At 72.6% G+C, this 85,008-nt stretch carries 69 protein-coding genes and 3 pseudogenes; 32 read left to right on the forward strand and 40 right to left on the reverse strand.

Features of this window, described 5'->3' with window-relative positions; genetic code table 11:
* Positions 1–288: 288 nt before the first annotated feature.
* The 4 genes from ACZ44S_RS19715 to ACZ44S_RS19730 all read right to left on the reverse strand — a co-directional run bounded on the left by ACZ44S_RS19715 (position 289) and on the right by ACZ44S_RS19730 (position 6,756).
* Positions 289–2,055 carry a lectin gene (locus ACZ44S_RS19715; RefSeq protein ID WP_466930704.1) on the reverse strand — a complete coding sequence of 589 codons (1,767 nt, stop codon included), beginning with the start codon at positions 2,053–2,055 and terminating at the stop codon, positions 289–291.
* A gap of 17 nt (positions 2,056–2,072) precedes the next feature.
* On the reverse strand, positions 2,073–4,931 hold the full coding sequence (locus tag ACZ44S_RS19720; RefSeq protein WP_466930706.1) for a lectin: 2,859 nt from the start codon (positions 4,929–4,931) through the stop codon (positions 2,073–2,075).
* Between the two features lie 314 nt (positions 4,932–5,245).
* Positions 5,246–6,256: a TerC family protein gene (locus ACZ44S_RS19725; protein ID WP_466930708.1), complete on the reverse strand. Its 1,011-nt coding sequence runs from the start codon at positions 6,254–6,256 to the stop codon at positions 5,246–5,248.
* Positions 6,257–6,369: 113 nt separating this feature from the next.
* Positions 6,370–6,756 carry a nuclear transport factor 2 family protein gene (locus ACZ44S_RS19730; RefSeq protein ID WP_466930710.1) on the reverse strand — a complete coding sequence of 129 codons (387 nt, stop codon included), beginning with the start codon at positions 6,754–6,756 and terminating at the stop codon, positions 6,370–6,372.
* Between the two features lie 152 nt (positions 6,757–6,908).
* Between ACZ44S_RS19730 and ACZ44S_RS19735 the strand changes: the two genes are divergently transcribed.
* On the forward strand, positions 6,909–7,535 hold the full coding sequence (locus ACZ44S_RS19735) for an SAM-dependent methyltransferase (protein ID WP_466930712.1): 627 nt from the start codon (positions 6,909–6,911) through the stop codon (positions 7,533–7,535).
* 117 nt (positions 7,536–7,652) lie between these two features.
* Here ACZ44S_RS19735 and ACZ44S_RS19740 read toward each other — a convergent pair whose 3' ends face one another.
* Complete coding sequence (locus ACZ44S_RS19740) at positions 7,653–9,614, reverse strand: glycoside hydrolase family 5 protein (protein WP_466930714.1); 1,962 nt, start codon at positions 9,612–9,614, stop codon at positions 7,653–7,655.
* A 174-nt stretch (positions 9,615–9,788) separates the two neighbouring features.
* Here ACZ44S_RS19740 and ACZ44S_RS19745 point away from each other — a divergent pair, with 174 nt between their 5' ends.
* Together ACZ44S_RS19745 and ACZ44S_RS19750 are read left to right on the forward strand one after the other, a co-directional pair.
* Positions 9,789–10,256, forward strand: coding sequence for a DoxX family protein (locus ACZ44S_RS19745; protein ID WP_466930716.1), 468 nt, complete (start codon positions 9,789–9,791; stop codon positions 10,254–10,256).
* A gap of 181 nt (positions 10,257–10,437) precedes the next feature.
* A pseudogene (locus ACZ44S_RS19750) lies at positions 10,438–10,954 on the forward strand (alpha/beta fold hydrolase); the annotation flags it as partial.
* A 43-nt stretch (positions 10,955–10,997) separates the two neighbouring features.
* On the opposite strand, the gene ACZ44S_RS19755 reads toward ACZ44S_RS19750, so the two are convergent.
* A complete protein-coding gene (locus tag ACZ44S_RS19755; RefSeq protein ID WP_466930718.1) occupies positions 10,998–11,396 on the reverse strand; it encodes an ASCH domain-containing protein in 399 nt (132 codons plus the stop codon).
* 136 nt (positions 11,397–11,532) lie between these two features.
* Between ACZ44S_RS19755 and ACZ44S_RS19760 the strand changes: the two genes are divergently transcribed.
* A complete protein-coding gene (locus ACZ44S_RS19760) occupies positions 11,533–11,946 on the forward strand; it encodes a DUF4190 domain-containing protein (protein ID WP_466930720.1) in 414 nt (137 codons plus the stop codon).
* Positions 11,947–12,838: 892 nt separating this feature from the next.
* Entirely contained in the window at positions 12,839–13,102 is a 264-nt protein-coding gene (locus ACZ44S_RS19765; RefSeq protein WP_466930722.1) for a hypothetical protein, read from the forward strand.
* Positions 13,103–13,119: 17 nt separating this feature from the next.
* Here ACZ44S_RS19765 and ACZ44S_RS19770 read toward each other — a convergent pair whose 3' ends face one another.
* Entirely contained in the window at positions 13,120–14,049 is a 930-nt protein-coding gene (locus tag ACZ44S_RS19770) for a ketopantoate reductase family protein (protein ID WP_466930723.1), read from the reverse strand.
* 106 nt (positions 14,050–14,155) lie between these two features.
* Between ACZ44S_RS19770 and ACZ44S_RS19775 the strand changes: the two genes are divergently transcribed.
* The 4 genes from ACZ44S_RS19775 to ACZ44S_RS19790 all read left to right on the forward strand — a co-directional run bounded on the left by ACZ44S_RS19775 (position 14,156) and on the right by ACZ44S_RS19790 (position 20,642).
* The gene (locus ACZ44S_RS19775; protein ID WP_466930725.1) at positions 14,156–16,222 is read left to right on the forward strand and encodes a DUF4139 domain-containing protein; all 2,067 of its coding nucleotides are present in this window, start codon (positions 14,156–14,158) and stop codon (positions 16,220–16,222) included.
* A gap of 7 nt (positions 16,223–16,229) precedes the next feature.
* The gene (locus ACZ44S_RS19780; protein ID WP_466930728.1) at positions 16,230–17,798 is read left to right on the forward strand and encodes a mucoidy inhibitor MuiA family protein; all 1,569 of its coding nucleotides are present in this window, start codon (positions 16,230–16,232) and stop codon (positions 17,796–17,798) included.
* Positions 17,799–18,148: 350 nt separating this feature from the next.
* Positions 18,149–19,063 carry an AurF N-oxygenase family protein gene (locus tag ACZ44S_RS19785; protein ID WP_466930730.1) on the forward strand — a complete coding sequence of 305 codons (915 nt, stop codon included), beginning with the start codon at positions 18,149–18,151 and terminating at the stop codon, positions 19,061–19,063.
* Positions 19,064–19,106: 43 nt separating this feature from the next.
* On the forward strand, positions 19,107–20,642 hold the full coding sequence (locus ACZ44S_RS19790) for an FAD-dependent oxidoreductase (protein WP_466930731.1): 1,536 nt from the start codon (positions 19,107–19,109) through the stop codon (positions 20,640–20,642).
* A gap of 140 nt (positions 20,643–20,782) precedes the next feature.
* Here ACZ44S_RS19790 and rpmG read toward each other — a convergent pair whose 3' ends face one another.
* From rpmG to ACZ44S_RS19820, 6 genes are all read right to left on the reverse strand, one after another.
* On the reverse strand, positions 20,783–20,947 hold the full coding sequence (rpmG, locus tag ACZ44S_RS19795) for a 50S ribosomal protein L33 (RefSeq protein ID WP_190163083.1): 165 nt from the start codon (positions 20,945–20,947) through the stop codon (positions 20,783–20,785).
* Positions 20,948–21,050: 103 nt separating this feature from the next.
* Entirely contained in the window at positions 21,051–21,359 is a 309-nt protein-coding gene (locus ACZ44S_RS19800; RefSeq protein WP_466930734.1) for a hypothetical protein, read from the reverse strand.
* Positions 21,360–21,412: 53 nt separating this feature from the next.
* Entirely contained in the window at positions 21,413–22,102 is a 690-nt protein-coding gene (locus tag ACZ44S_RS19805; protein ID WP_466930737.1) for a DJ-1/PfpI family protein, read from the reverse strand.
* 134 nt (positions 22,103–22,236) lie between these two features.
* Positions 22,237–22,614 (reverse strand): MerR family transcriptional regulator, encoded by a 378-nt coding sequence (locus tag ACZ44S_RS19810; protein ID WP_466930739.1) that lies wholly within the window; start codon positions 22,612–22,614, stop codon positions 22,237–22,239.
* Positions 22,615–22,716: 102 nt separating this feature from the next.
* Positions 22,717–23,595 (reverse strand): class I SAM-dependent methyltransferase, encoded by an 879-nt coding sequence (locus tag ACZ44S_RS19815; RefSeq protein WP_466930741.1) that lies wholly within the window; start codon positions 23,593–23,595, stop codon positions 22,717–22,719.
* Positions 23,596–23,965: 370 nt separating this feature from the next.
* Positions 23,966–24,952, reverse strand: coding sequence for a trypsin-like serine peptidase (locus ACZ44S_RS19820; RefSeq protein ID WP_466930744.1), 987 nt, complete (start codon positions 24,950–24,952; stop codon positions 23,966–23,968).
* Positions 24,953–25,134: 182 nt separating this feature from the next.
* Between ACZ44S_RS19820 and ACZ44S_RS19825 the strand changes: the two genes are divergently transcribed.
* Positions 25,135–25,752 (forward strand): TOPRIM nucleotidyl transferase/hydrolase domain-containing protein, encoded by a 618-nt coding sequence (locus ACZ44S_RS19825; protein WP_466930746.1) that lies wholly within the window; start codon positions 25,135–25,137, stop codon positions 25,750–25,752.
* Positions 25,753–25,869: 117 nt separating this feature from the next.
* On the opposite strand, the gene ACZ44S_RS19830 is transcribed toward ACZ44S_RS19825, so the two are convergent.
* Positions 25,870–26,439: an RICIN domain-containing protein gene (locus ACZ44S_RS19830; RefSeq protein ID WP_466930749.1), complete on the reverse strand. Its 570-nt coding sequence runs from the start codon at positions 26,437–26,439 to the stop codon at positions 25,870–25,872.
* A gap of 162 nt (positions 26,440–26,601) precedes the next feature.
* On the opposite strand from ACZ44S_RS19830, the gene ACZ44S_RS19835 reads away from it, so the two are divergent.
* Together ACZ44S_RS19835 and ACZ44S_RS19840 are read left to right on the forward strand one after the other, a co-directional pair.
* A complete protein-coding gene (locus tag ACZ44S_RS19835; RefSeq protein ID WP_466930752.1) occupies positions 26,602–27,720 on the forward strand; it encodes a sensor histidine kinase in 1,119 nt (372 codons plus the stop codon).
* The gene (locus ACZ44S_RS19840) at positions 27,717–28,376 is read left to right on the forward strand and encodes a response regulator (protein ID WP_466930755.1); all 660 of its coding nucleotides are present in this window, start codon (positions 27,717–27,719) and stop codon (positions 28,374–28,376) included. Before ACZ44S_RS19835 ends, ACZ44S_RS19840 begins: the two co-directional genes overlap by 4 nt.
* A 46-nt stretch (positions 28,377–28,422) precedes the next feature.
* Here ACZ44S_RS19840 and ACZ44S_RS19845 read toward each other — a convergent pair whose 3' ends face one another.
* Positions 28,423–29,895, reverse strand: coding sequence for an MFS transporter (locus ACZ44S_RS19845; RefSeq protein ID WP_466930758.1), 1,473 nt, complete (start codon positions 29,893–29,895; stop codon positions 28,423–28,425).
* A gap of 223 nt (positions 29,896–30,118) precedes the next feature.
* Here ACZ44S_RS19845 and ACZ44S_RS19850 point away from each other — a divergent pair, with 223 nt between their 5' ends.
* Entirely contained in the window at positions 30,119–30,976 is an 858-nt protein-coding gene (locus ACZ44S_RS19850; protein ID WP_466930760.1) for a hypothetical protein, read from the forward strand.
* Positions 30,977–31,030: 54 nt separating this feature from the next.
* Here ACZ44S_RS19850 and ACZ44S_RS19855 read toward each other — a convergent pair whose 3' ends face one another.
* Entirely contained in the window at positions 31,031–32,170 is a 1,140-nt protein-coding gene (locus ACZ44S_RS19855) for a DUF3103 family protein (protein ID WP_466930763.1), read from the reverse strand.
* A 164-nt stretch (positions 32,171–32,334) separates the two neighbouring features.
* Positions 32,335–32,775, reverse strand: coding sequence for an OsmC family protein (locus tag ACZ44S_RS19860; RefSeq protein WP_466930766.1), 441 nt, complete (start codon positions 32,773–32,775; stop codon positions 32,335–32,337).
* A 127-nt stretch (positions 32,776–32,902) separates the two neighbouring features.
* Here ACZ44S_RS19860 and ACZ44S_RS19865 point away from each other — a divergent pair, with 127 nt between their 5' ends.
* Together ACZ44S_RS19865 and ACZ44S_RS19870 are read left to right on the forward strand one after the other, a co-directional pair.
* On the forward strand, positions 32,903–33,724 hold the full coding sequence (locus ACZ44S_RS19865) for an alpha/beta fold hydrolase (RefSeq protein ID WP_466930768.1): 822 nt from the start codon (positions 32,903–32,905) through the stop codon (positions 33,722–33,724).
* Positions 33,721–34,533, forward strand: coding sequence for a class I SAM-dependent methyltransferase (locus ACZ44S_RS19870; protein ID WP_466930770.1), 813 nt, complete (start codon positions 33,721–33,723; stop codon positions 34,531–34,533). Before ACZ44S_RS19865 ends, ACZ44S_RS19870 begins: the two co-directional genes overlap by 4 nt.
* A gap of 130 nt (positions 34,534–34,663) precedes the next feature.
* On the opposite strand, the gene ACZ44S_RS19875 is transcribed toward ACZ44S_RS19870, so the two are convergent.
* From ACZ44S_RS19875 to ACZ44S_RS19895, 5 genes are all read right to left on the reverse strand, one after another.
* On the reverse strand, positions 34,664–35,560 hold the full coding sequence (locus ACZ44S_RS19875) for a DMT family transporter (protein WP_466930772.1): 897 nt from the start codon (positions 35,558–35,560) through the stop codon (positions 34,664–34,666).
* Between the two features lie 82 nt (positions 35,561–35,642).
* Positions 35,643–36,131 carry an NUDIX hydrolase gene (locus ACZ44S_RS19880; RefSeq protein ID WP_466930774.1) on the reverse strand — a complete coding sequence of 163 codons (489 nt, stop codon included), beginning with the start codon at positions 36,129–36,131 and terminating at the stop codon, positions 35,643–35,645.
* A 48-nt stretch (positions 36,132–36,179) separates the two neighbouring features.
* Positions 36,180–36,401 carry a hypothetical protein gene (locus ACZ44S_RS19885; protein ID WP_190163062.1) on the reverse strand — a complete coding sequence of 74 codons (222 nt, stop codon included), beginning with the start codon at positions 36,399–36,401 and terminating at the stop codon, positions 36,180–36,182.
* A gap of 76 nt (positions 36,402–36,477) precedes the next feature.
* Positions 36,478–37,659, reverse strand: coding sequence for an FAD-dependent oxidoreductase (locus tag ACZ44S_RS19890; RefSeq protein WP_466930776.1), 1,182 nt, complete (start codon positions 37,657–37,659; stop codon positions 36,478–36,480).
* Positions 37,660–37,717: 58 nt separating this feature from the next.
* Entirely contained in the window at positions 37,718–38,167 is a 450-nt protein-coding gene (locus ACZ44S_RS19895) for a ribosomal maturation YjgA family protein (RefSeq protein ID WP_466930779.1), read from the reverse strand.
* A 233-nt stretch (positions 38,168–38,400) separates the two neighbouring features.
* Here ACZ44S_RS19895 and ACZ44S_RS19900 point away from each other — a divergent pair, with 233 nt between their 5' ends.
* On the forward strand, positions 38,401–40,107 hold the full coding sequence (locus ACZ44S_RS19900) for an ABC-F family ATP-binding cassette domain-containing protein (protein WP_466930781.1): 1,707 nt from the start codon (positions 38,401–38,403) through the stop codon (positions 40,105–40,107).
* Between the two features lie 362 nt (positions 40,108–40,469).
* Here the strand turns inward: ACZ44S_RS19900 and ACZ44S_RS19905 are convergent, their stop codons facing one another.
* From ACZ44S_RS19905 to ACZ44S_RS19925, 5 genes are read right to left on the reverse strand one after another with little or no spacing between them, the layout of a single operon-like run.
* Positions 40,470–42,224 (reverse strand): hypothetical protein, encoded by a 1,755-nt coding sequence (locus ACZ44S_RS19905; protein WP_466930783.1) that lies wholly within the window; start codon positions 42,222–42,224, stop codon positions 40,470–40,472.
* Complete coding sequence (locus ACZ44S_RS19910; RefSeq protein WP_466930786.1) at positions 42,221–45,805, reverse strand: vWA domain-containing protein; 3,585 nt, start codon at positions 45,803–45,805, stop codon at positions 42,221–42,223. The genes ACZ44S_RS19905 and ACZ44S_RS19910 overlap by 4 nt, the downstream gene beginning before the upstream one ends.
* A 5-nt stretch (positions 45,806–45,810) precedes the next feature.
* Positions 45,811–46,980: an ATP-binding protein gene (locus ACZ44S_RS19915; protein ID WP_466930788.1), complete on the reverse strand. Its 1,170-nt coding sequence runs from the start codon at positions 46,978–46,980 to the stop codon at positions 45,811–45,813.
* 35 nt (positions 46,981–47,015) lie between these two features.
* The gene (locus ACZ44S_RS19920) at positions 47,016–52,034 is read right to left on the reverse strand and encodes a hypothetical protein (RefSeq protein ID WP_466930790.1); all 5,019 of its coding nucleotides are present in this window, start codon (positions 52,032–52,034) and stop codon (positions 47,016–47,018) included.
* Positions 52,031–52,885 (reverse strand): DUF4132 domain-containing protein, encoded by an 855-nt coding sequence (locus ACZ44S_RS19925; protein WP_466931151.1) that lies wholly within the window; start codon positions 52,883–52,885, stop codon positions 52,031–52,033. Before ACZ44S_RS19925 ends, ACZ44S_RS19920 begins: the two co-directional genes overlap by 4 nt.
* A 215-nt stretch (positions 52,886–53,100) precedes the next feature.
* On the opposite strand from ACZ44S_RS19925, the gene ACZ44S_RS19930 reads away from it, so the two are divergent.
* Positions 53,101–53,316 carry a hypothetical protein gene (locus tag ACZ44S_RS19930; RefSeq protein WP_466930793.1) on the forward strand — a complete coding sequence of 72 codons (216 nt, stop codon included), beginning with the start codon at positions 53,101–53,103 and terminating at the stop codon, positions 53,314–53,316.
* 62 nt (positions 53,317–53,378) lie between these two features.
* Here the strand turns inward: ACZ44S_RS19930 and ACZ44S_RS19935 are convergent, their stop codons facing one another.
* Positions 53,379–54,374: an aldo/keto reductase gene (locus ACZ44S_RS19935; RefSeq protein ID WP_466930796.1), complete on the reverse strand. Its 996-nt coding sequence runs from the start codon at positions 54,372–54,374 to the stop codon at positions 53,379–53,381.
* A 126-nt stretch (positions 54,375–54,500) separates the two neighbouring features.
* On the opposite strand from ACZ44S_RS19935, the gene ACZ44S_RS19940 reads away from it, so the two are divergent.
* On the forward strand, positions 54,501–55,361 hold the full coding sequence (locus tag ACZ44S_RS19940; protein ID WP_466930798.1) for a helix-turn-helix transcriptional regulator: 861 nt from the start codon (positions 54,501–54,503) through the stop codon (positions 55,359–55,361).
* A 63-nt stretch (positions 55,362–55,424) separates the two neighbouring features.
* The gene (locus ACZ44S_RS19945; protein WP_466930801.1) at positions 55,425–56,741 is read left to right on the forward strand and encodes a hypothetical protein; all 1,317 of its coding nucleotides are present in this window, start codon (positions 55,425–55,427) and stop codon (positions 56,739–56,741) included.
* A gap of 27 nt (positions 56,742–56,768) precedes the next feature.
* Here the strand turns inward: ACZ44S_RS19945 and ACZ44S_RS19950 are convergent, their stop codons facing one another.
* Positions 56,769–57,368, reverse strand: a complete 600-nt coding sequence (locus ACZ44S_RS19950) for a DUF998 domain-containing protein (RefSeq protein ID WP_466930803.1) — start codon at positions 57,366–57,368, stop codon at positions 56,769–56,771.
* A 139-nt stretch (positions 57,369–57,507) separates the two neighbouring features.
* Here ACZ44S_RS19950 and ACZ44S_RS19955 point away from each other — a divergent pair, with 139 nt between their 5' ends.
* Both ACZ44S_RS19955 and ACZ44S_RS19960 read left to right on the forward strand, forming a co-directional pair.
* On the forward strand, positions 57,508–58,338 hold the full coding sequence (locus tag ACZ44S_RS19955) for an alpha/beta fold hydrolase (protein ID WP_466930806.1): 831 nt from the start codon (positions 57,508–57,510) through the stop codon (positions 58,336–58,338).
* 175 nt (positions 58,339–58,513) lie between these two features.
* A complete protein-coding gene (locus tag ACZ44S_RS19960; protein WP_466930808.1) occupies positions 58,514–59,221 on the forward strand; it encodes a GntR family transcriptional regulator in 708 nt (235 codons plus the stop codon).
* A gap of 230 nt (positions 59,222–59,451) precedes the next feature.
* Here ACZ44S_RS19960 and ACZ44S_RS19965 read toward each other — a convergent pair whose 3' ends face one another.
* The 6 genes from ACZ44S_RS19965 to ACZ44S_RS19990 all read right to left on the reverse strand — a co-directional run bounded on the left by ACZ44S_RS19965 (position 59,452) and on the right by ACZ44S_RS19990 (position 65,764).
* Positions 59,452–60,453 carry a proline racemase family protein gene (locus tag ACZ44S_RS19965; protein ID WP_466930810.1) on the reverse strand — a complete coding sequence of 334 codons (1,002 nt, stop codon included), beginning with the start codon at positions 60,451–60,453 and terminating at the stop codon, positions 59,452–59,454.
* Positions 60,454–60,455: 2 nt separating this feature from the next.
* Entirely contained in the window at positions 60,456–61,352 is an 897-nt protein-coding gene (locus tag ACZ44S_RS19970; protein WP_466930812.1) for a dihydrodipicolinate synthase family protein, read from the reverse strand.
* A gap of 46 nt (positions 61,353–61,398) precedes the next feature.
* Entirely contained in the window at positions 61,399–62,817 is a 1,419-nt protein-coding gene (locus tag ACZ44S_RS19975) for an FAD-dependent oxidoreductase (RefSeq protein WP_466930815.1), read from the reverse strand.
* Positions 62,810–63,064 carry a (2Fe-2S)-binding protein gene (locus ACZ44S_RS19980; RefSeq protein WP_190163042.1) on the reverse strand — a complete coding sequence of 85 codons (255 nt, stop codon included), beginning with the start codon at positions 63,062–63,064 and terminating at the stop codon, positions 62,810–62,812. Before ACZ44S_RS19980 ends, ACZ44S_RS19975 begins: the two co-directional genes overlap by 8 nt.
* Positions 63,061–64,221, reverse strand: coding sequence for an NAD(P)/FAD-dependent oxidoreductase (locus ACZ44S_RS19985; RefSeq protein ID WP_466931153.1), 1,161 nt, complete (start codon positions 64,219–64,221; stop codon positions 63,061–63,063). The genes ACZ44S_RS19980 and ACZ44S_RS19985 overlap by 4 nt, the downstream gene beginning before the upstream one ends.
* A gap of 136 nt (positions 64,222–64,357) precedes the next feature.
* Entirely contained in the window at positions 64,358–65,764 is a 1,407-nt protein-coding gene (locus ACZ44S_RS19990; RefSeq protein WP_466930818.1) for a multicopper oxidase domain-containing protein, read from the reverse strand.
* Between the two features lie 377 nt (positions 65,765–66,141).
* Between ACZ44S_RS19990 and ACZ44S_RS19995 the strand changes: the two genes are divergently transcribed.
* The 7 genes and pseudogenes from ACZ44S_RS19995 (at position 66,142) to ACZ44S_RS20025 (ending at position 74,877) form a co-directional block, all read left to right on the forward strand.
* Positions 66,142–69,843: a nitrate reductase subunit alpha gene (locus ACZ44S_RS19995; RefSeq protein ID WP_466930821.1), complete on the forward strand. Its 3,702-nt coding sequence runs from the start codon at positions 66,142–66,144 to the stop codon at positions 69,841–69,843.
* 1 nt (position 69,844) lies between these two features.
* A complete protein-coding gene (narH, locus tag ACZ44S_RS20000) occupies positions 69,845–71,389 on the forward strand; it encodes a nitrate reductase subunit beta (RefSeq protein WP_466930824.1) in 1,545 nt (514 codons plus the stop codon).
* Positions 71,386–72,135 (forward strand): nitrate reductase molybdenum cofactor assembly chaperone, encoded by a 750-nt coding sequence (narJ, locus tag ACZ44S_RS20005; protein ID WP_466930826.1) that lies wholly within the window; start codon positions 71,386–71,388, stop codon positions 72,133–72,135. Before narH ends, narJ begins: the two co-directional genes overlap by 4 nt.
* Complete coding sequence (gene narI, locus ACZ44S_RS20010) at positions 72,132–72,848, forward strand: respiratory nitrate reductase subunit gamma (RefSeq protein WP_466930829.1); 717 nt, start codon at positions 72,132–72,134, stop codon at positions 72,846–72,848. Before narJ ends, narI begins: the two co-directional genes overlap by 4 nt.
* Positions 72,845–73,456, forward strand: coding sequence for a vitamin K epoxide reductase family protein (locus ACZ44S_RS20015; protein WP_466930831.1), 612 nt, complete (start codon positions 72,845–72,847; stop codon positions 73,454–73,456). Before narI ends, ACZ44S_RS20015 begins: the two co-directional genes overlap by 4 nt.
* Positions 73,457–73,604: 148 nt before the next feature.
* Positions 73,605–74,079, forward strand: a pseudogene (locus ACZ44S_RS20020) (GNAT family N-acetyltransferase); the annotation flags it as partial.
* A gap of 333 nt (positions 74,080–74,412) precedes the next feature.
* Entirely contained in the window at positions 74,413–74,877 is a 465-nt protein-coding gene (locus ACZ44S_RS20025; protein ID WP_466931155.1) for a fructosamine kinase family protein, read from the forward strand.
* Here the strand turns inward: ACZ44S_RS20025 and ACZ44S_RS20030 are convergent.
* Together ACZ44S_RS20030 and ACZ44S_RS20035 are read right to left on the reverse strand one after the other, a co-directional pair.
* Complete coding sequence (locus ACZ44S_RS20030; RefSeq protein ID WP_466930833.1) at positions 74,844–76,412, reverse strand: DUF4246 domain-containing protein; 1,569 nt, start codon at positions 76,410–76,412, stop codon at positions 74,844–74,846. The two genes, ACZ44S_RS20025 and ACZ44S_RS20030, sit on opposite strands and share 34 nt — an antisense overlap.
* 25 nt (positions 76,413–76,437) lie before the next feature.
* Entirely contained in the window at positions 76,438–78,222 is a 1,785-nt protein-coding gene (locus ACZ44S_RS20035) for a sensor histidine kinase (RefSeq protein ID WP_466930836.1), read from the reverse strand.
* Between the two features lie 208 nt (positions 78,223–78,430).
* Here ACZ44S_RS20035 and ACZ44S_RS20040 point away from each other — a divergent pair, with 208 nt between their 5' ends.
* On the forward strand, positions 78,431–79,120 hold the full coding sequence (locus ACZ44S_RS20040) for a DUF4389 domain-containing protein (protein ID WP_466930838.1): 690 nt from the start codon (positions 78,431–78,433) through the stop codon (positions 79,118–79,120).
* Positions 79,121–79,644: 524 nt separating this feature from the next.
* Here ACZ44S_RS20040 and ACZ44S_RS20045 read toward each other — a convergent pair.
* Positions 79,645–80,517 carry a universal stress protein gene (locus tag ACZ44S_RS20045; RefSeq protein WP_466930841.1) on the reverse strand — a complete coding sequence of 291 codons (873 nt, stop codon included), beginning with the start codon at positions 80,515–80,517 and terminating at the stop codon, positions 79,645–79,647.
* 269 nt (positions 80,518–80,786) lie between these two features.
* Here ACZ44S_RS20045 and ACZ44S_RS20050 point away from each other — a divergent pair, with 269 nt between their 5' ends.
* The 3 genes from ACZ44S_RS20050 to ACZ44S_RS20060 are packed head-to-tail and all read left to right on the forward strand — an operon-like array spanning position 80,787 to position 82,605.
* Positions 80,787–81,482 carry a universal stress protein gene (locus tag ACZ44S_RS20050; protein ID WP_466930843.1) on the forward strand — a complete coding sequence of 232 codons (696 nt, stop codon included), beginning with the start codon at positions 80,787–80,789 and terminating at the stop codon, positions 81,480–81,482.
* Positions 81,479–81,934, forward strand: coding sequence for a cyclic nucleotide-binding domain-containing protein (locus ACZ44S_RS20055; RefSeq protein WP_466930845.1), 456 nt, complete (start codon positions 81,479–81,481; stop codon positions 81,932–81,934). The genes ACZ44S_RS20050 and ACZ44S_RS20055 overlap by 4 nt, the downstream gene beginning before the upstream one ends.
* Positions 81,934–82,605, forward strand: a complete 672-nt coding sequence (locus ACZ44S_RS20060) for a CBS domain-containing protein (protein WP_466930848.1) — start codon at positions 81,934–81,936, stop codon at positions 82,603–82,605. Before ACZ44S_RS20055 ends, ACZ44S_RS20060 begins: the two co-directional genes overlap by 1 nt.
* Positions 82,606–82,626: 21 nt before the next feature.
* Here ACZ44S_RS20060 and ACZ44S_RS20065 read toward each other — a convergent pair.
* Together ACZ44S_RS20065 and ACZ44S_RS20070 are read right to left on the reverse strand one after the other, a co-directional pair.
* Positions 82,627–83,327: pseudogene (locus ACZ44S_RS20065) on the reverse strand (CBS domain-containing protein).
* Positions 83,328–83,472: 145 nt separating this feature from the next.
* Entirely contained in the window at positions 83,473–84,303 is an 831-nt protein-coding gene (locus tag ACZ44S_RS20070) for a universal stress protein (protein ID WP_466930851.1), read from the reverse strand.
* Between the last annotated feature and the right edge of the window lie 705 nt (positions 84,304–85,008).

Consider the following 85,008-nt stretch of genomic DNA (forward strand, 5'->3'; position numbering starts at 1 on the left):
TTCGAGACAGCCATGCCCAGGACCAGTGCCGCAGCGGCATGACGCCCTCACGGGACGTCACCGCCCCCGCTTGACAATGTCATTGGGATTCTCCCTGTGACGACGTGCCCCGGGCCGGGCCGCGGCGCCGACAGGGTGACGAGGTGATGAGGGGAACCGGGCGGGAGGGCGTCGGCCCGAGGTGACCCATCAACCGTAACCGGGCGGCCGCCCACGCGCAGTGCGCCGGTCCGGCGGGCACGGTCCGGCGGGCGTCGGTGATCCGATGCCCGCCGGACCTGTCTCACATCAGGGCAGGGTCCACTTCTGGTTGGGTCCGGTGTGGCAGGTCCACAGATGGACCGGCGTCCCGTCGTTCCACGTACCGCCCGAGGCGTCCAGGCACTTGCCCGACTGCGGGTTGCGCACCGTGCCGTCGGAGTGGGCCGCCCACTTCTGCGCCCCCGTCCCGTTGCACGTCCACAACTGGATCCGCGTACCGTCCGCACTCCCGCCACCGGAAACGTCCAGACACTTCCCCAACGCCCGCAACGAACCGTCGTCCGCCACCGTCCACCGCTGCGCCGCACTCGCGTTGCACGACCAGATCTGTATCTCCGTACCGTCCGCAGTGCCCGCGTTGTCCACATCCAGACACTTGCCGTTCACCCCCTTCACCTCACCCGTGCGGGGATCGGCCGGGGACCCCGTCTGCTTGATCCGGATGTTGCGGAAGGCCGCCTCGTCGCCGTCGCCGTGGTTCTGCAGACCGATGTGGCCCTGCTGGAGGCTGCGCGCCGGGTCGGTGTTGGTGAAGTCGTTGATCTTCCGGCCGTTGAGGAAGATCTCGAGCCGCTCCCCGGTGACGCGGATCTCGTACGTGTTCCACTCCCCCGGCGGGTTCAGCGCTGCGTCGCGTGCGGCGAGGTCGGCCGACCGGAATCCGTAGACGGCGCCGGTGGTGCGATCGGCCGCGTCGGTGGCGTCGATCTGGATCTCGTAGCCGTTGTCCACCGCCGACCACGGGTCGTCGGACGCCGGGAAACCCACGAAGACACCGGAGTTGTCGTCCCCGCTCAGCTTCCAGTCGAGCTTCAGCGAGTAGTCGCCGGTGAACTCCTTGGCGTCGTACCAGAGCAGGCCCAGTCCGCCGTGCGAGGTGAGGGTGCCGTCGGCCAGGGTGAAGCCGCCGGGGCCCGCCTGCTTCCAGCCTGCCGTGCCGGTGCCGTCGAACAGGGAGGTGTAGCCGGTCTCCGGGCGGCAGTCGGCCTTGGTGGTGCCGGCGGCCCAGCGGATGCCGCCGAGCAGATGCCGTCGGAACGCGGGGTCCGCGTAGGACTCCTCCGTGTGGCCGCCGCCGGTGTAGAAGGCCCGGCCGCCGGCGTAGTCCTTGCACCAGGCGATCGGGTGGTCGCCGGACATGGTGCCGCCGGAGTAGCTGGACTCGTCCAGCGATGCCAGGACATGGGCGGTGGTGCGGGGGTTGCTGCGGTAGTTGTACCACTCGTCCGTGCGCTGCCAGGTGCGGCCCAGGTGCGCGGTGGCGTCGTGGGCCCGGTCCTCGACCCTGACGGTCGCGGGCTGGATGGCGGGGTGGGACTGGAAAAGTGCTCCCGCCAGTCCTTCGTAGAAGGGCCAGTCGTACTCGGTGTCGGCGGCGGCGTGGATACCGACGTAGCCGCCGCCCGCTCCCAGGTACTGCTCGAAGGCGGTCTGCTGCGCCGGGCCCAGGACGTCGCCCGTGGTCGAGAGGAAGACCACGGTCCGGTACCGGGCGAGGTTGGCGGTGGTGAAGGCCCCGGGGTCCTCGGTGGCGGTGACGGTGAAGTTGTTCGCCGCTCCGAGGTCACGCAGGGCCGCGACGCCCTCGTCGATCGAGGAGTGGCGGTAGCCCGCCGTCCTGGAGAAGACGAGGATCTCGTACGCCGGGTCGGCCGCCGCGGTGGACGTGCGGTCCGGAGCGTGGGCGCTGTGGCCGGGGGCCGGTACGGCGCCGGGCAGGGCCGTGGCCTGGGGTGTCAGGCAGAGCAGGGCGCCGGCACACAGGCTGAGCACTGTTCTGAACGGGGTGCGCATCGTGGCTCGCCTCCTTTCTACGGCAGGGTCCACTTCTGGTTGGGTCCGGTGTGGCAGGTCCACAGATGGACCGGCGTCCCGTCGTTCCACGTACCGCCCGAGGCGTCCAGGCACTTGCCCGACTGCGGGTTGCGCACCGTGCCGTCGGAGTGGGCCGCCCACTTCTGCGCCCCCGTCCCGTTGCACGTCCACAACTGGATCCGCGTACCGTCCGCACTCCCGCCACCGGAAACGTCCAGACACTTCCCCAACGCCCGCAACGAACCGTCGTCCGCCACCGTCCACCGCTGCGCCGCACTCGCGTTGCACGACCAGATCTGTATCTCCGTACCGTCCGCAGTGCCCGCGTTGTCCACATCCAGACACTTGCCGTTCACCCCCTTCACCTCACCCGTGCGGATACCGCCGGCGGAGGTGGTGAAGGAGAACTCGTCCACGTCGTAGAGCGCGCCGCTGCCGCCCTTGAAGACGAGGTACAGGGTGGTGGTGCCGGCCGGCCCGCCGGTCAGGGGTGCCGTGACGTCCTGGAAGGTCTCCCAGCCGCCGGTGACCGGCACGGTGGCCGTGCCGAGCAGCGTGCCGGCCGGGGAACCCGCGCGGACCTCGAGGGTGCCACCGCTGCCTCCGGAAGAGACGCGCGCGGTGACGCCGGTGACGTTGTCGAGGCTGTACGGGGTGAAGGAGATCCAGTCGCCGTTGTGGATGTCGCCGACCGTCTTGCCGCCGTGCGCGGGTGTGTGGTTGACGACCGTCACCCCGGCCGCGTCTGCGTAGTGTTCGGCCTGCCGGTGGCTGGGCTGGGTGATGTGCTGGTCGTGCGCGGTGAGCGCGGGCTGGCCGCCCGCTCCCTTGTCGGTGTACTCGGCGTCGACGACGCCGAAGATGTTGGCGTTGGGGTCGTGCTCGCCGTCGGCCAGGGTCTGCAGGGTGCCGGTGCAGCCGGTGGTCGAGGTCTGCGGGTGGCCGTGGCTGTCGTGGCCGATGATGAAGGTGACCTTCACCTTCGCGCAGTCGATCGTGCCGTCCTCCGGGTCGGTGACCGTCACCTTGAAGGGGATGGCGTCGCCGAAGTCGTGGACGCGTCCGTCGGCCGGGGTGTCGAGCCGTACGGTCGGGGCGGTGTTGCCCACGGTGATCTGTACGGACGCCGTGGCGGACTGGCCGGTGGAGTCGGTGACCTTCAGCGTCGCCGTGTACTGGCCGTTGGTGGTGTAGGTGTGGGACGGATCGGCTGCGGTGGAGGTGCCGCCGTCGCCGAAGGTCCAGGCGTAGCGGAGTGCGTCGCCGTCGGGGTCGGAGGTGCCGGCCGAGGAGAAGCCGACGGTGAGGGGGGCCGTGCCGGAGGTGGTGTCCGCCTTGGCCTGGGCCACCGGGGCGCGCCCGCCGGTCACGTGCTCGATGCGGTACAGGGCCGAGTTGGCGTCGCCGTTGAAGTAGCCGGTGCCGTAGTCGAGGACGTAGAGAGCTCCGTCGGGGCCGAAGGCCAGGTCCATCACCTGGGTGCCGCTCCAGGGGAAGGCATTGATGGACTGCACGGTTCCGTCGCCGCCGGCCTCGATCCGCTTGATCCAGCGGCGGCCGAACTCGCCGGCGAAGAAGTCGCCGTCGTACTCGGCGGGGAACTTCACCTCGGAGGTGGAGCCGGCGTCGTAGCGGTAGACGGGGCCGCCCATGGGCGACTCGGATCCGTTGCCGAACTCGGGGACGGAGCCGCCGTCGTAGGGGATCCAGGCAGGCTGTGCGGGCGGCAGGTCGGTCAGGCCGGTGTTGCGCGGCGACGTGTTCCTCGGCGCCGCGCAGTTGAAGGACGGGCCCGAGCTGCCGGAGCCGAAGTCGTAGTCGGTGTAGGCGTCGTTCTTTCCGGTGCAGTAGGGCCAGCCGAAGTTGCCTGCCGTGGTGATGCGGTTGAACTCGACCTGTCCGCCGGGGCCCCGGGAGGGGTTGGCGGTACCGGCGTCGGGGCCGTAGTCACCGACGTAGACGGTGCCGGTGGCCTTGTCGACGCTCATCCGGAAGGGGTTGCGGAAACCCATGGCATAGATCTCGGGACGGGTGCCGGCGGTGCCGGGCGCGAAGAGGTTCCCCGCCGGGATGCTGTACGTCGCGTCGGCGTTCACCTTGATGCGCAGGATCTTGCCGCGCAGGTCGTTGGTGTTGCCCGAGGAACGCTGGGCGTCGTAGGCGGGGTTGCGCGAGGCACGCTCGTCGATGGGGGTGTAGCCGTCCGAGGCGAAGGGGTTGGTGTCGTCGCCCGTCGACAGGTACAGGTTGCCCGCCGCGTCGAAGTCGATGTCGCCGCCGACATGACAGCACAGGCCGCGGGAGGCGGGCACGTCGAGGATCTTCTTCTCGCTGCCCGGGTCCAGGGTGCCGTCGGTCTTCAGGACGAACCGGGACAGCCGGTTGACGCCGTCGAACGGGGCGAAGTCGGATGCCGTTCCGTCGCTGGGGGCGTCTCCGGCCGGAGTGTTCAGCTTGGGGGCGTAGTACAGGTAGACGAAGCGGTTGGCGGAGAAACCGGGATCGGCGGCGACGCCCTGCAGCCCCTCCTCGTCGTGGCTGTAGACGTCCAGTCTGCCCGCCACGGTGGTGGTGCCGGCGGCGTCCGTCAGTCGGAGCGTGCCGTCGCGCGAGGTGTGCAGCACCGAGCGGTTCGGCAGGACGGCGAAGGTCATGGGCTCGCCCATCTCGGCGACGCCCTTGGCGAGGGTGACCTGTTGGAAGTCCTCGGCCGCCGCGGCGTCGGCTGCGCCGCCCGGGCCTGTGGGGGCGGGGGCTGCGGCGGCCGGGCCCAGGGGCAGTGCCAGGCTCATGGCACAGGCCACGGCCGTCAGCAGCGTGCGGACACGTCTGTGTCCGAGCGGTCTCGTGCGCACGGAAGTCTCCTGAATGTGGGGGTGGCGGCAGGCCCGAGGCCGGCCGTGAGGAGTACGGGCGCGCGCCGTCGCGCCGTCGAGCTCCGGTCGTCACCGTGACCAGGGTCATGACCGGTTCATTTCAAGGAAGTTAGCGGGACTCGACCGAACGCGTAACCCCTTTCGCGCGCGAACCCTTGTCTTTTTCCTCGGGTGAGACAAAGTGCGGACGTCGCCGGGTGGGCCGCCAGGGCCCCGGGTGTGCGCGTACGTATCCCGTCGACCGACCGTGTGCCGGTCAGGGGTGAAGTCGGCGTCCGGCGGTCGGTCGGGGCTCAGTCGTCACCGGGGCGGTCGGCGGGCGTGTCCCGCTCGGGCACCGCCTCTTCTCCGGCCGCGGAGTCCTTACGGGGAGGGACGGGTCGCCGCAGGCTGAAGATCACGGACGTCGTCAGGATGGCGACGATGACCGCGAGACTGACCGGCGAGGGGATCTCCGGAACACTGGCGCTGATCGTTTCGTGCGTGGCCTGGAGGATCAGCTTGACGCCGATGAAGCTCAGGATGATCGCGAGGCCCACGTTCAGGTAGTGGAAGCGGTCCAGCAGTCCCGCGAGCAGAAAGTACAGGGCGCGCAGCCCCAGGATGGCGAACGCGTTGCTGGTGTAGACGATGAAGAGATCGTCACTGACGGCGAGGACAGCGGGGACGCTGTCGACGGCGAAGACCAGATCGGCCGCCTCGATCGCGGCGACCACCGCGAGCAGCGGAGTGGCGACGCGCTTGCCGGCCTCCTTGACGAAGAAGTGCGTGCCCTCGTATTCGTCCCGCACCGGAACGACCTTGCGGAGCAGCCGCAGAGCGACGCTCTTGCCCGGGTCGAAGCCCTCCTCGTCGCCCTTGAGAAGCTTGTAGGTGCTGTAGAAGAGCACGGCGGCGAAGACGAACAGCACCGCCGTGAAGCGGCTGACCACGGCGACACCGAGTGTCAGGAAGACGCCCCGGAAGACGAGCGCGCCCATCACCCCGAAGAACAGGACACGATGTTGGTAGGCGCGGGGCACTCTGAAGTAGGCGAAGATCACGGCGAAGACGAAGAGGTTGTCGACGGACAGGCTCTTCTCCAGCAGCCACGCGGTGGTGTACTCGGTGCCGGCCGTGGCGCCGAGGACGAGGAAGACGACCGCGCCGAAGACCAGGGCCAGGCTCACCCACAGGGCGCTCCAGGCGGCAGCCTCCTTGAATCCGATGACGTGTGCGCTGCGATGGGCGAGCAGGTCCACCGTCAGCGACACCACCACCGTCGCGGCAAACACCACCCACAGCCAGGGCGGGACCTCCAGCACGCCGCTCACCCTCTCCGCGGCCCGCACCGACGCGGGCCCTCACAGAGAAGTTTCCGGTATGACACCGCACCGAGCGACTTCACAGGGCACCGACGGGAGCGTGCCCGCCGGGGTCAGCCGGGGTCGGATGCCGTGAGGTGGGTGAGCGCGCACCGCCAGCCGTCCCGGTGCCGGACGAACACATCGGTCACCCATTCGTCGGCGTCGAACCGCTGCCCGCGGTAGTACGCCGTGTTCGTCATCCGCCCCGTCACGACGGCCGTGTCGCCGTGAACTCGGACACGGAGGGGGCCGACGGCCCGCATGGCGGTGTGCGTCAGGTCGCCGGAGCGGATCAGGTCGAGGAACTCCTCCCGCGTCCCGATGCCCCGGCTGGAGACGATCACCCAGTCGTCGGTCACGAACGTACCGATCCGGTCCGCGTCGTCGGACACGATGGCCGCCGACCAGTCCTGCTCCCGTGCGATCAGTCGCTCGCGCGCGTGGCCGTCGTCGCTCATTCCCGCACGATACCGGTGCGGCACGCCCGCGCGAGAGACGGACGGCGGGCCGCCACCCGTCCGGCACTCTTGCCGTTCCCGCAAGATTTCGTGCCGGGCAGGAGTGAGCCGGGCGAGACTCGGACACCTTCCCGACAGAAGGAGCACCCGTCATGTCATCCACCGACGCACTCACGTTCTGGAACGGCGTCCACGGCGCGCGACCGGCGGCGACCGCACCACGGCCGAACGCACGACTGACCGAGTCCGTCACCCCCCTGCCGCCCGGTGACGCCCTGGACCTCGGCTGCGGGTCCGGCGGAGACGCGTTGTGGCTCGCGCGCCGGGGATGGCGGGTCACCGCGGTCGACGTCTCGTCCGTGGCGATCGAGCGTCTCGCCGCGCTGGCCGCCGCACACGGCCTGGGCGAGCGGATCGGCGCCCGGCGGCACGACCTGCGGGAGTCCTTCCCGGACGGCCGGTTCGATCTCGTGTCCGCCCACTATCTGCACACGCCCCTGGACCTGGACAGGGCGACCGTCCTGCGTACCGCGGCGCACGCCCTCCGGCCGGGTGGGCGGCTGCTGGTCGTCGACCACGGCTCGACCGCCCCCTGGTCGTGGAACCAGGACCCCGACGTCCGCCACCCGGACCCGCGGGAGATCGCCGGGGACCTCGCCCTGGACCCTGCGACGTGGACGGTCGAACGGGCCGACTCCCCGCGCAGGACCGCGACCGGACCGGGCGGGGAGACCGCCGAGGTCACCGACCATGTCCTGATCATCCGCCGGACCGCGTGAACCGACGCGGTTCCGCCAGGAGGCAGCATGTCCGCCGTACCGCGTCGCCGAGGCCGCGCGACACTCCGCCACCCCCGCTTTCCGGGCGGCCTCCCGATACCGGCCGCCGGGCGGCCGTCAGGACACGTCGGACGTGCCGCCGGTGAGTGTGCGGCAGTACAGGGCGTCCGGGGTGCGTGGGGAGAGGAACCGGCCGGTGTAGGCGATGCCGGCGGCGTACTCGTCGTCGGCGCACTGGCCCTTGAAGCGGCCGTGCGCGAAGTCGCCGCCCTTGGGCTGCGCGCCCCGGTTGTCGCCCCGGTCGAACCAGACCGTGCGGCCGCTCGTACCGGTGAGCGCGCCGTCCGGGGCCTTCGCGCACAGGGCGGCCGAGACGGCGGCGCCGCGGACGCTGTAACCGGTGAGGAAGTGGCCCACGGGGCACTGGAGCTTGGTGTACCCGGACGCCCAGTCACCGCCGGGCGTGACATGCCGCTCGTCCTTGACGACCTGGTGGCCGCCGGCCGGGTCCTGGAGGGGTCCGGCGGTCACGTCGGAGCACAGGCCACGGTTGCCGGTGTGGCTGAGGCCGAGCAGGCGCTGCCCGTCGGGGCATACGGCCTTGCGGGCGCCGGGGTCCCAGTCGGGCAGCGCGCGCATACGGCGTGAGGCGACGAAGTCGGCGTGGTCGGGGCTGAGCATCGACCAGTCGGCCGCCGGGCCGACGGGGCCGGAGCGGCCGGTGGCCTCGATGAGCCGGGTCCACGCCCCGGCCCGCCAGTCGTCGCCGTCGAACAGGCCCATGCGCTGACCTGCCGCGTCCCAGTGCAGCAGCGCCCAGCCGTTGCCCCTGCGGTTCTCGTGCCAGCCGACGAGCGGCCAGTACGCGAAGTCGGCGTCGGTGCGGATGAGATGGTCGACGAAGTTCTCGAACCAGGCCCGGTCGGTGGGGCTGTTCTCCTCCCGGCCTCCGACGCCGAACTCGCTGATCCACACGGGCGCGGTGAAATGCCGGTCCTGTTCGGCGCTGACGAAGAAGGCCTGGCGGTTCAGCACCTCGATCAGCTCGCCGGGTGACAGGTCCCGGTAGCGGGGGTCGGTGGTCTCGCCGATTCCGGTGGCTCCGGTGTGACGGGGTCCGGTGTAGCCGTAGAAGTGGGCGGAGTAGACGAGCTTGCCGGAGTCGACAAGGGTGTGGGAGAGATGGCGGGCGGGCTCGAGGGTGGGGCGGCCGTGCGCGAACCCGTCGACGGGGATGCCGGTCCAGTTGATGCCCTCGACGACGATGAGGAGGTCGGGGTTGGCCTCGGTCAGGATGCGGTCGCCGACGCGCTGCGAGGCGGTGAACCAGTCATGGTTGTCACCGAGACCCCAGTTGGGGTCGTCCCAGACGGAGCGGCGGACCTCGTTGTAGAGATCCGCACCCACGACGCGGTCGTTGTCCCGGTAGCGGCGGGCCATGAACAGCCAGTCCTCCTCCCACTGCTCCGTGGACCGGCTCGCGTTCCAGCGCTCGTTGCCGTCGACGCCGCAGCACCAACGGGTGGTGTTGGTGTGGTTGTTGAGGATGACCGCGAGGCCGGCGTCGGTGAGTTCGCGTATCACGGCGTCGTAGACCCCGAGCGGAGTCCTCGCCCTGAGGGCGGGGTTGGCCGCGACGGCTTCGTCCGTGACGGGGCGGGTGTCGTGGATCATCTCGTTGGAGAAGGGCAGCCGGATGCTGTTGATCCCGATCTCCTGGAACCCGGCGATGATCTCCGCCATGGGGGCGCGGTCGAGGCCGAGCGGTATCCGGTGGGAGTTCTCGCCGGCGTGATGGTTGCCGTCCTCCTCCGCGCTGCCGTTTCCGTTCCATGTGCCGCTGGCGCCGTGCCAGTTGCCGGACCGGAGTCTGAACCGGTCACCGTCCGCGTCCACGATCCAGCGGCCCCGCGTACTGAGCGGGGCGGTCCAGGTGTCGGCGGAGGCGGCCTCCGTGCGGGCCTCGGGTGCCTGGGGGGCCGCCGCCGCGGAAGCGGGCATCGAGGGCGCCACGAGAAGGAGGGCGCCGAGAACCGTCCTGACCAAGGAGCCGCGCACGGTCACCTTCCCAGTCGTCATCGCACGGGATGTCATGACAGCGTCATAATGAGGCAAGGGCGGCTCGTGGTCCAGGCAATCCGCACGGCCGATGACTGAACCCTCGGCGCACCGCGCACGTAAGAGGAGAGCGGGCGGCCCCTCGCCCCCGTCGCCCGAACACGTCGCACCCACCCATGCAAGGAGTACGCAGCGATGAGCACCGCACGGCTGAGCGATCGGCTTGCCAGCCACCAGCCCCTCGTTCTGGGCCTGTTCCGGATCGTCCTCGGCGTGCTGTTCACCAGCGAGGGCGCCGCCACGCTCTTCGGTGTGCTCGACCGGGAGGCCACACCCGCCGGGGACTGGCCGTTCTGGTACGCCGGGGTGATCGAGCTCGCCTGCGGCGCCCTGATCCTCCTCGGTGTCGCGACCCGCAGTGCGGCGTTCCTCAGCTCGGGCGCCATGGCCTTCGCCTACTTCACCGAACACCAGAAGGACGGCCTCTTCCCCCTGCAGAACGGCGGTCTGTCCCCGGCCCTGTTCTGCTGGGGTTTCCTCCTCCTGGTGTTCTTCGGCCCGGGCGCCCTGTCCCTGCCGGGACTGCTGCGCCGCGGTGCAACGGGGCCCGCCCCGTCCGGCCCGTACGCCGCCGGGCCCACCTCCTCCGGAGAGGCCGGCTGACCTCGGCACGGACGCGACCGGCCGACGGCCCATGCGCCCAGGCGGAGTAGGGGGCGGGCCCGTCGCACGCCCCGCTGTTGCGGCCCCGCGAGGCGTGCCGGAGACTGCCGGGAACGGGACCGGCAGCCGCCCGGAAAGGGCCCGGCGATGGGCGAGTACGCGGACCTTCCTGGCGTCAGGAGACGTCGCAGGACCGCTCTCCTGTCAGGACTTGGACGACACGGTCGCCTTCATGGAGACCGTCGTGGGCCGGCCGGCGCATCTGCTCGGTCGGAGCGACGGCGGCGGCGTCGCGCTGCTCGTCGCCCTGGCCCGGCCCGACCAGGTACGCAAGGTCGTGGTGATGTGGGCCAACTCGCGCCCCCGCCCGAGTCCTTCGCCGAACCGGCGATGGCGACGCGATGACACCGGAGAGCCCGGATCTCGCGTTCTTCCGCGAACTGTACGAGGCTCATCCAGGCACCCACCCTCGTCATGGTCGGTGACGACGACTTGATCACGCTCGAGCACACGATCACCCTCTACCGCGCGCTCGGGGCCGGCCGGCGGTCGTCCCCGGAGCGTCCCATCCGGCGCCCCTGGAGCAGTCGGACCTGGTCAACCGGTTGATCCTCGATCACCTGGAGAAGGAAGCCGTGCAGACCATGATGCCCGTCCGACGGGCGTCGGCAGCGGGCGCCGGCGGCGCCGCCGCCTGACCGGTGCACATTCGGTCCGGTGGCCCGAGCGAGTGCCGGCGGGTCAGGAAGGCTCCACGACACGGAAGGCGATGCAGACGACGGGAGTGTCGTCGACGACGGGGGTGCCCTCGCGCTCCCAGAACCGGCGATGGCCGGCACGCCACGCCTCGATGGAAGCGTCGCCCTCGCCTTCGGCGACGGCATGCTCCCACGGAACCTCGATGAACGACGTCTGCTCGACGCCCGTGATCTCGAGAGTGGCGACGGCATCGCCGGCGTTGTCCAGCAGAGCCATGCGCTCACCGACGAACTCGAGGCCTTCCGTCTCCTCGACGTACTCGGCGAGCAGACCGGTCGTCGCCGTCTTCCGTCCGGCAAGAACCAGGGAGTTCAGCTCGACGCGCAGCTCGTCGGGGGAGCCCAGTTCCATCGCACGCATGCCGTCGACTCGTGGCCACACCGCTCGTTCACCTCACTTGTCCGGACCGCGCGCGAAACGCGGGTGCACGGGAGACCGGAGGCATTCGCCGCCGGGATGGGGGCAATCGGCACGTACGGCAACTCATGTGGACCGAAGCAGAGATGAGTGTGATGACATGTCTTTCCCGGAACACCCCTCGGCGCGCACGGACGCCATGCAGGCACATCATGACACGGGCGTGCGCCGGGGCAACGGACTCGCGATCGCCGCACTGGTCCTCGGCATCCTGGCGGTCATCCTCTTCTGGACCGTCATCGGCGGGGCCTTGCTCGGACTCCTGGCTCTGATCTTCGGCATCATCGGCGCCCGCAAGGCACGCGGAGGCCGGGCCCCGCACGGCAGAATGTCGATCGTCGGCGCGGTACTCGGCGGGCTGGGGCTGGCCGCGTCCGTGGTGATCATCGCGATCGGCGCGTCGATCCTCAACTCGGACGAGTTCAAGGACTTCGACGACTGCGTGCGGCACGCCGACACCCAGAGCGAACGTGACGCATGTGCCGATGATTTCAACAAGGACGTCAACGGCTGACCGAAGACGGCCACGGGAACGGGCGCGTCACCCGGACGGGCGGTATGGCCGGGCGGGAAAGCACAGCGTCCAGCCGATGCGGCGGGCGCCCCGCCCGGTCGCATAGGACAGTAGGACCATGAACCGTCACCGACGCCCGCCCCGACGCGCCCCGTGGATCGCGGGCGGCACCGCCCTGCTCGTCCTCGGGGGCGTCGGCGTGTGGGCGTTGGTGGCGCAGGACGGCGGCGATCCCACCCCCACGCCCTCGGCCTCGACCGATCTGTCCCTTCCCACCCTGAACCCGCTGCCGTCCTGGACGTTCGAGACGGAGCCGTCCGGCACCGCCCGCGGAACGCCCACGCGCACACGGTCCCCGGCGGCGACGTCCCGCCCCCGTCAGTCGGCCCGGCCGAGCGGGGAACCCACGACCGGACCCGCACAGCGGAGCCCTCGGACCACCACCGGGCCGACGGCTCCGGGTCGGAGGCCGACCACCGAGCCGGGCGTTCCGGATGAGAGGCGGACCACCGGGCCGGAGGTTCCCGGTGAGAGGCCGACCACCGGTTCCGCACGGCCCGGCCGGGAGCCGGGGTCCCGCGCGCCCGCGACGGACGGTCCGGCCGTGCGCACTCCCCGAACGCGGCCCACGTCGACGCCCGGGCCGGCGCGGCCCCCCGGGCCCAAGCCCTCGGCACGTCCCACTGCCCCCAAACCCTCCGGCTCGCCCGCGCGTCCGAGGCCGACGCGGACGCCGACGAAGCGTCCGGGGCCCTCGACGCCCGTACCGCCGTCGTCCGTCCTGCCCCCCGCTCCGACGTCGGCGCCGAGTGCGACGCTCACGCCGTCCTCCACACCGACGGCGGCACTCACTCCGGCATCCCCGGCGCCGAAGCCGCCCGCTGGAACGTCCGTGCCGGCGTCCCCCCACCGGAAGCACCCGACCCACGCACCGGCGACCGGCTCGGACCAGACGGTGACCACCACCTGGTACACCTCACCGGCAGCGTTGGCCGCCGCCCGGCGGATGGCCATGGCCGGAAAGGTCGGCGACGCCGCCTGCTCCATGGCGGCCGTAGGCCGCCCGGACCCCGCGCTGGTGCCGCGGGACGACCGCATCGGCATCGGGCACCACGGTCGCTACTGGTGCCTGGTCCGGGGGGACGGCGAACGGTGAACGGTCGCACCGCCGCGTCATGCCCCTGACGGGTCTCCGAGCACGTACGGGGCGAGGATGTCGGCCACGGTCCGGTTGCGCGGGGCGGGGACGTCCAGCCGGGCGGCGAGGTCGGCCACTCCCCCGCTGAGCCAGGGCAGCTCGAGACGGTTGCCGTTCTCCAGGTCGTTGTGCATGGAGGACGTCATGTCCGCGGGCAGCGTGTCGCAGAAGGCCAGCTGACGTTCGGCGAACGTGTCGTCCAGGGGGACGCCCGAGGCCTGCGCGACCGCCACGGTCTCCTCCATGATCTCGCGCAGCAGTGCCCGGGAACGCTCATGGGACCGGACGACTCCGACGGGCCGGCGGATGGCCGTCGTCGTGGCCGACAGACCGACGAGGAAGACGAACTTCTCCCAGACCACCTTGTCGATCGAGGTGCTGGTCTCCGCGTCGATGCCCGCCTCACGGCAGGCGGCCATGAGGTCGGCGACGACGGGTTCCTGGCTCGGGTGGCGTGCGCCGAAGACCATTCTCTGCAGGGTGCCGTTGTGCCGGACGACGCCGGGTTCCTCGATGAAGGCGGAGATGAAGCAGGCTCCCCCGAGGACGGAGTCGTCGGGCAGATGACGGCGGAGGACGGTGTCCTTGTGCACGCCGTTCTGCAGCGACAGCACCGCGGCCTTCCCCGCGTTCGAGGAGGCCAGCTGTCCGGCGACGTCTTCGGTGTCCCAGAGCTTCACGGCGACCAGGACCAGGTCCACGGGACCGAGCCGGGCGACGCTGTCGACGAACGAGTCGGGTGAGGTGCGCACGTCGCCCAGCGGGCTGCGGACGAGCAGGCCCTCGCTGCGCGCGGCCTCCAGGTGGCGGCCCCGCGCCACGAACGTGACCTCGTGGCCCGCCGCGGCGAGACGCGCCCCGAAGTAGCCACCGACCCCACCGGCTCCGACCACCGCTGTCCGCATGTGCGCCCACCCTCTTGATGTCCGCGGAGAGGCTACTACGACGCCTGAGGCGGGACGGCACGGCGTAGGCTGCCCTCGGCACGGGCACGGCGGACGTGGGGGGCACATGACGGCTGGGGCGGCTCCGAGGTGGGCGTCGGTTCTCGATTCGGTGGTGGTGTACGCGCAGGGCGCGCTCTGCCGCCGCCTGGCCCGGGGCACCGTGCCGACGGGCGGACAGGTGCGGGTGACGGGACTGCCCCGCTCGCTGGACCCCGATTCACTGCGGGCCCGTGTCGTCGACGCCTCCGGGACGCGCGTCACCGAGGCCCGGGTGGAGGTCGAGGCCGAACCCCGCGACGCGGACCGGGCGGGCGAGTTGCTGCGCGAAGTGGAGCGTCTGCGTGACGTGTGCGCGGCGGCGCAGGGCCGCCGGGACCGGCAGCTGACCCTGATCGAGGAGGTCGGCGCGCTGCGTCCGGTGCCGCCCGCCCGCAGGAAGGACGACCCGCATCGCCGCACACCGGCCGACGCGTGGCTGAACCTCTCCGCCTTCGTCGACGAACGCCTGACCGGTCTGCACGGCAGGCTCCGCGAACTGGAGGAGGAGCTCCGCCGGGCCGAGCACGACCTCTCCGTCGCGGTGGACCGGCTCTCCCGTGCCTCCACCGACGCACCGTCGGCGCACGTGGCCGCCTCGTTCTGCGCGGTCCTGACGCTCGACGGTGCGAGTGAGGCGGAGACCGAGGTGGAGGTGGAGTACGGGGTGCCCGGCGCCGTGTGGGTGCCGACCTACCGCCTCACTCACCGTCAGGGCGAGGAGAGCGGAAGCCTGTTGCTGCGGGCCTCGGTCGCCCAGCGCACGGGCGAGGACTGGACCGGGGTGCGCATCGCCCTGGCCACCGCCGACCTGCGCCGGCGCACCGACCTGCCCCGGCTCCGCTCCGTTCGGATCGGACGCAGTCAGCCCGCGCCCGCTCCCCCCGGCTGGCGGGAGCCCCCGGCGGGTCTGACCGATCTCTTCTCCGGTTACGACGCCGCGGGTCCGCGGCCCGGCCCGGACGCCGCGCCCCCGATGGTCGGGGCCGCTCCCGTCGCACCGCCCCCGCCCGCTCCGGGGGGCTACGGCGGGCCGCAGTTCCCCGGTGACGCGGAGGGGCACATCCCTCAGGCGTTCGGCACTGGTGCCGGGGACACCGTGGCGCGGTCCCGGCCCCGGCCCGGCGGCATGCCGCGCACCGGCGCCAGGCCCGCCGCGGCCCCCGCCATGGCTCCCGCGGCCCCCGGAGCGGCCCCGCCGCCCGCGATGTCCGCGGCTCCGCCCGCGGCCGCACCACCGGCTCCCGTGGCGGGGCCGCCGCAGCCCGACGTCGCGGAGCTCGACTACAGCGCACTCGTCCTGTGCGGCCCGGACGACCCGCAAGGCCGCAGGGGGCGGCTGTTCCCCGGCGCCGGCTTCGACCCGGTGACCGCCGAGTACCGACGGCGCGCCGAGACGGTGGCCGCCCTGCCGCTCCCCGGACACACCGTGCGCCCGCGCGAGTCCGCGGGCTCCTTCGACCACCGCTTCGATGCGGCCGCCCCCGCCGACATCCCTTCGGACGGTACCTGGCACAGCGTCACCGTCGGTGAGGTGCCGGTCGGTCTGCGCACCGCGTACATCTGCGTGCCGTCCGTGGAACGGACCGTCTACACGACCCTGGTGCTGTCCAACGCGACCGGCCAGGCCCTGCTGGCCGGTCCGGTGGAGGTCTCCGTGGACGGGGAGTACCTGCTGACCGCCTCCCTGCCGACGCTCGCGCCGGGCGGAGTGTGCCGGGTGGGGCTCGGTCCGGCCGAGGCGATCGGGGTCACCCGCCGTACGAACCTGCACGAGTCGACCGCCGGTCTGCGCAACAACGTCACCGTGCTGGACCACCGTGTGCACGTGGAACTGGCCAACCGGCTCGCCGTGCCGGTCTCCGTCGAGGTGCGCGAACGCGTGCCCGTCACCTCCGAGGCGGACGTCCGCATCGAGGAACGGGCCGACTGGGTGGCACCCGAGGACGACGACCAGGGTCCGGAGCGTCACGCGCCGGGCACGCGCCTGTGGCGGGTCGAACTGCCCGCCGGCGGCACCGCCGCCCTGGACGGCGGCTACGAGATCCGCATCCCCGCCGGCAAGGCCCTCACGGGCGGCAACCGCAGGAGCTGACACAACCATGTCCACGTCATCGGAGCAGAACCCCCTGATCCCGCTGCCCGTCACCGCCGTCACCTGCACGGAGGACCGCGCGCACATCGAGCGGACCGCCGTGCTCGACCTGGAGGCCGGGACCCGGCTGCTGCGTCTGGGGCCGGTCAGTGCACTGGCCGTCGACCGTACCCTGCACGCCGAACTGGCCGGGGACCGTCCGGCGACCGTGCTGGACGTACGGATGGTGCGCGCCTGGACGCCTCGCGAGCCGGGGCCGGGCGTCGACGACTCCGCGCTGCGCCGCCGTGTGACGGCCCTCGAGGAGGAACGGTCGGCACTGGAGCAGCAGCGCGACCGGCTGGGTGTCCGTCTCGATCTGCTCGCCCGGTTGGCCGCCGATCTGCTCCGGGAGATCGGCGAGGGGGCCGGCCACGGCGAAGCGGAGAGCGACCGCTGGGGGCGGGAGCTGGACCGGGTGGACGGCGAACGCGACACCCACGGGGAGCGACTGCGCACCGTGGAGGCGAGGCTGGCCCACATCGCCGTCGAACTCTCCGAGACCCGTCAGGCCCTGGACGCCTCCGAGAGGGAGCCCGCGGAGCTGACCGGCCACATCGAGCTGACCGTCCACGCCGAGGCCGCCGGGCAGGCCCAGCTGCGCCTGAGCCACCTCATCCCGTGCGCACTGTGGCGGCCCGCCTATCGGGCCGTGCTCGACGGGCCGGAACTCACCCTGGACACGGACGCCATCGTCTGGCAGCGCACCGGCGAGGACTGGTCGGACGTACGGCTGACCCTGTCCACCGCCCGCTCCGCCGCGGCCACGGAACCGCCCCGGCTGGTCGAGGACCGGCTGACGCTGACCGACCGCTCCGCCGCGGAACGCCGTACCGTGCACGTCGACCTGCGCGAGGAGGACGTCGCGGACCTCGGCCCCGCCCCCGTGCTCGGGCTGCCGGGGGTCGACGACGGCGGCGAGGTGCGGGTACTGCGCTCCCCCGCGCCGGTGTCCGTGCCGGCCGACGGCCGCGCCCACCGTGTGCCGTTGTCGTCGTTCACCTCGTCCGCACGGAGCGAATACGCCTGCTCGCCCGAGCTGTCGCCGCTGGTCGACCAGGTGGTGCGGTTCGACAACGGGTCGGGCCACGCGCTGCTGGCCGGACCCGTGGACCTGATCGGCGGCAGCGGGTTCGTCGGGCGCGGCACCCTAAACTTCACCGCCCCCGGCGCGCCCGTCGAGCTCGCCTTCGGCAGCCGGGACGACCACCGGGTGCTGCGCCACACCGAGGAGACCCGTGACACCGCCGGAATCACCCAGCGGACCGTGCTCACCCGTACCGTTCGGCTGAACGTCTCCCGCTTCTCGGCTCCCGGAGAGCACGACGACCGGGTGATCGTCCTCCGGGAGCGCATCCCGGTCTCCGAGGTGTCCGCGGTGGAGGTCCGCCTGCGCCGGGACGCGTGTTCGCCGGTGCCCGACGCGGTCGACGACGACGGCATCGTCCGCTGGAACGTCCCGCTGGCCCCCGGCGGCCGGCGCACGGTCACCCTCGTCTACGAAGTCTCGGCGAGCAGCAAGGTCAGCGGCCTCTGAGCCCTTCGGGAGGCGGCATCGCCGAGGGCCCTGACATGCCGGTCCGCCGCCGCCCGGCAGGGGCAGCAGTTCCTCCGCATGGGACTCGGACTCCTCGAAGGGAGCGAAGTGTCCACCGCGCGGGTTCGCTCAGGTGGACGACGTCGGCCGTGCCTTCGAGCCATGCCCGCGGCGGCCGGACGCATGCCAGCCGAACGGACGCCGGCCCCGGTCGTGCAGCGCCCGGATCTGGCCCGGATCCGTCTCCCCCGAGGGGTGGGAAGCGAACGCCGCTTGCTATACAGTTCGTCAGCAAGCGGCGGCTGTTACCCGTGGTAATACTCACGGTCCCGACCCGAGGAGCCCTCAGCATGGCCAGCAGCACCTCACAGCCGGAGGCCCGTAGCCTGCCCTCCGACGACGGCGCAGCCCGGCGGCTGCTCGACTCTTCCGCGCAGCTCTCCTACGACCCGCTCACCGACGTCGACTGGGACACGCCCCTCGACACGGGCTTCCACGGCACCAGCCCGGAATGGAGCACCCTTTACGGGACGGCGTACTGGAAGGAGTTGAGCGACGCGCAGCGCAAGGCCCTGACCCGCCAGGAGGCCGCGTCCGTGGCCAGCACCGGCATCTGGTTCGAGATGATCCTCCAGCAGATGGTGCTCCGGGACATCTACGCCAAGGACCCGACGGACGACACCGTCCAGTGGGCGCTCACCGAGATCGCCGACGAATGCCGGCACTCGATCATGTTCGCCCGCGGGGCGAAGAAGCTCCAGGCCCCGGCGTACCGCCCGCACCGGGTGGCGATCGAACTCGGCAGGCTCTTCAAGACCGTCGCCTTCGGCGAGGCCGCGTACGCGGCGATCCTCGTCGCCGAGGAGGTCCTGGACGTCATGCAGCGCGACTGGATGCGGGACGAGCGGGTCGTCCCCTTCGTGCGCACCATCAACAACATCCATGTCGTCGAGGAGTCGCGGCACATGAAGTTCGCCCGTGACGAGACGCGCAGGCACCTCGCGCGTGCGGGGCGGCTGCGGCGCCGGGTGCACGCCGTCCTGATCGCCGTCGCGGCCTACGTCATCGTCACCAGCATGGTGAACCCAAAGGTCTACGCGAACGCCGGTCTGGACGAGGAACGCGCGCTCCGCGAGGCGAAGGCCAACGAACACCACAAGTCGATGATGCGCGCGAGCTGTTCGGGCCTGATGGAGTTCCTGGCCTCGGTGGGGCTGCTCACCCGGCCCGCGCTCTTCTTCTACAAGCGCGCCCATCTCATCTGAGGAACCCGACCACCGGAACCGGCCTTCTGCGGAGCGGACGACCATGGCCTTCGCGATCACCCAGACCTGCTGCAACGACGCCACCTGTGTGGCCGTCTGCCCGGTCAACTGCATCCACCCCACCCCCGAGGAGCGGGCGTTCGGCAGCACCGAGATGCTGCACATCGACCCGAAGAGCTGCATCGACTGCGGCGCCTGTGCCGACGCCTGTCCGGTGGACGCCGTCTTCCCGGTCGACCGGCTGCCCGACGGACTGCGGGAGTACGCGCGGCTGAACTCCGCCTACTTCGAGCCCGGCGGACCGGGGGACACGGAACCGGTCCCGGAAACGACGGACACGGGCCCGAACTTCCACGCCTGGGGCGCGCCGGCCTTCGACCGGGTCCTGCCTTCGGACTTCGGGCCGCTGCGGGTCGCGATCGTCGGCACCGGCCCGGCCGGGATGTACGCCGCCAAGGATCTGCTGCTGCACACACGGGCCGAGGTGACGCTCATCGACCGGCTCCCGGTCGCCGGCGGGCTCGTCCGGTACGGCGTGGCACCCGACCACGCCGCCACCAGGAAGGTGGGCGAGACCTTCGCGCGCTTCCACACCCACCCGCGGGTGCGCATGTACCTCGGCCTCGACGTGGGCACCGACATCACCGCGGAGGAACTCGCCGCCCATCACGACGCGGTCGTCTACGCGGTGGGTGCCGCCACGGACCGACGGCTCGGCATCCCGGGCGAGGACCGGCCGGGATGTGTCTCCGCGACCACGTTCGTCGCCTGGTACAACGCGCATCCGGAGGTCGCGCCGGACGCGGTCGACCTGTCGGCGGAACGGGTCGTCGTGGTCGGCAACGGCAATGTGGCGCTCGATGTCGCCCGGATCCTCGTCACGGACCCGGAGGCCCTGGCCGGCACACAGATCGCCGGTCACGCGCTGGCGGAGCTGCGCCGCAGCAAGGTGCGCGAGGTGGTGGTGCTCGGGCGTCGCGGCCCGCGGGACGCGGCCTGCACCAGGTCCGAACTGCTCGCCCTCAAGCACCTTCCCGGGGTGGAACTGCTCATCGACGACCACGATCCGCGCATCGGCACCGCGATCGACGCCGCGACGCCGCGGGACAAGGCCGCGGTGCTGCGGGGGCTGCCACGGGAGTCCGTCGACTGGTCTCTGCCGCCGGATGCCGGGGGACGGCGCAGACGCATCGTGTTCCGCTTCCTCTCCGCCCCGGAGGCGGTGTGCGGGGACGAGGACGCCCGTGCCCTGCGGGTCACCGGCGGCGCCGGGGAACGGGAGATCCCGGCCGGTCTGGTCCTGCGGGCGGTCGGATACCGCGGGGTGCCCCAGGCGGGGCTGCCGTTCGACGAGGCCACCGGGACCGTGCCGAACGAGCGGGGCCGGGTGACCGGGCGGCCCGGGACGTATGTGGTCGGCTGGAGCAAGCGGGGCCCCTCGGGCGGTATCGGCGCCAACCGCGCCTGCGCGGCCGAGACGGTGGGCTCCCTGCTGGCCGACGCGGTGGCCGGCACACTGCCCCCGGCGGCCGCCGGGCCGAGGGCGTTCCGCCGCCTGGTCCGCCGGAGGCGCCGCTGAGCCGCGCGGAGCACACACCGGCCCCCGTCGAGGCGGAGGCGCCGCGGTGTCCCTCCCCACGGCCGGCGGCCCGGTACCGTCGACGCGGTACCGGGCCGTCCGAGGCCGGAGCCCGCCCGTCAAGCCCTGACGGGTCGGTCTCATCGCTCCTCGCGGAAGAGGACGTGCTCTCCGGCGACCGGATCGTACTTCCGCAGCACGAGCCGGTCGGGGTCGTTCCGACGGTTCTTGCGGGTCACGTAGGTGACGCCCGTCCCTGCCGCCGACTTCAGCCGGACGACGGGGCGCGCGGTGCTGCGTGCCATGAGGTGCTCCTTCCGCCACTGCCCGATCTGTTTGACTCAGGCATGTCAGCTCACCGCTCCCAACAGTGCCGACGGACGGGGTATTCCATGCGCGCAGGCGTCCTCAGGCGGGCCGGCGGGTGCCGGTGACCTTGGACGACGGAAGTCGCCCGGCCTTGGAGGTTCCCTCCAAGGTGTCCCCCTGGATCGTCACCGCGAAGGTCAGGTTCAGCCTCAGGGGCCTGGTGATGGACTGCTTCCAGGTGACCCGGCGTCCGTCGAGGACGACGTCGTGCAGGGGTACCTCCTCCCCCGTTCCGTAGGCGATCCCGGTCAGGGCGTCCGCCTCCCTCCGGAATTCGGCCACGGCTTTGATCCTGCCGATGGGGGTGGCCATGGACAGGTCCCAGATACCTTCGACGTTCGTGTGCATGCCGCTCCTGACGGTGTGTGCGGATGGGGCGGGCGTGGGACGACGGAGTGTGGTCACCGGCCGACCGGAACCGGTCCCCGGTTGTGCCACACCGTGCCGCGGCGCTCATGAGCGAAGAGATCTTCGACGGCGTGCGCGATCCGCGGGCCGATCTCACGTTCCAGCAGGTAGAGGCTCAGGTCGAGGCCGGAGGTGACGCCGGCGCCGCTGACGAGGTCGCCGTCGTCGACGACGCGGGCGTGCACCGCGTGGACGCCGGTGGCGTCCAGCATCTCCATGCCCATGTGGTGGGTCGTGGCGTGGCGGCCCTCGATCAGGCCGGCCATGGCCAGGACGAGTGAGCCGCCGCACACCGTGGCGACCGTCACCGCCGGGCTCTCCACCGCTTCCTTCAGCAGCGCGGGCAGTCCGGTGGTCAGGGTGCGGCCCAGCAGCACGGGGATGAGTTCGTCCTCCCGCCACTCCCCCTCTCCCGCGTCGTGGTCGGGCACCTCGCCGGGTTCGCCGACACGGCCCGCGGCACCCGGGACCAGTACCAGGTCGGCGTTCCGGGGGTCGAGGGTCCCGGTGGCCCGCAGGGTCAGCGCGTTGGTGCCGCTGACCACCTCGCGCGGTCCTTCGGCGGAGACCAGTTCCACGGTCACCGCGCCGCCGGAGGCGGTTCCACCGGCGTGCAGGACCTCGTAGGGGGCGATGACATCCAGGGGGTCGAAACCATTGAACAGGACGATCTGAGCGTGCATCCGGCGTTTCCTTCGGTGTGGATGTCCGGTCTTTCGGACAGCACCGAAGCTATGCGGCCGCCCACCGGCCGCCCAGAGGCATGGGTGACACTCTCCAACGGGTTCCCGCCAGCCTCACCGGGTGCGTCCCCCCGTCAGCCGGTCGCTGCCGGACGCAGGGTGTCGCGGTATGCCCGGGCGGCGGTCATCAGCCCGTCGAGCGCGTCCCGGGTCCGCACGAGGTCGGCGATGTGTGCGGAGAGCCGGTCGCGCTCCTCGGCCAGCCTCTCCAGCGCGGCGTCGGAGTGTTCCTCGCTGGGCGCGTCGGCGCAGGGCAACACCTCGAGGATGGTCCTGCTGGACAGGCCCCCGGCGTACAGGCGCTGGATGAACTCGACCCGCTCCACCTCGTGCTCCGTGTAGTGCCGCTGTCCGCCGGCACTGCGGGTACTGGTCAGCAGCCCCTGTTCCTCGTAGTAGCGCAGCGAGCGGACGCTGACCCCGGTGCGTGCCGCGAGCTCTCCGATGCGCATGGCATCCTCCTCCGTGACCGCGGCAACTGATCTCTCACATGGACGTGAGGTTCGAGCCTACCTGCCCGGTCCGGCGGCGGCTGCGATGCGCCTGTCGCCCTCTCAGCTGCGGCGTGCCGCCCACACCGTGCGCTCGGTGCGCACAGCCAGGTCGCCGCGGCGCAGGATGCTGTGCGGACCGTCGGTGTCGAGCAGTTGGTCGAGGGCGGTGAGGTCCTCGGCCGTCAGGGCGGAGGCGACGCCGGCCCGGATGCGGCGCAGACTGCTGAGGGCGTAGCGGCCCACGGCGTCGGTCCGGGACGAGCCGATGTCGACGGAGATGGTGCGTTCGCCCTCGACGGTGAAGCCGGCTCCGGCCAGCATGGTCCCCCAGTCGGCTCCCCGGTGGGGCACGTGAGCGTCGTGGTGGTGGCCGAGCGCGGCGTGGCAGCGCTCCTCGAGACCGGGAGCGGTTTCCGGGGCGTGCCCGGGCAGGAAGCGGGGAAAGCCGGCCAGTTCGACGACGGCGAACAGTCCACCGGGGGCGAGCATCGCGTGCACCTTGCGCAGCGCGGCGTCGGGGTCGGCCATGTGGTGCATCGAGGCCGAGGCCCAGACGAGCTCCGGTGCGCCGAGTTCGGGCCACTCCGCCGCGTCGAGGTCCGTCCGCACCGGGCGCACCCGGTCGGCCGCCCCCACTGCTGTCGCGTTCTGCTGCAGTCGGTAAAGGTGGGCGGCCGACGAGTCGACGGCGGTGACCTCGGCCTCGGGAAAGCGTTCGAGCAGGGCGAGGGTGCCGGCGCCGGTTCCGCAGCCCAGGTCCACGATGTGGCGAGGAGCGGTCCGCAGGGGGAGCCAGGCGGTGATGGACGCGGTGTGGCCGGCGAGTACTTCCGCGTCCAGGTCGAGGATCTCCGCCTGGTCACCCATGTCGTGCCCGGGCTCGTGCCGGTGGTCGTGGTGCGTGCCGTGGGGCGCCTGGTGCGTGGTGGGGTGGTTCATGCGCCCACGCTAGGCGGGCCGTGCGCGAAGGGTGGGCCGGGTCCCGCGATGCGCAAGACGATGGCCCGTTGAGCTGCGGACGGCGCAAGACGGTGTGCACGGCGCACGGTGTGTGCGACGTCGCGCCGGCCGTCGGGACCAGGTCCTGTCGTCACATTCCCGTCGTCCGCCCGAAGGGCGGGCCGTGCGGCGTCAGGTGAGCGCTTTGGGGCCCCCGGCCGAAGGCTGGGGGGAGTTCCGGGCCCTGAGCCTCGTACGGGATGTACGCGGGTCAGGGCCCGGTGCGGCGAGTGTGAGCACCTCCCGCGCCTTCAGGGCGGCGGCGGAGCATCCATGGCGTCGCACGGCAGACGGGAATGTGACGACGGCCCTAGGAGGTCTGGGCCCTGTCGTACAGGGCTTTGGCCTCGTCGCCGAAGTAGGGGCCGAACATCCTGTTCGGCAGGAACGTGTAGCCGAAGCTGTTCACCGAGACCTGCAGGCCCATGCCCGTCGTCTCGTCGAATCCGGTGAACCAGGGGCCGCCGCTGGAGCCTCCGGTCATGTTGCAGCCGAGGCTGTGGTCCTGCGAGAAGAGGAAGTCCTTCGAGCTGTTGCCGCTGCAGTGGACGAGCTTCGTGCCGTCGTACGGGGCTGCGGCGGGGAAGCCGAAGGCGTACATCCGCTTGTTGTAGCCGCCGTTGAACTGCAAGCCCTGCCCGCCGACGACCGAGGTGAGCCGCTGCCCGTCCAGGGGTCCCACGACGGCCGCTCCGACGTCGTAGTTGATGTCCTCGCTCGCCTCCCACTGCGGGGTGGTCAGTGTGCTGGTGGCGGCCCACTGGCCGTACGGGGCCCTGCCGTTGTCGTACGCGGGCACGAAGACCCAGTTGGTGTGCCAGCTCCCCTGGTATTTCACGCAGTGCCCGGCCGTGATGACGGTGCTGGCGTTCTGGCTGGTGACGGCATTGCCGGAGCAGGAGGCGGTGCGTCCCTGGAAGGTGAAGAACACCCGGCCCGAGGTGGACACCACCGCTCCGCCGCCGGTCCACGGCCCGCCGGGCTGAGGGAAGGCGGCGGGGGCGGCACCCGGTACGACGGTCGTCCCGCCCGCGTCGGACGGCGCGGGTGCCTTCGGAGTCCCGGCGGCCGCGGGGCTCAGCTCGGGATCGAGCGGTGTGGCAGTGCGCATCCGGTCGGCGGTCCAGAACGTGCGGGCGGCTTGCCGTTCGGCGGGCGGGACGGTGCGGGTCGCGGCCGATGCTCCGTCAGCCGTGCCGGAGGGTGCGGCGTTTGCGGTGCCGGCGCCGGCAAGGCCGCCGGTGAGCAGGGCTCCGAGGGCCAACAGGGCGCCCGCTGTGGTGCGGTGGCGTCTCACGCATGCCTCCTTCTGCCGTGCCGGGACCGTTCGGGTCCGGGCAGGGTGGGGGGAACGAAGAGCTGTGCGGACAGACGTGCGTCACGCAGAGTGCCACGGAAACCCCCTTTTGTCAGGAGCGCGCCAAGGACGGGAGGGGAAAATCGCTACCGGGCGGCCGGAAAGGACGCGAGACTCGCCCCATGGCGGACATGAACGCGTTCCGGGCAGCGGTGATCGCGTGGGCGGCGGGCGCCGGGGGTGACGAGGCCCGCGAACTGGCCGCGCGGGTGGAGGTCCGGACGGCCGTCCTGCTCGAAGGCCTGAGCGACGCCGCGGCGGTCGACGCACTGGCCGCGAGCCGCGGCCGGGACCTGGCGGCCGAAGGGGTCTGCGTCCTTCCGATGGGCGGTGCGATGAGCGTCGGGCGCTTCGCCGGCCTCCTAGGGCCGGCCGGCCTGGACCTGCGCCTCACCGGGCTGTGCGACGAGGCGGAGTTCGGCCACTACGCCCGCGGCCTGGAGCGGGCCGGTGCGCAAGGACGGGGGATCCACGTCTGTGCGGCGGATCTGGAGGACGAGCTCATCCGGGCCCTGGGCGTGCACCGGGTGAAGGAGATCATCCGGGAGGAGGGCGACGACCGCCCGCTGCGGACCTTCCTGCGCCAGCCCGCACAGCAGGGCCGCGCCCCGGAACAGCAGCTCCGGCGCTTCCTCGGCACCAAGAAGGGGCGCAAGATCCACTACGGTCGGGTACTCGTCGAGGCCCTCGGTCCCGACCGCGTACCCGCCCCGCTCGACGGCCTGTTCGCCGGCCTCTGACCGTCCGCGCCCCCTCGGGTCCGCCGGCCCTCGTCCGGCCGCGACCGTGGCGCGGCGGGCCCCCGTACCCACCGCGCCACCCTTCACCCGGTCCGCCGGGCCCGGCCTCCGGGACCGTCAGCCCCACACGCTGGTGTAGTTGTACTGACGGTCGTAGCGGGGCGTCCACAGACTCGGGTAGGGCTCGGCGATGTTGCCGCACGCACCCAGCCGGATCGCCTCCCGGCGGCCCCCGTCGATCAGGCACCTGCCGCTGGCGGCCTCCACGATCTCCCAGTGGCCGTTGCCCTGGTCGACCCAGCGGAAATGCTGGCCCGGCCCCTGGCAGTGACCGATCACCATCGGGGTGCCGTCGGCGACCGAGGCGTTCTGCGCGCCCACGCAGTACTTCCCGTACACCCCGATCATGAACAGGCCCGGGGTGCCGGAGGGCATGAAGTAGAAGCGCTGGTGCAGCCTGCCCTTGCAGTCGTAGCGCTGGACGACGGCGCCCGGGTTCTGCGACTCGCCGCGCACGTCCATGCACTGCCACGAATACGAGGCCCGCATCTCGTATATCGCCGCGTTGGTGATCCAGCCCGTGTAACGGATCGGCGGATCGGCCGCGGTGGCCGTACCGGAGACGAGCAGAACGAGCAGCGCCGCCAAGAACGCGGCGATGCCTCCGCCACGCACACTTCTAGCCACTTTTCCTCCTTCTTTGCCCGGATACTGACCGGCGTCGCGACCTCACGTGATGATCTGATGGCTCGTCGTGACCGGCGCCGGAACGCACCCGAAACTAGCGGGTCGCCGGTGCCCGGCTGTACCGCCGGTTCAGGGGGGTTGCGTGGGTGCGGGAGGGGTGCCGTGAGCCTCGGGTCGGGTCTGCAGCGGGCCCAGTCGTTCATGATTCTGGCGACCGGTCTGTACCGGGCCAGCCATCTGGTCGTCGGTGTCCTCGCCGTGGTCCAGCACCAGCGCGGCAGCGCTTGGTCGTGGCTGGGGCTGTCGGCCGCGCTCGGTTCGAGCGTGCAGGTCTTCGGCGGCGCGCGTTCCCGCGGCTGGTTCGGCGTCCGGCCGCCGCTCGTGGACCTGGTGCTCGTCGGCTGTGTGCTGCCGTTCGCGGTCCACGCGGGCGGGGCGGACCGGCCGTCGGACCTCGGCTGGGCGATGCTGCTCGGCGGGTCGGCGAGCGCCGTCTGCGCCGTGGCCTTCGGCCGGGCCGTGGCCGGCGCGGTGGCGGCACTGATGGCCACGCACACGGCCGGCTACTGGATGGCCGGTGCGGAGATCGCCGTGATCGCCGCACACCTCAATGCCCTGGTCTCCTCGGCCGTACTGGCGCGCGTCTTCTGGTGGTACCTGCGCCGGCAGGGGAGTCTGCTCGACGCCGCCACCGAGCAGGCCGTCGTCGCCGAGGCGGCACGGGCCCGGTACGCCGAACGCATGGCGCACCACCGGGCGTTGCACGACACGGTGCTGGCCACGCTCACCGCCATCGCGAGCGGACGGGCCGACGCCGACGCCCCGGCCGTGCGGGAGCGCTGCGGCAGGGAGGCCGCCTACCTGCGACGACTCGTACAGCAGCAGAGCGAGGAGGATGCCGCTTCGGGCACCGCGGCCGCCGTGGAGCACGCGGTGCGCTCGGTGGAGAGCCTGGGGCTGCGGGTGACGGCCCAGTACGACGCGTCGGCGGAGATACCGCCCCATGCGGCGGCCGCGCTGGGCAGTGCGGTGACGGAAGCACTCAACAACGTGCTGCGGCACGCCGGCACGCGCCGCGCGTTCGTGACGGTCACGGGCGACGGCGACGGGGTCGTGGTGACGGTCGTGGATCGCGGCACCGGCTTCGACCCCGGCACCGTGGGCGAGGGTCTGGGACTGCGGTCGTCGATCGGCGCACGGATGCGTGAGGCGGGCGGTGCGGCGGAGGTGGACAGCGTGCCCGGCGAGGGCACGCGCGTGGCCCTGCGGTGGCCCGCGTGATCAGCGTGGCCGTGGTCGACGACGACCGGATGCTGCTCGACGGGCTGCACGTCTGGCTGGACGGCGTGCCGGGGGTGGTCCTCGCCGCGACGGCGTGCACGGTGGAGGAACTGTTGGGGCGGACCGGTGACTTGGGCGGACCGAGCGGCACGGGTGCGGCGCCGTACGACGTGGTCCTGCTGGACCTCGTGCTCCGCGACGGGTCGGAGCCGCCGGACAACATCCGGCGGCTGCGCGCCACGGGCGCGCGTGTGCTCGTCATCAGCACGGTGGCCGACCGGCGCAGGATCGTCGCGGCGATCGCCGCCGGCGCGGACGGCTACCTGACCAAGGACCACGACCTTCCGACGCTGGTGAAGGCGGTCGAGGAGGTGGCCGCGGGCGGAACGGTCCACTCGGCGGAGCTGGCCTTCGCGTGGGCGCACGACGACGCCCCGGCACGGCCCAGGCTGTCGCCGAAGGAACGTCAGGTGCTCCTGGAGTACGCCTCCGGTCTCACCCTCAAGGCCACGGCGCGGCGCGCCGGGGTCAGTCCGCACACGGCCAAGTACTACCTCGACCGCGTGAAGGAGAAGTACCAGCAGGCGGGCCGCCCGACCTACACGAAGATCGACCTGGCCGCCCGTGTCCGCGAGGACGGCTGGGCGGAGGACTGACGAGGACGCTTCGGGCTCCGGCGCCCGCTCCTGACCTGGCGGTACGTCAGAACTTGGGTGACGGCGCCTGCGCCTGGACCAGTTCCGCCGCCTCCTCCTCGGTCTGCACGGAGGGGGGCGACCCCTCGAGCGGCTGCTGCGCCGTCTCCTTCATGCAGGCCACCGCGATGACGCCCGCCAGAGCCGCGGCCATCGAGTAGTACGCCGGCATCATGTCGGAGCCGGTCACACCGATCAGGGCGGTGATGACCAGGGGTGTGGTGCCGCCGAACAGCGAGGCGGAGAGGTTGTAGCCGACCGACAGTGAGCCGTAGCGCACCGAGGTCGGGAACATGGCCGGCAGCGCCGCCGACATGGTGCCGAGCAGACAGACCAGGGACAGTCCGAGCATCAGCATGCCGGCCGAGACGGCGAGCGGACTGCCCTGCTGCACGAGGACGAACGCCGGGGCGGACAGGACGAAGAAGCCCAGCATGCCGGTCATGAGCAACGGCTTGCGGCCGTACCGGTCGTTCAGCCGCCCCACCTGGTTGATGATCGACATCAGCACCACCATGGTGACCACGAGGATCAGCAGCCCGTGGGTCTCGCTGTAGTGCAGTTCGTCGGAGAGGTAGGTCGGCATGTACGACAGCAGCATGTAGTCGGTGATGTTGTACGCGCCGACCAGCGCGATGCACAGCACCAGCGCGCGCCACTGCTGCCGGAAGATCTTGGCGAGGTCTCCGTGGGCGGTCTTCTCCACCGTGTTCGCCGCATCCGAGTTGTGGACCTGGCCCTCCTCCAGCTTCAGGTACGCCGGGGTGTCGTCCAGCTTGAGCCGCAGGTAGATGCCGACGATGCCCAGCGGTCCCGCGATCAGGAACGGAATGCGCCAGCCCCAGGCGTCCATGGTGTCGGAGCCGAGCCAGGCGGTGAGCCCTGTCACCAGGACCGCCGCACCGGTGTAGCCCGCCAGCGTGCCCAGCTCCAGGAAGCTGCCGAAGTAGCCGCGCCGGCGGTCCGGGGCGTACTCCGCGATGAAGGTGGAGGCGCCGCCGTACTCACCGCCGGTGGAGAAGCCCTGGAGCAGCCGGAAGACGATCAGCAGCGCCGGGGACCAGAAGCCGACGGCCGCGTAGGTCGGCAGCATGCCGATCGCGGCGGTGCCGATCGCCATGAGGATCATCGTCAGCGCGAGCACCTTCTTGCGGCCGACCTTGTCCCCCATCGGTCCGAAGACCATGCCGCCGAGCGGACGCACGAGGAAGGCGACGGCGAAGGTGGCGAAGGAGGACAGCAGTTGCGCGGTCTCGCTCCCGGAGGGGAAGAAGACGCGGCCGATGGTGCCAGCGAGATAGGCGTAGACACCGAAGTCGAACCACTCCATGGCGTTGCCGAGCGAGGCGGCCTTGACCGCGCGCTTGACCGCCCGTTCGTCCGTCACCGTGATGTCCGACCGGCGCAGCCGAGGGTTCTGGCGACGCCGGACGGCACGGAACAGGGTCGGGTGACGCTTGGCCGCTGCGGGATCGGACATCGGGCCGTGGTCGGTGGGGGACGTGGCTGCATTCCTTCCAGGACATACCGTTGCAAGCGGAACGTATCAGCGCCCCTGGGGAAACACCCGGAAGCGCGCGCCTCACCTGTATGCCTCCGCTGCACTGGTCACCCGGGCGGAGCGATGGTGCGGTGAGGGACGGGGGGAAAAGCGCCCGGGGCAGGCCGGCACCGGGCGGCCGTCCCGTCCTCAGGAGGCATGTGTGACCACCCCCCGCCCGTTCGCCCGTTCTCTCCGCGTCCCGGCCGTCGCCCTGGCCGCCGGGACGCTGCTCGCCACGGCGGCCTGTTCCGGCGCGGACGACAGCGCACCGTCCGCGTCGGAGACCTCCGCCACGGTGGCCGAGCGCGGTCTCGCCGCGCAGACCACGTCGCCCGAGTCGGCGCCCGCCTCCCCGTCGCCCGGTGAGGAACTGACCGAGACCGGCGCGCGGAACGCGCTGATCACCCCGGCGGACATCGAGGGCGACTGGACGCAGGTCGACAACCCACAGGACTGGCGGGACTCCCTGCTGGTGGGCAAAGTCGACGTGGCCGCGTTCCTCGAGGGCCGGAGCGACGCCGCCGACTGCCGGCGCCTCGTCGACGCGCTCTACGACGAGACCCTGCTGGGCCGTCCGTCCGGGGCGTCGGCGCTCACCGGGTTCCAGGAGGGCGACTCGCGGCTGCTCTACCAGGTCGCCGCGTACGACAAGGCCGGTCTCGACGACTCCATGGAGTGGCTGCATTCGCTGCCTGACACCTGCGACCAGTTCACCCTGACCGGCGGTGACGACGGCGACCGCACCGTCCAGGTCATCGACATGTCGCTGCCGGACGCCGGCGATGACCGCCAGGGGCTGACGGTGACCGTCAAGGGCACGAGCAACGGCAGTCCCGTGACGCTGAGCCTGGATGTCGCCGTCGTCCGGATCGGGACGAGCGCCATCACGGTCACCAACGGCGGACTCGACGGGGCCGACCACGACACCACCTCGGCCGCGGTGGAGCAGGGCACGGAGCGGCTCCAGGAGGTGCTCGCCGGGCGTACGCCGCAGCCCACTCCCAGCGGCATCGACTGAGCGGGCCGGCGGGAAGCCGTTCCGGCCGGCCCGTCGCGCCGTCGCCGGCGCGGGTCAGAACTGCTGCACGTAGTACGGCTCCACGGTCATCCACCCGTTCCCCCGGGCGCCGTGGCGAGTGCCGTCGTCGTCCCGGGCCAGGGTGTACCAGGAGTCGACGTAGTCGGGGTCGTCGGTCCACCAGTCGTCCGGGATGGCGTCCATGACGGCGTTCACCAGGGGGATGTAGGCGCCCTGGTCGGTGATCGTGAGCAGCACGGCGGCGATCGCCTTGGCGAGGTCGCGGTAGTTGGTGCTGCCGTCCTCCTCCATCATCACCGCGTCGGCCAGGTCGTACTTGTAGGAGGACCAGTTGACCAGGATCTGCCGGGGCCGGTAGACGGTGCCGTCGTCGTCCAGGTACGGCATGTCGACGGGGTCGACCCTGACCTTGCCGTCGTGGCCGAAGCCGGTGACCAGGGTGTAGACCTCGGCGTCGCCCTTGATCCAGGGTTCCTCGTCGTCCGAGAGGCGCACCGCGGAGATGCGCGTGGTCCAGAAGCCGGCGGCGGAGGTCTGCGTCCGCGCGGGGCGGGCGGTGAGCGGCGCGGCGGAGCGCACACCGTGCCGCGCGAGTTCCTGGTTCAGTATGTCCAGGCCCGCGGTGAGCGCCTTGGAGCCGTCGATGTCGAGGACGTACACGGGGCGGGCGGGGGCCGTGTGCGCGTCGAGCGTGTGCGCCCGGCCCAGGGGGTCGTAGGCAGTGACGCGGGTGGCGTCGTCGTCCGACGTCGCCACGGCGACCCAGGGAGTGGTCCCGGCGGCGAGCGCCGTGCGCATGGAGGCGTCCCCGAGCCGCAGCCGGAGCAGCGGGCCGACGTCGGGGTCCAGTCCCTTGGCGGTGGCTATCCGGCGGTCGGCCGCGGCCAGTGTCGAGGTGAGGGGGCTGTCCGCGCGGCGGGCCAGGGCGGTGACGGTCACCTCGTCGGAGGTGAGCGCCGCCCTCTGTACGCGGGCACGCCAGGCGGGGTCGGTGAGCGAGGCGGCCAGGGCCCGCGCGGCGCCGTCCTCGGCGGCGAGGACGGCGTTGCCGGTCGCGGGGGCCGTCGGGGCCGCCGTGGCCGATGGCCCGGTCAGGGTCTGGCCGGCGCAGAGGGTGATCAGACACAAGGCGAGGGCGCCGAGGGCGCGCCGACGGGGGTGACGGGGTCTCACGTGGATCGATCCTCCTGGGTCGAGTGGTCGGTTTCGGACTGCCAGGTGGAGCCGTGGAGCGGGATCTATGCGAGTAGACATCCCGAACCGAGAATGTCGGTGACATGACAGAAAGGCAAGAGGGGTGCAGCCCTCCGGCGGCGCGGACGGCGGGCTGCGCCCCGTCAGGCGCCCTTGATCACCGTCGTGACGGGCGTGCCGGCCTCGACCGTACGGCTGACCGTGCAGAGGCGGTCGTGGGAGGCCTTCACCGCGCGGGGAACGATCGCGCGGGCGCGGTCCGCGCCCTCACCGTCCGCGAACTCGATGTCGAAGGTGACCACGAGGCCGGTCATGCGGTTGCCCAGCTCGTCGCTGATCTTGTCGCCCGTCACCGAGACCGAGAACCGCGTGGGCTCGGCGTGGCGGCCGGCGGCCACGTCGACGTCCGCGGCGGTACAGCCTCCGATCGCGGCGAGCAGCAGCTCGACCGGAGTGAATTCGGCGGGACGGCCGTCGTCGGAGGCGGTACCGAAGCGGAGCGTGCCGCCACGGACGTTGGTGGCGACGAAGTGGCCGGAGGCGGTGCGCTCGACGACGACGGAACGCTGGGAGTCTTCGCTCATGTGCCGACACTAGTGCGGGGTGAACCCCCGCGGTGGGACCGGCCGTCCACGCGCCGCCCCGGGCCCGTTGTGAGACGGTGGGCAGGAAGGCTCCTTCTTGGTTTCCCACGCGCTCAGGAGGCCGGAAATGGGCGAGATGATCGACGCGGGCGGTACGCGGTTCTGGGTCGAGCGCCGGGGCGAAGGACCGGATGTTCTGTTGGTCTCCGGACTCGGCGATCCCGCCGAGGTGTGGCAGGCACAGCTCGACGGGCTGGCGGACCGCCGCCGGCTCACCGCCTTCGACAACCGCGGAGTCGGACGCACCCCACTGCCCGAAGGGCCCCTCTCGGTGCACGGGATGGCCGACGACGCCGCCGCGGTGCTCCGCGCGCTGACGATCCCGGCAGCGCACGTCGTCGGCTTCTCCGGAGGCAGCTTCATCGCCCAGGAGCTCGCACTGCGGCATCCCGGACTCGTCCGCAGCCTCGTGCTGATGAGCACCTGCGCGCGCCCCGACGCCTACTTCCGCCGGATGGCGGACTTCTGGCACTGGATGGTCGAGCGGGCTCCGAGCGAGCGCGCGATGCTCGAGGCGTTCTACCTGTGGGTCTACACGGCGCGGGCGCATGCGGACGGGACCGTCGACCGGTTCGTCGACGAGGCGCTGGCCTTCCCCCACCCCCAGTCCGCCGACGCCTTCCGGCGCCAGCTGTCGGCGTTCACCGAGCACGACACGTTCGACCGGCTCCCGGACATCGCCGCACCCACACTCGTCCTGGCCGGGGGAGACGATCTCGCCGCGCCGCCGCGCCTCGGCCGCGTCGTCGCGGACAGGATTCCCGGCGCCGAGTTCGAGGTGATGCCCGGGGAGGCGCACCAGCCCTTCCAGGAGGTCCCCGACGTGTTCAACACCCGTGTCGACGCGTTCTGGCGCAAGGTCGAGGCGGAAGGCGACGCGCGGTCGTGAGCGATGCCGATCCTCGGGGCGACCCGCCGGCCGGCGGGTACGGGGAGAGCCTGTTCGAACCGGAGCACCCGCGCGAGGCCGAACGGATCGACGCGGCGGCGCTCGTGTACGACCCGTTCACCACGCGTCGCCTGCGGGCACTGGGCGTCGGGCCCGGTCTGCGCTGTCTGGAGGTGGGCGCGGGGACGGGGACGGTGGTGCGGTGGCTGCTGGAGACGGCCGGCGTCGAGGAGGTGGTCGCCCTGGACCGGGACACCGACGCGCTGGCTCTCTGGGACGATCGCCGGCTGCGGGTGCTCACCGCGGACATCACCGACGAGCGGCTGCGTCCCGGTACGTTCGACGTGATCCATGCCCGGTTCGTTCTGATGCATCTGCCGAACCGCCGTCGGCTCGTCTCACGGCTGGCCGGCTGGCTGAACCCCGGCGGACTGCTGGTGCTCGGTGACGCGGTGGAACTGCCCGACGTCCTCGCCCCGCCCTCTGCCTACCGGCGCACCATGGACGCCATGTGGCAGGCGCTCGGTTCGACGATCGGCACCGACATCTCGGCCGTGCCCGCCTACCCCCGCTTCCTGCGGGAGGAGGGCCTGCGGAACGTCGCCGCGGAGGTGTTCTGCCCGCCGCTGGTGCCCGGCGGCCCGCTGGCCCTCTTCTGGTCCGAGACGTGGAGCCGCATGAGGCCGGCGCTGGAGGCGACGGGCCGTGTCGACGCCGATGTGGTGAAGGAGGCCCTGGCGTACCTGTCCTCCCCGCGGCTCGCCGAGCTCGGGCCGGGCATGGCGATGGCGTGGGGACAACGGGAGTGACCAGGCGCGGCCGGCGCCCCCGTGTTGTGCGCGCCGACCGCGTTCCGGCGTTGTCCGCCCGGCGCCGGGTGCCCGGTGCTGACCGGGAGTGGGGCGGCGGATCCATGCGGCCGGGGGTTGCACGGGCCGCCTACGGGGCCTCGGCGGCAGCGGTGTCACGCTGCTCACCGGTCAGGGACCGGGCGAGCGGCAGCTTCGAGAGGGCGAGCACACCGGCGGCGATCAGCGCGGCGCCCAGGATCTGGGGCACGAGCCACCAGCCTCCTCTCACATACTCGGCGTAGATCGTGATGCCGAGCGCCAGACTCACGCTCGCGTCACCGAGTGTGATGGCCGGCTGTGAGGCGACGAGGGGCCCGGACTGCATCGCGTTCTGCAGGAGGAACAGGGCGCACGCGCCGTACAGGGCGAAGCCGTAGGTCTGCCAGGTGGTGAGGAACGCGGTGGGACCGCCGTCGTCGAGCGTGTGCATCGACGTCTTCATCAGGGCCGCCGTCACGGCGTACGAGACCGCGGTGGCCAGCCCGAAGCACGCGGCGCGTCCCCGGCCCTCGGGCCTGCGCAGCGCGGCGAGCACGAGACCGACGATCGCGGCGGTGCACACGGCGAGTGCCGGGATCCACCGGTCCATCGGTACGTGCGTGCGGTTGCCCTCGGGCGATGCGGCGACCAGGGCCACGGCGAGCCCGCCCACCACCGCGCAGACCGCCGCCCAGCCTGCGGCGGACAGCCGGCCCTGAAGCAGCACCGTGGCGATGACCAGGGCGAGCGGCAGCTCCAGCACCAGGAGCGGCTGAACGACCGTCATCGGTCCCGTCGCCAGGGCCACGGCCTGACAGACGGCCGCGGCGATGACGGCGACGATGCCGAGGAGCCAGACGGGACGCCGGAGCAGATCGAGCATCAGCCCGGCGCGCAGCTTGTCGGAACGCGGCACGCTCAGGGCGGCCTTGCGCTGGAGAACGGTCGCGAGGGCGTTGCTGAACGCGGCGCCCAGCGCGAACAGGACGGGCAGCAGGATGTCCACCGTGTGCGTCCTCCGGAACGACGAGACGGCCCGCCCCCACTTCCTGCCATGGTGACCCGCCCCGCCCGCTGCGCGCGAACGCTCACCCGAGGGCGGAGTACCGCTCGAACGCCTCACGGGCGTCGGGAACGAACGCCTCGTGCCGGACCAGTTCCCCGAGTTCGGCCTCCGTCAGCCAGTCGTGCCGGGCGATCTCCTCGGGGTCGGGCCTGAAGGGTCCGGTCACGACGGCCTCGTGCAGTCCGAGCCAGTAGGGGCTGATCGCGCCGGCGCACCTGAACTTGAACACGAACTCCGGGCGGGCCCGCACGCCCAGTTCCTCCGCCAACTCCCTCACCGCGGCCTCCTCGTAGGACTCACCGACCTCCACGGCACCGCCGAGCATCCAGTTGATCCCTCCCGGGAATCGTTCGGCGTCAAGCGGACGGCGGTGTACGAGGATCCGCCCGGTGGTGTCGCGGCACACGACCGTCGCGATGCGGTGCAGCCACCTCCCGCGGATGGCGTCGCCCCTGCTGACGACGCCGAGGATCTCGTCGTCCTCGTCGACCCGCTCCACCAGTTCACCCATGTGCCCCATCGTGCCGGACGGCGCCGACACCCGGGTCATGGCGTCCGGTCAGCCGCGGGCGATCCACACGTCCGGGCCGCCGCCGCGCCACTCGACCGTCGCGGACCGACGCATCCAGTCGTCGTCCACCTCGTCCAGCCCGGCCAGGCGCAGGAACTCCACGACGTCGAGGAGCCCGTACGCCATCCCCAGGAACCGCGCACCCGCACGGACCCGCCGGCCGCCGTCCTCACCGGGCGGGTAGATCACGATGGGCTGGTCGGCGGACATGGTCCCAGCCTGCTACGGGTGTCATCCCCGCGCATGCCGGGCGCCACCCGGCCCGAGGCGGCCGACGCCGGTGACGTCAGTGCTGTGCGGCGACGGCGCGAGGGGCGGGCCGGTCGGGGAAGGACCGGTCACCGAAGAGGATCCGGCCGGCCGCGGCCCGGCCCGGCGGTGTGCGCAGCAGGGTGAACGCCGCCGACGTCGCCGCCGGTGTCCGTACCCGGGCCAGCGCCCGGCGCAGCGAGAGCCGTCCCCGGAAACTCGCCCGCAGACCGGCACCGCTGTAGTGGGCCAGCGCGTCCGGCCTCCCGGAGCGCAGCGCGTCGTCGAGGACGGAGGCGGCCAGTTCGGACAGCCGGAGGCAGGGGTCGAGGCCGCCGGCGGTGAGGGGGGAGACGGCTCCGGCGGCGTCCCCCACGAGAAGGCCGTCGGCGCAGCTGATGCGGCGCAGCACGCCGCCGACGGGTATCGGGCCGCCGCGGCGCTCCACGGCCTCGGGACGGTCGATGCCGGCCAGTCCGGGCGCCGAGGCACTGAAGCGTTCCGCGGCCCGGCGCAGACCGTCCGGGAAGCGGTCGGCGTAGCCGGCGACACCGACATGGGCGTGCTGTCCGTCGTTGACCACCCAGGCCAGGTATCCGGGTGCGAAGGAGGGGTCGAGAACGCAGTGGAAGGTGGGGGTTTCGCCGTTCGGGGACACCTCGAAGACCTCTTCGGCGCCTACCAGCAGGTGGCGGTTGCGGTCGAGGCCGAGGTCGCGGGCGACGCTCGACCGGGCGCCGTCGGCGCCGACGACGTAGCGCGCCCGGACCGCGGTCGGCCCGTCTCGCCCGATCAGGTGAAAGGCATCGCCCCGCCGGCCGGCGTAGCGGGTACCCAGCGCCATCCGCACGCCGGCGTCGACCGCGACCGCGGCCGCCGCCTGGTAAAGCCGTGCCATGTCGCCCACCCGGTACTCGTCGCGGTCGCTGACCAGGCTGACGGGGCGGTCCAGGCCGGGGGGATAGAGCAGCACGCGCCGGATCGGGGGTCCGAGGTGCTCGTCGGGCAGCGGGAAGTCGTCGAGCGTCTTGCGGACGAAGATCCCCGTGGTGCGGATCGCCCCGGCCAGGGTCGTTCGCCGGTCGACGAGCAGCACGTCGTGGCCCTGCCGGGCGAGGAGCGTGGCGACGTGCAGACCGGCCAGCCCGGCCCCGACCACCAGCACATCGGTACCGGCCGTGTCTCCGGGGTGGCGGGGAGTGCGGGCTGTTGCGGGCATGGCTGTGCTCCTTGCGGTCACCGAAAGCCGAGGGATTCGATCGAATCTCGATGGGAAGCTATCGAAATTCGATAGACTCGGCAAGCGAGGGGGCACGTCGGCGCATCCCGCTCACCGTCAGGACGAGCCAGCCGGCGGCCGCGCCGACCGCGTACCAGAACAGGTCCGGCGCGTTGAAGGTGGATCCGAGCACCCAGCGGGCGGCCGAGCTGCGCCGGGAGAGGTCCGCAGGCAGCCCGGTGAGTTGCAGGAACTCGACTCCCCAGCTCACGGCCAGCGCCACGGCACAGGTCCGCAGCGCGGCCGCACGCGGCGCCGCCAGGACGACGAGGGCGAGCACGAGCAGCGTGTACAGGGCGTCCCCGCCGTACTTGGCCACCTCACCGGTCGCCACTGCCCTCATTCCCAGTCCCGCGCCCGTGACGAGCAGCGCGGCGGCGCCCGCCGCGAGGCGCCGCCGTACCGCAACGCTCCTGGTGTTGTGGGGGTTTCGCGAGGTGACGGCCATGACGTCATTCTGTCGGCCGTCCCGGCGCGGTCCGCCGCCGGCCGTAATCCAGGTGAGGGGAGGGCGCCGGCGTTGTTAGTCTGACGGACATGGCACGAGGTATCTGGTCGCAGAAGGTCCGATCCGCCCGCTGACGGCGGCGCCCTTCCTGCTGAATCCGCGCACGCCGTTCCGGTTCCTGCCGGGCGGCTTCCCTGTGCTGCCCGGCTCCACTGCGAGCTGCGGAGCATCCGTTGAACCTCAACCCAGACCCCCACGCCTTCTCACTGCCCGTCGGCGCAGGCGGTGACGCGCACGTACGGGCCGAAGGCGTCACCGTGACCCGTGGGTCCCGGCGTGTCCTCAACGACCTCTCGGTCACCGTCTCCGCCCGGTCGCGGATCGCCGTCGTCGGCGAGAACGGCCGGGGCAAGACGACCCTGCTGCACCTCCTCGCCGGACTCGTCGCACCCGACGAGGGGACGGTACGGCGGACGGGCACGATCGGCCTGGCCCGCCAGGAACTGTCCGCGCGTGACGGCGAGACCGTCGGCACCCTGACGTCCGCCGCGCTGGCCGCTTCCCTCGCGGCCCTCGGCGCGCTGGACGAGGCGGCCCTCGCCCTGGCCGAGGGCGTCCCCGGCGCCGACGGGCGCTACGCCGACGCGCTCGACGCGGCCACCCGGCTGGACGCCTGGGACGCCGAACGCCGGGTCGACGTCGCCCTCGCGGCGCTCGGCGCGTGCACCGACCGGGAGCGCCCGCTGGTGACGCTCTCCGTGGGGCAGCGCTACCGCGTCCGTCTGGCGTGCCTGCTCGGCGCCCGGCACGACGTCCTGCTGCTCGACGAGCCGACCAATCACCTCGACGCGGCCGGGCTCGACTTCCTGACCGGCCGGCTGCGCGAGCACGACGGCGGTCTCGCCGTCGTCAGCCACGACCGGGCGCTGCTGCGCGACGTCGCGGACCGGTTCGTCGATCTCGACCCGACCCGTGCGGGGAAGCCGCGCCTCTACGCCGGCGGCTACGACGCCTGGCAGGACGCCCGGCGTCGCGAACGCGAAGGCTGGGAACAGGACTACGCACAGCAGCAGGCCGAGCATCTGCGGCTGCGGGACGCGGTGTCGACGGCCCGCGACCGGCTCTCCACCGGCTGGCGGCCGGACAAGGGAACGGGCAAGCACCAGCGTCAGTCCCGCGCACCGGGTGTCGTGCAGGCCTTGCACCGGCAGCAGGAGGCACTGCGGGCACACCGCATCGATGTGCCGGAGCCGCCGCCGACGTTGCGGTGGCCGGAGACACGCGTGCGGCCGGGCGCGCCGCAGTTGCGGGCGTACGGCGTCACCGTGGCCGGGCGGCTGGCCGGTCCGGTCGACCTCACCCTCGACGGCGGCGACCGACTCCTCGTCACCGGACCGAACGGCGCCGGAAAGTCCACACTGCTCGCGGTGCTGGCCGGCGCGCTCCGGCCCACGGACGGCTGGGTGCGGACAGCGGACGGGGCACGGGTCGTCCAGGTGACCCAGGAGACCGCCGAGCAGGAACCCGCGCTCACCGCCCGCGAGGTGTACGAGCGCCACGTGGGGCGGCTGACGGGCCGGGGGCTGCCGCACGGCGCGGAGCCGGTCCCGCTCGCGTCCCTCGGGCTGCTCGACGCCGAGGCCGCGCGGACGCCGGTGGGGCGGATGTCGCAGGGGCAGCAGCGGCGCCTCGACCTGGCGCTGGCGCTGGCGGGCCGGCCCTCGCTGCTCCTGCTCGACGAGCCGACCAACCATCTCTCAGCACGGCTGGTCGACGAACTGACCGACGCGATCCGGGAGACGAGCGCCGCCGTGGTCGTCGCGACACACGACCGGCAACTGCTGCGGGACCTCGCACACTGGCCCCTCCTGCGGGTCGGCCGGCCCGCTGATCGCGGGGCGCCGGCCTCGCACGCGGCGGGTTCCAGGTGCTCCGGCTGACCGAACCCGCCCTGGTAACCGGCCCGGGGCCGGCCGCCCCGGGCTCAGGTCCCGGCGCCTGTGCGGCACACGATTGTCGCCAGGCGTCCAGGTTCCCGCCCGGCCGCGGCGGGGCGCGCGGGGGGCGTGGGCGTTGCCGGCACGCACGGAACCTGGTACACCCCCGACCCCGGCAAGTCACGCCAGGCCAACCGCACTCCCCCGCACCCGGTTCACGTCCGGGCGCGCAGGGGGCGCGCCGGGGCGTGGGCGCTGCTGATGCGGGCGGCAATCCGGTTCACCTCCGCCCCCGGGGACGGCAGGGAAGCGACACCGACGTGCGGCTCCCGGTGGGCCGGGGGCGTTGAGTCGCGCCTCCACGGTCAGGTTGTGGAGGGCACGGCCGGCTCGGGCATGGCCGCTCCCCATGCCTGCGCGCACAGGGTCCGTTCCACCGCGTCGGTGTAGACGGCGGCGGCGAGCCAGGACCGGGCGAAGCGGCCGGTGTCGGCCGGGAGCAGACGGCCGAAGATGTCACGGGAGCGGTCCGCCGCCGCGGCGTGGAGATCGTCGAGGAGGTCGGCCGCGGTGGCGAGGCCGTGGCGGCGCAGCCGGGCCGCATCGCCCGGCGCGCTGCCGTTGAAGGAGAGAACGCGGCGGCCGCCCGACACCGCCTGGTGGACACGACGGCGCAGTACGTGCAGCGGCGCCTCGTCCCCTGTGGCTGCGGCCGCGGGCGGCGGTGCGACCGCCCCGGCGGGCAGATCGGCCCGCTGGAGACGGTCCAGCCCCAGAGCCACCCGGGCGTCCCGGTCGTTGGGGTGTTCCACGGCGAGCAGCAGGGCGCGGGGATACGGTCCGGGCGCCAGGCGCGCGACGATCCGCAGCGTGCTGCCGCCGGCGGCGGCCAGCAGACGGAGGTTGTCGCGGTACGGCAGGGCGGGGTCGTCGTGGGCGGCGGCCAGCAGCAGGGACACTCCGCCGCAGTCGGCCAGCAGACAGTCGCCCGTGGCCTCGCGCACCGTGCCCACGAGGGTCACCTCGAGGAACAGCAGGTCCTGTCCGCCGTTCAGGGCCCCGGCCACCTGCTCGGCGGCGGGCACGGCCCACAGCCGGTCCAGCGGCTCCGCGTGCCAGGCGGTACCCGACGCGCGGACCGCCCGGACCGCGGCGCCCGCGCCGAGGCGGCCCGTCGGGGAGACGGTGGCACCCGACACGGCCAGCCCGGCGCGGGACAGTTCACGGTGGGTCAGGGCGGTGTCCCCGATGCGTACGGCCCGGTCGGCGGCGCCGGTCGCCCGAGCGGGTCCGCCCGGTGCCACGTCCGACACCGTGTACAGGCGTCCGTCGGCGTCGGCGGTCCAGGTGACGGCGCCCGCGTAGCCGGTGTCCGTGAGGACGGGTTCGGCGAAGACCCCGTACAGGCGCAGGGAGCCGTCGGGCCAGTACGGCTGCCGGACCGTTCCGCGCAGCTCGGTCAGGTCGGCTCCGGTGGCGTGCGGGAGGCGGTGGGCGACACCGAGCACACCGGCCAGCGCGTCGGCGAGGTCGGTGAGCCGGTAGCCGGGGTTCGCGGTGCGTGCCGCCCTGACCGCGGTCACCACGGAGACGGCCGCGGCGGACGCTCTGGGCAGGCCGGCGAGGCGCGCGGTGTGCGCGGCGTGCAGCAGTTCCGCCTGGAGCACGGCGCCTGCGCCGTCCGTACCGGCTTCCAGGACGGCTGCGGCCGCGTCGAACACCTCCCGGGCGGCGGTGCGTTGTCCGGGCGTGACACCATCGGCTTCCGTGTCCTTGTCCTCCGTCCCGTGACGTGTTTCCGTCTCCCCGGCGGGATCGGCCGCAGGGGCGTCGTCGGCGACCGGGGCGGCCGAGGCCGCGGCCGCGCGGTGCAGGCAGTCGGGGGCCAGCAGGCATGCGCAGTGGATCGCGTCCGCGTCCGTCACCGCCCCGGAGGGAGCGTGCAGGACGAGATCCGTCTCGTCGTCGACGGCGATCCGCACCGTGTCGCCGTCACGGGCCATGGGCCGGGCCAGGAGCTTGGTGACGCCCGCGTCCAGCCGCTTGCGCAGCCGGGGCGAGAGCGCCGCGACGAGCTCGGCGGTGACGGACGGGACGACCGGAGGCAGGTCCGGGCTCATGCGATCTTCTCCCCTACCCAGCGGGCGAGTTCGAGCGGACTGAGGGCCGCGACGGGCATGCCCGCGGCGACGAGCTGTCCGGCGACCCCGGTGGAGTAGCGGGGCCGACCGGAGTCGTCGAGGCTCGCGCAGCCCAGGACGTGGACGCCGGCCGACACCAACGCACGGACTTCCGCGAGCAGACCGCCGAGCGGATAACCCTCCTCGAAGTCGCTGACGACCACGACGAGGGTGCGCGACGGCACGGCGACGAGCTCGCGCGCGTGCCGCAGTCCCGCGGCGATGTGGGTGCCGCCGCCGACGCTGACCTCCAGCAGCAGCGACAGCGGGTCGTCCACGTGGCCGGTCAGGTCGATGACCTCCGTGGAGAAGGCCAGGAAGTGGGTGGAGAGGGTCGGCACCCCCGCCAGTACCGAGGCGGTCAGCGCGGCCCACACCGTGGACGCCTCCATGGATCCCGACACGTCCGTGACCAGGATCAGCCGCCAGTCGGCGGCCCGGCGTCCCCGGGCGCGGAAGACCGGGTGCTCGGGGATCACCTGGACGGTGCCGTCCGGGCCGCGGCGCGCGGTCGCCAGGTTGGCGCGGAGTGTGCGGGGCAGGTCCAGGCCCCCGCCGGGGCGTCTGCTGGGGCGGGGCAGCGCCGTGCCGTGCAGGGCGGGGCGCAGACGGGTGGCCAGTTCCCGGGTCAGCGCGTCGACCAGGCGCCGCACGAGCGGGCGGAGTGCGGCCAGCCTGGCCTCGGGCAGCCCGCCCGCGTGCCGCAGCACGGTGCGCAGCAGGTCGACCGAGGGACGAGCGCTCTCCGCGTCCAGTTCGGCGAGGACGTCGCTGCGGCCCGACGCGGCGGCTGCCGCCAGCACCTCCTCCCGGATGCCCGGACCGAACAGCGCGGCCAGTTCCTCGGACCACTCCCGCACACCGGGATACGGCGCCTCGCGTCCCCCGCCGCCGCCCGGGCCCGGCAGGCTTCCGCGGCTGCCCTCGCCGCGTCCGCTGCCGTAGAGCTCGTCCAGTGCGGTCGCGAGCGGGACGGTGGACGACGGCAGCGTGTCGGTGCGGCGGCCGAGGAGAAGGCGCCAGCGGTCGGCGGGCGCGAGAAAGGAGTTCCGCGAGCCGGAGGTGTCGGCGCCCCGGTCGCCGTTCGTGGCCGTGGCAGCCGGTGTTCCGTCCACGGTGGGCGCCTCGAAGGTACCGTCCTGCGGGAGGCCGCTTCCGGGCAAGGGCAGGAGTCCCAGCGCCCGCAGTCGCTCGCGGGCAGCGAAGTCCGCGCCGGTCCAGACGGCGAGAGCGGCCGGGTCGATGCCGTCGGTGTCGGCGACGCGGGCAGTGCCGAGGCTCTCCTCGACGGAGGCGAAGAGCCGGTCGCGTGCGGCGGGGCTCAGCGTGTCGAAACCACCGCGCAGCGCGGGCAGCCGCTCCAGGAACGCCCGGTCGGGCAGCTCGGACACCCGGGTGAGCAGCGGTTCCAGCGCGGGATTCGCCGCCTCCAGCAGCGGGCCCGCGGCGGTCAGCAGTCCGCTGAGCCGGGCGGTGAGTGCGGCACGGGAGTCGGGGTCGGTGGCCCCGTCGACCCAGGAGGCCACCCGGTCGCCGAAGACGCGCGCGTCCTCGTGTCCGAGCAGGACGCGCACGGCTCCGGCGGCGCCCCGCATCAACGGTGAGCCTTCGGCCGACAGGCGGTTCAGGGCGTCGGCGAGCCGGATGCCGCCCAGCAGGTCGGCTCGGTGGGAGAGTTCGAGCAGGGCCTGGGCGTCGGCCAGGTCCTCGGACCCGGTCAGGCCGTCCACCTGGCGTACCGCCGCCGCGGTGAGCAGTTCCGCGACGGCGGCCGCCCGGTGCTCACGGCCGGGACCGGCATCGAGTCCTGGAACGTGCCCGGCTTGCAGCCGGTCCAGCAGGTTCAGGCCGGCGAGGAGTTCCGGCAGCGTGCCGGCGTGGGGCAGGACGTCGGCGACATCGCCGAGCCGTTGGTCCGCCAGGCCGGGCAGACCGCACTCCGCCGCCTGTCCGAGTCCTTGGAGGGCCTGTGCGGCCGTCGGTCCGCCCTCGTCGGACTCGATGCGCCGCCGTTCGCGCAGGACGCCTTCGGCGGCCTGCGCGGGGGTGACTCCCCGCATGCCGGCCGCGGTCAGCATGGCCGCCGTGGCGGGTGTCCAGCGCACCTCCCAGCGGGTGGTGAGGGCCTCGGCGCCGCCCGCGCCGACGACCTCCTTGGCCTCTCCGTAGGGGACGCCGCATACCGTCAACCGGCGCAGGAGCAGCTCGCGGCGCCGGTCCAGGTCGGACCGCAGGGGATCCAGCCGCAGGTCGCGCGCGGGGCCGGACGCCTCGGGGCCGGGCAGACCGAGCCGTGCCACCTCGGCCTCGACCGCGGGGGCGAGGCCGCTGCGCGGCGCCCCGGGGGCGGGGCGCCCGCTGCGTGTGCCGACGAGGACGCGTTCCATCGCCCGTGCCACGGCCCTGCCCCGTCCGTAGGGCTCGCCCTGCGCGAGCACCGTCTGTACGGCCTCGACCAGTTCGCCGCGGCCGGCCGCGGGCAGGCCGCGCAGCCGGGCGAGGTCCGAGGCGAGCCTGCTGATCTCCCGTGCGTCGGCGGGTCCCGAGGGGTGGCCGAGCCCGCGCAGTTCGGCGCAGACGCGTACGGCCGCCCGGGTCAGCGCCTCATCCAGCGCCGCCGGGTCCCCCGCCGCGCGCAGGACCATGTCCTGCCACTCGGGGTCCCGGATGCCCGCGGGGTAGCCGGACCGCTCGTCGAGGAGGGCGTAGGTGTAGGGGATCAGGGAGGTGGTCCAGGCGGGTTGTGCGTCGGCGGCCGGTCCGGCCGCCTCCCGGGTGTCCTCCTCCGCGTCGGGACGCACCAGCGCCGGAGCGTGGAAGGCGCCGACCACCACGGCGGCCCGTTCGCCCCGTGCGGTGGCCTCGGCGAGCCGGGCCCGCATCCAGCGCTCGCGCCGCAGGTCCAGCTCCGGTACGCCGCCCGCGGCGGCGGCGTCCTCGCGCAGGGCCCAACCGGTGAGCAGGGCGGCCCGGCGCAGGGCCTCGGGCGGGGAGCCGGGGGCGGTCGCCTCGACGAGCCGGTCCCACAGGTCGTCCCCGGGGCGGCCCGTGAGCCGGGACCGCACGACGGTGGCAAGTCCGGGGCGGCCGGCACCCGTGCCCGCGGCCCCTCGGTCCCCGGCCCAGGCACGGTCGGCGAGCGGCAGGTCGCAGGCGACCACCGGAACTCCGTGTGCGGCGGCCCAGCGCACGGCAGCCAGTTCGGGTGAGAAGTCGGCGAACGGGTAGAACGCCGGTCCTCCGCCGCTCCCCTCCGCGGGAGCGGCGGCGAGCGCCACCGGGGCCCGTGTCTCCTCGTGCCCGAGCCAGGGCAGCCACTGCTGCATCTCGGCGGGCAGTTCGACGAGCAGCACCTCCGGTTCCGCCTCGTCGAGCAGCGCGGGCACGGCCGCGGCGAGGGAGGGCGCGTGGTGCCGTACGCCGACGAGGTAGGGCGCCGACGGGTCGGTGAGGAGAGCGAGCGCCTCGTCGGGCGGGACGGGCGCCGCGCTCGCCGAGGCCGCCCTGTGGGAGAGGGACACGGCCGTCAGCCCTCCAGGACCGTGCGCAGGTCCCACAGGGTGCGCCAGGTGGCGGAGCCCTGCTCGGCGCGGCGTCGGACGGGACCGTCCCAGTAGCCGCGCAGCCGGGCGGCGTCGGCGGGGTCGTCCTTGCGGACCACGCCGAGCAGATGGCCGGGGAGCAGGCCCAGCACATCGCGGTCGCCCGGGAAGTAGGCGGCCGCGAGAGCGAGCGCGCCGGCGACGGACACGGCCTCGGCGGTGCTCATCACCGTGGAGGGCCGCTCCACCTCCCAGCCTTCCGCCGACCGGCCCTCGCGCAGGTCCCGGAAGGCGGTGACCAGGGTCTCCAGGACCGCGTCGTCGACCTGGAACGGCGCACCGGCCCGCTCCACGGAGGCCCGCGCCTGGCCGCGCACCAGTGCGGTCTCCGCCTCCAGATCGCCGATGGGGCCGACCGTTTCGAAGTTGAAGCGGCGCTTGAGGGCGGCGGACATCTCCGAGACGCCCTTGTCGCGGAGGTTGGCGGTGGCGATGAGGTTGAAGCCGGGCGCCGCGTGTGCCAGGGCGTCCTCGGTGCCGGACAGTTCGGGGACCGCGATCCGCCGTTCGGAGAGCAGGGACACCAGGGCGTCCTGCACTTCGGGCAGGCAGCGGGTGACCTCCTCGACGCGGGCGACCGCGCCGCGGGACATCGCGGTGAGCACGGGCGAGGGCACGAGCGCCTTCCGGGTGGGGCCCTGCGCCAGGAGCAGCGCGTAGTTCCACCCGTACTTGAGCTGGTCCTCCGTGGTGCCGGCGGTGCCCTGCACGACCAGGCCGCTGGTGCCGCACACGGCGGCGGAGAGCAGTTCGGACAGCATCGACTTCGCGGTGCCGGGCTCGCCGACGAGCAGCAGACCGCGCTCCCCGGCGAGGGTGACCACGCATCGCTCGACCAGTGCCCGGTCGCCGACGAACTTGTCCTCGATCACCAGGCGGCGCGGCACGCCGTCGGGCACCTCGGCGTCGTCGGGCAGCTTCAGGGCGCTGCCGGCGCTGCCCATGACGAAGGTGACGACCGCGCGGGGGGTGAGCCGCCAGGCGGGCGGGCGGGGTCCGTCGTCGTGGGCGGCGAGGAAGGCCAGTTCGGTCGCGTAGCGGTCCTCGGGCGGGACGATCTGGCGGGCCGGAGCAGGGGACAGGGTGGTGGTCATGGACGCGGTTTCTTCCGGGTGCGGGTGGACGGTGGTCATCGGCGGCGCCCCTTGCGGGTGGCGCGGGTGGTGAGTTCCTCGTAGGCGGGCGCGTCGCCGGCGCGGACGCGGTCCCAGGCGCGCCGGAACAGTTCGGGCACCGGCACCAGCGGCACCGCGCGGGTGTGACCGGGCACCGGGTAGAGGCCCTGCTTCCAGATCTCCAGCGGCAGGGCGGGGGACTTGAGGTCCAGCCACCCGCACGGCAGGAAGAGGGTGCGCCCGGCGCGGGCCCGCTTCGCCTCGACGACCAGGCCGGTGGCGGCCAGTTCGGCGCGGGCCTTCTTCATGCGGGCGGGCTTCCATCCCGTCCAGCGGGCGCAGTTGCGGTCCGTCGGGTCGGGGAGGGCCAGCAGCTGCAGGTAGAGCGCCGCCGCGTCCGCGCCCAGGCCGTGGGTGCCGGCCACCTCGGCGACCAGTTCGGGTGCGCCGACGGCCGGGGCCTGGGCATACCCGGTGGGTCCTTCGGGATCCGTTCCGGCCGCGAGGGCGCGCGCGAGGTCATCCTCCAGGATCGTCCGCAGCGCGCGCATGCCCTGGCCCCGTCCGGGTCCGACCAGTCCCTCGACCAGTCCGAACACCGGGTCGTCCGGGCCGGTGAGTGCGCCCGTGCGGACCAGGACGGTCTCCTGGTCGCCGTACCAGGGGCGCAGTACCAGGGCCTCGCCGATGCGGGTGGAGCCGTCGGCGTCCGCCCCGCCGGTGGCGGGCAGTCCGTACGCCTTGCGCAGTTCGACGGCGGTCGACGCGTCCTTCTCCGTCCACTCCAGGTCGAGGTCGAGCAGCAGCCCCGGGTCCGCGAAGCGGCGGCGCAGCGCGGCCAGCCCGTCCGGGAGGACGGCGCGCAGGGGATGTCCGTACGGCAGGGAGTAGGCGAGTCCGGCGAGAGCGGACACGGCGCCCTTCAGGTCGTGGCGTCCGGGCAGTGCCCGGGGGTCGTCGGCCACGAGGTTGCCGTCCCGGTCGGGCCGTTGCACCGTGGTGCGGCAGAGCCAGGGGGTGCGGCCGGGGTTGAGCACCTCGTCGACGTACCCGATGGGCACTCCCCCCAGGGCGACGTCCTCGGGCAGGCGGACGACCCCGCCGAGGCGCTCCGCCCACACCCGGCCCGCCGCCGCCGTGTCCGGTCCTGCCGTCCACAGGTCACCGGGGCTGTCGGGCAGCAGCGCGCCGATCAGCGCGGCCCGGTCGCCGGGCTCGAGCGAGCCCAGCAGCGCGTCCCCGAGCTGCTTCTGACGCGGCTTCAGCCCGGTCGCGGCGATCATATCGTCGGTGAGCTGCGCCGGGCGGCCCGCGAGCAGCAGGGCGGCCTGTAGCGGTCCCAGGCCGTGGCCGGTGGCCGCGGCCAGGGCGGCGGGCGCGTCCGGCTGCCAGGACGCGGCGCCCTTGTCCCGGATCAGCGCCGTGACGGCCGCCAGCGCGTCGGCGGGGAACAGCGGCGGATGTGCGGTCTCCCTCTCCAGCGTGAAGTGGGCGACGGCGCCGAACGTGCCGGCCGGATCGTGGTCCAGGGCCAGCCAGTTCACACGCTTGGCCCGGTGGTCGACGCTCTGGCACCCCAGGACGACGACGGTGCGGCCCTCCCGGCGCAGCACCTGGCCGACGCGCTGCTGTTCGTCGTGCGGTTCGCTCAGCACGATCTCCCGCAGCGCCGCCCCGGGCGCGGCCAGCGGACCCTCGGTGACCGCGTCGAAGAGCAGCAGCAGCGCGCTGCGGTGGGCGTCCGCCAGAGCCGGTGAGGCGGCGCGGTAGGCGAGCGGACGCAGGACGTCCAGGAAGGCCGGCCAGAGCACGCCGATGCCGGGGATGGTGAGATCCTCACTGCGCCACCCGCCGGCGGTCCCGGCGAGCCGGGCCGAGTCGGGCAGGGGTTTGCCGTCCGCGGGCTCGCCCGACAGGACGTGGTTGACGGCGCGGATCTGACGCAGCGCGCTCCAGCGCTGCCCGCCGCCCCACCAGCCCTGCTGCTCGGCGATCCCGGCGGTCGCCTCACGCAGGGTCAGGTCGTCGCCGTGCTCGGGGCTGTAGTCGGCGAACATGCCCTCGACGGACTTGCGCGGGGTCGCGGGCTGTTCCACGGGAGGTGTCACGAACCTGTCGACGGACACCGCCAGGCGCAGCACGGCGTTGACGTGGGCGGCGACGCCGGCGAGCAGGTGCGGCTCGGTGACCGCGGGAAGGGTGCGGGAGACGGCCTCGCGGATGAACTCCTCGGCGGACGGGACGGCGGACTCCCCTTGCGCGGCACGTGAGGAAGTCCGCCGGCCGGTGTCCGTCGTCCTTCGGGCGGCTTCGGCGGCGGTCTGCTCGTGCCATTCGGCCATGGCCTGCGCACCGGCCCGCAGGAGGTCGCCGGCCTGCTCGTCGGTCAGCGCCCGCAGCACCGCGGATGCGGCCTCGTCGCGTGGCCGCAGGGCGTGCCAGAAGTCCACCGGTGGGACGAGCCGTGTGCCGGCGGCGGACTCGCCGCCCCGCTCCAACGGTGTCACCTCGCCCAGCTCGCCGCCGCCGGGCGTGCACAGGACGACCTGGCGGAACTGGGTGGCGGCGACGAGTTCGGTGCCCCCGGGCAGCCGCAGCGCTCCGAGGGGAACGCGCCGTATCCCCCCGGCGGGCAGGGTGACGGTCCGGCCGTCCGGTGTGCCGGCGACGGTGCGCGCCTCGTCCCCCTCGCCCTCGGTGCGCACCCACCGGCCGAGGACCGTGCCGTCGGTGCCGAACGGGCTGTGCTCCAGTCCGGGCTGGAGGGGCAGCACCGAGCAGTCCTGCTGCTGGAGGGTGGCGCCCTCGCTGATCCCGGAGCGCAGGAAGGCCGGCAGCGAGGCGCGTGAGTGGGTGCCGGTGACCGGGTCGTACTCGAGCCACACCTGCCGGGGGCCCTGCCGGCCCTGGCGCCAGAACGAGGTGCCGTCGCCCAGGATGCGGCGGGCGGCCGGCAGGACGGTGTCGCCGGCGTGCAGGACGCGGCCGCCGGTGGCGCGGCCGCCGCCGGGCAGGGGGATCGAGGGCTCGCCCGTGTACCCGCCGTACCACTGGGGGAGGTTCTCCCCGCTCAGCGCGAACACTTCGGACGGGCGGGCCGACCAGTAGCCGTACTGCTTGTTCTCGTGCCGCCACATGACCAGCAGTTCGCCGTCCGTGTAGCGGAACGACGGACGGTTCCAGTGGTCCAGTTGCACCGGCAGCCGCAGGTCGTGCTCCAGCAGGATGCCCTCGGGCCCCACGACGATCGCCTTGTGCCTGCGGGAGAGGATCAGCGCCGGCCACGCCTCGTCGACGGCGAGCGTGTCCTCGCGGTCGTGCCGGGCCTCGGTGTCCAGGCGCAGCAGCGCCTCGTCGAGGGCGGGCCAGCCCAGCTCGTCGAGGATGCCCGCGCCCAGGGTGCGGCGCAGCAGCGAGGCGATGTCGAGCTCGGCGGCCCGGGCGACGGCCTTCGGGCTGATCCGCGCGGCGATCTCGCCGAAGGGGCGCAGCCGTCCGAGCGCGGCGCGCGCGGCGGGCAGACCGATCGCGGTGGTCAGTTCGGCTGCGGCGTCCTCGAGCCACTCGCGCAGGATGTCGGTGAGCACGGGATGTCCGGCCAGTTCCTCCAGCGCGTCCCGGCCCGAGTGATGGTTCCTGATGTTCCCGACCGCGTTGTACAGCAGGCGTCTCAGGCGCGGGTCCGCCGCGACGGCGGCGAGGTCGCGGCGTCCGGGCCGGGTGTCCCGCAGCCACCGGTGGACGTCGAGGTGGGCGTCCGGGGCGGGCATGCGCAGCGGGACGTCCTGCGCCCGGCACAGGTCCAGCAGGTCGAGGTCGGCGCCCTCGTGCCACCGGCCGGTGACGAGGTCCACGGGGCGGGCGTCCGCGCGCAGGCGCGGGGCCATGCGCTCGACGAGCGCGAGGGTGGCCGGTGAGCGGCCGCTGACCGAGCCGCCGTGCTTGCGGTGCAGTGCCCAGCGGCTGAGCCAGTCCGCCGCGTCGACGCCGCCGGCGTCCTCGGACTCGCCCGTCAGCAGCCGGTCGGCGCCGGTCTCCGCGAGGAGGGTGAGCCAGAACTCGTCGTCGTCCGTGGAGCGGCCCAGCCCGGCCGGCATGATCTCCAGCAGCCGGGTGCGCAGGGCGGGTTGTTGCTCGGCCAGGACGACGAGCGTGGCCCGGTAGGTGTTCCAGAAGGACGCGGGGGCGCGTACCGCCGCGGGCGAGGCGAGAAGGTCCGCGACGAGGGCGCACTCCTCGGCGACCCGGTTCAGTCCGGCCGCCTTGATCAGCGTGCGCGCGTCCTGCGGCAGGGACGCGTACGGCGGCATGCCGGCAGCGCAGCGCTCCACGGTCAGCTGCCGGAACTGCGCCCAGGCCTCGGCCGGGGTGAGCCGCGCCGCGAGGGCCTTCACGTGTTCCTTGAGCGCCTTGACCGTGAGCGCGCCGGCGAAGGCGAACTCCAGGAAGACGGCCCGCTGCCGCTCCTCGTCCACGGTCAGCGCGTGCACCCGCTCCGCGTCGCGGGCCTTGCCGAAGAAGGCCGCCGCGTAGGTGGTGTTCTCGTGCTGCAGGAAGACGCGGGCGGCCTGTTCGTAAAAGGTGGGCAGGAAGTGCGGCACGGTGCGGCCGAGCCGCTCGCCGAGCGCCTCGAAGCCCTCCTTGGCGGTGCCGGGGCGGGACTTGGCCTGCCGGGCGAGCCGCTCGATGTCCCGGACCAGGGCGAGCGCGTGGTGCCCGTTCGCCGGATCGTTGACCAGCGCCCACGCGGGGAAGCCGAGGGTTTCCCGGCGCACCTGTCCCACCTCGCGGGTCTCGGGCTCGCGGACCAGCCCGAGGAAGTCCAGGGCGAGGTCCTCCGCCTCGCCGAGCGTGCCGGGCACCAGCCGTACGACCTTCCGCTCGTCCAGCGCGGTGTGCGAGTACGTGCGGACGGTGAGGACGTCGGCGTCCTCCCGGTCGGTGACGCCCCGTGGCAGTACGGCGCCGGCGTCGAGCAGCGCGGCCGACGTGGTCTCGTCGAAGGTGAACCCGTCGTACTCGTACGTCGTCATGCCGCACGCTCCTCGTCCTCGATGTCGCGCCCGGCGTACAGGACGGCCGCCATGCGCATGCCCTCCGACCAGGCCACGGGCCCGACCTGACCCAGCTTCAGCGTGCGGCCGGCGGGGTCGGTGAAGACCAGCGGGCCGGTCTCCGTCTCGGCCCAGCCGTCGTAGTCGCCCACCCACACCCGGGCCTCGACTCCGCGGCCGGCCTCCAGTACGGAACACACGGCGTGCCCGCCGCGTACGCGGTAACCCAGCTGGGTCGCGCGGCCGTGCAGGAACCTCAGTTCCTTGAAGACACCACCCGCGTAGTCGTCGACGGAGGCGGCCTCGGCGTCGAGGCTCGCGGGCCGGTGCCACACTTCGCGGAAGAGCTGCTGGGCGCGCTGTTCGATGCCCAGCTCGACGGCGAACTCCCGCAGGTCCTCCAAGTCGTCGAGCAGCACCGGATGCGGCAGACGGACCAGTTCGGGGGTGACCCGGACGGTGTCGCCGTCGAGGTCGACCAGGCCGAGGCCGCGTTCGGGGTCGGCGTCGCGCAGGAACCCGGCGACGACGCCGTCCGCTCCCGTGACGACCATGTCGCGCAGGGCGGACTGCCAGGCCGGGTCCGGCCACACCCGCGCCAGGACCTCGAACGGCACCGGCAGCGAGCGCACCATCCACCGCTCCACGTCGGCCAGGCACTGCCGTTCGTGCCGCTCCAGCCACTCGACGAGCTGACGCAGCCCCACCACCGCCGGATCGTCGGCGATTTTGGGCGGTACGGATTTCAGCCGCCGCCCGGCCGCGTTGCGGCACACCACCTTGCCGTCGTCGAGGGCGACTTCGTAGCCGCCGGCCGACACCCACCCCATGCGTGCCTCCCGCAGAACAATGATCAAGTGACCGGAACTGTAGGGCAGGAGTCTGACAACGGGTTGTGGCCCTGGGGACACCGAGGTGCGGAAGCTGTTGTTCCGCGGGCGGCGGGGCCATCAGGGTGGCCGTGTGCCGTGTCGGGACGTCGTCCCGGGGCCCGCTGGCCATGCTGGGTCGAGCAGGCAGCTTTCCGAGCGACGAGGAGCACGGCATGGCCACGGACCCGGTCGGACGATTCCTGACGGCGCTGGACCCGGATCACCGCGAGGCCGTCAGCGCCAGGCCGCGTGAGGAACAGGAACGTCTCGCGGCCGCCTGGGAGCGGGAGCTGGACACCGACGACGAGCTCGACTCCCTCGACGAGCTGTCCCCCGCTGCGGCCGAGGCCGAGGCGGCCCGCCGCGTCCTCGGCCGCGAACAGAGGTAGGGGGTTGCGTGGACGACGACCGGGTGGGGCCGTCCGGCCGGACGGCCCCACCCGGTCGGGAGTCAGTTGCCCACGCCGAGGCCGGCCATGAAGGCGGCCGGGTAGCGGTCACCGCGCGCCGCACCCGGCGGCACCGCCTTCTCGATCTCTGCCAGATCGTCGGCGGTCAGCGTCAGGTCGAGCGCGGGCAGCGCCTCGGCCAGCCGCTCGCGGGTGCGGGCGCCGACCAGGGGCACGATGTCCTCCCCCTGCGCGGCCACCCATGCGATGACCAGCTGCGCCACGGTGCAGCCCTTGACCTCGGCGACCTTCCGCAGCGCCTCCACGAGGGCAAGGTTGTGCTCCACGTTCCCGCTCGAGAACCGGGGACTCGCCGCGCGGTGGTCACCGGGGCGGCCGCCGCGGTCGGCGGACCAGTGCCCCGAGATGAGCCCGCGGCCCAGGACCCCGTACGCGGTCAGGCCGATGCCGAGTTCCCGCAGCGTCGGCAGGACCTCCGCCTCGACCGCGCGGGAGATCAGCGAGTACTCGATCTGCAGGTCGGCGACGGGATGCACGGCGTGCGCCCGGCGGACGGTCGCCGCGTCGACCTCCGAAAGGCCGAGGTGCCGTACGTATCCCGCGTCGATCAGCTCCTTGATGGCCCCCACGGTCTCCTCGACGGGCACCGCCGGGTCCAGCCGGGCGGGACGGTAGATGTCGATGTGGTCGGTGCCCAGCCGGGTCAGCGAGTAGGCGACGAAGTTCTTCACCGCCGCGGGACGGCCGTCGTACCCGCCCGCGACGGGACGCGGGCCGCTGAGCATGCCGAACTTGACGCTCAGCTTGTAGCTGTCCCGGTTCCGGCCGCGCAGCGCCTCGGCGAGCAGGAGCTCGTTGTGGCCCATGCCGTAGAAGTCGCCCGTGTCGATCAGCGTGACGCCGGCCTCCAGGGCGGCGTGCACGGTGGCGATGCTCTCCGTGCGGTCGGCCTCGCCGTAGGCGCCCGACATGCTCATCCCGCCCAGGCCCAGCGCGGAGACGGCCGGACCGGTGCTGCCCAGTGTGCGTGTCTGCATCGTGTGCTCCCTTGTCGTCGGACTGCCACCCACCCTGTGCCTGCGGCGCGTGCAGCGGGAGCGGAGCGTTCATCATGGGAGAGCCGCTCCCTGGATCGGTGTCCCGCCGAGAGCGAGCATGGGGTCATGGAACGTGAGCAGCTCGCCGATTTCCTGCGTCGCCGCCGGGAGGCGATCCGTCCGGCCGAGGTCGGCATCACCGACGGTCCCCGCCGCCGCACCACCGGTCTGCGCCGGGAAGAGGTGGCGATGCTCGCCGGCATGTCGGTCGACTACGTCGTACGCCTGGAGCAGGGTCGCAGCAGTCAGCCCTCGGCCCAGCTGCTCGCCGCGCTGGCCCGTGCGCTGCGCCTCTCGGACGACGAGCGCGCCCATCTGTTCCACCTGGCCGGCCACCGGCCGCCGCCCTCCGACGGCGTGGCCCGCCTCGCCCGGGCCGGCCTGGTGCGCATGCTCGACCTGCTGGGCGACACCCCGGCGGTGGTGATGTCCGACCTGGGCGAGGTTCTGGCGCAGAACCGGACGTCCCTGCTGCTGATGGGGGATCTCACCCGCTTCTCCGGCGACCGCCGGTACATCGTCCACCGCTGGTTCACCGAGCCGGCGGCCCGCGCCGTCTGTCCGGCCGGGGAGCAAGAACACTACGCCCGGTCGCTCGTGGCCGACCTGCGGGCGGCCGCCGGCCGCCGGGCGGGCGACCCGGCGGTGGCCGGTCTCGTCGAGCGGTTGCAGGCCGCGAGCGCCGACTTCCGCAGGCTCTGGGCCGAGCACGAGGTGGCTGTGCGGCGTGCGGACCGCAAGACCGTGCTGCATCCGCGGGTGGGCCCCCTGCTCATGGACTGCGAGACCCTGGTCACGCCCGACCAGGGGCAACAGCTGCTGGTGCTCACTCCGGCGGACGCCGAGAGCCGCGAGCGGCTGGAACTGCTCCGGGTGCTCGGCAGCGAGGAGTTCCCCATGGGGGCGGCGGGCACGCCCGGGCCGTGAAGCGGTCCGGGCCGCCGACAAAGCAGTTGAGGGGGTCGGCGGGAGGCGGGGAGGATACTGCGCATGTTCTCGCGCAGAAACCGCCGTCCCACCTCCCCCGAACTGACCAAGGCCTGGGAGTGCCTCGACGCGGACGACGTCCCGGGCGCCCTGCGCCAACTGCGGCAGGCCGACGCGGCGCCGCTCGCACAGGTCGCCCTCGTCGTCGGGCGGGCCGCCCGGGTGTCCGGGTTCGACGACCTCCGGGCGGCGGCCGACGGGCTGGCCGCGCACCCCGACCAGGCCCGCGCGCTGTACGACTACGGGTACGCGTGTGTCGAACGCGGCGTGCCCCACCTGGCGATACCCGCCCTGCGCGAGGCGCTGCGCCTGTCGCAGGGCTCACCCGCGGTGCTGCGGGAGCTGGTTTCGGCGTACGAGGACGAGGGCCGGCACCGCGAAGCCGCCGACGTGCTGCTGGCTCACGAGGGCGGCCTCACCGACTGGCCCGACCGCTATCTGCTGGTTCACAACGCCGTCCTGGCAGGTGACCTGGGACTGGCCCGGCGTCAGCACACGTTGCTGCCCGACCCGGAGGACGCCACCTGGCTCGGTGCGCGGGAGCGGCAGAACCGCGTCCTCGAGCGCGCGGCGAGCGCCGGCGAGGCCGGCCCGCTGGACCACGCGGACCTGCGGGGCTGGCAGTACGTGATGGGCGGCACCGTGCTCGGCACCCTCTCCCCGTACGGGTACGACGCGGGGATGGCCGGCCGGTACGCCTGGATCCAGGACACCCACGGCCAGTGTCTGCTCGGTCTGCTGCGGCTGCGGTCGGTGCTGGACGCCGCCGGTGTACGGCCGCGCTCGGTGTCGCTGCTGCCGGACCGCGGCAGCCGGATCCTGGGTCTTGCCGCCGCCGACGTACTGGACCTCCCGGCGGAGCCCTTCGAGGCCGGACGGCCGGACACCGTGGTCGTCGCCTACGACCTCGGCGCGACCGCCGACGCCGCGGACGGCGCCCGGACACTGGAGCAGCTCTGGGACCGGGCACCGGGGCAGGTGCTGCACGAGCACGCCAGTTGCTGGACCGATCCGCCGGGCGTCGCGGCGGACAGCGTCACGCTGCTGCACCAGTCGGCCGTGGCCCCGTGGGAGGCCGGCCTCCGGCAGGCCGCCGACGGGGGCGTGGAGCCGGGGGAGCCCGACGAGCGGCCGGCTGCGGAGATCGCCGCGGAGATCGTGGGCGCCGACGCGACGCCGGACGAGGGCGACGGTCGGACACCCGCGGACCCGGTCGGACGGCTCACGGACTTCGTGTCGACGGTGCGCGGCACATGGCTGCGCGGCGACCGGGCCCGCCTGCGGTCCCCGGGCCCGGTGGCCAGTTCCCGGTTCCTCTGACCGCGGCCTCGTCCGGCGATCGACCACTCAGGGGCTCGTCGTCGGCGAACGGCGATGGCGGAGGCACGAGGTGACGACCACGAAGGGCCAGAGGGACTGAAGGGCCGTCACCGCGCGTTCCGCGACGCCGGCCGCACCATTGCGGTGCATTTCGAGCAGGAACCAGGCCGCGCCCACGACCATCACGGACGTCGCCGCGAAGGAGGGCACGGGCCGGAGGGCCCAGGGGGCGGCACCGGTGCCGCGGGCGGCGAGAACCGGCCACAGGGCCAGCAGCGCGAAGCCGACCGCGGCGATCGAACCGTGGCGCAGGGACCCTCCGCTGCTCGGTGCCGGGATCATGGCCACCACCAGAGCGGCCACTCCCCCGCCGGCCAGCGCCAGGCGTCCGGCGGCTGCCGCTGCCCGTAACCCCCAGGCGGTGAGCAGGTGGCAGATGCCCAGAGCGAGCAGCGCTCCGGTCATCACCCACGATCCCGACGCTCCGTAGGCCGCCAGCACGCTGATCGTCTGCGTGGCGGGGTCGTAGCCGGGCCCCTCCAGTGATGCCGCGATCACCCAGCCCGCGATCAGCAGCACGGGTGCACACCCGGACGAGAACAGGACCCATCGGGGAACGAGCAACATCGAACAACCATAGAGCGCGCCATTCGCCAGTACCTTCTCCATACGTCCGCAAGACGGACATATCAGGAGATGAGCCCTTCAGCACCGGAGCGTAGGGTGATGTCCGTTGCGTCCAGCCATCCCTGCGGAAGGATTTGCCATGGGCACGGTCACCACTTCCGACGGCACGACCATCTTCTACAAGGACTGGGGTCCGCGCGACGCCCAGCCGATCGTCTTCCACCACGGCTGGCCACTCAGTGGCGACGACTGGGACAACCAGATGCTGTTCTTCCTGGCCCAGGGCTACCGGGTGATCGCTCACGACCGGCGCGGCCACGGCCGCTCCAGCCAGTCCCCGACCGGCCACGAGATGGACACCTACGCCGCCGACGTCACGGCGCTGACGGACGCGCTCGATCTACGGGACGCCGTCCACATCGGGCACTCCACCGGCGGCGGAGAGGTCACCCGTTACGTGGCGCGGGCCAAGCCGGGCCGCGTCGGGAAGGCCGTACTCGTCGGCGCCGTTCCGCCGGTCATGGTCAAGTCGGAGAGCAATCCGGGCGGGCTGCCGATCGAGGTCTTCGACGAACTCCGCGCCGCTCTCGCCGCCAACCGCGCACAGTTCTACATCGACCTTCCGTCGGGCCCGTTCTACGGCTTCAACCGGCCCGGCGCGGAGGTCTCCCAGGGACTGATCGACAACTGGTGGCGGCAGGGGATGAGGGGGGCGGCCAACGCCCACTACGAGTGCATCAAGGCCTTCTCCGAGACCGACTTCACCGAGGACCTCAAGAAGATCGACGTCCCGGTGCTGGTCGCGCACGGCACCGACGACCAGATCGTGCCCTACGAGGACTCGGCACCGCTGTCGGCCGAACTGTTGCAGCAGGGCACCCTCAAAACGTACGAGGGGTACCCGCACGGCATGCTGGCCACGCATCCGGACGTCCTCAACCGCGACATCCTGGAGTTCGTGAAGTCGTAGAAGGACGGTCGTCTGCCGAGAGTGAAGACCTCGGCTTCTGCCGGGCCGACTTCGTTGAGGCCAGCAGGAATTCGGCCTGGCCCGAGCAGGCGATCGCGCTTCGACGGCCGGGGCGTCCGGACAACGTGACATTGTATAGTGGGAGATCATCGACTGGTCGGACGGAGGAGCGGGGATGCCTCATCTCAAGCCACAGATGATCCCCGTCCAGACCCATCTGCGCGATCAGGTCGCCAATGCCCTCAGGGCCGCCCTGATCGCCGGCGAGCTCCGTCCGGGAGTCATCTACTCCGCCCCCACCCTGGCGGCGGAACTCGGCGTTTCCGCCACCCCGGTGCGCGAGGCGATGCTGGATCTGGCCAGGGAGGGCCTGGTCGAGGCGGTGCGCAACAAGGGGTTCCGGGTCACGGAGATGACCGAGCAGGACCTCGACGAGTTCACCGAGATCCGCACCCTGATCGAGGTTCCCACGGTGGGGCGCGTCGCCGCGACGGCGACCGGCGAGCAGTTGGAGAGGCTGCGCCCCCTGGCGGAGCAGATCGTCACGGCGGCGCAGGAGCATGACGTACTCAAGTACCTCGAAGCCGATCACCGGTTCCATCTCGAGCTCCTCGCCCTGGCCGGCAACCACCATCTCGTGGAGGTGGTGGCCGACTTGCGCAAGCGTTCGCGTCTGTTCGGACTGAGCAGCCTCAACGAGACGGGACGGCTGGTCGCTTCCGCCCGGGAGCACGTCGAGCTGCTGGATCTGATGGTGGCCGGCCGGATCGGTGAGGCCGAGGAGTGCATGCGCCGCCATCTCGCGCACGTCCGCACCCTGTGGGCGGACGGCCGGGCGGACGCCGAGGACCAGGAACCGGCACTTGGGCTCGGTGGCCGGTAGGGCCTCAGCCGCACGATCCGCTGTTCGCCGCGTTCTTCCGCACAAACCGTTCATGAGACGGGCCGTTGTCCCGGCCGGTGCCCCGAGGGCCGACGCCGTTGCAGTCACCACAGCGGTGGACGCGCGGGTGGGGTGATGGCCGTACGCCGTGTCGAACAGCGTGCTCGGCGCGTACGTTCGCTTGCCTGCCTCGGCCATCGCCCTGCGGGGGACTTCGGGCCCGTCGCGGGTCAGAGGGTGAAACCCGCCGGGTAGGGGTCCGACGGGTCGAGCAGGTACTGAGCCGTGCCCGTGATCCAGGCGCGGCCCGTGACGGACGGCAGGACGGCCGGGCGGTCCCCGACCGTCGTCTCGCCGAGGATGCGGCCGGTGAACCGGGAGCCGATGAACGACTCGTTGACGAAGTCCTGACCGGCCGGCAGCTGCCCGCGGGCGTGCAGCTGCGCCATCCGGGCACTGGTGCCGGTGCCGCAGGGCGACCGGTCGAACCATCCCGGATGGATCGCCATGGCGTGCCGTGAGTGCTCCGCGGTCGATCCGGGGGCCTCGAGGTAGACGTGGTGGCACACGTCGATGTCCGGGTTCTCGGGGTGGGAGACCGGGCGCTGCTCGTTGATCGCGTCCATGACGGCCAGTCCGGCGTCGAGCAGTCGCTGCTTCTCCGCCAGGTCGAAGGGGATGCCGAGGTCCTCGGTCCGCACGAAGGCGTAGAAGTTGCCGCCGTAGGCGATGTCGTAACGCACCGAGCCGTGTCCCGGGACGTCGACGGCCTGGTCGAGTGCGTGGCAGTACGACGGCACGTTCTCGAGGGTGACCGACTCGGCGCGGCCGTCGCGCACCCGCACCCGGGCCGTGACCAGTCCCGCCGGTGTGTCGAGCCGTACCAGGGTCTCCGGCTCGGTGACTTCGACCATGGCCGTCTCGACGAGGACCGTCGCCACGCCGATCGTGCCGTGTCCGCACATCGGCAGGCATCCGGAGACCTCGATGAACAGCACGCCGTAGTCGGCGTCCGGCCGGGTCGGGGGCTGCAGGATCGCCCCGGACATCGACGCGTGTCCGCGCGGCTCGCACATCAGCAGGGTGCGCAGGTGGTCGCGTTCGGCGATGAAACGCTGCCGTCTGTCGAACATGGTCGCGCCGGGAAGGACGCCCACGCCTCCCGTGATCACACGGGTGGGCATCCCCTCGGTGTGCGAATCGACGGCGTGGTAGCAGACGGTCGAGCGCATCGTCAGTTCACCCCGGCGTCGATGAGGGCCTGGGTGGCGGCGCGCACGACGGCCTCGGTCTCCGGGTCGAGCGGCTGTCGCGGCGGGCGGCAGGCACCGCCTCGCCGACCGGTCATCTCCTGGCCGAGCTTGATGGCCTGGACGAACTCGGTCCTGCTGTCCCAGCGCAGGACCGGGTGCAGCCGCCGGTAGAGCGGCAGCGCCGTCTCCAGGTCACCCGCGACGGACGCCTCGTAGAGTGCGAGGCAGGCACGGGGGAAGACCTGCGGGTAACCGGCGACCCAGCCCTTGGCGCCGGCGACGGCGGCCTCCAGCACGGTGTCGTCGGTGCCGATCATGAGGTCGAGGCCGGGCGCCAGCTCGGAGATCTCGTAGCAGCGCCGGACGTCGCCCGAGAACTCCTTGACGCCGACGATGAATCCTTCGGCGTGCAGTTTGGCCAGCAGGTCCGGGCGCAGGTCCACCTTGGTGTCGATGGGGTTGTTGTACGCGGTGACGGGCAAGCCGACGGAGGCCACCAGTTCGAAGTGCTCGAGGACCGCGCGGTCGTCGGCGCGATAGGCGTTGGGGGGCAGACACATGACCGCCTGACAGCCCGCGTCCTTGGCGAACCGGGCGTGCCGCCTGGCCTCACCACCGCCGTAGGCCCCGACACCGGGCATCACCGTGAACCCCTCGGGGGCGTTCGCGACGGCCGTCTCGACGACACGGTCGCGCTCCTCGTGTGTGAGGGTCTGGTACTCGCCCAGTGACCCGTTCGGCGCGACACCGTGCATTCCCCACGCGGCGAGCCGGGCGACGCTCGCGCCGTAGGCGTCGAAGTCGACCGTGAGATCGTCGTGGAACGGGAGGCTGGTCGCGACGATGACGCCGTGCCAGGGCTTGCGGGTCTCGCTCATCACTACTCCTTGTCCGTCCTTCATCGGTGGCCGACCATGCCGGCGGTCAGGGATCGAGGTCGGCGAGCGCGCCGAGCGTGACGGGTGTCGCGACGAGCCGCTCCGCGGACTCGTAGCCCCGCTGTCCGGCCGTGAGGCAGTGCACGGCCGGTCCGCACATCCGCCCCTGGCACCAGCCCATGCCGGCCCGGGTGAGTTGCTTGACCTGCCGGTGGTCGTCGGCCCCGCCCTCGGCGCGGGCCGTCCGGATCGCCCCCGCGGTGACCTCCTCGCAGCGGCACACGACGGTCTCGTCGGTCAGCCACGAAGACCATGCCGTCGGGATCGGGTGGGCCAGGGCCAGCGCCCGGGCGAAGGCACGGTGCCGAGCCACCGCGGAGCGCACCGCGGCGAGGCGATGTGGCCCCGGCACGGGTGTGGCGCCGGAGTCGGCGAGGACCGATTCCGCGGCCAGGCGGCCCTCCCCCACCGCGAGTGCCGCCCCGCCCACTCCGGAGGTCTCCCCCGCGGCGTACAGGCCGGGAACGGTGGTGCGCTGTCCCTCGTCGACCACGACGACCGCGTTGCCGTCCGCCGAGTCCGTGAGAGCGCAGCCGAGAGGGACGAGCAGGTCGAGCTGCGGTGCGAAACCCCAGCCGACACCGACGGCGTCGACCTCGACGTGCCGTTCCGTGTCCGGCCGCGGGCTGCCGTCCGGACGCAGTGAGGCGATCCGGACCGCTGTGACCCGGTCGCTTCCTTCGGCGCCGGTGATCGCCGTGCGCGGGCGGAACCGGACGCGACGGCGCGCGAGGGCGGTGGCGTACCCGGCGCCCTCGGCCCATGTGCGGGGGTTGCGCAACAGCGGGCCGGGGTGGCGCAGCCACGCCGACGGGTGGGACGCCTCGCACACCGCGACCACCTCGACCCCGCGCGAGGCGAGAGCGGCGGCCACCGGCAGCAGGAACGGGCCGGTACCGCCCAGCGCCACGCGGTTCCCGGCCGCGACTCCGCCTCCTTTGAGCAGCGCCTGGAGGCCGCCGATGGTGAGCACACCGGGCAGGTCCCATCCGGGGAAGGGCAGTTGCCGGTCGTAGGCCCCGGTCGCCACGAGGAGCTTCGGCGCGCGCAGGACCCCGGCGGTCTCCTGCGGCGCCTGCCGGCGGTCGACCACGTGGACCGCGAATCCGTCGTCCTCACGGACGGCGGACCACGCATGATGCGCCAGGCGCAGTCCGAGCCGGCCCGCGGCCCGGCCCGCCGACAGCGCCTCGCACAGGGCGCGGTACCCGCGCAGTCCGTGGTGCAGGTCATCGGTCGGCATGGCCGCTCGCGCGTGCGCCGGCGGATGCCGCCAGTACTGGCCGCCGACGGCGGCGCCGGAGTCCACCAGCTCCACGCGCAGCCCGCCGGCCAGGGCTGTGGCCGCCGCGGTCATGCCGGCCGGACCCGCGCCCACGACCAGGAGGTCCGCCGGCTCACTCATCGTCGCCCTCCTCCGTCGTGACGGTCATGCCCGGACGTGCGGGTACGAGACAGGCACGCTGCCCGCCGGCCCCGTCGATGGTCAGGAGGCAGTCGAAACAGACACCGATCCCGCAGAAGACTCCCCGTGGACGGCGGCCGACGCGGGTGGTCCGCCAGGCGACCCGGCCGGCGGCCACCAGGGCCGCGGCGACGGTCTGTCCCTCGGTGAACGGCAGGGACTCGCCGTCGACGACGATCTCGCTCACTGCGGAGCACCTCCGGGGGTGAGGAATCGGTCGGGGAGCAGCCCGGTGTGCGCGGCCGGATCGGCCCCGCGCCAGGGGCGGCCGAGCAGATGGGCCGTCACGAGCGCGCCGGTCGCGGGGGCGAGACCGATGCCCGCGCCCTCGTGACCGCACGCGTGCACGACCCCCGGCACCCGTGGGTCGGGGCCGACGACGGGCAGATGATCCGGGCAGTAGGGCCGGAATCCGCGGTAGGCGCGGATCAGGTGGACGCCGCGCAGAAAGGGGAACAGCCGGCACGCCTGTGCCGCGAGCCTGGTGACCACGGCGGTGTTCATCGTCAGGTCGAAGCCGACGCGTTCGCGGCTGGCGCCGATGAGGATCGTGCCGCCGCGTGTCCCCTCGACGACGCACGAGGTCTCCAGTCCCGCGTCGGACGAGGCGACGCCCGCGACGTAGTCGGCCGAGTAGACCTTGTGCCGGACCATCGGCGGCAGCGGTTCGGTCACCAGGACGAAGCCACGGCGTGGCAGCACCTCGACGGGCGCACCGAGCCGCCTGCCGACCTCGCCGCCCCAGGTGCCGGCGGCGTTGACGACGGCGTCGGCGTGCAGGACGTCACCGGTGGTGGTGCGGACGCCGGTGATCCGGCCCTCGCGGCCGGTCGGCGCTCCGGCGACCTCGCCCTTGTGCAGGCGGGCGCCCCGCTGCAGCGCGGCTCGCAGCAGCGCGGCCGCCGCCAGGACCGGCTGCACCTGGGCGTCCTGCGGGTAGTGGACGCCGCCGGGGATCCCGGGCGCGAGGTGGGGTTCGATGTCCTGGACGCGGTCGACCGGCTCGATGCGGACACCGGCCGCTTCCTGGCGCGCGGCGAACGCGCCGAGTGCCGCGAGGCCTTCGGTCGTGCTCGCGACGACCAGCCCGCCCTTGTGTTCGAGCTCGAAGGTGTCCGGCCCGAGCTCCCGGCCGGCCTCGTCCCACAGGGTGCGGCTCAGCCGCGCCAGGGCCAGTTCGGGGCCGGGTTCCTTGTCGGAGAGGAGAACGTTGCCTTCTCCACGGCTCGTCGTCCCTGCGCCGACAGGTCCGCGGTCGACGACCGTGACGTCCATGCCCGCGGAGGCTGCGTGGAAGGCGCAGGCGGCTCCGACGACGCCCGCACCCACGACGACGACCTTCAGGGTCACCGGCTCCCCCTCTGTGCAATGTCACATGCCATGACGAGGCTATACATCCACCAGCGTCAGGACAACGGTGGGAACGGTGTCGGGTGCCGGTACCCCGCGGCCGTCAGGGCCCGTCGGCCGGCGACATCCCTCAGCCGGTCACTTCCACCATGCCGTGGGCTCCTGCCTCGGCACGGCGCATGTCGTGGTCGACGAACGCGTAGTGACCGGGCTCCGGGAACGTCGTCTCGACGAAACCGCCCTGTGCCGGGGCGAGGTCGAGCACCTGTGCGCCACCCGGCTGTTCCGGTGTGAGCAGGTGGGCGCCCTCCTTGTACACGGTGTCGAAGACCGTGCCCACGACGTGGAAGGCGACGCCGTCGCCCGGTCCGGCGGCGACCACCCAGAACCTGGCCCGTTCGCCGGCCTTCAGCTTCAGGGGCTGCTCGGTGTACTGGTTCGCGACTCCGTTGAACGCCCAGGCGTCCGGGGTGTTCCGGCGCATCTTCTCCACCTGGGCCTCGCTGCCCGGCGTTCCGAGGTAGAGCTGCGAGGAGACCATGACGTATTCGTGGTCGACCTCGGCCAGGCCCGGTGGATCGATGACGACCGCGCCGTACATGCCGTTGCCGATGTGCTGGAGCATGGGGGGTGTGCTGCAGTGGTACAGCCACGCCCCGGCGTTCTCGGCGCGGAACCGGTAAAGCAGGCGTTCGCCGGGCCGGATGGTGCGCATGGGGCGGTCGGGGGCCAGGGATCCGGCGTGGAAGTCGATGCCGTGTCCCATGCGTCGGTCGTCGTTGACGAGGGTGATCTCGAAGACGTCGCCGACCTTTCCGCGCAGAGTGGGTCCGGGAGCGGTGCCGCCGAAGGTCCACCTCTGTTGCCTCACACCCGGAGCGACCTCCACCGTCTTCTGTACGGCGCGCAGTTCGACCCGGTGGACGGTGCCGCCGGGTGCCGGGGGCAGGGCGGCGTCGCGGGCCCGCCAGCCGGTGGAGAAGTCGGCGGAGAGGTCGAGGGGCGGGTCGCCGTCGGCGGTCGGGACGCGTGTGTCGGGTGCGCCGTGGCCGGTCGCCGGGTCGTCCGTCACGACGATGTCCATCGTCATCCCGGCGGCCCGGTGACCAGGGAGGGTGCACCATGCTTCGCGGTTCCGGGTGACCGGTCCGAGGTCGAGGACACGGGTGTCTCCCTCGGAGAGCATCGGCGTGGCGGGGCCGTCCTCGACCTTGAGATCGTGGCGCCGGGCGTCGGTGTTGGTGACCTTCAGGCGCAGCGTGGTGCCCGCCGCGACCTCGACGCGCGCCGGGCGGACACGCATGTCGGCCAGGGCCACGGCCACCGTGCGGGTGGTGCCGGTGCCCGCGCCGGTATCGCCCCGGGTGTCACCGCCGCTGTTGGCCACGAGTACGGCCAGCACGGTCACGACGATCCCCACGGCCGTGCCCCACACGGCCGGCCGCCGTGAAGCCGCGGCGGCGGGGGCCGCCGGGCCGGACATGGCGGGCGCGCTCGCCTCGCCGGTGCCGGTGGACTCGTCGGCGGTACCGCTCATGCGAGTGCTCGCAGGTCGGTCGAGCCCTCGAACCGCACCGCCCGCGAGCGGCGGCGGTGACATCGGGCCCAGGGGCGGTGGTCGGCGTGGTCGTGCACGGATACCTCCGTTCGCTCGCGGTCAGCATCCGCCGCCGGCGGTGGCCCGCGCGACGGCCGTTGGTCCTCTGCCGCGGGCCGACGGTCCCTGGCGCGCGCCCTCCCACGGCGTGGGGCGAAACCGCGCCGGACCGCGCAGGGGCGGCCGGACGCTCCAACGGATCCCACCGCCGGGACCATTGGTCCCCTTCGCCGTCGGTGGTTGGGGCCGGAAGGCCGCCCGGTGGGGACCGCCGGGCCCCCGGTACACCGCTGCTCCGCCACCTAGCGTTCGTGACCATGGAGAACGATCAGAAACCACCGCGCAGTGCGCCGTCCGACGGCTCCGGCTGGCCGCTGGCCGCCCGCAGGCTGCTGAACCGCAGTGAGGTGTCGTCGGACGGGCGTGCGGTCTTCGGTGAGGGCGACCCGAAGTGGGAGGGCTTCTACCGCGACCGCTGGTCCCACGACAAGGTGGTGCGCTCCACCCACGGTGTGAACTGCACCGGTTCCTGCTCCTGGATGGTGTACGTCAAGGACGGCATCATCACCTGGGAGCACCAGGCCACCGACTACCCGTCGATCGGCACCGACTGCCCCGAGTACGAGCCGCGCGGCTGCCCGCGTGGTGCGTCGTTCTCCTGGTACACGTACTCACCGAGCCGGGTCCGTTACCCCTATGTGCGGGGCGAGCTGCTGAAGCTGTGGCGTGAGGCGCGGGGGCGGCTCGGTGACCCGGTGGCGGCCTGGGCGGAGATCACGTCCGACCCTGCGAAGGCGCGGGCGTACAAGCGGGCGCGCGGCAAGGGCGGGCTGGTACGCGCCGACTGGGACGAGGTCGCCGAACTGGTCGCGGCCGCCCATGTGCACACCGTCAAGCGCCACGGCCCGGACCGCGTGGTCGGCTTCTCGCCGATCCCGGCGATGTCGATGGCCTCGTTCGCGGCCGGTTCCCGGTTCATGTCGCTGATCGGCGGCACGCTGCTGTCGTTCTACGACTGGTACGCCGACCTGCCGGTCGCCTCCCCGCAGGTCTTCGGCGACCAGACGGACGTGCCGGAGGCCGCGGACTGGTGGAACGCCGGCTATCTGATCATGTGGGGATCCAACATCCCCGTGACCCGCACACCCGACGCCCACTTCCTCACCGAGACCCGCTACAACGGCACCAAAATCGTCGCGGTCAGCCCGGACTACGCCGACAACGTCAAGCACGCCGACGAGTGGATGTCCCCGCACCCGGGGACGGACGGCGCGCTGGCCATGGCGATGGGTCATGTCATCCTGCGCGAGTTCCTCGTGGACCGGGAGGTGCCCTACTTCCGGGACTATCTGCGGAAGTTCACCGACGCCCCGTTCCTGATCACCCTGCGCGAGCACGCGGAGGGCGGCCTGGTCCCGGACGGCTTCCTGACCGCGGCGGACCTCGGGCACGAGGAGGAGAACGCCGGCTCCAAGACGGTCCTGCTGGACTCGGCGACGGGCGAGCCGGTCGTACCGAACGGCTCGCTCGGCTTCCGCTGGGCCAAGGGCGAGCAGGGCCGCTGGAACCTCGACCTCGCCGGTGTGACGCCCGAACTGAGCGTGCTGGAACGGGCTGAGGAGACGGCCGAGATCCTGCTGCCCCGCTTCGACGAGGGCCCCACCGAGGGCGGTACGACCATGGTGCGGGGTGTGCCGGTGATCCGCGTCGGCGGGCGTACGGTCACCACCGTCTTCGACCTGATGCTGGCGCAGTACGGCGTCGGCCGGCCGGGACTGCCCGGCCGGTGGCCGGCCTCGTACGACGACGCCGAACAGCCCTGCACCCCGGCCTGGCAGGAGACCCTCACCTCGGTCCCCGCCGAGCAGGCGGCCCGGATCGCCCGGGAGTTCGCGCGCAACGCGGAGCGCACCAAGGGCCGTTCCATGATCGCGCTGGGGGCCGGCACCAACCACTGGTTCCACTCCGACACCATCTACCGTGCGTTCCTGGCGCTGACCACCATGACCGGCTGCCAGGGCGTCAACGGCGGCGGCTGGGCGCACTACGTGGGCCAGGAGAAGGTCCGTCCCCTCACCGGTTTCCAGCACCTCGCGTTCGCCTTCGACTGGCAGCGGCCCACTCGGCACATGGCCGGCACCTCCTACTGGTACCTCAACTCCGACCAGTGGCGCTACGAAGCCTTCACCGCCGACGAGCTGGCCTCACCGCTGGGGAAGGGCAAGCTCGCGGGCCGGACGTTCGCCGACTGTCTGGCGCAGGCAGTGCGGCTGGGCTGGACGCCGGGGCACCCCGGCTTCAACCGCAATCCCCTCGATCTGGCGGACGAGGCCGCGGCGCGGGGCCGCCCGGTCGACGAACACATCGTGGACGAACTGAAGTCGGGGCGGCTTCGGTTCGCCGCGGAGGACCCGGACGCGCCGGAGAACTTCCCTCGGGTGCTGACGGTGTGGCGGGCGAACCTGCTGGGTTCCTCCGGCAAGGGCAACGAGTACTTCCTGCGGCATCTGCTGGGCGCGGACGCGGCCGTCCGCTCCGAGGAGACCCCGCCCGAGGGACGTCCGCGGGAGGTGGTCTGGCGGGACGAGGCACCCGAGGGCAAGCTCGATCTGCTGGTCACCATGGACTTCCGGATGACCTCCACCGGCCTGCTCTCCGACGTGGTCCTGCCGGCCGCGACCTGGTACGAGAAGGACGACCTGTCCAGCACGGACATGCACCCCTTCGTGCACGCCTTCACCCCGGCCATCGCCCCGCCCTGGCAGGCCCGCACCGACTACGACACCTTCCTCACCATCGCCGACCGGTTCAGCGAGCTGGCCGCCGAGCACCTGGGGACGCGTACGGACGTGCTGCCGGTTCCCCTGCTGCACGACACCCCCGACGAACTCGCCCAGCCCGGCGGGGTGGTCCGGGACTGGAAGACCGGTGAGTGCGAACCGGTCCCCGGCAGGACCATGCCGAAACTCGTCGTGATCGAGCGCGACTACGCGGCCGTGGCGCAGAAGATGCGGGCCGTGGGCCCGCTGCTGGACACCCTCGGCACCACCACCAAGGGCGTCACCGTCCGTCCCGACCGGGAGATCGAGAACCTGCGGCACCGCTGCGGGACGGTCCGCGACGGCGTCGCCGCCGGCCGGCCGTCGCTGGCCACCGCGTCCGACATGTGCGAGGCGATCCTGGCCCTGTCCGGCACCACCAACGGCCGTCTGGCCACCGAGGGATTCCGCGAGCTCGAGCGGCAGACCGGCAGCACGGGCCTGGTGGAGCTGGCCTCCGAACGCGAGGCCGAGCGCATCACCTTCGCCGACACGCGCACCCAGCCCCGTTCGGTGATGACGTCCTACGAGTGGTCGGGCTCGGAGACGGGCGGGCGCCGCTACTCGCCGTTCGTCATCAACACCGAACACCTGAAACCGTGGCACACCCTCACCGGCCGGCAGCACTTCTTCGTCCAGCACGACTGGACGACCGAGCTCGGCGAGCAGCTTCCCGTCTACCGGCCGCCGTTGAACGCGCCGCGCCACTACGGCGACGAGCATCTGCACGAACAGGACCGCGCCGAGGTCACGGTCCGCTATCTGACCCCGCACTCGAAGTGGTCCATCCACTCCAACTACCAGGACAACAAGTACATGCTCGACCTGTCCCGCGGCGGCCCGGTCATCTGGATGTCCCGGGAGGACGCCGAGAAGATCGGCGTCAAGGACAACGAGTGGATCGAGGCGTACAACCGCAACGGTGTCGTCGCCTGCCGGGCCGTGGTCACCCACCGGATGCCCGAGGGGACGGTGTACATGTACCACGCCCAGGACCGCAACGTGAACGTGCCGAAGACCGAGGTGGGCGGCAAGCGCGGCGGCATGCACAACTCGCTGACCCGCCTGCTGCTCAAGCCCACCCATCTCGCGGGCGGCTACGCGCAGTTCACCTACGCCTTCAACTACTACGGCCCGACCGGCAACCAGCGTGACGAGGTCACCGTCATCCGCCGCCGCAGCCAGCAAGTGGAGTACTGAGATGCGCGTCATGGCACAGATCGCGATGGTGATGAACCTCGACAAGTGCATCGGCTGCCACACCTGCTCGGTCACCTGCAAGCAGACGTGGACCAACCGCACCGGTGTCGAGTACGCCTGGTTCAACAACGTCGAGACCAAACCCGGTGTCGGCTACCCCCGCCGCTACGAGGACCAGGAGCAGTGGAAGGGCGGCTGGATGCTCGACAAGCGCGGACGCCTGGTCCTGCGCTCGGGTGGCCGGGTCAGGCGGCTGCTGTCGCTGTTCTCCAACCCCGACCTGCCGTCCCTCGAGGACTACTACGAGCCGGTCACCTACGACTACGACAACCTCATCAGCGCCCCCGCCGGGCCCGACATGCCCGTCGCCCGGCCCCGGTCGGTCCTCACCGGCAAACCCGCCGACATCACCTGGGGCGCCAACTGGGAGGACGGTCTGGGCGGGGCCCCCGAGAACGCTGGCGGCGACCCCAACCTCAGCGGGGAGTGGGCCGAGAAGGTGAAGTTCGAGTTCGAGCAGACCTTCCTCTTCCACCTTCCCCGCCTGTGCGAGCACTGCCTCAACCCGGCCTGTGTGTCGGCCTGTCCGTCCGGCGCCATGTACAAGCGCGTCGAGGACGGCATCGTCCTGGTCGACCAGGACAGGTGCCGCGGCTGGCGGATGTGCGTGACGGCGTGCCCGTACAAGAAGGTGTACGTCAACCACGCCACCGGCAAGGCCGAGAAGTGCACCTTCTGCTTCCCGCGCATCGAGGCCGGTCAGCCGACCGTCTGCTCCGAGACCTGCGTCGGCCGGCTGCGCTACCTCGGCCTGCTGCTCTACGACGCCGACCGGGTCGGCGAGGCGGCGGCCACGCCCGACGAGAAGGACCTGCTGGACGCCCAGCGCGACGTCTTCCTCGATCCCTTCGACCCCGGTGTCGCCGCCGCCGCGCGGGAGTCGGGGATTCCGGAGGACTGGCTGGACGCGGCCCGCCGCTCCCCGGTGTACGCGCTGGTGTCGAAGTACAAGGTGGCGCTGCCGCTGCACCCCGAGTACCGGACGCTGCCGATGGTCTGGTACGTGCCCCCGCTCTCCCCCGTCCTCGACGCCGTCGACGCGGCGGGCGGCGACCAGGACGACCCCGACCACGTGTTCGCCGCCGTCACCCGGCTGCGCATTCCCCTGGAGTACCTGGCGGAACTGTTCACCGCCGGGGACACCGACGTCGTCGGCGGGGTCCTGATGAAGCTGACGGCGCTGCGCTCGTACATGCGCGGCATCTCGCTCGGCGAGGAGGGCGACGAGGCCCTCGTGAAGGCGGTCGGTCTCACCGCGCGGGAGGCCGAGGACCTGCACCGGCTGCTCGCCGTCGCCAAGTACCAGGACCGGTACGTCGTGCCCGCCGCGCACAAGGAGGACGCGGCGGCGCTGACCGCCATGGAGAACCGCTGCCCCGTCGAGTCGTCCGGCGACCCGGCTCCCGCGGACGGCCGCCGCGTGATGCTCGGCATCCCCACGCTGCGCCGCCGCTCCCCCGAGACTCCCGCCGGAGGCCGGCCGTGACTTCGCTGAAGGCCCTGCTCCGCCCCTCCACCCGCCGCCGTGCCGTGCCGCCGACCCCCGAGGAGACGGAGCAGCGGGCCATGCTGCTGCGGCTGTGCTCACTTCTGCTGCAGTACCCGGACCACGAACTCGTCACCGCGGGGTCGGTGTTGACGGCCAGTGTCGAGGCGTTGCCGCAGTCACCCGCCGCCGAGCACCTGGCGGCCTTCACCGACTGGTTCACCGGCCGGGAGCAGGACGCGCTGGAGCGGCACTACGTCGAGACGTTCGATCTGCGCCGCCGCAGCAGCCTCTATCTCACCTACTACCTGCACGGTGACACCCGCCGCCGGGGTATGGCCCTGCTCACTCTGGCACAGCGGTACCGTGCGGCCGGCTGGGACACCGACGGCGGCGAACTGCCCGACCACCTCCCGGTCGTCCTGGAGTTCGCCGCGCTGGCGGGCTCCGGCCGGGGCGAGGCCCCCCTGCGTCAGCACCGCCGCGGCCTGGAACTGATCCACCGCGCGCTGAGCGACTCCGACTCGCCGTACCGCCATGTCCTGGCCGCGCTGCTCACCCTGCTCCCGCCGGCCACCGAGGCCGACCTGCGGGCGGTGGCCGAGCTCGCCGCCCAGGGACCGCCCAACGAGGACGTCGGCCTCGATCCCTACGGCGAGGGCGCCTTCGCCCCGCCCGGCGCCTTCACCCCTCCCCCGCCGGCACCGCCCACCCTCACCCCGTCCCCCGAGGAAGGCCCCGCATGAACGCCTCGACAGCCGACCTGCTGCTGTGGGTCGCCGTTCCGTACGTCTGCCTGGCGGTGTTCGTCGTCGGGCACGTCTGGCGGTACCGGCAGGACCAGTTCGGCTGGACCTCCCGCACCAGCCAGCTCCTCGAACACCGCTGGCTGCGCTGGGGCAGCCCGCTGTTCCACCTCGGCGCGTTCATGGTGATCGCCGGGCATGTGGTGGGGCTCGCCGTTCCCGGCTCGTGGACCGAAGCGGTGGGGATCAGTGAGCACGCGTACCACACCACCGCGGTCTGGGCGGGGTCGGTGGCGGGCGTCGCCATGGTGGCGGGGCTGGGCATGCTGTGCGCCCGCCGCCTGCTGACCCGCCGGATCCGGCTGCGGACCGACCGCAGCGACAAGCTCCTCTTTCCACTGCTGTCCGCCACCGTCGTCCTCGGCATCACCGCGACCGCCGCCCACAACGTCTTCGGCGCCGGCTACGACTACCGCTCGACCGTCTCCGTGTGGTTCCGCGGCCTGTTCGTCCTGCAGCCCCGTCCCGAGGCCATCGTGGGGGCGCCGCTGCTGTTCCAGCTGCACGCCCTCACCGCCCTCCTGCTCTTCGCGGCCTGGCCGTTCACCCGGCTGGTGCACGTGTGGAGCGCACCGGTCGGCTATCTGGCCCGGCCGTACCTGGTCTACCGGCGGCGCGCCGGGTCGGCCTCCGCGGCCCGGCGCGCCTCATGAGCCGGGGGCCGTCGTCCGCGTACGACGCCCCGACCACCGTGGGCCGGCGCACGGGATGGCTGATGCTCCTGACCGGGACGGTGGGCTGGTACGCCTCCTTCCGGCTCGCCGTGGACGACCGGCGACTGCTCAGCGACCCCGCCTACCAGCCGTCCTGCGACATCAGTCCCGTCGTGAGCTGCGGCAGCGTGATGTCCAGCCCTCAGGGCAGCCTGTTCGGCTTCCCCAACATGCTGCTGGGACTGGCGGGTTTCGCCGCCGTGGCGGCGCTGGGCGTCGCGGTGCTCGGCGGGGCGCGCCTGCACCGGCGACTGTGGCTCGCGCTGAACGCCGGGGCGCTGGTGGGGGTGGCGTTCGTGCACTGGCTGATCCTGCAGTCGCTCTACGAACTGAACACGCTCTGCCCGTACTGCGCGGTCGTCTGGTTCGTCACCATCGCGCTGTTCTGGTACGTGACCTTGCACTGTGCGGAGCAGGGATGGATCCCCGCTCCACGCGGTGTGCTGACGGTGGTCCGGGACACGCACTGGATGCTGCTGGCCGCCTGGTACGGGGTGATCGCCCTGCTCGTCCTGACGCGCTTCTGGACGTACTGGAGCAGTCTCTGAGGGTGCGCGTCACGGGCACCCCGGGGGATCGTCGGCGATTTTCTCGGCGATGCGGCCGAGCGCGGCGAGTTCCTCGGGGTCGAGCCGGTCGACGAGATGCCGGCGTACGGAGGCGACATGGGCCGGGGCGGCCTCCTCGAGCGCGGACGCCTCGCCGGGCCCTCTCCCCGGCTCGTACACGCGGCGCCTCGGCCCGGACGACGCGCCCGAGGTGACGGTGCTGCAGCGCTGCTGCTGGGTGGCGGAGGCACTCGACAACGACACCCTGGCGATACCGGCGCTCCACGAGTCGCCGGAGGACGTGCGCGCCTGGCTGGACGACTGGCACACGACGGGACTGTGGCGGGACGGGCGGCTGCTCGGGATGGTCCGCACGCGTCGCACCGGCGCCGACCTGCACGTCGGGCGACTCGCCGTCGCCCCCGACCTGCGGGGACTGGGGGTGGGCCGGTGGCTGCTGCGCCGGGCCGAGGCGGCGGCCGGGGAGGGATGCCGGCGCATCATCCTCTCCACCGGCGCCGCCAGACCGCAACCTCACCCTCTACCAGCAGCAGGGATACACCCCGCTCACCGATGCGCAGGACGACGGCGTGGTAGGCCTGGCCAAAGCCGTCCCCGCCTGAGCACACCGGCACAGAGGAGCACACAGCACATGACGGAACCGACTTCCCTCCTGCTCTCACGCAGAGGCGACGGCACATCGGTGTTCGCCAAGGCGTTCGACGAACCGCCCTCGGACGTCGCCTTCGCCGCGGAGGCCGAGGGGCTCACCGCGCTGCGCGAGACCGGCGGCGTCGCCACGCCCGACGTCGTCCTCGCGGAACGCGACCTGCTCGTGCTCTCCGTACTGCAGCCCCGGCCACGCACCGAAGCCTTCTGGGAACAGCTCGCGCAGGTGCTCGCACGCCTGCACACCGAACGACGACGGGTACGAGTTCTTCGCCCGGCACCGGCTGCTGCGCTGGCTGGGCGAACCCCGCGTCGAAGAGGCTCTGGACCCCGAGGACCGGGCGGCGCTGGAGCGACTGTGCGACCGGCTGCCCGAGCTGCTGCCGCCCGGGCCCGCGTGCCTGACGCACGGCGATCTGTGGGCGTCGAACGTCATGGCCACCCCCGACGGACGGCCCGCGCTGATCGACCCGGCCGTGTCGTACACATGGGCCGAGGTCGACCTGGCCCACCTGTGGACCACGGCACCGCCACCCGAGGGGCACGTGCTGTTCGACCTGTACGCCGAGCTGACGGGGCTGGACCGCGGCTGGCGCGACCGCATGCCGATGGTCCAGCTCCGCCGGCACCTGGCCGTGATCGCCCAGTTCGACCCCGACTGGGGTGCCGCCGACCTCGTCCGCGCCGCCCTCGCTCCGTTCCGCCGGCGCACGCGGGGTCAGTGCTCGCAGAGTGAGAACTCCCGCTCGTAGAGCTGCTCGTTGTGCTCGTCGACGAAGAACTTGCGTTCCTGCATGAGCTGTTCGCGGTAGGCCTTGGCCTGTTCCAGCGTCATGGTCGTGGTGGCGGACCAGGGCTGCTGGGGTGGCACGTCGGACGTCGAGACGATCTTCTCCGACGGGTCGACCAGGAAGAACGCGAGAATCTTGCGATGTCCCGGGCGGGCGGGGTCCTGGAGGCGGAACGAGCCGACGCGGTGCTGCAGGATGTTCGGGAAGGCCAGGCAGCGGCCGGCCGGGGTCGATGCCGCTCCCAGTTGCTGGTTCAGTGCGTCTTCGTCCTCCAGGCCGTAGACCTCACGCAGACCGTTCTCGTCGTTCTGTTCGTAGTCCGGGTCGTCGAGTGCCACCCGGAAACCCAGCCGGCTCTCGGTGATGTTCTCGCTGTCCCAGTAATAGATGCCGGTCGAGACGATGCGCTCGTTCAGCATCCCCTCGACATGCCAGGAACCGCCGGGGTATTCGGGCTTGTCCGGGGTGAGTTGAATGGTGGCGAGCTTGACGACGACCTGCAGGCTGCGGCCGCGCAGGTCGATCCGGGCGGCCCCGTCGGGCAGCTCGGGAGAGGTGAACTCCGGGGCGTCCGGAACGGTCGGCCGACGGTTCTCCCACCAGTCGTCCAGAGCCTCGTCCCACGCACGGAGGGCTTCCTTGTAGGCCTCGTCGTCGCCGTACGCGGATGCGTCCGGACGCTGCGGCTTCGAGTCGTACCACCCGTAGGGGTCGGCTTCGATGCGCGGGGGCCGCGGGTGGCGCAGATCGGTGAGCACGTTCTCCAGCAGCGGACGGAAGCGTGCGAACACCTCCGGCAGGACGGAGGCCAGTGCGCGATGTTTCTCGGGGTGGACGTTGTTGACGTACGAACGGAAGGCGACGTCCCCGTCGTCGCTGACGTCGACGTCCGTGGGCAGCCACTGGAAACGCTCCGAGAACTCGTAATTCGAGTAGTGGTTCGTCGGATTCCGCCAGGCCCGCTCGGGCGCCCCGCTCACCTCCCGCACCAGACAGAACAGCGAGGGATGCACCAGATCCAGTACCAGGCCGTCGGATCCGGGATGCCAGTCCTGCTCCGCTTCCGGGACCTCCTCGAGCACCCGGACCGCCTCGCGCAGCCGGTCCCTGAGCTCGTCGTCGATCAGTGTGTCCGACTGCCACACCCCGTCGACGGCGGACACCTCGATGCCGGTCCGTCCGTCCCGCAACGCTGCGTAGTGCCCGAGTTCGGCGAGCACGTAGCGGACCTGTGCCCCGGTGAGGCCCTGGGCGAGCGCCTCTTGAGTCCACCTGGCGACGATGTGGGCGTCGTTCCTCTTGTCGAACCAGCCCGGCTTCGCCCGGATGTGGGAGCTGCACTGCGTCATCTCCAGTTCCCGCAGCGTCCGCGGAGTCGCGAGCGCCGTGGAACGAGCGGCTTGAAAGGGCAGCGGAAAGGCGGACATGCCGGTCAACTCTCCTGATCCTCCCGGTCGGTGGGCAGTGGCGGGAAGGATACGTGAGCGGACCGACATCACCGTCCGGCCGCCCGCTGCGGGGTCAGCCGGGCACGGTGGTCGCGCCACCGGAAGGCAGCGGAACCATCCATTCCAGGAGCGTGCCGGTCGGATCGAGACGGGTGATGCCGAACGTACCGTCGAGTTCCTCGGCACGACTGCGCAGGTTGGCCAGTCCGCTGCGGCGCGTGGTCGCCGGGTCGATGCCACGCCCGTCGTCGGCCACGGTCAGCCTCAGCACGCGGCCGGAAAGCTCCACCGTGACGTCCGCCCTGGTGGCGCAGGCGTGCCGGGCTGTGTTGGACAGGGCCTCACGCAGGACGGCGACGAGATGGTCCGCATGGGTGGCGGGCACGTCGGTGTCCAGCAGACCCGTCATGCGCAGGGCGGGGTCGAAGCCGAGAACTCGGGTGGCTTCGTCGGCCACGTTCAGCAACTGGGAGCGCAGTCCACCGGCCCGCTCCTTACGGTCGCGGTGCTGGAGACCGAAGATGGTGGACCGGATGGTCCTGATGGTGTCGTCCAGGTCGTCCAGGTCGTCCACGACACGCTCGATGCGTTCGGCCACCGTGGGCTCGTCACGCACACGACCGAGGGCCGCTTGCAAAGTCAGCGCATCGGCGAAGAGCCTCTGGATGACCTGGTCGTGCAGATCACGCGCGATCCGGTCACGGTCGCCGAGCAGCGCCAGTCGCTCCACGTCACGCCGGTGCTCGGCGATCTGCAGTGCCAGAGCCGCCTGGTCGGCGAAGACGCCGACCATGTCGACGGCCGCCTCGGTGAACGACGGTTTTCCGGGGGCATGGGCCACCTGCAGCACCCCACGAATGCCCTCGCTGTCGCCCACGGGCACAAAGAACGCGGGTCCGAGCGGCACGACGGAGGCGCTGCCACCCGATGCCCGCGCGTCCTCGCTGAGCGCCTGGCTGGTCACCGGCTCTCCACTGGCGTACACCTTCGCCGCCAGGGTGGTCACGGGCAGGGCGAGGCCCAGCACTCGGTCGGCCGACTCTCCGCTCGCGGCCTCCACGACCAGCCCTTCGCCCTCCCCCACGGGCCTGGCGAGGGTGACCAGGTCGGCGCCCGTCATCTCCCGGACGATGTCGGCGAGCGACCGCAGGATCTCCTCCGGCGGCGCCCCTGACAGCAGAGCGCGGGTCATGTCCGCGCTGGCGGCCAGGCGCCGCTCGCGGTGGCGACTGTCGTCGTACAGACGGGCGTTGTCGATCGCCACGCCCGCAGCGGCGGCCAGACTGCGCAGCACCGCCTCGTCGTCGGAGTCGAAAGGCAGCCCGCCGCGCTTGTCGGTCAGGTACAGGTTCCCGAAGACCTTCTCCCGCACCTGCACGGGAGCACCGAGAAACGTGCGCATCGGCGGGTGCCCCGGCGGGAAGCCCACCGAATCCGGGTGCTCCCCGAGGTGCTTCAGGCGCAGGGGGTGCGGCTCCCGGATCAGCAGACCCAGGATGCCGTGGCCCTCGGGGTAGTGACCGATGCGCTCGATCGTCCTTTGGTCCATGCCCACCGTGATGAACTGCCGGATCGTGCCCTCGTCCCCCAGCACGCCCAACGCGCCGTACTCGGCGTCCACCAGGTCCGCGGCGGACTGCACGATCCGCCGCAGCAGGTCCTCGAGCTCCAGGTCGCTGCCGATCGCCACCACCGCGTCCAGCAACGTCTGCATACGGTCCCGGCCCCCGCGTACCCGCTCGACGTGCTCCTGCAACTCGCTCAGCAACGCGTCCATCCGCAGCGGCGGAGCCGCCCCGGTACGTTCCGTCCCCGGCCCTTCGCCGGCCGCGGCGCCCTCATCCCCTTGCGTGACCATGTGACTCAGGATGCCCCAACGGCCCTACCGAAGAACACCCGCCCCTGTTATGGGCCACGACTCATGCGCGGATTCCGCGGGCCACTCGACACGGGCGCGCACCGCTCGGGCATGCGCCCTCCGGTCGCATCACCCACGCTGGAAGCAGGAGAACGACGACCACACCACGGCTCGTGATCGTCACCGGATTCCGGAGGGACCGGTCACCATGAGCACACACTTCACCACCCCGGCCGTGCCGCCGGGCCACCCCGTGACCTCGACGGACCACCCGGCCCGGCTGACGGCGGAGCTGGACGCACCGCTGTCCCGCTGGCTGTGGCTGGTCAAATGGCTGCTCGCCCTCCCCCACTACGTCGTCCTGTTCTTCCTGTGGGTGGCGTTCGCGGGGGTGAGTGTGGTGGCCTTCTTCGCGATTCTCTTCACCGGCCGCTACCCACGGCCCCTGTTCGACTTCACCGCCGGTGTGCTGCGGTGGAACTGGCGCGTGGCCTACTACGCCTACGGCACCCTGGGCACCGATCGCTACCCACCGTTCACGCTCGCCGACGTCCCCGACTACCCGGCGCACTGGGACGTGACGTACCCGGAGGAACTCTCCCGCGGCCTCGTCCTGGTGAAGTGGTGGCTGCTTGCCGTCCCGCACTACCTGATCCTGGGATTTTTCCTCGGCGGTGCCCGTCTGGCCTGGTTCTCGGGCGGCCTCATCGGGCTGCTCGCCCTGTTCGCCGGCATCGCCCTCGCCTTCACCGGGCTCTACCCGCGCGGGCTGTTCGACCTGCTGCTCGGGCTGAACCGCTGGGTGCTGCGGGTGGCCGCCTACGCGGCCCTGCTCACCGACGTGTACCCGCCGTTCCGGCTGGACCAGGGCGGCCAGGAACCGGAGGGGTCACCGTGACCGCCGTCCCGGTCCTGGGCCTTCTGCGTCGCCCCGCAGCACCCACGGTGACTGCCACGACGTACCGGAGGCCGCCGAGGGCTGCCGCCAGTGCCGCCGCCGGCAGCGGAACGCCGAGCCCGCCGACGGGAACAGCACCGGGAAACTCCGAGCCGCTCGGGCCGCCGGGGTGGTTCCTCCGCCCGGTTCGGGCCGTGGACCTTCGCACGCCGAGCGGCGTCGGGCGCGGTGACACGCGGGGCGACGCCGGGAGTGTCCGCGACCCGCCGGGGAGGCAGTCGGCGGGCATGGGCCGGAGGGGCGCAGGGGCGCCCCGTGCGGCCCTGTCCGCGGACGGGAGCTGTCATCAAAGGCCGCGCATCGTCCGGCCGTCCGACGGACGAGCCGATACGCACGCGGCGCGCCGCACAGCAGGGACCGGATGCGGAACCACGAGTCCTTCGGCATGAGGCTGCCGGTGGCCGGCTCCGGCGATGCGTACCGGGCCACGGTCATCCGTGAGCGCGAGGACCACCACACATGGTTCAGTGGTGGGGCACGACGGCGACGGGGCAGGTGACGTGGTGGATCACGGCATGGGTGACCGGGCCGGTGCGCGACACCCTCGGGCGGTCCGTGAGCCGGTGCCCGACGACGAGCAGTTCCACTCCGGACGCCGCCTTCGTCAACGCGCCCGCGGGCTTGCCCTGCACCACCGACTCCTGCACCTCGACATCGGGGTACTTGTCGCGCCACACCCGGAGCACGGCGGACAGGAAGCGGAACCATTCCCCGGCCCGCTGCGGATCGCTCACCAACCGGACTTCGCCGGGGCCGAGGGTGAGGGGGTCGGGCGCGCGCCAGGCGTAGAGGGCCCTCAGCCGGGTCTCGCGGGCGCGGGCCGCCTCGAACGCGAACGCGATGACCTCGTCACACGGTTCGGTGACGTCGACACCGAGCACCACGTCCCGCCGGCCGGCGTCTTTGGGGCGCTCGCCCGCGCCGTCGGCCCGCACCAGGACCACGGGCCGCGTCGCCTTCGCCACCACGCCGAGCGCGACCGACCCCACGAGCAGTCCGGTGACGCGGCCCAGCCCGCGCGAGCCCAGCACCAGCGGGCCGGCGTCGCCCGCCGCCTCGGCCAGGGCGGCGGAAGCCGGCCCCTCGACCTGTTCGTCGTACACCCGCACGCCGGGACATGCGGCGAGGACGCGTTCCTGGGCGTCCCGCAGGACGCACCGCGCGGAGTGCCGCCCCGCGGCGCCCGCCATCTCGGGTTCGCCCTGACGCAGGCGTCGGCTCCGTACGTGCAGCAGCCGCAGGGACCTCCCGCTGCGCATGGCCTCACGGGCCGCCCACTCGGCCGCCGCCAGGCTCTCGGCGGAACCGTCCACGCCGGCGACAACGGGCGACACCATGACATCCACCTCCGATGAAGGGCTCTCTGCCCGGCTCTCAGCATCGCGCCGGCAGCGGCATGGGCGCAGGGGCCGGCGGGTCCTCTCCATGGGGCCGTCAGGCCCATGGGGTCCCGTCCGCCGCCGAGGGCCGGTCCGCCCCTGCTGGTGCCCACTCGGCCTCTGGGCCCCGAGAGCCGGGCGACGGACGCTGGAGTCGTGGGCTTCCCATGGGTGTGCACGTCGGTCGTGTCGCACGGGGTCGTCCCCCTGGTGAAGGAGGATGAGCGATGAAAGTCACCGGTGCCGGTGCCGTCATGACCGCAGATGTCGTCACGGCCGAGTACGGGACGCCCTCCACCGCAGACCTCGTCGGCCGGAGCATCGTGGTGGGCGTGGACGGATCCGAGGCGTCCGTGGCGGCCTTGCGCTGGGCCGTCGAACAGGCCCGCGCACTGCGTGCGGAAGTCGTCGCCCTGCACGCCTGGGAGGCCACCGCGTCGCACCTGGCGCCCTACGCACCGGTAGCGGCGCGGCCCACCGCGGGCGAGGAGCGGGACGCGGCACGGCGACTGCTCACCGAGACGCTCCACCGGGCGTTCGGGCAGCGGATCGACAGTGCCGTGCACGCGGAGCTGGCCGAGGGCCAGGCTGTACGCGTGTTGCTGAACCGGGCGCAAGGCGCCCTGATGCTCGCTCTGGGACGCACGACGGACGTTCAGGGCGTCCCGCCACAGGTCGGTCCGGTGGGCCGGGAGTGCCTGCGGCGCTCGTCCGTCCCCGTGGTCGCGGTACCCGTGGGGCGTGCCCCCGAGGGGGCGCAGTCGAGCGGCGGGCCCGCTGTCGGCCCTCGGGGCCGACCGGCCCTCGGAGAGGTTCGGCCGGCCCGTGGTGTCCGGCAGTCGGCCGGCCCACGCTGTGACCGAGAAGCCCGTGGCGCCGTAGGACCGGCGCAGCGGGAGCAGCGAGAGGAGACGCAGCGATGACCTCCACGACGGCTCTGGCCGCTTCCCTCCCCGCCGAACATCGCGAACGACTGATGCGGTACGCCCGCGAGGTCTCCTTCGACGTGAGCGTCCGCCTGTTCGAGGAGGGGCACCGGGCCGACCGCTTCTGGATCGTCCGGACCGGTACCGTCGCCCTCGACCTGCGCGTCCCCGGGCGTCGCCCCGCCGTGATCGAAACACTGGGGCACGGCGAACTGGTCGGCTGGTCCTGGCACTTCCCGCCCTACGTGTGGCATATGGGCGCCGTGACCACGACGCCGGTACGGGCGTGGGAGTTCGACGCCGACGCGGTGCGGGCGCAGTGCGCCGAGAATGCCGAGTTCGGACGGGCGATCGCCGTGTGGATCGGTCGCGTGGCCGCCCACCGGCTCCACGAGACCCGTGTCCGGCTGCTGGATCTGTACGCCCCCTACGGCAGTGGGAGCACCTGATGATGACCGAGTCGACCCAGGGCAGGCCCGACAACGGCAGCCCGCACACCGTGAGCGATGTGATGACACACACCGTCGTGGCCGTCGGCCGCGATGCCCCGTTCAAGCAGATCGTCGAGCTCATCCAGCAGTGGAAGGTGAGCGCCCTGCCCGTGCTGGAGGGCGAGGGCCGCGTCGTGGGCCTGGTCTCCGAGGCGGATCTGCTGCCCAAGGAGGAGTTCCGCGACAGCGACCCCGACCGGTTCACCCAGCTGAACCGCCTGCCCGACCTGGCCAAGGCGGGGGCGCTCACCGCCGGAGAGCTGATGAGCACCCCGGCCGTCACCGTCCACGCCGACGCCACCGTCGCTCAGGCCGCCCGCATCATGGCCCAACGCAAGGTGAAGCGGCTTCCCGTCGTCAACGACGAAGGGCTGCTCGAGGGTGTCGTCAGCCGGGTCGACCTGCTGAAGGTCTTCCTGCGGACGGACGAGGAGCTCGCCGACGAGGTCCGCCGGCAAGTGGTGGAGCCTCTCTTCCCCGCCCGGCAGAACATCGTACGGGTGGAGGTTTCCGAGGGGATCGTCACCGTCATCGGCCGCATTACGGACACCTCGCTGGTTCCCGTCGCCGCCCGTGCGGTGCGCGCGGTCGAGGGCGTCGTCGACGTGGAGTTCCGACTCGCGTCCTGACCCGCGGTGCTCGGACCGGGGTCACCGCGTCCGCGGTGACCCCTCGTCGGGGAAGTCCGGGTCGAGGGCCGGGCGACGGAGCGGCCCGGACACCTCGCAGCGCACGTCCACGACGCCTTCCACGGACCGGACCAGTCGCACCGCGAGCGGAACGAGGGAGATGTCCGGGACATGGCCCGTAAGGGTGGCCACTCCGTCGCACACGCCCACACGGACCGACTCCAGGGAGGCCGGGAACCGGCCTCCGATCACATCGCGCCGGATCTCCTCGGCGATGTCGTGATCGTCCCGGAGGAACACCTTGAGCAGGTCGGAGCGGCTGACGATGCCCTTCAGCGCACCCTCGTCGTCGACCACGGGCAGGCGCTTGACGTGGTGCCGGGCCATGATGCGCGCGGCGCGGGCGAGCGGGTCGCCGGCATGGACGGTGACGGCCGGCGCGCGGTCATCAGCTCCGTCGCGGTCACCGCGGCGGCCTTGTCCGGTCCGGGACGAGGCAGCTGCGCGGCCCGTGGCGGGTCGCTGTCGCGGGTCTCCTCCTTGCGCAGCAGGTCGGCCTCGGAGACGACACCGATCACCTTTCCCTCTCCGTCGAGTACGGGAAGGGCGCTGACATCCCACTGCCTCATGGTCCTCGCGATGTCCTTGAACGCCGCCCCGCCTGCCAGGGCCACGACGGTGCGGGTCATGACGTCGTTCACCGTCTTCGGAGAGCCGTACATGTCGTCCTCCCGTGCTCGGGTACCGTCGAGCGGACACTCTCAGGCTCGGTCAACGGCGGGCCGCACGCTTGGGCCTGAAGGGCCCCTGCCCGACGCCGTGCGGCCCCGTCCGGAGCGGCGTTCCGCCCGGTCACCTCCACGCCCTTCAAGCGTGGGGAACGACGGCGACGGGTGCGAGGGCATGACGGAGCATCTCCTGGGTCACGGGGCCGATGTGCGGCCCGAGTGCGGAACCGCGGACGCGGCGGCCCACGACGACCAGCGAGGCGCGACGGCCGGCGTCCGTCAGATGAGTGCCCGGTCGTCCGATGACGCACTCGTCGAGCACCTCGACGTCGGGAAACTTCTCGCGCCAGGGGCGAAGGGTGTCCGACAGGTGCTCCGGGGAGATGTTCCCGTCGTGGAGCACGCGGAGGAGGGCGGCGCGCCGGGAGGCGGCGTCCATGGCGAAGCCGACGACGGAGTCATGGGGTTCGCGGGGGCCCAGACCGAGCACGACGTCAGGACACCGTACGTGCACGGACCCGACCACCGAGGGCGCCGGCGTGTGGGGACCCGCCTCGCCCACCAGCACAACGGGCCGCCTGCTCCTGGCCACGACGGCGGACGCCACGGAGGCGAAGAGAAAGCCGGCCGCGCGACCGAGCCCTCGCGAGCCGAGTACCAGCAGCTCGGACTCCTCCTCCGCGGCCAGGAGCCCCGTCACGGCGTAGCCGGCGAGGTGGTGTGCGGTGACCGGCAGTGCCGGATGACGGTGGGCGAGCCGGGCCCGCACCTCGCGCAGCATGCGTGCCGAGCGGTCGTCGCCGGGCAGCGCGACGGCCTCCCCGGCGAACGGCACGTAGACGGAGGGCTGCCCGCCCACGTGCACGAGATGCAGAGCTGCGGTCCGCAGTACGGCTTCCCGGGCGGCCCAGTCCGCGGCGGCGAGACTTTCGCCGGAGCCGTCCAGGCCGACGGTGACGAGGGGGGACATCCAGGCCTCCTGTGCACGTGTGGTTCCACTCTCGAGCCCGCGGAGCGGCACCGGGAGGTGCCGCTGGTCCCCGTCCGCCGCCGTTCGGCCCTGCACGGTGCAGGAAGGGCCGACCGTCCCCTCGGGCAGGGTCCTGCGGCCCTGTGACGGGCGGGCGGGAAGCGGTGTCATGGAACTGGGCCGAGGGCCGCACAGGGCACGGGGAAGCGGAGCGAAACCGCGCACCGTGCAATGAGGGCCCGCAAGAAGCGGGCAGGCCCTCGGTTCCGCCATGACCGGCGGCGTCGCCGCCGGTCGTCCGGCCGGCACCTTCAGGAAAGCCGACGCCGCTGAGCCGCGCCGCCCCGTACTCGGTCCCTGACCAGGTCGCCGTGCCCGTGGGTCGCGGGAGACGATCGGGGCGTCAAAGACGGGCAGGGCGCCCTTCAACGGCCCGTCGGCGGCCTCCCGGAACACGGGGACACGCACGGCGGTGCCGTCCACGGTGCCGGAGAGGTCCGACAGGACGAGGCCGGCGGCGCAGGCGGCGCTGGTGGATGTGCGGATGACCGGCTTGGGCGTGCGGGGGGGGGGGGGGGGGGGGGTTTGTCCCCCCCCCCCCCCCCCCCACCACCCCCACCCCCCCCCTCCCCCCCCCCCCTCCCCCCACTGTGTTTGGTGTGCACACCCCCCACCCCCCCCCCCCCCCTTCTCTGCTGGAAAAAG

The sequence above is a fragment of the Streptomyces malachitofuscus genome (assembly GCF_055571035.1).

Coding starts and splice junctions, on each gene's coding strand:
- ACZ44S_RS19990 (WP_466930818.1), bottom strand. CDS start 65,764: ATGAGCGGTACCGCCGACGAGTCCACCGGCACCGGCGAGGCGAGCGCG.
- ACZ44S_RS19940 (WP_466930798.1), top strand. CDS start 54,501: ATGGAACGTGAGCAGCTCGCCGATTTCCTGCGTCGCCGCCGGGAGGCG.
- ACZ44S_RS20070 (WP_466930851.1), bottom strand. CDS start 84,303: ATGTCCCCCCTCGTCACCGTCGGCCTGGACGGCTCCGGCGAAAGTCTC.
- ACZ44S_RS19800 (WP_466930734.1), bottom strand. CDS start 21,359: ATGCACACGAACGTCGAAGGTATCTGGGACCTGTCCATGGCCACCCCC.
- ACZ44S_RS19775 (WP_466930725.1), top strand. CDS start 14,156: ATGACGGCTGGGGCGGCTCCGAGGTGGGCGTCGGTTCTCGATTCGGTG.
- ACZ44S_RS19935 (WP_466930796.1), bottom strand. CDS start 54,374: ATGCAGACACGCACACTGGGCAGCACCGGTCCGGCCGTCTCCGCGCTG.
- ACZ44S_RS19975 (WP_466930815.1), bottom strand. CDS start 62,817: ATGAGTGAGCCGGCGGACCTCCTGGTCGTGGGCGCGGGTCCGGCCGGC.
- ACZ44S_RS19920 (WP_466930790.1), bottom strand. CDS start 52,034: ATGACGACGTACGAGTACGACGGGTTCACCTTCGACGAGACCACGTCG.
- ACZ44S_RS19895 (WP_466930779.1), bottom strand. CDS start 38,167: ATGGCCGTCACCTCGCGAAACCCCCACAACACCAGGAGCGTTGCGGTA.
- ACZ44S_RS19965 (WP_466930810.1), bottom strand. CDS start 60,453: ATGCGCTCGACCGTCTGCTACCACGCCGTCGATTCGCACACCGAGGGG.
- ACZ44S_RS20055 (WP_466930845.1), top strand. CDS start 81,479: ATGACCTCCACGACGGCTCTGGCCGCTTCCCTCCCCGCCGAACATCGC.
- ACZ44S_RS19760 (WP_466930720.1), top strand. CDS start 11,533: ATGTCTTTCCCGGAACACCCCTCGGCGCGCACGGACGCCATGCAGGCA.
- ACZ44S_RS20035 (WP_466930836.1), bottom strand. CDS start 78,222: ATGGTCACGCAAGGGGATGAGGGCGCCGCGGCCGGCGAAGGGCCGGGG.
- ACZ44S_RS19885 (WP_190163062.1), bottom strand. CDS start 36,401: ATGTCCGCCGACCAGCCCATCGTGATCTACCCGCCCGGTGAGGACGGC.
- ACZ44S_RS19715 (WP_466930704.1), bottom strand. CDS start 2,055: ATGCGCACCCCGTTCAGAACAGTGCTCAGCCTGTGTGCCGGCGCCCTG.
- ACZ44S_RS19860 (WP_466930766.1), bottom strand. CDS start 32,775: ATGAGCGAAGACTCCCAGCGTTCCGTCGTCGTCGAGCGCACCGCCTCC.
- ACZ44S_RS19845 (WP_466930758.1), bottom strand. CDS start 29,895: ATGTCCGATCCCGCAGCGGCCAAGCGTCACCCGACCCTGTTCCGTGCC.
- ACZ44S_RS19995 (WP_466930821.1), top strand. CDS start 66,142: ATGGAGAACGATCAGAAACCACCGCGCAGTGCGCCGTCCGACGGCTCC.
- ACZ44S_RS19735 (WP_466930712.1), top strand. CDS start 6,909: ATGTCATCCACCGACGCACTCACGTTCTGGAACGGCGTCCACGGCGCG.
- ACZ44S_RS19810 (WP_466930739.1), bottom strand. CDS start 22,614: ATGCGCATCGGAGAGCTCGCGGCACGCACCGGGGTCAGCGTCCGCTCG.
- ACZ44S_RS20015 (WP_466930831.1), top strand. CDS start 72,845: ATGAGCCGGGGGCCGTCGTCCGCGTACGACGCCCCGACCACCGTGGGC.
- ACZ44S_RS19905 (WP_466930783.1), bottom strand. CDS start 42,224: ATGAGCCCGGACCTGCCTCCGGTCGTCCCGTCCGTCACCGCCGAGCTC.
- ACZ44S_RS19805 (WP_466930737.1), bottom strand. CDS start 22,102: ATGCACGCTCAGATCGTCCTGTTCAATGGTTTCGACCCCCTGGATGTC.
- ACZ44S_RS19880 (WP_466930774.1), bottom strand. CDS start 36,131: ATGGGTGAACTGGTGGAGCGGGTCGACGAGGACGACGAGATCCTCGGC.
- ACZ44S_RS19730 (WP_466930710.1), bottom strand. CDS start 6,756: ATGAGCGACGACGGCCACGCGCGCGAGCGACTGATCGCACGGGAGCAG.
- ACZ44S_RS19825 (WP_466930746.1), top strand. CDS start 25,135: ATGGCGGACATGAACGCGTTCCGGGCAGCGGTGATCGCGTGGGCGGCG.
- ACZ44S_RS19785 (WP_466930730.1), top strand. CDS start 18,149: ATGGCCAGCAGCACCTCACAGCCGGAGGCCCGTAGCCTGCCCTCCGAC.
- ACZ44S_RS19950 (WP_466930803.1), bottom strand. CDS start 57,368: ATGTTGCTCGTTCCCCGATGGGTCCTGTTCTCGTCCGGGTGTGCACCC.
- ACZ44S_RS19930 (WP_466930793.1), top strand. CDS start 53,101: ATGGCCACGGACCCGGTCGGACGATTCCTGACGGCGCTGGACCCGGAT.
- ACZ44S_RS19955 (WP_466930806.1), top strand. CDS start 57,508: ATGGGCACGGTCACCACTTCCGACGGCACGACCATCTTCTACAAGGAC.
- ACZ44S_RS19770 (WP_466930723.1), bottom strand. CDS start 14,049: ATGCGGACAGCGGTGGTCGGAGCCGGTGGGGTCGGTGGCTACTTCGGG.
- ACZ44S_RS19745 (WP_466930716.1), top strand. CDS start 9,789: ATGAGCACCGCACGGCTGAGCGATCGGCTTGCCAGCCACCAGCCCCTC.
- ACZ44S_RS20060 (WP_466930848.1), top strand. CDS start 81,934: ATGATGACCGAGTCGACCCAGGGCAGGCCCGACAACGGCAGCCCGCAC.
- ACZ44S_RS19815 (WP_466930741.1), bottom strand. CDS start 23,595: ATGAACCACCCCACCACGCACCAGGCGCCCCACGGCACGCACCACGAC.
- ACZ44S_RS19740 (WP_466930714.1), bottom strand. CDS start 9,614: ATGACGACTGGGAAGGTGACCGTGCGCGGCTCCTTGGTCAGGACGGTT.
- ACZ44S_RS20040 (WP_466930838.1), top strand. CDS start 78,431: ATGAGCACACACTTCACCACCCCGGCCGTGCCGCCGGGCCACCCCGTG.
- ACZ44S_RS19790 (WP_466930731.1), top strand. CDS start 19,107: ATGGCCTTCGCGATCACCCAGACCTGCTGCAACGACGCCACCTGTGTG.
- ACZ44S_RS20030 (WP_466930833.1), bottom strand. CDS start 76,412: ATGTCGGTCCGCTCACGTATCCTTCCCGCCACTGCCCACCGACCGGGA.
- ACZ44S_RS19970 (WP_466930812.1), bottom strand. CDS start 61,352: ATGAGCGAGACCCGCAAGCCCTGGCACGGCGTCATCGTCGCGACCAGC.
- ACZ44S_RS19780 (WP_466930728.1), top strand. CDS start 16,230: ATGTCCACGTCATCGGAGCAGAACCCCCTGATCCCGCTGCCCGTCACC.
- ACZ44S_RS20050 (WP_466930843.1), top strand. CDS start 80,787: ATGAAAGTCACCGGTGCCGGTGCCGTCATGACCGCAGATGTCGTCACG.
- ACZ44S_RS19960 (WP_466930808.1), top strand. CDS start 58,514: ATGCCTCATCTCAAGCCACAGATGATCCCCGTCCAGACCCATCTGCGC.
- ACZ44S_RS19915 (WP_466930788.1), bottom strand. CDS start 46,980: ATGACCACCACCCTGTCCCCTGCTCCGGCCCGCCAGATCGTCCCGCCC.
- ACZ44S_RS19945 (WP_466930801.1), top strand. CDS start 55,425: ATGTTCTCGCGCAGAAACCGCCGTCCCACCTCCCCCGAACTGACCAAG.
- ACZ44S_RS19925 (WP_466931151.1), bottom strand. CDS start 52,885: ATGGGGTGGGTGTCGGCCGGCGGCTACGAAGTCGCCCTCGACGACGGC.
- rpmG (WP_190163083.1), bottom strand. CDS start 20,947: ATGGCACGCAGCACCGCGCGCCCCGTCGTCCGGCTGAAGTCGGCGGCA.
- ACZ44S_RS19890 (WP_466930776.1), bottom strand. CDS start 37,659: ATGCCCGCAACAGCCCGCACTCCCCGCCACCCCGGAGACACGGCCGGT.
- narI (WP_466930829.1), top strand. CDS start 72,132: ATGAACGCCTCGACAGCCGACCTGCTGCTGTGGGTCGCCGTTCCGTAC.
- narH (WP_466930824.1), top strand. CDS start 69,845: ATGCGCGTCATGGCACAGATCGCGATGGTGATGAACCTCGACAAGTGC.
- ACZ44S_RS20045 (WP_466930841.1), bottom strand. CDS start 80,517: ATGGTGTCGCCCGTTGTCGCCGGCGTGGACGGTTCCGCCGAGAGCCTG.
- ACZ44S_RS19865 (WP_466930768.1), top strand. CDS start 32,903: ATGGGCGAGATGATCGACGCGGGCGGTACGCGGTTCTGGGTCGAGCGC.